The following is a 115,343-nucleotide window of genomic DNA, read 5'->3' on the forward strand; positions in this document are numbered from 1 at the left end:
GGGCGGGCTGAACCCGGACCGGCGGCGGGGCGGCCGGCTGGACGCGAACGGGCGGCGGCACCTGGACCGGCGCGGGCTGGGCGCGCGGCGCGGCCGGCGCGGGGGCCTGATGCTGCTGGCGGCGCAGCTCTTCCTCGGTCAGCGGCTTGGCCTGCGCCATCTCGATGCGACCGGGTTCGGGCGGCGACGCGGCGATCGCGGTCTGCGCCGACACCAACGACGGCAGGATCACCACGGTGGTCAGCAGGTCCTTCACGTATTTCATCTGCACGCTCCCTCCCCGGACCGTCCGGTGCGACCGATGGGTCGCGACCGCGGACGACGGGATGCCTTCGAGAAACAGTCTCGCGGAGAAATATGCCCCCGGCGAGGCACCGGGACAGCGAAATCGTCGCGAAGTCGCGGCGGCACGGCGGCACGGGCAGATCCGGGCCGGAAACGCCGGGGCCGACTCGCCGGCCTCGAAACACCGAGACCGAAACGCTGCGTGCGAAACGCAAAGAGACCGGAGGGCGGGGCCCATCCGGTCTCTCTTCGCGGCGGTCGCGGCCGGTCCGCGAGGACCGGGCCGGCGTCGATTGGTCGGGCAGAGAGGATTCGAACCTCCGACCCCTTGACCCCCAGTCAAGTGCGCTACCAGGCTGCGCTACTGCCCGTCAGGTCGGCTGCCGGGGCACGTCGTACCCCGGACAAACGCGTCCGCCGAGGCGACTTAGACCGTTTCGGAGCCCCGTGCAACCCCTTTCCCGATCGCGCCGACGGGCGCGTCGAGAGGGCGGCGGGATCGCGCCGTTTCCGGCTCAGCGCGCCTGATCGAGCAGGCGCTTGCATTCGAGCAGTTCGAACAGCGTCGATTGCAGACGGCGAATCTCGTCGCGCGACAGGGCGCGGGCCGGCTCGCGGGTCGGCGTCGCCAGCACCGCTTCGGAAGCCGGCACGCCGCCCGGGCGCAGGCGGTCGATCAGATGGCCGATGCCGCCGCGCGCGGTCTCCGCCGCGGCCGGGCGCGGGGCCGGCGGACGTTCCGAGCGCGGGCGCAGGACGACCGGCGGCGCCGGTTCACGGACCGGCTCGGGCATCGATTCGGGGCGCGGCGGTGTCGTCGGCACGACGGCCGACGGGGCGCGGGTCGCGGCGACCGGCGGCGCGGCGCCGGACGACGGGGCGAAACGGCGGGCGAGGTCGCGGGCCTCGCGGGCTTCGTCGGCGAGACGGTCGACGGCGGGGTCGGGGTCGGGGAGGTCGGGCTCGGCGACGCCGCCTTCGGCCATCGCCGCCCAGGCCTCGTCGTCGGCGGCGCGGGCCTCGCCCTCGCCGTCGGAGGCTTCGTCGGCGGATCCGTCGTCCACGCCCTCGGCCTCGTCCCAGGCGGCGGGTTCGGGGGCGCGGCCCTCGTCCCAGCGGGCGGCGCCGGGCTTGGGCGGCTGTGGCGCGCCCTCCAGCCAGACGTTCATGACGAAGCGGACGCCCTGCTCCTTGAGGATGCGCTGGACGCCGCGGATCGTGTAGCCCTCGCCATAGAGGAGATGGCGGATGCCCTTGAGCAGTTCGACGTCGTCGGGCCGGTAGTAACGCCGGCCGCCGCCGCGCTTCAGCGGCTTGATCTGGACGAAGCGCGTCTCCCAGAAACGCAGGACGTGCTGCGGCAGATCGAGATCGGCCGCGACTTCGCTGATCGTACGGAATGCGTCCGGGCTCTTGTCCAAGGTCGACGGCTCACCGATCGGTCGGGCCGAGCGAGCCCGACGAGGAGATCATTCGTCGTCGCCCAGCGTGTCGTTGATCTTCTGTTTCAAGACGTTGGACGGCTTGAAGACCATCACTCGCCGGGGCGAGATCGGAACTTCCTCACCCGTCTTGGGGTTGCGGCCGATCCGCTCGCCTTTGGAGCGGACCAGGAACGTGCCGAAGGAGGACAGTTTGACCGACTCGCCCTCCACCAGGCAATTGGAAATCTCTCCCAGAACCATTTCGACGAGATCGGCGGATTCGGTCCGCGACAGCCCCACCTTCTGATAGACGGCCTCGCACAAATCCGCCCGGGTGATGGTCTTCCCCGTCATGTTCCAACCCTTTTGATTGCGCCGCGGCTCGGGTCCGTCGACCCGTCGGCGGTACGTTCGGGAACCCGCACGTCCGACGTCTCGTCAATCCGGATGAAAAGGTAGGACCTCGGCGAGGGCCGGTCAACAGGCGCAACGTCGGCGCGACGTCGATGCCGAAGATTCGACGTCGCGGGACCGGTCGCGGCCCCCCTCGAAGGCGCAAGTCGCGGATCTCACCAGCGGATCAGCGACGCGCCCCAGGTGAAACCGCCGCCCATGGCTTCGATCATCACCAGATCGCCGGGCTTGATGCGGCCGTCCTTGACGCCGACGTCGAGCGCCAGCGGGATCGAGGCGGCCGAGGTGTTGCCGTGGACCTGGAGGGTCATGATGATCTTGCCGGCGTCGATGCCGAGGCGCTTGCCGGTGGCTTCGATGATGCGGCGGTTGGCCTGATGGGGCACGAACCAGTCGATGTCGGCGGCGGTCAGTCCGGTGGTGACCAGGAGCTCGTCCATCACCCCGGCCAGATTGGTGACCGCGTGCTTGAACACCTCCTTGCCTTCCATGCGCAGATGGCCGGCGGTCTGGGTGCGCGACGGGCCGCCGTCGACGAACAGCTTCTCGCGGTGACGGCCGTCGGCGCGCAGATGGGAGGCGATGATGCCACGATCGGCGAGGCCCGCGCCGCCCTCGGCGGCCTCGATCACCACCGCGCCGGCGCCGTCGCCGAACAGCACGCAGGTGGTGCGGTCGGTCCAGTCGAGGATGCGGCTGAAGGTCTCGGCGCCGATCACCACGGCGCGGGTGGCGAGGCCCGCCTTGATCTGGGCGTCGGCGGTGGCCAGCGCGTAGACGAAGCCGGAGCACACCGCTTGGAGGTCGTAGGCGAAGCCGCGGGTGATGCCGAGCTGCGACTGGACCTCGCCGGCTGTGGCCGGGAAGGTGTAGTCGGGGGTGGCGGTGGCGACCACCACGAGGTCGATGTCGGCGGCGTCGATGCCGGCGTTCTCCAGCGCGGCGCGGGCGGCGGCGACGGCGAGATCGGAGGTGAATTCGCCTTCGGCGGCGCGGTGGCGCTCGTGGATGCCGGAGCGCTCGACGATCCAGTCGTCGGTGGTGTCGACGATCTTGGCGAGATCGGCGTTGGTGAGGGTTTCACGCGGGAGGTAAGAGCCGACACCGCGGACGACGGTTCGAAGCACGCTCACAGTTCACCTCGTTCCTCGCCGCTCGCGGCAGTCGCGAATCCGGCGCGATGATAATGGGCCAACCCTTCGACGATCCGGGCGGTGAGATCGTTGAGGGCCATATCGCGGGCGAGTTCGATGGCGGAGGCGAACCCTTCCGCGTCGGCCCCACCATGACTCTTGATGACGACGCCGTTGAGGCCGAGGAACACACCCCCGTTGACCTTGCGCGGGTCCATCTTTTCCTTCAGCCGGTCGAAGGCCGACTTGGCGAGCAGATAGCCGAGACGGGTCAACCAGGTCCGGCTGATGCCGGCGCGCAGATACTGGCCCATCTGCTTGGCGGTGCCTTCGGCGGTCTTCAGGGCGATGTTGCCCGCGAAGCCCTCGGTCACCACCACGTCGACGATACCCCGGCCGATGTCGTCGCCCTCGACGTAGCCGACGTATTCGAGTTCCTGCAGGTCGGCATCCCGGAGGAGTCGACCGGCCATCTTGACCTCTTCGATGCCCTTGACCTCTTCGACACCGATGTTGAGGAGGCCGACACGGGGGCGATCGACCCCGAACACGCTGCGGGCCATCGCCGAGCCCATCACCGCGAAGTCGACCAATTGCTGAGCGTCGGCACCGATCGTGGCGCCGACGTCGAGGACGATCGCCTCACCGGTCAGGGTCGGCCAGATCGCGGCGATCGCCGGGCGCTCGATGCCGGCCATGGTGCGCAGGCAGAACTTGGCCATGGCCATCAGCGCGCCGGTGTTGCCGGCGGAGACGCAGACCGCGGCCTCGCCGGTCTTCACCGCGTCGATGGCCTTCCACATGCTCGACTTCCAGCGGCCGGCGCGCAGCGCCTGGCTGGGCTTGTCGTCCATGCGGACCACGACCTCGGCATGGACCACCCGGGACACTGCGGCGAGCTTGGGGCGTGCAGCGACGAGCGGCGCGACGCGGGCTTCGTCGCCGAACAACACGAAATGAAGTTCCGGACGCCGTTCGAGGGCCAGCGCGGCGCCCGCCACGACCATTTCCGGGCCGGCGTCTCCGCCCATTGCGTCCAGGGAGATGATGATGGAGGTCGGCATCGTACTCTGAGGCTCGTCGGTCGCATCCGACGGAGGCCGGACATTACCGCGTTGGGGCCCGGTGACAACCCGCGTCCGGCACGGTCGCCGACGCAGGTCCGTCATTCGGCCCGGCTCCCCTATCACTCCTTCTTCCGGCGCGCCAGAGCCGCGAAGGGGGAGAAGGTCTCGGGCGGCACCACCAGACCGGCCGCGACGGGGTCGAATTCGGCTCCCGGACGGCGCGGATAGGGATCAATACCGAGCATCAGATGTTCGACGACGATCGCCCCCAAATCGACGGTGCCGCCCTCCAGGGGCTCGGGCACGTCGATCGCATTGGCGTCGAGATCGATCGCGCCGTCGTCGTCCTTGGGCTCGAGATATTGGGCGAGCTTGTCCGGCGGCACCAGGCGCACCGACACTTCTTCGTCGACCAGGGTCTCGACCGGCTCCAGGGTGACGATGCAGGCCTGGGTCAGGCGGGCGGTGACGCGGCCGTCGACCGCCACGCCGGCGCCCGACCAGGGCGCGACGCGCAGTTCGGCTCGGCAGAACTCCACCGACAGCACTTCGCCGGCGACCGCCAGCGCGGCGAGTTGCTCGGCATCGGCGGTGATCACCACATGGGTGCCACCCGGAGAGATGTCGGAGACGGAGAGGGTACGGCGCAGCGGCACCGGGGCCGGAGCGGGAACGGGGGCATCGGTCATGTCGTGATCCTCGGCGAGGAGAGAGCGGGGTCGGGCCAGACGATCCGGCCGTCGAGGACGTCGGCGACGGGACGGTCGGCGAGAGCAGCGGAGGCGGCGAGCACGTGACGGGCCAGTGCCGCGGCGCCGACGGCGGGGTCGGAGGCCTCGGCGAGCACGTTGCGGGCGATCGCCGCGGCCAGTTCGTCGGCGTCGGCGGCTTCCAGCGCCTTGTCGTAGACCTGGGTGCGGCCGTTCCAGGCGGCGGCGAGCTTCTTCATCTTCTTGGGGATCGAGGTGTCGCCGACCCCCATTTCGCGCAGCGCCCGGTCCATCTCCTGGAAGAACAGGTCGACCAGTTCCTGGCCGCGGGCAGCGGGGTCGGGACGGTCGCGGCGAGCGCCGGCCTCGACCGGCGCCTCGGCTTCGGCGCGCAGGCGATGCAGCACCACCGCGATGTGCAGCACGATCATGTCGAAGCGCGCCGTCACCGTGTCGGGAACGCCGTAGTGCAGATAGAATTCGGGATGCCGCGCTTCAGTCACGATCGCCCGATAGAGGGCGAGGGTGGCGTCGGAGAAACGGTGGCCGAACAGTCCGAAGATCATGTCGTCTCCGTCGGATCTGGCGGGGCGGGGGTCGCCGGTCGTGGGCGTTGTCATCCGACCTAGCGCAGGTTAGGGAAGAAGCCAAGAAGCGCGACCTCGCGAGGAGGCCCGCCCTTGGACGCAGTGCGGTCGGCAATCGACCGCCGGGGAGGCATAGATGGATCGTCGGCACAGGCAGGCAACCCGCGGAGCCGTCGCACGCGGCGCCAGAGGCGTGGCGATGGCGGCGGCATTCGCGGCGGCGGCGGCGATCGGCGGCTGCTCCGAGGCCTACGACCACGGCTACGTCGCCTCCGACAACGCCGTCGGGCAGATCCAGGTCGGCGCCAGCCGCGAACAGGTGCTGCTGGTGCTCGGCTCGCCGTCGACCACGGCGACGGTCGGCGGAGAAGCCTTCTACTACATTTCGCAGCACACCGAACGGATGGTCGCTTTCCTCAATCAGTCGGTGACCGACCAGAAGGTGCTGGCGGTCTATTTCGACGACAAGGCGCGGGTCAAGGAGATCGGCAACTACGGTCTCCAGGACGGCAAGGTGTTCGACTTCATCGCCCGCAAGACCCGCACCGGCGGCGCCGACTACGGCCTGTTGTCGCAGATCCTGAAGGCCGGTCCGGCCAACCCCTTCACCAAGTGACGCGAACCGCGCCCGGCTCGATGCCGGGCGCCGTCGCGCGCCTCGCCCTCGGGCACCGCCGCCGGACGTGAGCGCCCGGCGCCGTTCGTCCGGCGCGGGCGGGCTGCCGCCCCCGCAAGGCGCGGCGCCCCCCATGGCCGCCAAGCGTCCCGTGCCCTCCCTTGCCGCATCGGATCGTCCGCGCCGCCGGTTCCCGCCGGACGGGCGTGCAGCCGCAGGCATGCCCTCCCAGGGCCGTGGCGGCCCCTCGGTACGGCCGAGGGCGAGGGTTCGCCCGTGTAGCCGCCCTACGGGTTCCTGGGCGCCCTCCCCGACGCGCGCCGGCGCCCGCCGCGCCGCCATGCTTTCGCCCTGCCCCGGGCAGCCCGAAACGCACGATCCCCGCGCGGCGGACCGCACGGGGATCGCAGGATGGCGGCGTCGGGCGCCGGATCAGCCGTGGGCGAGGATCGCCAGCAGCAGCAGGGCGACGATGTTGGTGATCTTGATCGCCGGGTTGACCGCCGGACCGGCGGTGTCCTTGTAGGGGTCGCCGACGGTGTCGCCGGTGACCGAGGCCTTGTGGGCCTCCGAGCCCTTCATGTGGCGTACCCCGTCCTTGTCGACGAAGCCGTCCTCGAAGGACTTCTTGGCGTTGTCCCAGGCGCCGCCGCCCGAGGTCATCGAGATGGCGACGAACAGGCCGTTGACGATCACGCCGAGCAGCGAGGCGCCCAGCGCCGCGAAGCCCGAGGCCTTGGAGCCGGAGATCGCCAGCACGCCGAAATAGGCGACGAGCGGCGCCAGCACCGGCAGCAGCGACGGGATGATCATCTCGCGGATCGCCGCCTTGGTCAGCATGTCGACGGCGCGGCCGTAGTCGGGCCGCTCGGTGCCGTTCATGATGCCCGGCTTCTCGCGGAACTGACGACGCACTTCCTCGACCACCGCACCGGCGGCGCGGCCGACGGCGGTCATGGCGATGCCGCCGAATAGGTAGGGGATCAGTCCGCCGAAGATCAGGCCGGCGACCACGTAGGGGTTGGAGAGGTCGAAGGAGACCACGCCCATGCCCTTGAAGTAGGGGAACTGATCGCCGTGGGCGGCGAAGTAGGTCAGGTCGTTGGAATAGGCCGAGAACAGCACCAGGGCGCCGAGGCCGGCCGAGCCGATGGCATAGCCCTTGGTCACCGCCTTGGTGGTGTTGCCGACCGCATCGAGCGCGTCGGTGGTGTGGCGCACCTCCTTGGGCAGGCCGGCCATCTCGGCGATGCCGCCGGCGTTGTCGGTGACCGGTCCGAAGGCGTCGAGGGCGACGATCATGCCGGCGAGGCCGAGCATGGTGGTGACCGCGATCGCCGTGCCGTAGAGGCCGGCGAGCTGATAGGTCGAGATGATGCCGCCGACGATCACCATGGCCGGGGCGGCGGTCGATTCCAGCGAAACCGCGAGGCCCTGGATGACGTTGGTGCCGTGACCGGTGACCGAGGCCTGGGCGATCGACACCACCGGGCGCTTGCCGGTGGCGGTGTAATATTCGGTGATCCACACCAGGAGGCCGGTCACCGCGAGGCCGACCAGACCCGAGATGAACAGGTTGGTGCCGACGATCGACTGACCGGCGACGGTGCCGATCGAGCCCCAGCCGACGGTCAGCTGGGTGGCGCCGGCGAGGCCGGCGACCGACAGCACGCCGGTGACGATCAGGCCCTTGTAGAGCGCGCCCATGATCGAGTTGTCGGCGCCGAGCTTGACGAAGAAGGTGCCGATGATCGAGGTGATCAGGCAGGCGCCGCAGATCGCCAGCGGATAGAGCATCGAGGCGGAGAGCGTCGGCGCGCCGGCGAAGAAGATCGCGGCGAGCACCATGGTGGCGACCACGGTCACCGCATAGGTCTCGAACAGGTCGGCGGCCATGCCGGCGCAGTCGCCGACGTTGTCGCCGACGTTGTCGGCGATGGTCGCCGGGTTGCGCGGATCGTCCTCGGGAATGCCGGCCTCGACCTTGCCGACCAGATCGGCGCCGACGTCGGCGCCCTTGGTGAAGATGCCGCCGCCGAGACGGGCGAAGATCGAGATCAGCGAGGCGCCGAAGCCGAGGGCCACCAGGGCGTCGACGACGATGCGGTCGTTGGGGGCGTGGCCGAGCACGCCGGTCAGCACCGCGTAGTAGACGGCGACGCCGAGCAGCGCGAGGCCGGCGACCAGCATGCCGGTGACCGCGCCGGCCTTGAAGGCGATGTCGAGACCGCCGGCCAGCGACTGGGTGGCGGCCTGGGCGGTGCGGACGTTGGCCCGCACCGAGACGTTCATGCCGATGAAGCCGGCGAGCGCCGACAGCACCGAGCCGATGAGGAAGCCGATCGCCACCTCCTTGCCGAGGAGCAGGCCGAGGACGACCAGGATCACCACACCGACGCCGCCGATGGTGATGTACTGGCGCTTCAGATAGGCCTGCGCCCCTTCGGCGACCGCACCGGCGATCTCCTGCATACGCGCCGAGCCGGCATCCGCCGCCATGACGGATCGGATCGCCCAGATGCCGTAGCCGATCGACACGAGGCCGCAGAGAATGACGAGGAGTATGGACATGTTCTCTCCCGAGTGAGTCCGCCGAGAACGGCACCCCCGGACGGGCCGGACGTGCCTCGACGACGAGCATATGGAGTGTTCCGGGTGCCCGCCCGCGAGGGCCCCGGTTGATGGGACGGCCAGCGTAGCGGGGAGGAACCTCGCGTCAAGCAGGCCTTCGTCGGATAGACGCAGCGAATCGGCTATACTTTCTTGCCGCCGGATCGGTTTTGCTCAAGTCGCTGCCGCGCCGACGTTTTCAAATTTCAGAAGTGACGAAAGCCGCCGGTCGGCGGCGCCGCCGTGCCGTCGGCCCGCAGGAGCCGCACGTCGCCGGCGCCGGGCAGGACGCGACCGATTGCCGCAACCGGAACGCCGGCCGCGGCCGCCGCGGCCTCGAAGGCGCTCGCCTCGGCGGGATCGACCGCGGCGAGAATCTCGTAGTCGTCGCCCCCCCCGACCACCGCGGCGAGACGGGTCCCCTCGACGGCGAGCACCGCGGCGGCGGCCTGCGACAGCGGCAGGGCCGTGGCGTCGATCTCCGCGCCGACGCCGCTGCCGCGGCACATCCGTTCGAGGTCGATGCCGAGCCCGTCGGAGAGGTCCATGGCGGCGCGCGCATGGGCGAGCAGCGCCGGCGCCAGCGCCAGCCGCGGCTCGGGCAGCAGGTAGCGGCGGGCGAGATGGGCCCGCGCCGCGGCGTCGAGGCCCCAGGTCTCGGCGGATTCGGGGTGGAGACGCAGCTCGAGGCCGAGGGCGGCGTCGCCGAGGGTGCCGGAGACATAGAGACGATCGCCGGCCCGCGCCGCGGCGCGGCGGACCATGCGGCCGGTCGGCACCGCGCCGAGGGCGGTGATGGTGACCACCAGGCCGTTGGGCGAGCGAATGGTGTCGCCGCCGAACAGCGACACCGGCCAGATCGCCTGATCCTCGCCGAGGCCGCGGGCGAAGGCGGCGAGATCGTCCTCGCGCCAATCGGCCGGCAGCGCCAGCGACATCAGGTAACCGAGCGGCCGCGCGCCCTTGGCGGCGAGATCGGAGAGATTGACGCGCAGCGCCTTGCGGGCGACCAGGTCCCAGGGATCGTCGCGGAAGAAATGCACGCCGGCGGCGACGGTGTCGGTCTTCAACACGAGGTCGTGACCGGGCGGCGGCGTCAGACAGGCGCAGTCGTCGCCGAGCTGCAGGGCCGCCGGATCGGTGGCGAGCGGGCGCAGCCAGCGGGCGATCAGATCGTCTTCGGACGGACGCGTCGATCCCGTCATCGGCGGGGGCACTCCTCGGGTTCGGACGGCACGGCGACGCCGCGGGCGGCGCCGGTTCCCCCCGATACGCGATCCCCGGGCGGCGGGCAACGTCCGGCCGGGCCGTGGCCGCCGCACCCGTCCGAACCCAACGTCGAACGGCGGCGGACGGTTGCGCCGGCTCACCTGCGACCCCAAATGAAGGGAGGCGCCGCGCGGGCGCGTCCTGCGGCCTGCCGGCGATGCCACGGCAGAGGAGAGGCGAACCATGCTCGCGCGCGACATCATGACCCGATCGGTGGTCTCGGTCGGACCGAAGGTGACGCTGGCGGAGGTGGCCCGGGCGCTGCTCGACGCCCGGGTCAGCGCCGTCCCGGTGATCGACGGCGCCGGTCGACCGATCGGCGTGGTCAGCGAATGGGACCTGATCGGACAGCACGCCCCGGAACGGCTGGCGCGGCGCGACCGCTGGTTGGCCAGCCTCGCCCAGGGCCAGAGCCTGTCGACGGAATTCCTGGAGACCACCCGTCCCAATGCCCGCACCGCCGAAGAGGTGATGAACAAGCCGGTGATCTCGATCTCGGAAGAGGCCGATCTCGCCGAGATTGCCCGGGTGCTCACCGAACACAAGGTCAAGCGGCTGTTCGTGGTGCGTGACGGGCGTCTGGTCGGCGTGGTCAGCCGCGCCGATCTCGCCCGCGCCCTGTCGGAAGCCGAGGACGAGCACCACCCGGCCCGCGCCCCGGTCGAAGAGATCGTCGAGCCGCCGGTCGCGCCGCCGCCCCCGCCGCCCCCGGTGCTCGCCGACGGCGTCGATCTCTCGGCCGACGCCTTCCGCCATCTCGTCGAGTTGCACGAGGAGAGCGACATGGCGGTGCGCGCCGAGCAGCAGCGCGCCCGCGAGCGCGCCACCCGCGATCTGGTGCGGCGGCTCGCCGACGAACACCTGAGCGAATCGGAATGGAATCTGATGGTCGAGCGCGCCAAGGCGGCGGCCGAGCGCGGCGAGAAGGATTTCCTGCTGCTGCGCTTCCCGGCCAAGCTGTGCAGCGACGGCGGCCGGATGATCAACGTCCCCGACCCCGACTGGCCGACCAGCCTGCGCGGCAAGGCGGCCGACGTCTACGAACGCTGGCTCGCCCAGATGAAGCCGCGCGGCTTCGGACTGTCGGCGCGCATCCTGGAGTTCCCCGGCGGCTTCCCCGGCGACGTCGGCATGACCCTGACGTGGGGAGGGTGATCGGGGGGCGGTCGATCGGGGACGGTCGATCGGGCGACGCCCGACCGATCGCTCGTGATCGCGCCGCCGTTCAGGCGGCGTCGGCGAGGAGGCGATCGACCTCGCCGGACAGGTGGCGGGTGGCCTCCGACAGGGCGGCGGTGACCCCGAGCACGTCCTCGGCCGAGGCATGGGTGCGGGCGACCGCGGTGGTGACATGGCCGACGGTGTCGGCGAGACGACCGGTGCCTTGGGCGGCATGGGCGATGTTCGACGAGATCTCGGAGGTCGCGGCCGACTGCTGCTCGACGGCGGAGGCGATCGCCGAGGTGAAGCGGCTGATCTCGCCCATGGTCGCGGCGATCTCGCCGATCGCGCCGACCGCTTCGCGGGTCGAGGCCTGAATGCCGTCGATCTGGCCGGCGATGTCCTCGGTCGCCTTGGCGGTCTGGGCGGCGAGGCTCTTGACCTCGGTGGCGACCACCGCGAAGCCCCGACCGGCGTCCCCGGCGCGGGCCGCTTCGATGGTGGCGTTGAGCGCCAGCAGGTTGGTCTGCTCGGCGATGGCGCGGATCAGTCCGACCACGTCGCCGATCTTCTGCGCGGCTTCGGCGAGTGCCGCGACGCGGGTGTTGGTGCGGGCGGCGGCTTCGGTCGCCGCGGCGACCACGCCGTAGGCCTGGGTCACCTGGCGGCCGATCTCGCCGACAGAGGCGCCGAGTTCCTCCGCGGCCGAGGCGACCTGCTGGACGTTGCCGCTGGCGGTCTCCGACACCGTGGCGGCGCTCGAGGCCTGTTCGGTGGCGCCGACGGCGATGGTGTTCATCGTCTCGGCGGTGTGCTGCAGACGATCGAGCGTGTCGGAGACGGCGCCGACCACCGTGCCGATGGTGCGGCGGAAGGCGTCGAAGGCAGCCTCGCGACGGGCGCCGTGGGCGCGGCGGGTGGCGTCCTCGGCGGCCTGGGTCGCCTCCATCTGCCGCCGGGCCAGCGCACCGTCGCGGAACACCACGACGGCGCGGGCCATCTCGCCGATCTCGCCCTTGCGGTCGGCGCCGGCGATCTCGGCGACGTCGTCGCCGTCGGCGAGCCGCAGCATGTCGCCGCGCAGGGCGGCGAGCGGCCGGGTGATGCCGCGGGTGATGGTCACCGCCACCGCGCCGATGCCGAGGAGGATCAGCAGGCCGGCACCGAGCGCGCGCAGGGCGCCGCCGCGCACCCGGTCGGCGAGGTCGTCCATGTAGACGCCGGTGGTGACCGTCAGTTTCCACGGCTGATAGCGCTTGAAGAAGCCGAGTTTCGGCGTCGCGGTGGTCTCGCCGGGCTTCATGAACACGTAGTCGACCCAGGCCTCACCCTTGGCTTCGACCATCGCCTTGGCGTCGCGCAGGTAGAATTTGCCGGCGGCGTCGGGATTGGCGAGGTAGTTCTTGCCCGAGCGATCGGGCATGGCGCCGTTCAGCACCGTGGTGAAGTCGTCGTCCATGATCGCGAAATAGTTGCCGCCGGCATAGCGCAGGCCGGCGATCACCTTCAGCGCCCGCGCGCGGCCTTCCGCCTCGCTCAGGGTCCCGGCATCGACCAGTTTGCGCTGGGTGTCGAGGACGCCGATCGCGGTTTCGACCAGCGACGCGATCTCGTGGCGGCGATCCTCGCGGGCATCGGTCAGGTGCATCCAGGTGACCACGGCGACCAGGACGGCGATGCCGACCGCGAAGAGACCCACCAGGGCGTAGAGACGCCCGCCGATACGATCGAACATTGCCCGCTCCCGAATGACCGAGACGCCGGAGGCCGCCTCGTCGACGGGGGACCTTCGCCCTCGCGATCTTAAGGGAGTCTTTCCGCACGCGCTAAAGACGCGTTCTTCACCCGATGAAGACTTGGAGATCGACGACGAACACGAGATCTATACGTCGAAGGCATGGATTCATCATCGACGCGCATCAATCCGTGGCCGGACGTCCGAAACGTTCCGGCCCGGGCTGCACCCCTCAGGGCTCGAATTCGCCGGTGCGCAGCTCGTGGGCGATGCGGTCGAGCACGCCGTTGACGATCTTGGGCTCGTCCTCGACGAAGAAGGCCTTGGCGACGTCGACGTATTCGTTGATCACCACCCGCGCCGGAATGTCCTTGCGCTTGTAGAGCTCCCAGGCGCCGGCCCGCAGGATCTCGCGCAGCGTGACGTCGACGCGCTTCAGCGGCCAGCCTTCGACGAGGGCGGCGTTGACGCGCGGATCGATCACCCGCTGATGGGCGACGACGCCGGCCAGGATCTCGCGGAAGAACACCGGATCGGCCTCGCGATATTCCTCGCCGTCGATCTCGCGACCGAAGCGGAAGGTCTCGAACTCGTCGACGACGTCGGCGAGCTCGGCGCCGCCGATCTCCATCTGATAGAGCGCCTGGACGGCGGCGAGGCGGGCGACGCCGCGCTTGTTGGCGGGCTTGGTCTCGCGCGGGACGACGGGCTCTGCCATCTTCACAATCCGAATTGGCGGCGCAGAGCCACCATCGAGAGGGCGGCGGCGGCGGCGGCACCACCCTTGTCGAGGCGGGTGCGATCGGCGCGTTCCCAGGCCTGCTCGTCGTTCTCCACGGTCAGGATTCCGTTGCCGAGGGCCAGGCGGAAGGCGACCGTCAGGTCGGTCAGCGCCCGCGACGACTCGCCGGCGACGATGTCGTAGTGGCCGGTGGCGCCGCGCACCACGCAGCCGAGCACGACGTAGCCGTCGTAGTGCTGGCCGCGCTTCTCTTCGGCCCGGAGCGCGTAGGTGATGGCGGCGGGCACTTCGAGCGCGCCGGGCACCACGACGATGTCCCAGGTGACGGCGGCGGTGGCGAGCACCGCCAGCGCACCTTCGCGCAGGGCGGCGACGATCTCGGCGTTGAAACCGGTCTCGACGATCAGAATCTTGGCTCCGGCAACTTCGGACGGGTCGAAGTCGGCGAGATGGCGTTGGGTCGACATGGCGGCTTGGGGTCCTCTTTCGAGCCGCGATCAATGCGGGAGGCGGCGCCGCTTGTCCAGTGCGCGCCGCGCGAAGCGGCCCTTCTCGGGGCCTCGCGCGGCAGAAATGCGCCCCTCGCGGTCAGTTCGGGGCGCCGTCGGCGTCGCGCAGGCGGGCGACGTAGCGGGCCATCAGGTCGACCTCGACGTCGATCCGATCGCCGACCCGGCGCTCGCCCCAGGTGGTGACGGTCAGGGTATGCGGGATGAACTGCACCGTGAAGGTGTCGCCGGTGACGTCGTTGACGGTCAGCGAGGTGCCGTCGAGGGCGACCGAACCCTTGGGCGCGATGAAGCGGGCGAGCTCGTGGGGGACGCGGAAGCGGAACACCGCCATGTCGCCCTCCATGGTCAGCTCTTCGACCACCGCCAGCCCGTCGACGTGGCCGGTCACCAGGTGGCCGCCCATCTCGTCGCCGAGGCAGAGCGAGCGCTCGAGGTTGATCTTCGAGCCGACGACCCATTCGCCCATGGTGGTGCAGCGCAGGGTCTCGGGGCTGACCTCGATCTCGTGCCAGCCGCGTCCGTCGGCGACCCGGCCGCGGTCGACCACCGTCAGGCAGACGCCGGCATGGGCGATCGAGGCGCCCATGGCGATGCCGTCGGGATCGTAGGGCGAAGCGATGCGCAGACGGACGCCGACTTCGCGGGTCTCCACGGCGAGCACTTCGCCGACGGCGGTGACGATACCAGTGAACATCGGATCAGCTCCTCTCGGATCGGGACGGCGTCGGGACGGCGCGCCGGTGGAACAGGGTGAGGCGGTCGGGACCCCAGATCTCGCGACCCGCGACGTCGAAAGACCCGCCGTCGGCGGCGAGCGCGGCCGCGAGGATCGCCGGCAGGGCGAGGCCGTCGGGGCCGACCACCGTGTCGCTCTCGAACAGCGCGACGGCGTCGATCAGGTCGCGACGCGCCAGGGCCGCGGCGATCTCGGCGCCGCCTTCGACCAGGACCGAGGTGATGCCGCCCGCGGCCAGCGCCGTCAAGGCCGCGGCGAGATCGAGGCGGCCGTCGGCGCCCCGCGCCACCGGCAGGATCTCGACGCCCAGCGCCGCCAGCGCGGCGCAGCGGTCGGGGTCGGCGCCTGCGGCGACGAGGTCGATCACCCGGATCTCGCGAGCGGTCTGCGCCAGACGCGAGCGCGGGGCGAGACGAGCGGCGGCGTCGAACACCACCCGGACCGGCGAGGCCGCGGCGAGGCCCGGCAGGCGCACGGTGAGCGCCGGATCGTCGATTTCCGCGGTGCCGATGCCGACCGCCACGGCGTCCGTTTCGGCGCGCATCAGCTGGGCGCGGGCGCGGGCCGCCGGTCCGGTGATCGCCAGATTGGCCACGTCACGGCGGCCGATGCGGCGGTCGGCCGAGACCGCCAGTTTGAGCAGGACATGGGGTCGGCCGAGGCGGACCCGCGCCAAATGGCCGCACAGGCCGTCGGCGGCCGAGGCCTCGGCGACGCCGGTGGTGACCGCGATGCCGGCGGCGGCCAATCGGGCGAAGCCGCGCCCGGCGACGCGCGGATCGGGGTCGCTCACCGCGGCGACGACGCGGACGATGCCGGCGGCGATGATCGCCTCGACGCAGGGCGGGGTGACGCCATGGTGCGAGCAGGGTTCGAGGGTGACGTAGAGCGTGGCGCCGCGGGCCGCATCGCCGGCTTGCCTCAGCGCCTGCGGCTCGGCATGAGGGCGGCCGCCGAGCGCGGTGACGCCGCGCCCGACCACCCGGCGTCCGTCGGGGCCGTCGGCGACGACGATCGCCCCGACCGAGGGATTGGGCGCGGTCAGGCCGAGATGGCGGCGGGCGAGGCGGACGGCGGCGGCCATCCAACGGGCGTCCTCGTCGCGCGACGGCGGCGGGAGGGAGAGAGATCGCGCGGGCGGTTCGGCGGTCAAGACGGATCCTTCGGCGAGCGGGCGCTTCCCCGGGGGCCGGCGGTTGGCTCAGCGCGACGCGGGGTCGGGCAGCGCCAGTTCACCGAGCAGGGCCTCGAAGTCCTTGGCTTCGCGGAAATTGCGGTAGACCGAGGCGAAGCGCACGTAGGCGACGTCGTCGAGGCCCTTCAGCCCCTCCATGATCGACTCGCCGATCAGCTCGGAGGTGACCTCCGGTTCGCCGAGGCTCTCGAGCTGGCGGACGATTCCGGAGACCATGCGTTCGATGCGTTCGGGATCGACCGGGCGCTTGCGGCAGGCGATCTGCACCGAGCGCGCCAGCTTGTCGCGATCGAAAGGCACGCGCCGGCCGGAACGTTTGATCACCGTGAGCTCGCGCAACTGCACCCGCTCGAAGGTGGTGAAGCGGCCGCCACAGGCCGAGCAGATGCGGCGGCGGCGGATCGCCGCGCCGTCCTCGGTGGGACGGCTGTCCTTCACCTGAGTGTCGTCACCGCCACAGTAGGGGCACCGCATGTCTACAACTCCCTCGGTCGATTCGACGTCGACGCCCGACCGCTCCCGTCAGGTGTTCTACACGAGGAGGCCGGGCGGTGGCGAGAGCACGCGCCGAACGGCTGAACCGTCGTCCGCGTCATTGCACCGCCACCGGTTCGATGTCAGTCAAGAGGGAGCCCGTCCGGCACTGCCGCGCGCGGGCCTGCGCCGCGTCACACCCGGAGACCGCCGATGAAGCTCCCCTCGCTCGCTCTCGCCCTCGTCCTGTCGTCGACCGCCCTGTCGGGCGCGTGTCTGGCCGCCGACGGCGGCCCGCTCGAGGTGACGCTGCTCGCCATCAACGACTTCCACGGCAACCTGAAGCCGCCGGCCGGCGGCATCAAGATCCGCAACCCGGCCGACCCGACCAAGACCATCACCGTGGCGGCGGGCGGGTCGGAGGCGATGGCGACGCTGATCAAGACCGAGAAGGCGGCGAAGCCCAATGCGATCTTCGTCGCCGCCGGCGATCTGGTCGGCGCCTCGCCGCTGCTGTCGGCGCTGTTTGCCGACGAGCCGACGGTCGAGTCGCTGTCGCTGATGGGTCTCGAGATCTCGGCGGTCGGCAACCACGAGTTCGACAAGGGATCGGCCGAGTTGCTGCGCAAGCAGAACGGCGGCTGCCAGAGCGACAAGGCCTGTCTGGCGCTGCATCCCTTCCTCGGCGCCAAGTACCACTATCTCGCCGCCTCGACGATCGACACCGCGACCGGCAAGACGCTGCTGCCACCCTACGAAATCAAGACCTTCGAGGGCATTCCCGTCGGCTTCATCGGCCTGACCCTGAAGCGCACCCCGGACATGGTGCTGCCGTCGGGCGTCGCCGGCCTCGCCTTCCGCGACGAGGCCGAGACGGTCAACGCGCTGGTGCCGGAGCTGCAGGCCAAGGGCGTCGAGGCGATCGTCGTGCTGATCCACGAGGGCGGGGCGGCGACCGGCAATTACGACGACTGCATCGGGATTTCCGGGGCGATCGTCGACATCGTCGGCAAGCTCGATCCGGCGGTCAAGGTGGTGATCTCGGGCCACACCCACCGCGCCTACATCTGCGACATGGGCGGGCGGCTGGTCACCTCGGGCGACAAGTTCGGCACGCTGGTGACCGAGATCGATCTGAAGATCGACCGCGGCAGCAAGCGCATCGTCGAGGCGCGGGCGAACAATCTGATCGTGCGCACCGATACGCTCGCCAAGGATCCGGACCAGACCGCGCTGATCGCCACCTACGAGAAGGTCGCAGGCCCCTTGATCGAGCGGCCGGTCGGGGCGATCGCCGCGACCATCACCAAGACCCAGGCGCCGTCGGGCGAATCGTCGCTCGGCAACCTGATCGCCGACGCCCAGCTCGCCGCCACCCGCGGCCCCGCCCAGGGCGCGGCGGTGATCGCCGTCACCAATCCCGGCGGCGTCCGCACCGACCTCGTCAAGAAGCACGACGGCGCGCCGGTCACCTACGGCGACGTCTTCGCGGTGCAGCCCTTCGCCAACAATCTGGTGACGATCACCCTGACCGGCGCCGATCTCCACGAGGCGCTCGAGCAGCAGTGGAGCGATCCGAACAATCCGCGGCTGCTGCAGCCGTCGGCCGGCTTCTCCTACACCTGGGACGCCGCCAAGCCGATCGGCGAACGGGTCGACCCGGCCTCGATCACCCTCGACGGCCGGCCGATCGATCCGGCGGCGCGCTACCGGGTGACGCTCAACAACTTCCTCGCCGACGGCGGCGACGGCTTCAAGGTGTTCCGCAAGGGCACCGATGCGGTCACCGGGGTGTTCGACGTCGATGCGCTGGAGGCGTTCCTGAAGACCGCCGGGGTGGTCGAGGCGCCGGCGCTCGGGCGCATCCGCCGTCTGAACTGACGCCGGCGACCGTCCCGGCTTCCGGCCGTGCGTTCATCGCGGAAGGCGCGGGCGAAATCCCGCGGTTCCCCTCGGGAATTTCGTCGTGGCTGCGACAAATCAGCGCGAGCCCGCCACAATTGACCTGTCTCATCGTGACGGGCGTCGGCGAAGCAGGGCGGTCGACGAAGCCGCGTCCCTCGATCGGGCTCAGACCCGAAGGGGACGGTGTCCCGGCTCGCAAGGGGAGAGCGCATCATGGGACGTTTCTTTCTACCCGCCGACACCCGCGGCATGTGGGACCGCTCGGGCCGGTCGCTGACGGTGTTCGTCGGCGAAGACGTGTTCATCGGCTTCGAGGGCATCGGCGGCGAGGCGCGCGCCGCGTCCTTCTCGGCCTCGCAACACGGGTCCGGCGAATATGCCCGCGAGGTCTATGACGACGGGCCGACCCGACTGCTGATCAAGATCGACACGCCGCAGCCGCTGCGCCTGACCTTCACCGCGACGGGCAAGGACGGGCGCGACGCGGCGCCGCCGATCGAGATCCTGGTCAAGATGCGGCCGTCGTTCGCCGACATCGCCCCGGTCGGGCAGATGGATTCCAACGCCTGCTGGGCGGCCTGTCTGCAATGGTGGCTGAAGGCGGCGCCGAACCGCACGCAGATCGATCAGCCCAACCTCTTGGTGCGCAGCCACGGCATGGTCGGCGCCGACGGCACGATCGATCCCGCCAAGATGACCTCCTTCGTGTCGGTGAACAATTTCGGCATGACCGGACGGTCGGTGGCGGCGCGTTCGATCCGCGACTTCTTCGGCATGTGGCCGCTGTTGATCGGCTTCAAGGCGCCGGGCGGCTTCGGCCACATGAACGTCCTCCACGGCGAGAACGTCGCCCAGAAGACGGTCCGGGCGATGGAGCCGTGGGCGCCCGATCCGGACCTGCTCGGCGACCAGCTCAACGTCATCGACGACGGCCGCGGCCCGCCGGTCTATGCCTACAAGACGGACGGCGCGCCCTACCGCTTCCTCGGCGCCCAGGTGACGCGGCCGGCGACCTATTACACCGACAGCCCGATGAACAGCGGCCAGTTCTGGGTCGGTGTGCCCAGCGAATATCTCGCCCGGATGTGACGGGGACTCCCGACGCACCGAGGGCCGGGATCGCTCCCGGCCCTCGCATCGCAGACGTCGATCGATCTGCCGATCAGCCGTAGATCGGGAAGCGGCGGCACAGTGCCGTCGCCTGCTCCTTGACGCGGGCTTCGACCTGGCCGTCGCCGGCCTCGCCGTTCTTCATGATGCCGTTGACCACTTCGCCGATCATCTTGCCGATCTCGCGGAACTCGGCGGTGCCGAAGCCGCGGGTGGTGCCGGCCGGCGAGCCGACGCGGACGCCCGAGGTGACCATCGGCTTCTCGGGGTCGAACGGAATGCCGTTCTTGTTGCAGGTGATGTGGGCGCGCTTCAGCGCCTTCTCGGTGACGTTGCCGGTGGCCTTCTTGGGGCGCAGGTCGACCAGGATCAGGTGGGTGTCGGTGCCGCCGGAGACGAGGTCGAGCCCCTCCTCGAGCAGCGCCTCGGCCATCGCCCGGGCATTGGCCACGACATTGGCCGCATAGGTCTTGAACTCCGGACGCAGCGCCTCGCCGAAGGCCACCGCCTTGGCGGCGATGACGTGCATCAGGGGACCGCCCTGGAGGCCGGGGAACACCGCCGAATTGATCTTCTTGCCGATGTCGGCGTCGCGCGACAGGACCATGCCGCCGCGGGGGCCGCGCAGCGTCTTGTGGGTGGTGGTGGTCACCACATGGGCGTGGTCGAGCGGATTGGGATGGGCGCCGCCGGCGACCAGACCGGCGAAATGCGCCATGTCGACCATGAACATCGCCCCGACCTCGTCGGCGATCGCCCGGAAGGCGGCGAAGTCGATGACCCGCGGATAGCCCGAGCCGCCGGCGACGATCAGCTTCGGCTTGTGGGCGCGGGCGAGATCGCGGACCTCGTCCATGTCGATCAGGTGGGTGTCGGGCCGCACCTTGTACGGAACCGGCGTGAACCACTTGCCCGACTGGTTGACCGGTGAGCCGTGGGTGAGGTGACCGCCGCAGGCGAGATCGAGGCCCATGAAGGTGTCGCCGGGCTTCAGGAAGGAGAAGAACACCGCCTGATTGGCCTGGGCGCCGGAATGGGGCTGGACGTTGGCATAGGTCGCCCCGAACAGCTGCTTGGCCCGGTCGATGGCCAGCGTCTCGGCGACGTCGACCCATTCACAACCGCCGTAGTAGCGCTTGCCCGGGTAGCCCTCGGCATATTTGTTGGTCATCACCGAGCCCTGGGCCTCGAGCACCGCCTTGGAGACGATGTTCTCGGAGGCGATCAGCTCGATCTCGCCCTGCTGGCGGGCGAGTTCGTCCTCGATCGACCGGAACAGGGCGGGATCGCTCTCGGCCAGACCCTGGCTGAAGAACCCCGGGAACAAGGGGGTGGCGGGGGAAACTTCGGTCATGGGGCACCTCTTCGTCTCGAGTGGGTCGCAGGGTTCGCCACGGCCGGACGGCCGAGCCGACGGTGGCCCTCCGCCGGCCGGAGCGGGAAGGACCACGGGTCGCGCAAACGGGAGCGCCGCCGAGGTCTCGCCTCGGCGGGGGCCGGATAGCACGAATCGCGGGAGATTGCGCGCCCCGCGGCGCGACCCACACGGAAATGCGCACGACCGCCGCAGAAGCGACGGTCGTCGATCATCGTGCAATGGAAGCGAGCCGAGCGGTTGGTTTCGAAAGGGTCAGTCCTGAGCGACCAGCATGCCGACGCCGTCGCGATTGTAGATGTCGTCGCGGAAGTTGACGATGCCCTCGCGGGTCACCCACGCGGTCATGTAGTTGGTGTAGACCGGCACCGTGACCTTGAGCTTGGCGTCGAGGCGGGCGCCGTTGTTCAGCGCATCGTCGACCGCCTGGGGCGTCCAACCGGGGGTGTCGCGCAACAGCCAGGTCACCAGACCGCGGATGTTCTGGATGCGCATGCAGCCCGACGAATAGAATCGGTTGCTGTCGCCGAACAGATCCTTGAACGGCGTATCGTGCATGTAGACGTCATAAGAGTTGGGAAAGGTCACCTTGACCGTCGACATGGCGTTGTCGCCGCCCGGATCCTGCCGGAACTGGTACTGCATCGCCTGGGCCCCGTTCCAGTCGATCGACTCGGCGGGGATCTCCTGGTTGTGGCCGTCGAAGATGCGGATGTGGTTCTTGGCCAGATAGTCCGGCTCGGTCTGCATCTTGGGGATCAGATCCTTGCGGATGATCGAGACCGGCACGTGCCAATAGGGGTGGAAGTTGATCTCCTGGACCTTGGAGGTCAGCACCGGGGTCTGGCGATCGTTCTTGCCGACCACCGCATTGTGGCGCTCGACGACGCGGCCGCCCTCGACCATCTCGAGCTCGGCGGCCGGGATGTTGAGGAAGATGTAGCGGTCGCCGAGGAAGCCCGACATGGCGCGGATGCGCACCAGATTGGTCTCGAGCTGGCGTAGGCGCACGTCGGCCGGGACGTTCATGACGTCCATCACCGTCTGATCGACGACGCCGTCGGCCCGCAGGCCGTGGCGGATCTGGAAGCGGCGCACCGCGGCGTCGACGTAGGAATCGAACGTGTCGGAATTGCCCATGCGGACGGCGTCGGCGGGCATGTCGCCGGCCATCGCCAGACGGTCGCGCAGAATGCGGACGACCTCGCTGCGGGAGCCGACCTTGAGACTGGTCGGCGCCTCGACCCGCGGCCAGCCACCGCGGGCGACGAGATCCTGCATCCGCGGCAAGGTCTGCTCGATCGCCGCGACGGTGTCGGGCGAGAGCAGCGGCGCGTCGGCCTTCATGTCGGCGACCCGGGTGGACGCCCCCGAATCGAACTTCTGCTGCCACTCGCGCACGCCGGGGCCGCGCTGGAAGGCGTCGATCGGGTTGGCTTCCTGGGCCAGGGCATGCGAACTCACGACGAGTCCGGCGATTCCGGCGAGAAGGCCGCGCCGGGTCGGGCGGCGATTGGCAGGCAGGTGGTGCACCGTCGATATCTCCCAGGCGATCAGGGTCGGACGCGCCGTTCGGGCGTGCCGCCGACGCGGTCCGTTCGGTGATCGAACGGCGGTCGCGCGAGCCGGACGGCCGTCACCCCACGAACGAACGGCGGGGGCGGCGTGGCTTCCTCACCCTCTCGATACGCTTCCCAATATGGCCGATTCATGTCGCCTTGGCTCCTCACCCCCGCGTGATCGACAGCGCGCGACGATGGGGCGGCGACCGTTCCCGAACGGCAACGGGCGACGTCGGGGAAGGCCCGCGCAAGGGCTCTCGCTCACGAACGCGCCCGCTCCTCGGCGGTCATCCCCGGCCGGAGCCGGTCTGCCGGCGGAGGGGAAGGGGATCCCGGGGTGCGCCGCTGAGCCTTCGGCGTTTCCCGTGTGGCCTCTGGGCCGCCTTCCCTCGCCCTTCGGGCTCGCCGGGGGCGACGACCGAGACCCCGGAGCGACCGGAAGGACGCCCGCGTCGCGGAAATCGGTGTCCGATTCTCCTGCCCCAACGCACGAAGCCGGGACGGGGCCCGGCTTCGATTCGGTCTGCGGAAGGGAAGGAGCGCTTCGGCTCAGAGGCGCCAGAGGATCTGGTCGGTCCAGAAGCGCACGAAGCCGGGACGGGCCCGGCTTCGATTCGGTCTGCGGAAGGGAAGGAGCGCTTCGGCTCAGAGGCGGTAGAGGATCTGGTCGGTCCAGAAGCGCTCCAGGCGCTGCAGCGACTTGTTGATCGCCGTGAACTCGCCGACGCCGATGCCGCCGACCTGTTCGATCGAGCGCAGCTGACGATCGTAGAGGCGATCGACCACCACCGCGATCTCGCGACCCTTGTCGGTCAGCGACACGCGGACCGAGCGGCGATCGATGCGCGAGCGCTCGTGCTTGACGTAGCCGCCCTCGACCAGCTTCTTGAGATTGTAGGAGACGTTGGAGCCGAGATAGTAGCCGCGGGTGCGCAACTCGCCGGCGGTCAGTTCGGCACCGCCGATGTTGAACAGCAACAGCGCCTGGACCGAGTTGACGTCGTCGCGGCCGACGCGGTCGAATTCGTCCTTGATCACGTCGAGGAGCCGGCGATGCAGTCGCTCGACGAGCGTGAGGGCCTCGAGGTAGAGCGGGCGGATGGCCTCCTGCTCCTCGGTGCGGTGGCTGAAGTCTGCCACCTTCTTGACGCTGGTCATTGTTGTTCGCCTCACACTACTTGGATTTCCGCGGGCTTTCGGCCCCTTTTCGTGTGTAGACCATACGAACTCGACTCTAAAATCGCCTTAAATTGCATCATGAAATTTCTGTAAACTCTCCGTACCGAGAAACTTGCTGAACATAATCCGAAGATGAAAGCGAGAATGCGATTCATCTCTCGCAAACCATTCGCCTTGCATCTTCGGAAAGCATGACCGCGGAAATCCCGGTCAGCGGTCGAGGTCGGGTTCCTCGAGCGCCGCGGCGGTCCCGAGCAGGCCGGCCGGGCGGAACATCAGCACCGCCGCCAGCGCCGCGAGGACCGCGACGTCGCGCCACTCTTCGCCGAACACCGCGGACCACAGGGTTTCGCCGAGCCCGAGCAGCAGGCCGCCGAGCGCGCCGCCGGGCAGAGAGCCGATGCCGCCGACCACCGCCGCGACCACCGCCTTGAGGCCGAGCAGGGTGCCCATGGCGAAGGAGGTGCCGCCGAAGGCGAGCGTCAGCACCGCCCCGGCCAAGGCGGCCAGCGCCGCGGAGAGCGCGAAGGTGACCACCAGCACCCGCGCCGGATCGATGCCGAGCAGGCGGGCCATGGCGCGATCGTCGGCGACCGCCCGCCACGCCCGGCCGAAGCGGGTGCGCGGCCACACGCCCAGCACCGCCACCACCGCGACGGTCGCGAGCGCGGCGATCAGCAGGCGCATCGGCGTCACCATCACCGGGAAGGGTCCGTCGGCGACCATCAGCGGGCGGTTGAGAATCGGCGGCAGGAAGCGGTCGCGCGCGCCTTGCGAGCGGGCGATGAATTCCTGCAGGACGATCGACAGGCCGACGGTGGCGACCAGCAGCGGCCGGGTGGTGCGGAACGCCAGCGGCTCGAACACCACGCGGCCGAGCACCGCGCCCCAGGCGGCGGTCACGGCGACCGCCACGACCAGCCCACCGGCGACCATCGCCCCGCCCTCGCCGAATCCCGCCGCCTCGACCGCCAGGGCGCCGATCAGCGCGCCATAGGCGCCGAGGGTGGCGATGTCGCCGAAGGCGAAATTGACGCGGCCGACGAGGCCCCAGATCAGCGAGCAGGCGAGCCCGAGCAACGCATAGAGCGCGCAAGGGGCGAGCGCATCGACGCCGCGCTGGAGCCACAGGGCGGCGTCGGCCGGCAAGGTCGTCAGGCCGTGGGGATCGGCGGCGGGATCGACGACGATCCGGGTCGCCGAGTCGGCGAGCGCCGCGGGGTCGCCGAGCCAGAAGCGTTTGAGGAAATAGAGGCGGCTCGGTCCGAGGTCGCCGTCGGCGGTGCGCACGCCGAGCAGGGCGCGGCGATCGCCACTGCCGGTCTCGTCGCCGAAGGCGCAGACGAGATCGGTGACCCGCCCGGGGCTGCCCGGCACTTCGACGCGGTAGCGGACGCGCAGGTTGTCGCGGCGCTCCGGCGTCTCGGCGACCGCCAGCACGGTGACGCGGGCGTCGGGGCCTTCCAGCGCCGGCACCAGCGAAATACAGGTCTCGCGGTTGAGGGGATCGATCACCGCGCAGGCGGCGAGGATCGAAAGACCGAAGGCGAGGACGGCGAGGCACGCGAGGCTGGCGGGGAGCCGCCCCCACCCCGTCGGTGCGGGGCGGGTCGACGCCCGGGCGAGCGAGGGCGCCCGCCGCGTCACCCCTCGGCCTTCAGCCGTTCGGCGACCAGCGGCGCGAAATAGGTCAGCACGCCATCGGCGCCGGCCCGCTTGAAGGCGACCAGGCTCTCGATCATCGCCCGCTCGCCATCGATCCAGCCGTTCAGCGCCGCGGCGCGGATCATCGCGTATTCGCCGGACACCTGATAGGCGAAGGTCGGCACCCCGAAGGTCGACTTGAGGCGCTGGAGGATGTCGAGATAGGGCATCCCCGGCTTGACCATGATCATGTCGGCGCCTTCGTCAAGGTCGAGCGCGGCCTCGCGGATCGCTTCTTCCGAGTTGGCGGGATCCATCTGATAGGTACGTTTGTCGCCGCGCAGGGTCTTGTTGGTGCCGACCGCGTCGCGGAACGGCCCGTAGAAGGCCGAGGCGTATTTGGCCGAATAGGCCATGATCTGGACGGCGTGGAAGCCGGCGCCGTCGAGGCCGCGGCGGATCGCGCCGATGCGGCCATCCATCATGTCGGACGGCGCGATGACGTCGGCACCGGCCTCGGCATGGATCAGCGCCTGGGCGACGAGGTACGCGACAGTGGCGTCGTTGACGATCTCGTCGCCGTTCATCAGGCCGTCGTGGCCGTGGCTGGTGTAGGGGTCGAGGGCGACGTCGGTGATCAGGCCGATCTCCGGCACCTCCGCCTTGATGGCGCGCACCGCCCGGCAGATCAGATTGTCGGGGTTCAGCGCTTCCGTTGCCCCCTCGTCGCGCAGGTCGGGGTCGGTGTAGGGAAACAGCGCCAGGGCCGGAATGCCGAGGGTGGCGGCGCGTTCGGCGGCGCGCACCGCGAGATCGACCGACAGGCGCTCGACGCCGGGCATCGAGGCGACCGGCTGGGCGAGCTTCTCGCCGTCGACGACGAACAACGGCCAGATCAGGTCGTCGATGCCGAGGCGGGTCTCGCGCACCATGCGGCGCGACCAGTCGGTGCGACGATTGCGGCGCATGCGCCGACCCGACAGGATGGCCGCCATGTCGGCGGCGGCACGTCCGGCATTCAGATGCTTCTCGCTCATCTCGATCGATCCTTCGGGCGCTGTCCCGATGCGCGGCCCCGTGCGGCCCGCGGGCCCTGACTAGCACGCGTCGGCGTCCCGGTCACGCCGGACCGGGCGGCGGGCGTGCCGCGCCGATCTGCTCTGCCGGTGCCGGCGAGCGACGCTCTCGCCGCGGGCGACGGCGACGGCTATGCTCGGGCCGCCGGTCCGGCCGTCGCGCGCACGGGGGCCCGGCCGCCGGACGTCCCCGACCTCGGCGATCTTCCCTTTCCACGGCATCCCAACAGGCAACGGAGCGGCGATGAGCGGCGAGTTCTCCACCGACGAGATCAAGTTCGAACGACGCGGCCGCGCCGGCGTGGTGATCCTCGATCGACCGAAGGCGCTGAATGCGTTGAACCGGGCGATGGTGCGGGCGATGAAGGCGCAGCTCGACGCCTGGGTCGTCGATCCGAACATCGGCCAGGTGCTGCTGACCTCGACCAGCGAGAAGGCCTTCTGTGCCGGCGGCGACATCCGCCGCATCCACGACATGGGTCGGGCCGGCGAGCCGGACCTGACCGGGTTCTTCTTCGACGAATATCAACTCGACCTCGCCATCCACCGCTGCCCCAAGCCCTTCGTGTCGCTGATCGACGGCATCTGCATGGGCGGCGGCATCGGCTTGTCGATGCACGCGCCGTTCCGGGTCGGCTCGGAGAAGGCGCTGTTCGCCATGCCCGAGGTGACCATCGGCTTCTTCCCCGACGTCGGCGGCGCCCATGTGCTGGCGCATCTGCCGGGCGAGACCGGCATCTATCTGGCGATGACCGGCGGCCGGGTGAAATGCGCCGATGCCGCCGCGCTCGGCCTCCTCACCCATGTCGTGGCCAGCGCCCAGATGGGCGACCTCGCCGCGGCGCTGACCACCACCCACGACGTGGCGGCGACGATCACCGCCTTCACCGGGCCGATCCCCGGCGAGACGCCGATCGCCGACCGCCGGGCGACCATCGACCGGCTGTTTTCCGGCGACGACGCGCCGACCATCCTCGCGCGGCTCGACGCCGAGAGCGGGCCGGACGCCGACTGGGCGCACGCCACCGCCGCGGAGATCCGCACCAAGTCGCCGACCTCGGTGGCGCTGGCGCTGCACCAGGTGCGGGTCGCCCGCGATCTCGACGTCGAGGCCTGTCTGGTACTCGACGGCCGCATCGTCAGCCACATCCTCCAGGGCCACGACTTCTACGAAGGCGTGCGCTCGGTGCTGGTCGATCGCGACAATCGCCCGAACTGGCAGCCGGCCACCTTCGAAGAGATCGCGCCGGGGGCGATCGAAGCCCACTTGACGACCATCCCCGCGGGCGGCGACATCGTGTTCCCGCCTTCGCGGTGACCAACCGGAGACCGCACGCGCCATGCCGCGGATCGACAGCCTCGCCGCCCCTCATCAGCCGCCGCCCGCCGAGCGCCGTCCACGCTGGCGGGTGATGCACGACGTCTATCTGCGGCTCCTGGCGGTGGTCCATCTGGTGTGGAGCCTGTGGGAATGGGCGGCGGTGATCGGCCTCGTGCCGCCGGTGTTCGGGGTCGAACAACGGGCGATCCTGCCGCGGCTCGGCGCCACCTATTTCTTCGCGGCGCTCGATCCGATGGCGGCGGTCGGCCTGTGGTTCGGCTCGGTGTGGGGCACCGCGACCTGGCTGGTGGTGACCTTCGCGCGGATGATCATCCACACCGGCTTCGCCGGCCTGTTCGGCTGGACCGGGCCGTGGACGATCGTCCAGGCGGTGTCGGTGGTGGTCTATCTGGCGCTGTTCTTCCTCGCCGAACGGGCCGATCGCGAGGCCCGCAAGACCCGTCGCCGCCGCGCCCCCGGCTGAAACCCGCCCCGCCTTCCCCGCGCCGTCCCGAGAGGCCCCTGCCCCGATGCCGAAGCCGCCCACCGATCTCCGCCTGCCGACGCTCGACGACGTACGCGACGCGGCGCGCCTCATCGCCGGCGCGGTGATCCGCACGCCGTTCCTGCCGGCGCCGCGGCTGTCGCAACTGACCGGTGCCCGGGTGTGGGTGAAGTACGAGAACCTCCAGGTCACCGCCGCCTTCAAGGAACGCGGGGCGCTGGTCAAGCTGCTCGGCCTCGACGCGGCGGCGCGGGCGCGCGGGGTGATCGCCATGTCGGCGGGCAACCACGCCCAGGCGGTGGCCTATCACGCCACCCGGCTCGGCATCCGCTCGACCATCGTCATGCCGGAGACCACGCCGCACGTGAAGGTCGCAGCGACCCGCGGCTTCGGGGCCGAAGTGGTGCTGTCGGGCGAGACGGTGGCGGAGGCCGAGATCGAGGCCGAGCGCCTGCGGCTGCGCGACGGCGCGACCTTCGTGCATCCGTACGACGATTTCGACGTGATCCGCGGCCAGGGCACCATGGCGCTGGAGATGCTCGAGGACGAACCCGACCTCGAGGTGATGGTGGTGCCGGTCGGCGGCGGCGGTCTGATCGGCGGCATCGCCACCGCGGCCAAGGCGCTGGCGCCGCGCATCGAGATCGTCGGGGTCGAGACCCGGCTCTATCCGGCGATGTGGGCGGAGCTGCGCGACCTGCCGGTGGTCGCCGGCGGCACGACGCTGGCCGAGGGCATCGCGGTGCGCCGGGTCGGGCTGATCAATCTGGAAATCGCCCGCCGCCTGCTCGACGACCTGATCCTGGTCGAGGAGAGCGACATCGAACGGGCGGTCTATTTCTATCTGACGCTGCAGAAGACCATGGCCGAGGGCGCCGCCGGGGCGGGGTTGGCGGCGCTGATGACCGCGCCGGAGCGCTTCCGCGGGCGCAAGGTCGGGCTGGTGCTGTGCGGCGGCAACATCGATCCGCGCATCCTGTCGTCGATCATGGTGCGGGAACTGGCGCGCGAGGAAAAGATCGTGGCGATCCGCCTGATCATTCCCGACCGCCCGGGGGTGCTCGGCGAGATCACCACGGTGCTCGGCCGGATGGGCGGCAACATCCTGGAGGTCGAACACCGCCGCACGGTGCTCAAGGTGCCGGCCAAGGGCGCGAGCCTCGACGTGGTGTTCGAGACCCGCGACGGCGCGCACGCCCAGGAGATCATCGCCGCGCTGGAGGCGCTCGACTACACGGTGGAACGGTTGGGGCAGACGGATCGGCAGAGCTGAGACCGCCTCACAGCGGCAGGTCGGTGGCGTCGTCGGCGGCCGCGGCGGCGCGGTCGCGGCGGAGTCGAATCATGGTGGCGGCGTTGACCACGGCGATGATCGTCTCCAGCGCGACGCCGCCGATCGAACCGCTCAGCCAGTTGTTGGCGAGCCAGGCCAGGGTGCAGCCGAACAGCGCCAGGCGCAGGGCGATGCCGCGCATCAGGAACAGCGCCACGGTGGCGACCGAGCCGGCGGCGACCGGGATCCAGCCGACGCCGTGAGCGCCGACCCAGAAGCCGACGCCGATGTTGACCAGCACCAGCACCAGGGCCATCCACGGCGAGCGGGTCCGTATCGCCAGGAAGGAACGCACGCCGGAGATCGCCGCGGTCGAGCCGGCCGGCAGATTGCCGAGCAGCACGAAATGCACCGCATAGGCGAAGCTCTGCGCCGAGTTGAAGGCCTTGAGGCGGCCGTCGCGTTTCTGCAGGAAGGCCGAAATGCCGAGTGCAAAGGCGAGATAGCCGACACACTGGGCGGTCGAGAAGGGATCCGTCATCGTCGTCCCGTTCGGGAAGGAGCCTCACGGCCACCCTCGGGCAGGGTCGCTTCGCTCGGAGCCGCTCGCGCAAACTAACCGTCCGGAGACGACGAGGGAACCGTCGCTCGTGCATGGCACGCGCCCGCCCTTGCCGGTTCCGGTCCGACACCCCATTTTGTGGACTCACGTTAGCCGAGGATGCCGCGATGAGCCAGCCGACCCAGCAGATCGTCATCAGATGGGTGTTCGATCCCGTCCTGGAACCGGACCTGTTCGAGGGTCTGTTGTCGCGACGCTGCTTCGCCTTCCTGTTCGATCTGATCGCCGTGTCGCTCCTGTGGCTGGTCGCGGCCTTCGTGGTGTTCTTCCTGGGGCTCGCGACCTTCGGGCTGGCGTGGCTGGTCTATCCGGCGCTGTGGCCGGTGATCGGCCTGCTCTACACCGTCTCCGGCCTGTCCGGCCCGAGTTCGGCGACCGCCGGCATGCGGGCGATGGGCCTGTCGATGCGCACCCTCGACGGAGCCCGACCGGACGCGCTCCGGGCGCTGTTCCACGTGGTGATCTTCTATGCCCTGAGCTTCGGCCTGACGCCGCTGGTCCATCTGATCGGCCTGTTCAACGTGCGCCGCCAGTTGCTCCAGGACATGATCGTCGGCGTGGTGGTGCTCGACGGCCGGGTGTTGGCGATGACCGGGCGGTGAGCCCGCCGCGGCGCGGCGCCACCGTCGCGAAATCCGCCACGACGCGCGGTTTCTCGGCAATCGACGTCTTTGCGACGAGGGCGGTCCCGGACTATCCTGGGGATCGGGAGGCGCGCCGTCGGGGTGCGCCGCCCGTGGGAGACCTCGCCGGCGGTGTCGATTGCCGCCCCGGCCACACGTGGGACCGGTCATGACGAAGCACCCCCTCGACGCGCCGCTGTTCTACCTGACCGCTCCGGCGGCATGCCCCTATTTGCCGACCCGCCAGGAACGCAAGGTGTTCACCCATCTGGTCGGTCTCGGGGCGCCGGCGCTCAACGACATCCTGACCCAGGGTGGCTTCCGCCGGTCGCAGAACATCGCCTATCGCCCGGCCTGCGACGGCTGCCGGGCCTGCGTGTCGGTGCGCATCGTCGTCGACGAGTTCGACTGGACGCGCGGCTTCCGCAAGGTGATGAGGCGCAACGACGATCTCGTCGGGGCGATCAAGGGGGCCGCCCCGACCTCCGAGCAATACGGCCTGTTCCGGCGCTATCTCGACGCCCGTCACGCCGACGGCGGCATGGCCGACATGTCGGTGCTCGACTTCTCGATGATGATCGAGGACACCCACGTCGACACGATGGTGATCGAATATCGGCGGCGCGGCCCCGACACCGGGATCACCGGGCGCGGACGCGGGCCGGCGCTCGGGGTGGCGCTGACCGACCTGCTCGCCGACGGTCTGTCGATGGTCTATTCGTTCTACGACCCGGACGAGGATGCCCGCGGCCTCGGCACCTTCATGATCCTCGACCACGTCCGCCGCGCCAAGGAGCGCGGCCTGCCCTACGTCTATCTCGGCTATTGGGTCGAGGGCGCGCGCAAGATGGACTACAAGCGCCGCTTCCTGCCGCAGCAGCATCTCGGGCCGATCGGCTGGGGCGCGCCGGAGAGCGAGTGACTCCGCCGCAGGGACCTGGAACGCTGTGAACCCGTGCCGCTCAGCGGCCGGGCAGCAGGCGCGCGAGGAAGCCCGGCACGAAGCGCGGCAGGGCGGAGGCGAGCGCCGGGCCGGGCAAGCCGCCGGCGGGCCGCTGCGACAGGACGTCGGCACGGCGGGCGGCGGGCAGCGCCGCGGCCTTGATCTCGGCCAGGGTCTCGCCGGATCCGCGCGCCACGAACTTGCGACCGTCGCGCAGCAGCACGACGAACAGCCGATCCGACCCGTCGGGGCGGGCCGACGTTGCGCCGAACGGCGCGAAACCGTCGCGCTCGGCCCATTTCGCCAGATATTCGCCGACCCGGCCCTCGCCGGCGGCGGCGGCCCCGACCACGTCGGTGGCCAGGAAGATGTCCTCCACCACGCCGTCGATCGAGGTCAGGCGCAGACGCGCCCGGCCCGCCTCGGAATAGCGGACGCGAACCACCTCGGGCTCGAAATCTCCCGAGAGAATCTCGAATGACGCCATCGATCCCATCCCCCCGGACAAACCCGCCGTACGCCAGCGACGCACCGCCCCCCGCGGTATCGTCGCATCCGGCGGATCCGGACATCACCGGACGTCAAGCTATCGGTCCGCAATCCCACGCGCAACCGAGACGGGCGTCGTAGATGACGAGATCGTGTCGTTCATCCACCGATATGGTGAAGCGGGCGAGACCCGATCGTGCCGTTGCGGCACGCGGGCACCCGCGTCCGTCGCTCACCGGCCGGGCGCTGCCATCACGCGTTGTCGAAGCGGTTGGTCTTGGGGAAGCCGGCGGGCGGCAGGCGGCCGGCGTCGCCGCGGTTGCCGAGCCAGTCCTTCAGTTCCGCGAGGCTGCGGGTGAAGGAGCGGCCGGCGCTGCCGGTCCAGGTCAGGCCGGTCGCCCCGACGAAGCACTTGACCGCGGCGATGCCGCCGTCGCGATAGCGCTGCAGGCGCACGCCGGACCCGCGGGTCATCACCGGCACCTGGTCGAGCGGGAACACCAGCAGCTTGCGGTTGTCGCCGATCACCGCGACGTGGGTGGCGCCGTCGGGCACCTCGACGCAGATGCGCGCCTCGTCGGCCGCCCCGAGGTTCAGCACCTGTTTGCCCTTGCGGGTCTGGGCGACCATGTCGCTCTCGGCGACGACGAAGCCGCGGCCGTCCTTGCCGGCGACCAGCAGGCGGCGGGTGGGCGCATGGACGAAGACGTCGAGGACGTCCTGGTCCTGGTCCATGTCGCACTGCAGACGGATCGGCTCGCCCTGGCCGCGGCCGCCCGGCAATTTCGAGGCCTCCAGCGTGTAGAAGCGGCCGCCGGTGGAAAACACCAGCAGCTTGTCGGTGGTTTCGGCCTTGAAGGCGATCCGCAGCTTGTCGCCCTGTTTGAACTCGAGCCGCGAGAAGTCGTCGATGTGGCCCTTCAGCGTGCGCACCCAGCCCTTGTCGGAGACCACCACGGTGATCGGTTCGCGCTCGATCATCGCCTCCATGATGTCGGCGGTGTCGTGCTCGGGGGCATCGGCGAAGGAGGTGCGGCGTTTGCCCAGCGGCGTCTCGGGACCGTATTTGGCGGCGACCCGGCGGATCGAGGCGGCGACGATCTTCCACTGACGCTCCTCGGAGGCGAGCAGCGCGCGGATCTGCTCGGCTTCGGCGGTCAGCGCGTCGTGCTCCTTGCGGATCTCGAATTCCTCGAGCTTGCGCAGGTTCTTCAGCCGCATGTCGAGGATCGCCTGGGCCTGCACGTCGGTGATGGCGAAACGCGCCATCATGAACGGCTTGGGCTCGTCCTCGGTCCGGATGATGTGGATCACTTCGTCGATGTTGAGATAGGCGACGAGCAGGCCGCCGAGGATTTCCAGGCGCTTGACGATCGCCGCCAGACGATGCTCCGAGCGGCGCACCAGCACGGTCTTCTGGTGGTCGAGCCACTGGACGAGAACGTCCTTGAGACCGAGGACGTTGGGGATCACGCCCTGCGACAGCACGTTCATGTTGAGCGAGATGCGGCATTCGAGCTCGGTGAGCTTGAACAGGCTCTCCATCATCAGCTCGGGCGAGGCGTTGCGGCTCTTGGGCACCAGCACGACGCGGACGTCCTGGGTGCTCTCGTCGCGCACGTCCTCGAGCAGCGGCACCTTGCGGTCGTTGATCAGGTCGGCGAGCTTCTCGATCAGCCGGCTCTTGGCGACCTGATAGGGGATCTCGGTGACCACCACCACCCAGGTGCCGCGGCCGAGGTCCTCGACCGCCCAACGGGCACGCAGGCGGAAACCGCCGCGGCCGGTGCGGTAGCTCTCCAGGATCGACGAGCGGCTCTCGACGATGACGCCGCCGGTCGGAAAGTCCGGACCGGGCACCAGTTCGACCAGCTGTTCGATCGGGGTGTCGGGCGCTTCGATCAGCTTCAGCGCGGCGCGACAGACCTCGTGGGCGTTGTGCGGCGGGATCGAGGTCGCCATGCCCACGGCGATGCCGTTGGAGCCGTTGGCGAGCAGATTGGGGAAGGCGCCGGGCAGGACCGTCGGCTCCTCCTCGGAGCCGTCATAGGTCGCGCGGAAGTCGACGGAATCCTCGTCGAGGCCTTCCAGGATCAGCGCGGCGACGTCGGTCAGGCGGGCTTCCGTGTAGCGCATGGCCGCCGGATTGTCGCCGTCGATGTTGCCGAAGTTGCCCTGGCCGTCGACCAGCGGATAGCGCTGGGAGAAGTCCTGGGCGAGGCGCGCCATGGCGTCGTAGACCGCCACGTCGCCGTGGGGGTGATATTTGCCGATCACGTCGCCGACGACGCGGGCGCATTTCTTGAAGGCCGCGCCGGGATCGAGGCGCAGCTCGCGCATCGCATAGAGCAGGCGGCGGTGCACCGGCTTGAGGCCGTCGCGCACGTCGGGCAGCGCCCGGTGCATGATGGTCGACAGGGCATAGGCGAGATAACGCTCCTCGAGCGCATCGCGCAGATTGACCGGCAGCACTTCGCCGCCCGGTCCGTCGTCCCTGTCGCCCCCGCCGGGCGGAATCACGCGTTTTCCCATGCGCCCGAGTTAGCGCGGGGGGGTGGTCGGGGGCAAGGCGAAAGGCGCGGACCGGCGGAGCTGGGGACAACCCGAGGGTCCGTCTTCACGCAAGGTTAAGCCGGCAGCGAGAAAGTGTTTCCGAGACCGCCTCTCGCCCGGATCCGTACCCGCATGTCGAAAGCGCCTTCCGCCGATCGCCCCGAGCCGCATGCCGGCGCCGTACCGACCGCGCACGGCCTTGCGACCGCAACGGTGGCGCTGCTGGAGCGACTGAGGACACCGATCTGGATCTTCGATCTCGACCGTGCGCAGGTGGCCTGGGCCAACAGCGCGGCACTGCGGGTATGGGAAGCGGCGGACATCGCGGAACTGGCGGCGCGCGATCTGTCGGCGGAAATGTCGCTGTCGGTGAAGATGCGGCTCGAACAGTTGCGCGACCTGTTCGAGCGCGGCCCTGCGGCCTTTTCGGAAGTGTGGACGCTCTATCCCGGCGGTCGGCCCAAGACCCAACGGGTGACCTTCAGTGGCCAGCGGCTCGGCGACGGGCGCATGGCGATCCTGTGCGAAGCGCTCGGCGAGATCAACGACACGCCGGAACGGGTGCGCAGCGCCGAGGCGCTGATCCATACGCCGGTGATGATCACCCTCTACGGCCCCGAGCAGCGGCCCCTCTACCGCAATACCGCGGCGGCGGCGTCGATCCCCCATCTCGGGGAACCGCTCGCCGAGCGTTTCGTCGACGCCGCCGATCGGCAGCGGCTCGAGGAGATGGTCGCCGGCCTCGGACATGCGGTGGTGACGGCGCGGATGCGGACCCGCGCGGGCGTGCGCTGGCACGAGATCTCGGCGCGGACGTGCCGCGACGCGGTCAGCGGGCGGCCGGCGCTCCTGGTCAGCGAGACCGACGTGACGGCGCTGAAGACCGCGGAAGAACAGGTGCGCTTCCTCGCCGAGCACGATCTGCTCACCGGCCTGCCCAACCGCACCTTCCTACAGCGCGAGGTGGCGCGGCGGATCGAAGCGGCGCGGGAGGCCGGTTCGAGTCTGGCGTTGCTGTTCATCGACCTCGACCGGTTCAAGACGATCAACGATTCGCTCGGCCATCAGGCCGGCGACGCCCTGCTGGTGGCGGTCGCCGACCGGCTGACCCGGGCCGCCGCCGGCGGCGATCTGGTGGCGCGGCTCGGTGGCGACGAGTTCCTGGTCTGCATCGATCTCGGCCGCGACGGCGACGCACGCGAACGCACCGTGGCCCAGGCGATCCTCGAGGCCTTCGAGGCGCCGATCCGGGTCGGGTCGCGCGAACTGGTGGTCTCCGGATCGATCGGCATCAGCCGCTTCCCCGCCGACGGAAGAGATCTCGACACCCTGATGCGCCATGCCGATCTGGCGATGTATGCCGCCAAGGACCAGGGCTGCAGCCGCTGGGTGACCTTCGATCGGGCGATGACCGACGTCGCCGACAGCCAATTGGCGATGGAATCCTCGCTGCGGCGGGCGCTGGAGCGCGGCGAGTTCGAGCTCTACTACCAGCCGCGTCTGTCGATCGCCGACGACCGCATCATCGGGGCGGAGGCGCTGCTGCGCTGGCACCACCCGACCCGCGGCCTGTTGCTGCCGGGGTGTTTCATCCCCTTCGCCGAGAAGACCGGGCTGATCACCCGGATCGGCGAGAGCGTGATGCGCGAGGCGGCGCTGCAGCAGCGCGCCTGGGCCGACGCCGGCCACGACGTCACCGTGTCGGTCAACATGTCGGGGCGGCAGTTCCGCGACCCGCGGCTGCCGACTGCGGTCGCCGAGATCCTCGCCGAGACCGGCAGCGACCCGTGCCGGATGCAGATCGAGATCACCGAATCGGTGCTGGTCGGCGACGACGCGACCTCGGTCGGGGCGCTGCGGAAGCTCAGCGAACTCGGATTCTCGATCGCCATCGACGACTTCGGCACCGGCTATTCCAATCTCGCGACGCTGCAGTTCCATCCGATCGACGTGCTGAAGATCGACCGCTCCTTCGTCGCCACTCTGGAGACGCGGCCGGAACTGGCGGAACTGATCATCGGCATGTGCCGGCTGCTCGACATGCGGATCGTCGCCGAGGGCGTCGAGACCGAGGAACAGCTCGGCTGGCTGCGCGCCCGCAACTGCCACGAATACCAGGGCTATCTGTTCAGCCCGGCGATCCCCGTCGACAGCTTCGACGCGTTGCTGACGCGGCAGAAGGACTTCGCCGCCGATCCCGGCGACGGCGTCGCACGCTCGCCCTTGTGGGATCTGGTGCCGATGGTCAATCGCACCTCGGACCTCGAATGGGGCGGCCCCGCCGGCGCGCCGTCGAAGGTGCGACGCCTCCGGGCGCTCGGTGCGGCGACCGGCTTTCGCAGCTGAGCGGCCCGCTCCCGTCGCCCGCCCTAAGCCCTCGCCTTCGCCCCGACCCGCGCCAGGGCCGCGAGAAATCCTTCGCGGGTGGCCGGCGGATCGATGCCGCGCGCCTCCCAGACGTGGCGGGCGAGGAAGTGACCGGTGAGGCGAAAGCCGGCGAGGAGATCGGCCAGCGGCGGCGACTCGTCGCGCGCCGCCTCGATCGGCGCGGCGACCAGGAAGGCCGGCAGCGCCAGCAGACGGTCGGCCCAGGGCAATCCGGCGGCGCGGCCGGCGGCACGGCCGGTCGCCGGGCTGACCCAGGCGAGATCGTCGGAGGTTCCGGTCAGGGCGCAGGTGGTGAGATCCAGGCCGAAGCCGAGGGCCTCGATAACCGCCAGTTCGAAACGCACCAGGCGCGCCGCCGCCGGGCCCGGATCGTCGAGGCGGGCGAGGATCGCCAGCGCCGCATAGAGCAGATCGGGATGGGGATCGCGCTCGGGCAGCAGGCGGAAATGGGCGGCCAGCGTCTGCACCGCGTTGAGGCCGAGCGGGTCGGCCATCAGCGCGGCGCCGCGGGCGTCCAGCGTCTCGACCGCGAAGGTGCCGACGTGTTCGTCGAGGCGGGCGCGCCACACCGCGCGCACCGAATTGCCGACCTGGAGGCCGGCGGCGCGGCGCTGCGAGCGGCCGCCCTTGACCACCCCGAGGTGGCGGCCGTGGGCGACGGTCATCAGCTCGACCAGCGCGTCGGCCTCGCCGAGGCGGCGGGCACCGAGAACCAGGCCGACGTCGGTCCATTCCATGGCACGGCCTTCCCGGTCGGCGCGGCTCAGCCCTTGGGGAACTCGAGCCCCATCTCGCGATAGCGCGCCGGGTCGTCGGACCAGTTCTCGCGCACCTTGACGAACACGAACAGATGGACCGGACGCTCGACGATCTCGGCGAGCTCCTTGCGGGCGTTCATCGACACCCACTTGATGGTCTCGCCGCCGGCGCCGAGGACGATGCGCTTCTGGCTCTCGCGAGCGACGTAGATGGTCTGCTCGATGCGCACCGAGCCGTCCTTCTGCTCCTTCCACTGCTCCGTCTCGACGGTCGATTCGTAGGGCAGTTCGTCGTGGAGGCGCAGGAACACCTTTTCGCGGGTGATCTCGGCGGCGAGCTGGCGCATCGGCAGATCGGAAATCTGGTCGGCCGGGTAGAGCCAGGGGCCGGCCGGCATGGCGGCGGCGAACCAGGCGAGCACGTCGGCGACGCCGTCGCCGTTCTCGGCCGAGATCATGAAGGTCTCGGTGAAGTTCGCGCGGGCGTTGGCGGCCTGGGCCAGCGCCAGCAGCGCATCGCGGCGCATCAGGTCGATCTTGTTGAGGATCAGCACCTTGCGGCGATGGACCTCGCCCAGCTGGTCGAACAGCGCGGAGGAGGTGTCGTCGAAGCCCTTCTTGGCGTCGAGCAGCACCGCCACCAGATCGGCGTCGGAGGCGCCGCCCCAGGCGCCGGCGACCATGGCGCGGTCGAGCCGGCGGCGCGGACGGAAGATGCCGGGGGTGTCGACGAAGATCACCTGGGCCTCGTCGACCATGGCGATGCCGCGCACCAGGGCGCGGGTGGTCTGGACCTTGTGGGTGACGATCGACACCTTGGAGCCGACCAGGGCGTTGAGCAGGGTCGACTTGCCGGCATTGGGGGCGCCGATCAGCGCGACGAAGCCGGCGCGGGTGCCCGGGGTCGCCGACATCAGGCCGGCGGCGGAACGCGCGGCGGCGATCGCGGCGGCCTCGGTCGCGGCGGCCTCGGTCGCGGCGGCCTCGGTCGCGGCTTCGGCGGCTTCGGCTTCGGTCGCGGTGGTCGGCGCGTCGGTCGCGGGCGTCACGGGCGGGACGACGTCACGGGCGGGATCTTCGGTCTCAGGCATCGGTGTCGTCCTTCCACAGGCCTTCGCGGGCCAGGACCCGGGTGGCGGCGTCGCGCTCGGCCTCGCGCTTGGAACGTCCCGTCCCGATCGCCCCTTCGACGCCGACGATGTCCACGGCGATTTCGAAGACGGGATCGTGATCGGGGCCGCTGCGTCCCACCTGCCGATAGGTCGGCGCGGCGAGACCGCGGCTCTGCAGCCATTCCTGAAGCGTGGTCTTGGCGTCGCGCAGCGGTCCGCGCGCCTCCATCATCAGGGGATACCAGTTGCGCTCGACGAAGTCGCGAGCGACGTCGAAGCCGGCGTCGAGATAGACCGCGGCGATCACCGCCTCGGCGACGTCGCCGAGGATCGCCGTCTTGTTGCGGCCGCCGGTCTGCAATTCGCCGGGGCCGAGCCGCACGGCGTCGCCGAAGGCGAGGCTGCGCGCCACGTCGGCACAGGTCTCGCGCTTGACCATGGCGTTGAGGCGGCGGGCGAGTTCGCCTTCCTCCGCATCGGGAAAGGCATGGTGGAGCATGCCGGCGACCGACAGCGCGAGGACGCGGTCGCCGAGGAACTCCAGGCGCTGATAGCTCGCCGCGGGTGTCGCGGCGGCGCTGGTGTGGGTCAGGGCCATGAGCAGGAGGGCGCGGTCGGCGAAGCGATGGCCGATGCGGGCTTCGACGGTGTCGAGGTCGGCGAAGGTGCTCATAGGCGGCCGAACAACCGGCTCCAGCGCACGTCCCAGGGCCAGTTCCAGATCTGCCAGGCGGCGCTGTCCTCGCCGATCGAGAAGAAGATCATCTGGGCCTTGCCCTCGAAGTTCTCGAAGGGCACGAAGCCGACGCCGTCGGCGAAGCGGCTGTCCAGCGAATTGTCGCGATTGTCGCCCATCATGAAGTAGTGACCGGCGGGCACCAGGAATTCCGGCGTGTTGTTGGCCGGGCCTTCGTCGTCACGCTTCAGAATGGTGTGGACCACACCACCGGGCAGGGTTTCCCGTAGCGCCTTGACCTTCTGGCGGGCGCCGTAGAAGTCGGTGTCGATGAAATAGTCCATCGGCTCGACCTTGACCGCCTCGCCGTTGATGAAGAGCAGGCCGCGCTTCATCTGGACGCGGTCGCCGGGCAGGCCGATCAACCGCTTGATGTAGTCGGTCTCGTTGTCCTTCGGCAGCTTGAACACCACCACGTCGCCGCGCTTGGGCTCGGAAGCGAAGATGCGGCCCGAGAAGGGCACCAGCCCGAAGGGGAAGGAGTAGCGGCTGTAGCCGTAGCTGAACTTCGACACGAAGAGGTAATCGCCGATCAGCAGCGTCGACTTCATCGAGCCGGAGGGAATGGAGAAGGGCTGAAAGACAAAGGTCCGCACCAGCAGCGCCAACACCAGGGCTTGGACGACCACCTTGAGGGTCTCGCCCCAGCCCGCTTCGCGGGACTTCGGTTCGCTGGTCACGCTCATCAGGTCCTTCGATCCTCACTTCATTCGTCGGCGGTGATAGCGCGCCGGGGGATCGGCCGCAATGCCCGCGGTTTCGGCCAATCGAGCGGCCAAGCGGAAATCACCACGAAGGCCTGGGCGAGAGGCAGGTCGTCGGTGATGGTCAGATCGATCCTGGGCTCGAAACCGGGCGGAGTGAGGGCGGCGAGACGTTCGGCGGCGCCGCCGGTCAAGATCATGGTCGGCTGGCCCGACGGCAGGTTGACCACCCCCATCTCGCGCCACGCCACCCCCATCGAGATGCCGGTGCCGAGCGCCTTGCAACAGGCCTCCTTGGCGGCGAAGCGCTTGGCATAAGAAGCGGCGCGATTGGCGCGGCGATCGGACTTGGCCCGTTCGATCTCGGTGAAGACCCGGTGGGTGAAACGTTCGCCGAAGCGTTCGAGCGTCTTCTCGACGCGGCGCACGTCGATCAGATCCGAGCCGATGCCGACGATCATGGCGTCCCCTCCCCTGGCCCGTCAGGGCTCGCGTGCTTCGTCCATGCGCAGACGCATTTCGGCGATGGCCGCGGCCAGACCGACGAAGATCGCTTCGCCGATCAGGAAATGACCGATGTTGAGCTCGCGGATCTCGGCCATGCGGGCGATCGGCCCGACCGATTCGTAGGCCAGCCCATGGCCGGCGTGGATCTCCAGGCCGGCGTCGGCGCCGCGGCGGGCGGCTTCGCGGATGCGCTGCAGCTCGATCGCGGTGAGCCGCTCCTCGCCGGCGGCGAGCAGGTCGCAATAACGGCCGGTGTGGAGTTCGACCACCGGTGCGCCGAGCTTCACCGCCGCGTCGATCTGGGCGACGTCGGGCTCGATGAACAGCGACACGCGGATGCCGGCGCCGCCGAGACGGGCGACCACGGGGGCGAGACGGGTGCGGCCGCCGACCGCATCGAGACCGCCCTCGGTGGTGCGCTCGCTGCGGCGCTCGGGCACCAGGCAGCAGGCATGCGGCTTGTGGCGCAGGGCAATGTCGAGCATCTCCTCGGTCGCCGCCATTTCGAGATTGAGCGGAAGGTCGATCTCCGACATCAGGCGGCGGATGTCCTCGTCGCGGATGTGGCGACGGTCTTCGCGCAGATGGGCGGTGATGCCGTCGGCGCCGGCCTCGGCCGCGAGATGGGCGGCGCGCAGCGGGTCGGGACGATCGCCGCCGCGGGCGTTGCGGATGGTGGCGACATGATCGATGTTGACGCCCAGGCGGAGCTTCCGCCGCCGGTCGAGTTCGGCCATCTCTCGTTTCCTCGCATCGGGGGGCAGGGGCGCGCGGGTCTGCGACCGAGGCGCCGGCTGAGCCCCGAGACATAGAATGACGACGGCGCGCGAACAAGCGGCGCGACGGCTTGGGCGGTGTCCCGGCGGCGCAGAGGTCGCGGACCGATCGTCGCGCCGCGTGGTTTGGGCTCAGAGGCTGCGGCTGCCCGGCTTGACCGGGGGGATCGCGGCGAGTTCGGGCGGCAGGGCGTCGGCGGGATAGGCCGGCACCTTGTAGCCGGCGAGCGCGATCAGCGGCACGCCGACGTCGGCCTCGCCGTCGGAGCGATCGATCAGGCAGGCGACCGCCAGGACCTTCGCCCCCAGCGCCTCGATGGCGGTGATCGTCTCGCGCGACGACAGGCCGGTGGTGACGATGTCCTCGACGATCACCACCCTGGCGCCGGGGGCGAGTTCGAAGCGGCGCAGGCGCATCTCGCCGCCCTCGCGTTCGGTCCAGATCGCCGGCAGGCCAAGTTGGCGCGCCGTCTCGTAGGCCGGGACGATGCCGCCCATCGCCGGGCCGACGATCACGTCGATCGTCCCGAGATCGGCGGCGCGGATCTTGTCGGCGAGCGCCCGGCAGACCCGTTCGGTCTTGTCGGGGAACTGGAACACCCGGGCCTTCTGGATGAACACCGGCGACCGCAGCCCCGACGACAGGATGAAGTGCCCGGTGAGCAGCGCGCCGCAGGACTTGAAGACGTCGAGGACTTCGTCGGTGTTCATGGCAGAAAAGCTCCTGGGTGGGCGAGGCGGCACCGCCACCGGCGCGTGCGGCGCGACATTGGGCCAATGTGGCGATCGGATCAACCGGCGACGCGGCGGCGCGCGAGGGCATCGAACCGGGCATCTGGCGCGAATCGTGAATTCGACTCTCGTCGTGCGCGAGGCCGAACCACAACGTTCCCTCCCCCCTCAAGGGGGGAGAGGACGCCAACCCACGGTCCTGTCGGGGATTACCGAGCCGTCGCCTCGAACATTCCGAGAAGCGCCCTACGACCACCGACCCTCGTGTCGGGCCGGCCGTTGCGCGCCCGTCACCGCGCTTCGCGGGCGAAGATCATCAGGCCGAGGGCGCCGACCCCGCCTTCGAGCGCGTCCCAGCCGCGGGCCTCGTAGAACTCGGCGAGTTCGGGTCGGGCGCAGAGGTACAGGCGGGCGGCACCGAGAGCGAAGGCGCGAGCCGTCGCCGCCGCGAGCAGGCGTGTGCCGAGGCCGCGGTCGCGGCGATCCTCCTCGACCCACAGGGCGGCGAGCCAGGGCGTGAGTTCGGCGCGATCGGCGAGGTCCTGCGGGATCACCGAGACGGTACCGGCGAAACCCGCAGCGTCGTAGGCGACAATGCAGAAGGGTATGCCGGGCGCGGTGACCGCATCGGCGACCCGCGCCTCGACGGCGGCGAGCGAGGTGCCGCCGGCCCGCCACCAGTTGCGCCAGATGCGATCGGCGACGGTCGCAGCGAAGTCGGGACGCTCCGTTAGATCGGCCAGCGCCGCGGCGGCGGGCGCCTCACCCATTGACGCGGACGGCCGAGGCGATGATCGGCTTGGTGCGCAATTGCTGGATGATCCGGGTCAGGTGCTTCAGGTCCCAGACCTCGAGATCGATGATGATCTCGTGGAAGTCGGCGGCCTTGGGGATCATCTTGATGTTGTCGATGTTGCCGTCGTTCTCGGCGATGACCTGCGCGATCTGGGCGAGCGAGCCCGGCTCGTTGAGCGAATTCAGCGAGATGCGGGCCGGGAAGCGGGCCGGATCGGCCGGGTCGATGTCCCAGCGCACGTCGAGCCAGCGCGACGGCTCCTCGTCGAAGCGCTTCAGGGCCGGCGACTGGATCGGGTAGATGGTGATGCCCTCGCCCGGCGACAGGATGCCGACGATGCGATCGCCCGGCACGGCGCCGCCCTCGGGGGCGAAATGCACCGGGAGGTCGCCCGACAGGCCGCGGATCGGGATCGAGGTGCGGTCGTCGGCGCCGCCGTCGGGGACGCGGAACTTCATCGCCCGGGCGCCGCCGGCGAGATCGAACCAGCCTTCGGTCACCGCCGACTTCTGCGAGGGCTGGCCGCGGTTCTCCTGATAGTCGGGATAGACCGCCTTCAACACCGATTCCGAGGCGACCTCACCGCGCCCGACCGCGGTCAGTGCCTCGTTGACCGAGGAATGGCCGAGGCGGTGGACGGCGGCGGCGAGCAGGGTATCGGAGAAGGCGCGGCCGGCGCGCAGGAAGGCGCGCTCCAGGATCTGCCGGCCGAGGCCGCCGAACTGCTTGCGCACCGCTTCGCGGGTGGCGCGGCGGATGGCGGCGCGGGCCTTGCCGGAGACGGCGATCTGCTCCCAGGCGGCGGGCGGCACCTGGGCCTTGGAACGGATGATCTCGACCTCGTCGCCGTTGGCGAGTTCGGTCGCCACCGGCTTGATGCGGCCGTTGATCTTGGCGCCGACGCAGGTGTTGCCGACGTCGGTGTGGACGGCATAGGCGAAGTCGATCGGCGTGGCGCCGCGCGGCAGGGCGATGATCTTGCCCTTCGGCGTGAAGCAGAACACCTGATCCTGAAACAACTCGAGCTTGGTGTTCTCGAGGAATTCTTCGGGGTTCAGGTTGGGGTCGTTGAGGCGCTGGATGGTTTCGCGCAGCCAGGCATAGGCGCCCGAGGCCTCGGACAATTTGACGATGTTGCGGCCGCCGGCGATGCGGTCGCCGTCCTTGTAGAGGGCATGGGCAGCGATGCCGAATTCGGCGAAGCGGTGCATCTCCTCGGTGCGGATCTGCAACTCGACGCGCTGGCGCCCGGGCCCGACCACGGTGGTGTGGATCGAGCGGTAGTCGTTCTGCTTCGGCGTCGAGACGTAGTCCTTGAAGCGCCCGGGGACCATCGACCAGGTGGTGTGGACGATGCCGAGAGCGCGGTAGCAGTTCTCGACGGTCTCGACGACGATGCGGAAGCCGTAGATGTCGGAGAGCTGCTCGAAGCTCAGGCTCTTGCGCTGGACCTTGACGAAGATCGAATAGGGCTTCTTCTCGCGTCCCTTGACGCGGGCGGAGATGCCGTTCGAGGACAGTTTCTCGGTGAGCGCGATCTCGATCGCCGGGATCAGATTCTTGTTGGCCTCGCGCAGGGCGTCGAGGCGGCCGACGATCGACTGATAGGCGTCGGGCTGGAGGTAGCGGAAGGAGAGATCCTCGAGCTCCTCGCGCATGCTCTGCATGCCCATGCGGCCGGCCAGCGGCGCATAGATCTCCATCGTCTCTTCGGCGATGCGCAGGCGCTTGTCGTCGCGCATGAACTGCAGGGTGCGCATGTTGTGCAGGCGGTCGGCGAGCTTGACCAGCAGCACGCGCACGTCGGCGGCGACCGCCAACAGCAGGCGACGGAAGTTTTCGGCCTGTTCGGTCTTCTTGGAGACGAAGTCGAGCTTCTTGAGCTTGGTCAGGGCGTCGACCAGCGTGCCGATCTCGGGACCGAACTGGCGGTCGATCTCGGCGCGGGTGGCGTCGGTGTCCTCGATGGTGTCGTGGAGCAGGGCCACTGCGATGGTGGCGTCGTCGAGGCGCAGATCGGTGAGGATCGCGGCGACTTCGAGCGGATGGGAGAAGTAGGGATCACCGGACGCCCGCTTCTGCGGCGCGTGTTTCATCATCCCGTAGACGTAGGCCTTGTCGAGGAGCGCTTCGTCGACGTTGGGATTGTAGCGCCGCACCCGCTCGACGAGTTCGTATTGCCGCATCATGGGGACGATCTCGACCTCGACCTCCGCGCGACCCCGATCGGGACCGCAGTTCCTCGCTCGTCGACGATTCGAAGACCCCGTCCAGCGACGGCGACGCCCGCGAAGCGCGGGCGTGGCACGAAGCGACGGACGGAGCGGCACGCAGGCGTGAAGCCGGCGATGCCTCAGTCCTCTTCTTCCTTGTCGGGCGGCACCAGGCCCTCGAGGCCGCGCAGAAGCTCTTCTTCCGACATGCGGTCGAACTGCATCTCGGCGTCGTCCTCGGAGGACGACGACGTGACCTGGGCCACCGCCTCGGATTCCGGTTCGTCGACTTCGACGAACTTCTGCAGCGAGTGGATGAACTCTTCGTGCAGATCGGCCGGGCTGACGGTCTCGTCGGCGATCTCGCGCAACGCGACCACGGGATTCTTGTCGTTGTCGCGATCGATGGTGATCGACGATCCGGCCGAGATCATACGAGCCCGATGGCTCGCCAGGAGCACCAGCTCGAACCGATTTTCCACCTTGTCGATGCAATCTTCGACGGTGACGCGCGCCATTCCACTTCTCCTCGCGGGGGAATTCGAAAGCGGAGACATAGGCCGAAGCCGGCGGAAAAGCAACGCCGCCGCGCATCTTCGCCGAAACGCGCCGCCACGGCGCATGTCGGCGCAGGGGCAAAGCGAAGCGCGAGCCGAGCCGCCAAGTCGTTGCGTCGCTTGTACGCCGGAGTTTCCCTTCGGTCAGGTATACCAGTCCGAGCCTAGCGATCTCGTGATCGATGGCGCGACTCTCGGCCGCTGGAAACCCGGCCGGAAATGTACTATCTTGCTGCGGCGACGAAGCTACGGTGCCGTTCTGTCGAGTCGGGCGCAGAATCACGTACGTTAGTCTTCGGTGCAATTTCGCGCCTCGTAAGCGTCATTTCATAAAACAAGGCTACGAGGCCCATCAGCCCCTGTACACGGAAGACCACGTAACTATGTTTGACCCACGCGAGAAAATCGCGCTGTTCATCGACGGCGCGAATCTGTATGCGACTTCGAAAGCCCTCGGTTTCGATATCGACTACAAGCGTCTCCTGCAGGAATTCAAATCGACGAGCTATCTTCTTCGCGCATTCTACTATACCGCGCTGATCGAAGATCAGGAATACTCCTCGATCCGCCCGCTGATCGACTGGCTCGATTACAACGGCTACAAGGTCGTGACCAAGGCCACCAAGGAGTTCTTCGACTCCACCGGCCGCCGCAAGATCAAGGCGAACATGGACATCGAACTGGCGGTCGACGCCATGGAGATGGCCGAGCACATCGACCACATGGTGTTGTTCTCCGGCGACGGCGATTTCCGCCGCCTCGTCGAGGCGGTGCAGCGCAAGGGCAAGAAGGTGTCGGTGATCTCGACCCTGCAGACCCAGCCGCCGATGATCGCCGACGATCTGCGCCGTCAGGCCGACCACTTCGTCGATCTCGCCACCCTGCAGTCGCGGATCGGCCGCGACCCGGCCGAGCGGCTCGCCCGCATGGCCGAACGCGACGCCCAGCGCCGTCAGCACGCGCCGGACGACGAGGATTTCGAAGAGAGCTGAGGGCCGCCCGATCGTCACTCCGGTGGCGACGGGACGACCGGTGCCTTCGGTCGGCGATCCTTTCGAGGGCGCCGCGCGATTTTCGAACCATCGACGTCGCGGCGCGTGATCCGCCGCCGCGACGTCGATTCCTCATGCCGCTCGGCGGCCTTCGCGGTCGCGCGATCCGTGGCGGACTCCCGTGCGTGCCCGGACGGACGCCGCAAGCCCCCCGCCCCTGCCCTCCGGTGACCGATGCCCCATCCCGCTTCCGCCGTGCCGCTCGATCCCGGCCACGACTGTCCGTTGTGTCCGCGCCTCGTCGCATTCCGCGAGGACTGGCGCCGGCGCGAACCCGAATGGTTCAACGGCCCGGTGCCGAGCTTCCCGAGTGCGGCGCCTCGGCTGTTGGTGGTCGGTCTCGCCCCCGGGGTGCGCGGCGCCAACCGCACCGGCCGGCCGTTCACCGGCGACTATGCCGGCGAGCTGCTCTACGAGACGCTGATCGACTACGGCTTCGCGCAAGGCACCTTCCGGGCCGATCCGCAGGACGGGCTGACGCTGACCGGGGCGCTGATCACCAATGCGGTGCGCTGCGTGCCGCCGGAGAACAAGCCGACGCCGGCGGAGATCCAGACCTGCCGGCCGTTCCTGATCGCCACCCTCGCCGCCCATCCGGGGCTCACCGACGTGCTGGCGCTCGGCCGCATCGCCCATGAGACGTTCCTCAGAACCGTTGGCGAAAAGCTCGCGGCCCGGCCCTTCGCCCATGGCGCGATCCACGGGCTCGCGAACGGCCTGCGCCTCCACGACAGCTATCATTGCTCCCGTTACAACACCAACACCGGCCGCCTGACGCGGGCGATGTTCCGCTCGGTGTTCGACGGCATCGCCGCGGCGATGGGACACCCGCCGCGCGCCTGATCCCCCGCCGGGACGCGTCAGAACATCCGGCGCAGGCCGGGGACGCGGGTCAACACGCCGGCGCTCAAAGCCCACGACACCAGCCAGGCGATCAGGGTGATCGCCGGCATCTTGACGTGGATCGACACCGGCCAGGCGACGGCGATCAGGGCCAGCGGATAGAGAATGAGCGGGTGCAGGTAGTAGATGCCGTAGGCGGTGCGGGCGAGCGACTGCGACACCGGGCCGTGGCTGCGGCGGAGCGAGAAGACCGCGATGCCGGCCAGCAGCGAGGTGAAGCAGAAGACGTTGAAGAAGACGGCGGTCGCGAGGTTCACCAGCCCCGCCGGCGCGAGCGTCGGCAGGATCATCCGGGTGGCGTCGTAGACGAGGCCCGCGACAATCATCGCCGGCAGCCAGTGCACCAGCTTCGGATGCCAGCCGCCGTCGGTGAACCAGCCGGAGCGATCGGCCCAGATGCCCAGCGCGAAATAGCCGACATAGAGCGGCACCCGTGCCGGCTGATAGACCAGAACCCAATTGTGCGACCAGCGGTCGACCGACGAGCCGGTGGCGAGCGAGGCGAGGATCATCGCCAGCACGAAGGCGGCGAGGACCCAGGCGGGCGGCGCGGCGGGACGGCGGCGCCAGATCGCCGTACCCGCGGTCAGGCGCCAGACGAGGGCGGTCGCCAGGAACAGGGCGAGGAGCACGCCGAGGAACCAATAGACCGACTGCTGGTAGGCGACGCCCCAGAAGTCGCCGGTCCAGAAGGCAAAGAGCGAAAGCGGTGCGCCGCGGCTGTAATAGATCATCCAGGCGGTCGGGGGGGCGAGGACCAGCACGCCGAAGACCCAAGGGCCGCCGATGCGGATCGCCTTGTCCTTCAGAAAAGTCGCCGCGCCTTTCCGCTCGAGCGAGGGCAAAGCGAAATAGCCGGCGAGGAAGAACATGATCAGCATGATCGGCACGTCGACCAACAGGACGAAGCGCGTGTAGATCAGGCTGCGTTGGGGATCGAGGACGTACCACCACTCCGGCGCATAGACCATGTAGGTGAGCGCGGCGTGGAGGGCCACCACCAGGAAGACGACGAAGGCACGCAGTTCGTCGAGCGCGCGGAACCGATCGGTCGGCATGGCACCACCAGGACCCGCCGGCCGGGGCAGTGCGAAGCGCCTGTCCCTCGGTCGCGCGGGGCACCGGGTACCAGAGCACACCGTGACGCGGGGTCAATGCTACCAAGGGCCGCGGGTCGCCACCGCACTCGGCCATCGCCGACGGCGTCGCAGCGGTGACATGTCTCGGTCGTATCCGTGCGGCCGACGATCGTGCGGAAACCCCGCCGGATCGGCAGGCGATGCGAGGCCGCGGCGACGCCCCGACGGCACTGGCACCGGACGGCGTGGCCGATCGCCGCGGCGATCACTCCGGACGTTTCGGTTCGATCAGGTCCCAGCGATTGCCGTAGAGATCCGCGAAGACCGCGACCGTGCCATAGGTCTCCCGGCGGGGCTCTTCGAGGAAGCAAACCCCGCGGGCGGCGAAGGCGGCATGGTCGCGCACGAAGTCGTCGGTCTCCAGGAAGAAGCCGACGCGGCCGCCGGTCTGGTCGCCGATCCGCGCCCGTTGCGCTTCACCGTCGGCGCGGGCCAACAGCAGGGCGGCCCCGGAACCGGGCGGGGCGACCACCACCCAGCGTTTGCCGCCGCCGAGATCATCGTCGGCGCGCAGTGTGAAGCCGAGGCGCTCGACATAGAAGGCGATCGCCGCATCATAGTCGGCGACGACCAGCGCGACGCAGGCGATCCGCGGCGGCATACGCGTCACTCGCGATACTTCATGATCCGCGACTTCTCGCGGTTCCACTCGCGCTCTTTCTCGGTCTCGCGCTTGTCGGCGGCGTTCTTGCCCTTGGCCAGCGCCAGCGTGATCTTGGCGCGGCCCTTCTCGTTGAAGTGGATGTCGAGCGGGACGAGGGTCAGGCCTTCGCGCTCGACCGCACCCATCAGCTTGTTGATCTCCTTGCGGTGCATCAACAGCCGACGGGGGCGACGAGTCTCGTGGTTGAACCGGTTGGCCTGGAGGTATTCCGGGACATAGGCGTTGTAGAGATAGAGATCGTTGCCGTAGGGCGCGGCATAGCTGTCGGTGATGTTGGAGCGGCCACCGCGCAGCGACTTGATCTCGGTGCCGGTCAACTGAATGCCGGCCTCCCAAGTGTCGATGATGTGATACGAGAATCGCGCCTTGCGGTTCTCGGCGGCGAGCCGATGGCCGTCGCCCTTGGGAGCGGTCATCGGTCGTTCCTCCGCGTCAAATGATGCCGGCGTGCGCCGCGGCGGCGTCGATCTCGGCGGCGGTGGCGGCGGTGATCGGCACCATCGGCAGACGCAGCTCGTTGCGCATCTTACCGAGTTTGGCGGCGAGATACTTCGGCCCGGCGGGGTTGGGCTCGAGGAACAGCGCGCGATGCAACGGCATCAGGCGGTCCTGCCAGGCGAGCGCCGCGGCATAGTCACCGGCCAGCGTCGCCGCCTGGAAGGCCGCGACGGCGCGCGGCGCGACATTGGCGGTGACCGAGATGCAGCCGACCCCACCGTGGGCGTTGAAGCCGAGCGCGGTGCCGTCTTCGCCCGAGAGCTGGACGAAGTCGGGGCCGCAGGCGGCGCGCTGCAGCGACGGACGCAGCAGGTTGCCAGTGGCATCCTTGACGCCCCTGATGTTGCGGCCTTCCTTGAACAGGCGGGCCATCGTCTCCACCGTCATGTCGATCACCGACCGCGGCGGGATGTTGTAGATGAAGATCGGAATGCCGACCGCGGCATCGATCGCCAGGAAATGGCGGAACAGCCCCTCCTGGTTCGGCTTGTTGTAATAGGGCGTGACCACCAACAGGGCGTCGGCCCCGGCCTTTTCGGCATGGGTCGCCAGATCGATGGCTTCGGCGGTGTTGTTGGAGCCGGCGCCGGCGATCACCGGGATCTTGCCCTTGGCGACCTCGAGGGTCAGTTCGACCACCCGCTTGTGCTCGGCATGGCTCAGCGTCGGGCTCTCGCCGGTGGTGCCGCAGGGCACCACGCCGTTGGTGCCTTCGGCGATCTGCCAGGCGACGAAGTCCTGCAGGGCTTTCTCGTCCACGGCCCCGTTCGCGAACGGCGTGACGAGTGCTGTGATCGACCCCTTGAACATCGTATGATCCCTTCGGATGGTGCTTCGACGACGGACGGCGCAGGAACGCCTCCGGGGCGCTGGGCAAGGCCCGGCGCGACGAAGAGCGGGCCGGGACAATAGTCCCCGCACCCGACGACGGCAAGTCGGCGAAACGGCGGAAACCCCGGGTCGTAAAGTCTTTGTTCATCATCCCGGACCTAGGCTCGGATCGATGTTCCGGAGACCCGTCCGGACCCGGCTCGCGTCCCGATGCGGAGGCGAGGCGAACCATGCCCGCGGACGGCGGGCGACGGGCGGACCCGTTCGCACCGATCGCGGAGGACCCGCGGCGAGGAGACTTCGATGCTCGCGACCACCCGACGGCTCGTTCTGGGCCTTCTGCCGGCGATGGCGCTGGCCGCGACCGGGATCCCCGGCACGGCCGCCGCCGCCGATCTGGCGACGGCGCTGACGGCGGCGGCGCGCGGCGACGTCGCCGCGGTCAACGGCATGCGCGACGGTCTCGACCGGCTCGATCAGAAGATCGTCGACTGGTACCTGATCCGCATGGGCTCGGGCCTGCCGTCGGCGGCGATCACCCAATTCGCCATCGCCAATCCGAGTTGGCCCGATCCGGAGTTCTTCCGCCGCCGCGCCGAACAGGCGCTGGAGAAGGAGAACCCGTCGGCCGACGACGTGATCTACGCCTTCCAGGGCTCGCGCCCCTATTCCAACCGCGGCCGCATCATGCTGGCCCGCGCCCTGGTCCAGAAGGGCCGGGCCGGCGAGGCCGCGCCCTGGGCGCGCTACGCCTATCGCGACGACAAGCTCACCGACGAGGAGAGTGCGGTCCTCGAGAACGAATTCGGGTCGCTGCTGGAGAAGGGCGACTACAAGGCGCGCTTCGACATGGCGCTGCTCAAGGGCCACGCGGCGGAAGCGGTGCGCGCGGCGCGCAAGCTCGGCAGCGGCTGGGAAGCGCTGGCCCAGGCCGGTCTGGCGGTGGAGAAGAAGCAGAGCAACGCCGGATCGCTGATCGATCAGGTGCCGTCGAGCCTGCGCGACGATCCGACCGCGCTGTTCGTGCGCGCCCAATATGCGCGGCGCACCGAACACTGGAAGGAGGCGGCCGAGTTCCTGATCCGTGCGCCCAAGGATCCCAAGGCGATGGGCTCGCCCGACCAGTGGTGGGAAGAAAAGCGCATCGTCAGCCGCAAGCTGATCGACCTCGGCGACGCCCGCACCGCCTACAAGGTGGTGGTCGGCCACACCGGTTCGACGCCCGCCAACCAGGCGGAAGCCGACTTCCATGCCGGCTGGTACGCGCTGCGCTTCCTCAACGACCCGTCGACGGCGATGCGTCACTTCGCGGCGGTGGCCGAGGACAGTGCCAAGCCGGTGACCCGGGCGCGGGCCTATTACTGGATGGGCCGGGCCGCCGAGGCCGGCGCCTCCGGCTCGTCGCGCGAGTACTACACGCGGGCGGCCGACTTCGGCTTCACCTTCTACGGCCAGATGGCACGGGGCAAACTCGGGTTGTCGGATCTCGGGATCAGCCGCACCGTGTCGCCCAACGGCGCCGACAAGGCGGCGATCGAGCGCGACGACCGTTTCGAGGCGCTGCGGCGCATCGGCAAGCTCGGCCGGCGCGATCTCGCCTCGACGTTCTACAAGCACATGGCCGAGAGCCTGCCGACCGCCGGTCAGGTCGCGGCGCTGATCGAGATGGCCGAGAAGCAGGGCTGGACCAATCTGGCGGTGACCGCCGGCAAGGCCGGGGCCCAGCGCGGCCTCGACATGCAGGCGATGGCCTTCCCGATCGGCCTGCCGACCGACATCGACACCTCGGGTCTCGAACGGGCGCTGGCCTTCGCGATCACCCGCCAGGAGAGCGAGTTCAACCAGTCCGTGGTGTCCTCGGCGGGGGCGACCGGCATCTTCCAGGTGATGCCGGTGGCCGGCCGCGAGGCGGCCAAGAAGCTCGGCATTCCGTTCAATCCCGACGCCTGGCGCAACAACGCCGCCTACAACGTCCGTCTCGGCTCGGCCTATGTCGCCAATCTGGTCGGCAACTACGACGGCAACTACGTGATGGCGATCGCCGGCTACAACGCCGGGCCGGGCCGCATCCACGACTGGGTCCAGGCCTATGGCGATCCGCGCACCGGTCAGGTCGACATCGTCGACTGGATGGAGCGGATTCCGTTCTCCGAGACCCGCAACTACGTCCACCGGGTGCTCGAGAACCTCCAGGTCTATCGTTTCCGGCTGGAAGGGCGGAAGCTCGAACTGGCCCAGGATCTCGCCCGTGGCATCGGCGCCCGCGCCGCCACGACGGGCTCGATCCCGACCTCGCCGGTCGCCAAGAGTTCGATCGGCATCGGCTCCTGGCTGCTCGGCGACTGACCCGGGCCGAGCGTGGCAGCGGCGGTTGCGATCTCGACGGGTGGGCGTCCGGCGTGCCACGCCCTCGGGGCGTTCGCCGGACGATTCCGAACGTCGGAGCACCGGGCGCGCTCCCCTTCCCTTCTCCCCGGGGGGATGGGGTCGAGGTCCGCCTTCTCTGAATTTCACTGACTTGGACGTCCCATGACGACTACGCACCACAGCGAGTCATGCGGTTTCTAGGCATTCTTCAGAGGCTCAGGCCGGATGCGCAGAACACAATCAAAAGTAGAATTTTTGCACGAGTAAATATCATTTAGTGCATTTCGTTGCGAATTGTTTCATTTCGATTCGATCATCCCCGTGAAGCGGGCCCGATGCGGGGCGGCGCGGTCGAGGGGCACACCCGAGGCGATGAGACGACGCCGACATGTCCGGGCGAGGCCTGTTTCGGCAACCGACGACCTTGCGTCGACGAGACGGCCGGCTGCGGTCATCGCCGGTCGCGTTGCCCGGCGCCATGACCGGCCACGGCGCGTCCGACACGCGGCGAAATCGATGCCGGAGTGCTTCTCGAAAGTGGCGATGGCCTCTTTCGGTCGTCGGGGCGAGCCTGCGCGGCGGCTCACGATTTCCTTCGTGATCCTCCGCACAGGTGGCGCCGCAGTCCGGTGAGGTCTCGCCGACGATCGGTGACACGAGAAGGGCTCGCGACTCCGGGTCGGCGGCGAGGGGCTCGGCGGTCGGCAACAACTTCCGGGCACCCGGCAAGTTGCGTCGAGCGAAAGGGGCCGGATTGATGCCCGCGGCGCGCCAGACCTGCCGAACAGCAGCCAAAACCGCGATATTTTTCATATGTTTCCCTGGTATTTCCGTTGCACCGCCTCGGGGAGGGTCGGGCCGTCGCTCGACCGCACCACCGCTCGCGGATCACCGATGTCGCTGTCGCTCTCCTCAGTCTCCAGCTACACGCTCGCGCAGATCGCGGTGCTGACGCAGACCGGCATCCAGTCGCTCTCGACGACGGAGCTCTCCGCCTTCACGACCACCCAGATGGCGGCGGTGACGACGACGCAGATCGCCGCTTTGACGCCCTCGCAGATCGTCTTCTCGGCGTCGCAGCTGTCCGCGTTGTCGTCGCTGCAGGTCGAGGCCTTCGGCACCGACGAGATCGCCGTGCTGACCGCGACCCAGCTCTCCGGCCTGTCGGCCGCCGACATCGCGGCGCTGACCACCGACCAGTTCGCCGCGCTGTCGGCGACCCAGCTGTCGGCCTTGTCGGCGGCGCAGATCGGCAACTTGACCACCACCGAGATCGGCCAGCTGACCAGCGAGGACATCGCGGCGCTGAAGCCGACACAGCTCACGCAACTGAAGACCACCCAGATCGCCGCCTTCGCGACGACCCAGATCGCGGCCCTCGACGAGACCCGGATCGCCGCGCTCTCCACCACCGTCCTGCGCAGCCTGTCGACGACCCAGGTGGCGGCGTTGAGCCCGACCCAGGTCGCCGCCCTGACGACCACGCAGATCGCCGGGCTCGCGCCCTCCGAGATCTCCGCCCTGTCGGCGACCCAGATCGGTGCGCTGACCCAAACACAGCTCGCGGCCTTCACGGCGTCGGACGCCGTGGCGCTGACCACCGCGCAGATCGCCGGACTGACCACGACCCAAATCGGCAGCCTGTCGACCAGCGCGATCGCCGCCTTCGCCGCGACGCAGATCGCCGCCCTCTCGACCGACGACGTCGCGGCCCTGACCACGACGGAAGTCGGCGCCCTGACCCGGCTCGGCCTCTCGACCCTGTCGACCGCGCAACTCGCGGTTCTGACCGCCACCCAGGTCTCGTCGCTGTCGGCGATGGCGATGGGCGGGCTCACCGCGACGCAAGCCGCGGGCCTCTCCCTCGACCAGGTCGCCGCGCTCGCCGTCACCCAGATCGCCTCGCTGACCACCACCGCGATCACCGCCCTCGCGCCGGCGGCGATCGACGCCCTCACCACCGCCCAGATCGCCGGCCTGGGGGCCGATGACGTGCAGGCCCTGACCGCCGATGAGCTCGCGGTGCTCGATGCGACCGACCTCTCGGCGCTGAGCGCCACCCAGCTGTCGCAGCTGTCGTCGGATCATTTCGACCGGATGACGGCCGAGCAACTCGCCGCGCTGACCGCCAAGGCGCTGTCCGGCCTCACCACCACCCAGGTCCGGCAACTGTCGACGACGGTCCTGACCCAGCTGTCGACGACCCAGATCCAGGGCCTCACCGCCGCCGCCGTCGGGGCGCTCGAGGTCGGCCAGATCACCGCGCTGGCGACCACGGCGATCGCCGCGCTCACCAATACCCAGTTGCACGGACTGACCACGACCGAGATCGGTGCCCTCACCACCGCCCAGGTCGTCGCCCTGACGACGACGCAGATCACCGGTCTGACCTCGACCGCCGCCGGCGCCCTGCGGGCGACGCAGATCGCGGCGATGGAGACGACCGATCTCGCCCTCTTGTCGACGACGGCGATCGGGTCGCTGACCAGCACCGCGGTCGGCGGCCTGACGGCGACCGCGATCGTCGGGCTGTCGACCGCGCAGATCGCCGCACTCGGCGCCGACGACCTGTCGCGGCTGTCGACCACCGACATCGCCGCGCTGACCACCACCCAGCTCGGTTCGTTGTCCGCCGCCCAGGTGCGGGGCCTCGGCGCGGCGCAACTGGCGAGCCTCGACGAAAGCCGGTGGCAGTCGCTGTCGGCGTCGGCGATCGGCGGATTGACCTCGGTGCAGATCGACGCGTTGTCCGCGACCCGTATCGCCGCGCTCGGCGATGGTCAGGTCGCCGCGCTCGCGGCGACGCAGATCGGCGGCCTCGACGCGGCCCAGGTCGCCGCCCTGTCGACCACGCGCATCGCCGCCCTCACCGCGACGCAGCTGGCCGGCTTGACCACCACCGTCGCGGCGGCTCTGTCGGCGGATCAGATCGCCGCTCTGGGCTCGTTCCAGATCACCGCCCTGACCACTACGGCGATGGCCGGGCTGAGCGCGACCCAGGTCGCCGGGTTCGCCGCGACGCAGGTCTCGGCGCTGACCGCGACGGCCCTCGGCGCGATGTCGGTCACGACGCTCGGCGGCCTTTCCGCCGAGATGATCGCCCGGCTGTCGACGACCCAGGTGCGCGGGCTCGGCACGACGCAGATGGCGGCGCTGTCCGCCGATCAGTTCGCGGCGCTGACCACCAGCGATCTCGCCGCGCTGACCACGACGCAGTTGCTCGGCCTGACCACCACCCAGATCGGAGCCTTGACCGACACCCGTCTGGCGGCCCTCACCTCGACCGAACTCGGCACGATGTCGACGACCGAGATCGCCGCCTTCACGCCGACACAGGTCGCCTCGCTGTCGCTCACCCAGATCCGGGGTCTGTCGGCCGGGGCGGTCGCGGCGCTGTCGACCGGGCAGATCGCGGCGATCGCCGCGACGCAAGTCGCGACGCTGACCACCACCCAGGTCCGCTCTCTCTCGCAGACCGAAGTCGCGGCGCTGAGCGCCGACCAGATCGCGGCGCTCGCCACCACCCAGATCGCCGCCCTGTCGGTGGCCGGGCTGTCCGGCCTCTCGGCGACGCAGGCCGCGACCCTGTCGACCGATCAGGTCGGAGCCCTCACCGCGAACGCGATGGGGCAGCTGACCACCACCGTCGTCCATGCGCTGTCGGCCGATCAACTGGCGGCGCTGTCGACGACCCAGTTGCGCAGTCTGTCGACCACCGGCGTCGCGGCGCTTTCGGCGACCCAGGTCGCCGGTTTGAGCGGCGAGCAGATCTCGGGCTTCTCGGCGACCGGCATCGCCGCCCTGTCGACGACCGCGCTGCTGGCCTTGGCCGATACGCAGATCGCGGCGCTCGGCACGACCGAAATCGCCGGGCTCACCTCGACCCAGATCGCGGCGCTCGGCGACGGCCGGATCGCCGCCCTGACCGGGACCCAGGCGGCGGCGCTGACCACCTCGGCGCTCGACGGCCTGTCGGCGGCGGCAGCGGCCGCGCTGACCACCGCCGAGGTCGCGGCCCTGTCCGCCGGCCAGCTCGCTTCCCTGGTCGATACCCAGCTCCGGAGCCTGTCGGTCGCGCAAGTCGACGCGCTGTCGACGACGGCGCTCGGCGGGCTGACCGCCTCCCAGGTCGCGGTCCTCTCCGCGACCCAGATCGCCGGCCTGACCACCACGCAGGTCGGGGCCCTGTCGGCGACGGTGGTCGGTGCCCTCGCAGCGACCCAGGTCGAAGCCCTGACGCCGTCGGGTCTGGCGGTGCTGAGCGCCACCCAGGTCGGTACGATCGGCCGCACGGTGATCGGCGCGCTCGCGACGACCACTCTGCGGGCGCTCACCTCGACCCAGTTCGCGGGTCTCGGTGCCAGCCAGATCGCCGCCTTGACCAACGGCCAGATCGCCGCCCTCGACGACACGCAGCTCGCCGCCCTCGATCGCAGCCAGATCCGCGGGCTCACCGCCGATCAGCTCGCGAACCTGTCGGCGACCCGTCTCGCCGCCCTGACGACGACGCAGATCGCCACGCTGACCACCGGTGCGATCGACGGCCTCTCGGAGTCCCAGATCGCGACGCTGACGACCACCCAGGTGGCGGCGCTGTCCACCGTCCAGTTCGCGTCGCTCGCCGCCACCCAGCTGACCGCCCTGACCGCCGACGAGATGGCGGCGATCACCACCACGACCCTGCGCGGCCTCTCCTCGACGCAGCTCGGGGAGTTGACCACCACCCAGATCGGCGCGCTGACCACCACACAGATCGCCGCGCTGTCGACCACCGAGATCGTCGGGCTCGGCGGCGACCAGATCGCGATGTTGGACGCGACCCGCCTCGCCGCGCTGTCGACGACCCAGGTCGCGACCTTGTCCTCGACCCAGGTTTCGGGCTTCTCGACGTCACAACTCGCCGCGCTCTCGACCACCCAGGTCGCGGCGCTGACCAGTCCGGACATCGCGGCCCTGGTCACCACCCAGATCACCGCCCTCGCTGCGTCGCAGCTCGGCGCCCTCAACGCCGACCAGGTGGCCGGCCTGACCGCGGCGGACGTGACCGCGCTCGGCGCCACCGGTCTGGCGCAGCTCGCCACGACGACGCTCGGCTCCCTGTCGATCGCGGCGATCGGCGGGCTGACCACCACCGAGATCGCCGCCCTCACCACGACGCAGCTGTCGTATTTCGCGTCGACCCAGGTCAAGGCACTGGAGCAGTCGCAACTCGCGGCGCTCGGCGAAACCCAGATCGGCGCGCTGTCGCGGATCGCGGTGCGCGGACTGACCACCACCCAGGCCTCCTGGCTGGCCTCGACCCAGATCGCCGCGCTGTCGACCAGCGCCATCGCGGAACTGACCACGACGATGATCGGCGGCCTCGAGTCGACTCAAGTCGCCGCCCTGACCACCACGCAGCTCGGATCGCTGACCACCACCGACATCACCTATCTGACCAGCGAGCAGGTCGCCGGCCTGACCGCGACCCAGCTCGACGGGCTCGCCGCGACCCAGATCGCCGCCATCTACACGCCCGCCATGGCCGGCCTCAGCGACACCCAGGTGGCCTCGCTCGACTCCGATCATCTCCACGCCCTGACCTCGACCCAGATTTCGGGCCTGACCTCGACGGCGATCGACGCGCTGTCGACGACCGCCATCGCCGCCCTCTCCGCCACCCAGATCGGGGCGATTTCGACCACCGCGATGGCGGCGATCGACTCGACGCTGTTCGCGGCGCTGACCACCACGCAGTTGGCCGGCCTCGGGCAGAGTCAGATGGCGGTGCTCGGTGCCGATCAGATGGCGATGCTGACCGGGACGCGGCTGTCGGCGCTGACGCGGACGGAGATCGGCGGTCTCACCTCGACCCAGGTGGCCGGCCTCGGCACCGACCAACTCGCGGCGCTGACCACCACCCAGATCCGCGGCCTGACGGCGAGCGATCTCTCGGCGCTGTCGGCCGCCCAGATCGCGGTCCTGTCGGCGACCCAGATCGCCGCCCTGTCGAGCACCGGCATCGCCGGCCTGACCGCGACCGAGGTGAGCGGGCTCGGCGCGACGACGCTCGCCGCGATGGGCACCACCCAGATCGCCGGTCTTTCGACCTCGGCGCTGGCCGGGCTCTCCTCCGAGCAGATCGCCGCGCTGACCACCACGCAGCTGCGGGCGCTGACCACGTCGCAGATCGGCGCACTGGCGACCACCCAGATCCAGGCCCTGACCACCGGCCAGATCGCCGGTCTGACCACCACCGGCATCGCCGGCCTCACCTCGACCGAGGTTTCGGCGCTGGCCACCACCCAGATCGCGGCGCTGGATACGGTGCAGATCGGCGCGCTCACCCGACCGGCCGCGACCGGCCTCACCGCCACCGCGGTCGCTTCGCTGTCGACCACCCTGCTCGCCGGCCTCACCACTTCCGAAGTCAGCGCGATGACCACGACGGCGATCGCCGCGCTGACGACGACGCAGATCGCCGCCTTGACGACGAACCAGCTCAGGGCGGTGGCGACCGGCGGGATCGCCGCACTCGGCACCACCCAACTCGCGGCGCTCGGCACCCGGCAGGTGGCGTCGTTGACGACGCTCCAGTTGCAGAGTCTCTCCTCCGACCAGATCGGCGCCTTGTCCGGCACGCAGCTGCGAGCCCTCGCCACCGGACAGATCGCCAGCCTCGCCACCTCGACGATCGACGGTCTGTCGAGCGAGCAGATCGCCGCTCTGTCGACGACCCAGATCGCCGCGCTGACCGCGAGCCAGATCGTGTCCTTCGCCGATACCCAGATCGCCGCCCTGACGGTCGGCCAGATCGCCGCCCTCACCACCACCGAACTCGCCGGACTGGCGACCAGCCAGGTCGGGGACTTGACCGCCACCCAGTTCGCGGCGCTGACGGCGACCCAGATCGGCTCCTTCTCGGCGACGACCATCGCCGGACTGACCACCACCCAGATCGCCTCGCTCGACGCCACCGACCTCGCGGTCCTGACCACCACCGAAATGTCGGGCCTCGCCGACACCCAGGCCGCGGCGCTGTCGGCGACGCAACTGGCGGCGTTCTCCACCACTCAGATCGCCGCGTTCTCGACCCGCGGTCTCGCCGGGCTGACCACCACCCAGATCGGCGGATTGACGACGACGGCGGTCGCGACCCTGACCGCGACCCAGGTCGGCTCGCTCGCCGACACGCAGATCCAGGCGCTCGGCGACACCCAGATCGCGGCGATCTCGCGGACCGCGATCGCCGGCCTCACCGCCACCCAGCTCGGTGATCTCTCGACCGAGCGCTTCGCCGCCCTGTCGACGACCCAACTCGGCGCGCTGTCGACCGGCGCGGTCGGCGGCTTGACCGCGACCGAGATCGCCGCTCTCGACGGCACCCGCCTCGCCGCGATCACCTCGACGGCGATCGGCGCGCTCGGTTCGACCCAACTGACGGCGCTCGCCGCCACTCAGATCGCCGCCCTGACCACGACGCAGTTGCAGGGCCTGTCGTCGAGCGACGTCGCGGCTCTCACCCCGACCCAGGTCGCGGCGCTGACCGCCGACCAGATGTCCACGCTGACCACCACCCAGATCTCCGGCCTCGGCGCCGCCGACCTGCGGGCGCTGGGGGCGACGGGGCTCGAGCGGCTGACCACGACCCAGATCCAGGCGGTGACCACGACGGCGCTGGCGGCGATCGATGCGGCGACGCTCACCGCGCTCTCCACCACGCGGGTCGCCTCGTTCTCGGCGACCCAGGTCGGGGCGCTCGACGAGACGCGGATGGCGGCCTTCTCGGCGACCCAGATCGCGGCGCTCACCACCACCGAGATCCGCGGTCTGGGCGCGACACAGGCGCAGGCCCTGACCGCGGCCGATCTCGCGGCCCTGTCGACCACCCAGGTCGCCGCCCTGGGCGCGTCGGCGATCGCCGGCCTCACCACCGACCAGATCGCGGTCCTGTCGGCGTCGCAGCTCGCGGCTCTGACCACCACGGCGATCGGCGGGCTGGCGGATACCCAGATCGCCGCCTTGTCGAGCACCCGTCTCGGCGAATTGGCGCAGACCCAGTTCGCCGCCCTGTCGACCTCGGCGATCGCCGGTCTCACCGAAACCCAGATCGCCTCGCTCGGCACGACGCTGATCGGCGCGCTGACCGCGACCCAGGTCGGAGCGTTGAGCGAGACCCGCGTCGCGGCGCTGACCGCCGGCCAGATCGCCGCGCTGACCACCACCCAGGTCAAGGGCATCGCGGCGACCCAGATCGCCGCCTTCGACACGACGCAGTTCGCGGCCTTGGCCTCGACGCAGATCGCGGCGCTGTCGGCGGCGTCGGTCGGCGGCCTGACCGCGACGGAACTCTCGGCGCTGACCGCGACCCAACTCGGCGCCCTGACCGCGACCGAACTCGGTGGCCTCGGCGCGGTGCAGATCGCGGCACTCGGCGACGCGCAGATCGCGGCGCTCTCCGCGACGCAGATCGCCGGCCTGACGACGACCGGGCTGCAGGCTCTGACCGCGACCCGGCTGGCGGCGCTCACCACCACGCAGATCTCGGCGCTGGCGTCGACCCAGATCGGCGCGCTGGCCGACACTCAGGTGGCGGCGCTGGCGGTGACCCAGATCGGCGCCTTCGCCACGACCCAGATCGCCGCCCTGTCGACGACCGGCATCGCGGCGCTGACCGACGGTGAGATCGGCGCGCTGACCACCACGCAGGCGGCGGCTCTGACCGCCGCTCAGATCGCCGCGCTGTCGTCGACCCAGCTCGCCGCCCTGTCGACCGCGCAGACCACGGCGCTGACCACGACGGCGATCAAGGGTCTCGCCGATACCCAGGTCGCCGCCCTCGGCGCGACCCAACTCGCGGTGCTGACGACGTCGCAGATCGCGGCGCTGTCGGCGACGGCGGTGCGCGGGCTGACCGCCACCGAGATGGGACTGCTGTCCACGCCGCAGCTCGGGGCGCTGACGGCGAGCGAGGTCGGCGCCTTCACCACGACGCAGGTCCGCGGCCTATCGGCGACTTTGATCGCCTCGCTGACCACCACCCAGGTCAAGGGTCTGACCTCGACCGAAGTCGGCGCCCTGACCGCGACCCAGTTGGCGGCCCTGTCGACGTCGCAGATCGCGGCGTTGTCGACGTCGGCGGTCGCCGGCCTGACCGCGACCGCGGTCACCGGGCTGGCGTCGACGCAACTGTCGGCGCTGACCACCACTCAGGTCGCGGCGCTGTCGACCGATGCGGTCGATGGCCTCACCGCCACCGAGATCGGCCTGCTCGGCACCCGTCAGGTGGCGGCGCTGACCGCGACCCAGGCCGCCCGGCTCGACGCCGGCGACGTCACGGCGCTGTCGACCGCCCAACTCGCCGCCCTCACCACCACCGCGGTCGGCGGACTGACCTCGACCCTGATCGCCTCGCTCTCGACCAGCGAGATCGCCGGCCTCGCGGCCACCCAGATCGCCGCCCTGTCGACCACCGCGGTGACCGGCTTCACCGCGACGCAGCTCGAGAGCCTCTCCACGACCGCCGTCGCCGCCCTGACTTCGACCGAGATCGGGGCGCTGACCACCACCCAGGTCGCCGGCCTGTCGCAGACCCTGATCGCCGCCCTGACCACGACCCAGATCAAGGGGCTGACCGAAAGCGAGGCTTCGGCGCTGACCGCCACCCAGATCGCCGCCTTCGGCACCCGTCAGGTCGCGGCGCTGACCACGACCGCGGTCGGCGGTCTGACGGGAACGCAGATCGCCGCGATGAGCCCGACCCAGATCCAGGCCTTCGCCACCACTCAGATCGCGGCCTTGGCCACTGCCACGGTGCAGGCCCTGACGTCGACCGCCGTCGACGCGCTGACCACGTCGCAGCTCGCGGCGCTGAAATCGACGCAGATCGCGGCGCTGACCACCGAGCAGATCACCAACCTCGCCGCCACGCGGCTCGCCGACCTGACCACCACCCAGTTCGCCGCCCTGGCGGCGACCGAGGTCGCGGTCCTGTCGGCGACCCAGCTCGCCGCTCTGTCCACGACACAGATCTCCGCGCTGTCGACCTCCGGTCTCTCCGGCCTCCGCGCGGCCCAGGTCGCGGCGCTGACGACGACACAGCTCACCGCATTGTCGACCGCGCAGGTCGATGCGCTGTCGACCACGACCATCGCGGGGCTCGCCACCACCGAGATCGAGCGGTTGACCTCGACCCAGTTCGCCGGCCTCACCGCCACCCAGGCGTCGGCCCTGACCACCACGCAGATCGCCGCGCTCGGCGCGACCCGGCTCGGGCAGTTGTCGACCCGGGAGATCTCCGGTCTGACCTCGACCCAGATCGCCGGCTTGACGACCAGCCAGATCGACGCGTTGGCGGCGACCCAGATCGCCGCGATGTCGGCGACCGGGATCGCCGGTCTCGGCGCCGACCAGATCGCCGGCCTGACCACCACCCAGCTCGCGGCGCTCACCACCACCGAGATCGGCGGCCTGACCGCGACCGCGGTGTCGGGCCTGACCACCACCGAATTCAAGGCGCTGACCAGCACCCAGTTCACGGCGCTGTCGGAGACCGGTATCCGGGGCCTCTCGACGGCCCAGATCGCGGCGCTGGAGACCACCCAGTTGGCGCTGCTGTCGGCGACCGAGTTGCGCGGCCTGACCGGCACCCAGATCGCGGCGATCACCGACACGCAGTTCTCGTCGCTGACCTCGACGATGATCTCGGCGCTGTCCTCGGACGGGTTGGCCGGGCTGACCACCCACCAGATCGACGAAATGACCCTGACCCAGATCGCCGGCCTGAGCTCGTCGCAGATCGGGGCCCTGACGCCGACCGCGGTCGCCGAACTGTCGGCCACCGACATCTCGGCGTTGTCCGCCACCCAGCTCGCCGGGCTGGTGCGGATGCAACTGCGCGCGCTGGCCGCGACCCAGGTCGCCGCCCTCTCCACCACCCAGATCGGCGCGCTGACCGCCACCCAGATCGGCAATCTCGGCCACACCGAGTTCGACGCGATGACCGCGACCCAGTTCGCCAGCCTGACCTCGACGCAGATCGCCGGGATGAGCGCCGGTCAGTTCGACGCGCTGAGCGCGACCAAGGCCCAGGCGTTCACCGCGGTGCAGTTCTCGGGCCTCACCACCACGACCATGGCGTCGCTCGGGACCACGTTCCTGTCGGAGCTGACGGCGACCGAACTGATGGCCTTCAGCGGCACCCAAATTGACGCTCTGACGGCGACTCAGATAGCTGTTCTGTCGACGACACAGTTGGCGGCGCTCGATTCGGCCAACTCTTGAAGTCGATCTGCCGATGATCGACGTCTTATGGGTCGGCGAGATCCGACGCCGAGATCGAAAACCCCGTTTCGGACGCGTCGTTCGCCCGGGTAAGCCGAACGAATACGATTCGGAAACATTCTGAAGACGACTGGAAACGAATCACATGCTTTCCGATGAGGGTGCAAAGTCCATGTCGGGCGGTGTCGTCGAAGCTCTTCCCGCCCTGCCGATCGGGCGCAGCCTCGGGGTCGTCGACCTGATCCGGGCGGCCGAGAAGCTGAGGAGCGCCGGCGAGTCGGCGGCGGCCGAGCAGCTCTATGCGGGCTGGGTGGCGACCAACCGCGATGATCCGCTGCTCTACGCGGTGCTGTTCAACTTCTCGGTGATACTCTCGGATTCCGGGCAGATCGACGCGGCGCGGCAATGCCTCGAACAGGCGATCGCCCTCAATCCCGACTTTCTGCCGCTCCACATCAACCTCGGGCGAACGCTCGAACGGCTCGGCGCGGTCGGACAGGCGATCGGCCAATGGACGGTCGTCACCGGAAAGCTCGCGCAGATCGACGGTGCGGGGGTCGGTTACAAGACGACCGCCCTGAACCAGATCGCCCGGGCGCTGGAAGCCGCGGGCCAGGACGAGACCGCGGAAGACATGCTCCGCCGCAGCCTGGAGATCGACTGCCACCAGCGCGAGGTGGCGCAGCACTTCACGGCGCTCCGGCAGCGGACCTGTACCTGGCCGGTGATCGCGCCGCAGGAGCGGATCCCGCGCGCCATGCTGATGGCCGGGATCTCACCCTTGTCCGCCGCCGCCTTCACCGACGACCCCTTGCTGCATCTGGCGATGGCCTGGCACTACAACGCCGAGGACGTCGGCACGCCCGAAGTCGCTCATGAGGCCTGGCCGGTGGCGGAGCGCGGCGAGGAGCGGCTTCGGATCGGCTACCTGTCGTCGGATCTGCGCGAGCACGCGGTCGGCTACCTGATGGCCGAGGTGCCGGAGCTGCACGACCGCACGAAGGTCGAGATCTTCGCCTATTACTGCGGGCCGGTGCCGGCGGCCCACGACGGGCTCAATCGGCGCTATCTCGCCTCGGTCGACCATTGGCTCGACATCTCGCAGATGGACGACGCCACCGCCGCCGCCCGCATCGTCGCCGACGGCATCCAGATCCTGGTCGACGTCAACGGCTATACGCGCGAAGGTCGCACCAAGCTGCTGGCGTTGCGGCCGGCACCGATCATCGTCAATTGGCTCGGCTATCCGGGAACCACCGGCAGTCCCTATCACCACTATATCGTCGCCGACGATTGGATCGTTCCGGAAGATCACGAGGTCTATTATTCGGAGAAGGTGCTGCGGCTGCCGTGCTACCAGCCCAACGACCGCAAGCGGGTGGTCGACGGCAATCCGCCGACCCGGACTTCGGTTGGGCTGCCGGAGGACGCCTTCGTCTATTGCTGTTTCAACGGCACCCACAAGATCACCCGCTTCACCTTCGAGCGTTGGATGAAGATCCTCGCCGCGGTGCCGGGGTCGGTGTTGTGGCTGTTGACCGGGACCGATGCCACCAACGAACGACTGCGGCGCCATGCGGCGGGCTTCGGCATCGCCCCGGAGCGGATCGTCTTCGCCGCCAAGATGGCGAACGCCTTCCACCTCGCCCGCTATCGGCTGGCCGACCTGTTCCTCGACACCACGCCCTACGGCGCCCACACCACTGCCTCGGACGCGCTGTGGATGGGTGTCCCGGTGCTGACGGTCAGCGGTCGATCCTTCGCCTCGCGGGTCTGCGGCAGCCTGATCCGCTCGGCCGGCCTGCCGGAGTTGGTGGCGACCTCGATCGACGACTATGTCGCCACGGCGATCGCCTACGGCCGCGACCGCGCGGCCCTCGCCGCCCTCGCCGAGCGTCTGGTCGCCGGACGGGACACCTGCGTGCTGTTCGACACGCCGCTCCTGGTCCGCAGCCTCGAAGATCTCTACGCGACGATGTGGGCCGACCGACGCGCCGGGCGGCTGCCGGTGCCGGACCTCGACGGCCTCGCCGTGCATCTCGAGGTCGGTGCAGGGGTCGATCACGAGGCGATCGAGATCCAGGCGATCCCCGATTATCGCGGCTGGTGGCGCGAGCGGCTCGCGCGCCGCCATCGCTTCCGGCCGATCCCGCCCGGCACCCGCCTGTTCGCCTCGCGCTGACGGACTTGTCGGGCCAGCGGCGGGACGGGATGGTCGCCGGCCACAATCGAGCACCCGCCCGGCCGGCGGCCGTCGAGTCCGTCTGCCGGTGGCGTACGAGCCGAGGATCTGCTCCCCAGGGGCGGCGCGGAAGGCGTCACCACTTTGGAGCATGCCGTGTGCCAATCAAAATTGGTGGCCCTTCGATTGGCTGACGTCGCTCGAACGCAGCCCATGCAGGCACGCGATCACCGGCAGCCGCCATCGCAGGGCCCCGCGAGACCCCCGCTCGAAAATGGCATTTCCGACCGAAATTCCCGGCGCGTATAGGTCTGTTCGAGATCCTCGGTCGAAAGTGGGCTCACGATCGTCCGCCCCCTCCGGCCCCGTGAGCCGGCTCTGCCGCCGCGAAGACCCTCGTCGATCCAGCCCTGCAGCAATGCCCTCTCCAACATCGTGGTGATGCCGCCGACCCCGCTCGTCGACGCCGGCGTGTGTCTCGAAGGCGGTGATCGCTCCCGCGGGATCGACGGGAGCAAAGGACGCGCACCCAGCCCCTCCCCGCGACCCTCGGAGGTCTTGTCTTCCCCTTCGTCATCGGCGAGGCTCGGCGGCGATCGGCGACCGGCCGTCGCCCGGCCAGGGGGAGAAGCGATGCAATCGACCGAGCCGTCGGCGCCCGCGGGCGTCGCCTTCGGGCCGGTGCGGGGCGATGCGCTCGGCACGACCCACCGCCCGTTCCGGTACTTTTCCCGCGACGGGTTGGCGCTCGCCGGACGCGACTATCCGCCGGCGCGGCCGACCGATCGGCCGCCGGTGGTGTGCCTGCCCGGCCTGACCCGCAACGGCGCCGATTTCGAGCCGGCGGCGCGGCGCCTGACCGCGGGGGCCGAGGGCTCGCCGGCGCGGCAGGTGGTCACCGTCGACTTCCGCGGCCGCGGCGCCTCGCAATGGGACGCCGATCCCGCCCGCTACACCATTCTTCAGGAACTCGACGATACGCTGCTCGGACTCGATCTGCTCGGGATCGACCGATTCACCGCCTTCGGCACCTCGCGCGGCGGTCTCGTCACGATGATCGCGGGGCTGGTTGCGCCGGGGCGGGTGACCACGGCGGTGCTCAACGACATCGGCCCGGTGATCGAGCTCGACGGGCTGCTGCTGATCAAACAATACCTCGGCCGGCCGCTGCCCGAGCACATCGGCTGGTCCGACCTCGTCGACGCCCGGGTCCACGTCAATCGGCCCGACTATCCCAACCTCGACCGGGCCGGGTTCGAACGGCTGGCCCACCGCCTGTGCCGTGACGTCGACGGGCGACCGGTGCTCGACTACGACCCGCGACTCGCCGACGGATTCGCGGCGATCACCGCCGAAAATCCGCCGGCCGATCTGTGGGAACCCTTCGCGAGCCTCGCCGGTATCCCGACCCTGGTGGTGCGCGGCACTCTGTCCCGCCTGCTCTCGGCGGAAACCGTGGCGGCGATGGCCGCGCGCCATCCGCGCCTCGAGGTGTTGGAGGTGCCCGACGAAGGCCACCCGCCGCTGTTCGACGACGACGTGCCGGGCGACCGCTCGGTCGCGGCCCTGGTCGCCTTTCTCGATCGGGTCGGCGCCTGACGAAGCGGACGACGGCCGTCGCGCAGGTCCGTCAGCCGCCCGAATTTCCGGTGCCGGGGGACGAGTCGGCGGCGAAGCGACGGGCCTGGCCGACCCAGTCTTCGCGCTCGATGCGCCCGACGAAGGCGAGGAACGATCCGGCCCAGCGGATGTTCTCCGGCGTCCAGGCGGCGATCTGGTGGAAGTGCCAGACGCCGAGGGCATGGAGGCGCGCCTCGTTCTGCGGACCGATGCCCTTGATCCGCTTGAGATCGTCGGCGCTGCCGGCGAGCGGCGCGACGAGGCCGGACGGCCGCGTCCCGACCGCGTCGGCTTCCGCCGCACGGGCGAGATCGGCCGCGGCGACCGGCGGCGGCGGGATTTCGGCGGCCGGCGGCGGCACGTGGACGACCGGTAGGGCGACATCGGCGACGTCGGCGAAAGGCGACACCGGTTCGATCGCCGCGGCGGCAGCCGACGGCGCGGGTTCGGCGATCGGTACGGGCGGAGCGGCGACGGCGGCCTCGGGCGGGGCGACCGGCGCGGCGGCGCCGCGCTCGGCGGTCGACCGAGCCAGAGCCTCGCCGAGGCGCGCCCGCTCCGACTCGTCGAGCAGCGTCGGCGCCGCGGGCAGGCTCGGCGCCGCCGGTTTCGGCGTGCCGTCGGCGAGCCACGGCCGCAGCGAGCCGACCCGGCCGAAGGCCAGGATCGGACCGGCCCAACGCTCGGCGAGGAGATGGCCGAGGCCGACGCCGAGGAGCGCGGCGACCAACAGCAGCACGAAGGTTTCGAGCACCAGCGCGGTCATGTCCGATCCCCTCGGTTGCGGGCGGCGGCGAGTTGCAGGCGCCAGCCGGCGATCGCACCGATCGCCACGGCGGCCACCAGGAAGGGCCAGAGTTGGGTGACGAGATAGATCATGGCGCGGTGCCTCCCTCGACCCGGAACTCGATTCGCCGATTCTGCTGCTTGCCGGCCTCGTCGTCGTTGGAGGCGACGGGTCGGGTCTCACCGTAGCCGATCGCCGAGAGCCGCTCGGCGGCCAGCCCCGCGGCGACCAGGCGTTCGACCACGGCGGCGGCGCGGGCTTCCGACAGCGCCCGATTGGCGTCGGGGTCGCCGTCGGAATCGGTGTGGCCCTCGACGACGATGCGGGCATCGAGGCAGCGCAGGGCGGCGGCGACCAGGGCGTCGAGGATGCGCAGACCGTCGGGCGCGAGGGTCGCGCTGCCGACCTCGAAGCGGATCTTGTCGCCGGCCTGAACCGCGGCGAGCCCTGCCTCACAGACCGGCGGCGCGACTTGCGGCGGCGGCGGCAGGACGCGGAAGGCGGGTTCGGCGAGGGTGTAGCCGGCGGCGACCCGGGTCTTCAGAGCCGCGGCGATGTCGGCGCCGAGCGGCGCGGTCGGGACTCCGCCGCGCACCGTGAGCGTCCGGTCGACGAGATCGAGGCCCGGATCGGCGACACGGGCGAGGCCGGCCCAGGCGGCGACCGCGGCGTCGGCGAAGCCGGGCGGGGCACCGGCGGCGATCTCGGTGCGATCGGCGACGCCGCGGGGCGAGCGGGGCGCGAGCGCCGCGGCGAGGGTGGCGCGCGCCGCGGCGTCGGGCAGGAAGCCGTCGAGATCGGCACGGCCGTCGACCAGGGTGAGAGTCAGGCGGTAGGGCGCCGGCACCGGCACTTCGAGATCGTCGCGGGCGAGCGCGACACCGCCGGGAATGCCGGCGGCGAGCCGGTTCTCGATGCGGCGCCAAGTCGCACGATCCTTGGGCCGGCCGGCGAGCGCGAGGCCGGCGGGCCCCAACGTGGCGCGGCCCTCGTTCAGACCGCCGAGAATCTCGAGGGCGAAACCGGCGGCGTCGGCATGGCCGGCGGGCGCGCCGGGCGCGACGTCGATGGTCGAGGCGACACCGGCCGGGAAGCCGGCCTTCGCGGCGGCATCGAAGGCGGCGACGACGGCGGCCGGCAGGAAGCCGGTGGCGGTGAGCCGGCCGTCGGCAACCGCGAGCCGGAGCTCATAGGGCACCGGCACCGGTACTTCCAGGCGATCGGCGGCGATCTTGCCGAAGTCTCCGGCCTTCAGGCTGGTCTCGATGCGGCGCCAGCTCGGCCAATCGGCGAGGCGGCCGGTCAGCGTCAGCCCGGCCGGGCCGATCTCCGCCGAGCCTTCGACCAGCTCGCCGAGAGCCGCGAGGGCGCGGGTCGCCGAATCCGCGAAATCGCGCGGGGCGCCGCGCGCGAGGGTGGCGCGATCGTCGAAGGGGCGGTCGGGCGCGGCCTTGCGGGCAGCGGCGGCGAGCGCGGTGCGCATCGCTTCGGACGGCACGGCGCCGGTGGCGGTCAGCGTCGACGATGCGAGGGTCGCGGTCCACACCCAGGGGTCGGCGAGCGGCAGCACGGTGGCGCGATCGGCGACGATGCGCACCCCGAACACCCGGTCGACGGCTTCCGCCGCCAATTGCGGATCGGCGGGTTCGGGCGCGACGCCGGTCACCGTGACGTCGCGTCCGTCGACGGCGAGCCGGGCCCAATCACGGCCCTCGGCCTTCAATCGGGCGGCGGCACTCGTGCGCACGTCGGCTGCGATCGGCCCGAAGGCGGTGATCGCGGCCAACCCGGTCAGGACCAGGGCGGTGCCTCCGGCCGCCGCCAATCCCTTCAGCAATCCCGACATCGCCGCCCCCTCTTCCGGGGTCCCGGCCCGATCGGACGCCTCGCGCGGGAGCGGGCCGGACCCGATCCGAGCCGCAGCTTGTCAAAGGACGGACGCTACGGCAAGCGGCGCGAGGAGCGATCGAGGGTCGCGGGGCGCGCGGTGACGCGGTCACGCCGTCACGGTGGCGGAACCGGCGTCCGAGCCTCGGTCGAAGCGGATCGCGCAAACAAAAAGAACCCGGCGGTCGCCCGCCGGGTTCGAGTCTCGAGACGATCTCGGAAGGAGATCAGAAGTCGCGACGGACGCGGATTTCGCCGAGCCAGCCGTCGTAGGACGACTTGAGGGTCGAAGCGGCAGCCACACCCTTGATCGCATTGACGGTGTTGTTCGAGAAGGTCAGCTTGCCGTATTCGACGTCGGCACCGATCTGGAAGCCCTTGACCGGCTTCCAGCGCAGGTCCACGCCGGCGCCGACGAACTCTTCGTCACGCCACTGATAGCCGTCGACCTTCACGTAGCCGGCGTCCACATTGAGTTCCCACTGCGGGCTGAACTCGTGATGGAGTCCACCGTTGACCGCCCAGGTGTTCGTCAGCTTGTTCTTGCCGTTGACGATCACGAAGTCCTGACCGATGCCCGAACCGAAAGCGTTGAAGAACACTTCCTGGATCTTGCCGGTGGCGTTCTGCAGCTGGGTGGCGAAGGCAACCGCGCCGCTGGAGTAGGTGCCGACCAAGTAGGCCTTGTCGCCCGCCGCGAGCATCGGCAGGTTGACTTCCACGCCACCGCTGATCGCCCAGGCGGCGGTGTCGTCGACGGTCGAGTAGACGTCATGATAGGCAACGGACAGCTGAGCCTTGCCCCAGGCCTGAGCGACCGCGAGGTTGGCGACGACGTCCGGAGCCCGCACGCCCGCATACGGAGCCGCATAGGCAGCGCCGGTGAAGGGGTTGGTCTTGGTGGAGTCGTACTTCACCCAGGCAACGGACGACCCGGAGTTACCCACGAAGCGGTGCGAGGCGCCCGAGAAGTTCAGGTCGGTCGACGACGGATCTTCGAGAGCCAGGGTGGCGCTGACGCCGTTGCCGAACGAGAAGGTGTAGGCCAACTGGTTCAGGAAGGTGTAGGAATAGGCGTTGGTCGAGTAGTCCGTGCCGTAGCTGTAGCCAGCCGGCGCGAAGTCGAAGTTCGAGCGAGCGTAACCGGCGGTGACACCGGCGAACTGCACGAAGGCACCGGCGGCCATCAGGGTGCCGGAGGTGTCACCCGTGTTGGTCTGGTGACGCAGCGCGATGTAGGAGCGCAGCAGGCCCATCTCGGTCGCGGTGCGAGCGTCGAACTGGATTTCCGCGCGGGTGCGGGAATAGAGGTCGTTGCCCGAACGCGTGCGGTTGCCGAACGCGCTGTTGGTGGTGTCGTAACGGCCGAGCTTGCCGGTGCCGCCACGGGCTTCGGCGTAGACGAAGCCGCTGATCTTCAGGCAGGTGTCGCTGCCGGGGATGTAGAAGAAGCCCGCGCCGAACGCGTCGCAGACCTTGACGTAGTTGGCGGCGGCCGGGGCCTTCTTGGCCAGATCGGCGGCTTGGGCGGTGGACGCGACGCCGACGGCGGCGACGGCCACGAGAGCCAGCTTGAAGTTCATGTGTTCCCCCTGTCTTCAAAAACCAAACCGGCAGAGGCCCTGACCCGACCCCGAGGCGACGCTCATCCGACCGTTCGGATGCCGTCTCCGGTATGGCTCCACCATAACGCCGCCGCCGATCTTTTGAAGTCGTTTCATCGACTTCCGCCGCGATGCCGACCCGTTCCGGACACCATGTTGCCGGAAGAACACAGAATGGCCACAGGGCCCGCTCTTCGGTGACTGCAACTCCTGCCAAGAATGACAAGATCATGACATTTCAGTCGAATTCGCCTCCGGGCGTCCTCCGAGACCACCCGCGCAAGCCGAATCTCACCGCCGGGACAACCTATTACCGTCCGGCGACGATCGTGGCGTGAAGCCGGATTCGAATCGCCGGCGGCGGGAGCCCACCGGCGTTCGGCGGGGCGATTCGATGCGCCGATCGACCGACGCCGAATGGGTGCGCGAAATGCGGAAAGGGCCCGGCGGTTTCCCGCCGAGCCCTCCGAGATCAGACCGTGAGGTCGGATCAGAAGTCGCGCTGAACGCGCAGGATGCCGAGGACGGCGTCCTTGTCCTTCGCACCCGACCACGAGTAGTCGATCTTGCGATATTCGACTTCGCCGATGACGGTCAGGCCGGTGACCGGCGTCCAGGCGAGATTGCCCTGGACGTCGAGCTGGCTGAAGTCGTCGACCTTGCTGCCACCGAAGCCGGCGGTGGAGAGGCCGGAGTTGAAGGAAGCGTAGCCGAGTTCGATGGTCGAAGACAGCTTCTTGGTCCAGTTGTGGGTCAGAGCGCCGGTGATGCTCCAAGCGTCCGACTGCTTCAGGCTGGCGTTCACGACCGAGAAGTCGTAAGCGCCGCCGTCGTTGCCGGCGAACACGTAAGCGACGGCACCCTTGGCGTAGGCCGCCTGCAGAGCGAGCTTGTCGCCGGCGCCGAGGGCCGGAAGGTTGATCTGCACGCCGCCGAGGAAGGCGTAGCCGTACTTGTCGCCGGAGACCGAACCGTAGTCTTCATGCAGCGCGGCCGAAACCTGCGCCTTGCCCCAAGCCTGATCGACCGCCAGGTTGGCGATGAAGTCAGGCGCACGAGCGCCACCGTAGGCCACCGAAGCGGCGGTGGTCGGGCTGACGATGTTGAAGGGCGTGACGTTGGTGTAGTACGAGAAGCCCGTGCCGGTCACGCGGCGGCCGCCGGTGGTCGGATCTTCGATCGACAGCGTGGCGGAGATGCCGTTGCCGAACGAGAAGGTGTAGGCCAACAGGTTGGTCGACGTGTCGGAATGGGCGGTCTCGTAGTTACCGATCGAGTAGCCGGTCCAGAAGTCGAAGAACGACTGGGCATGACCGGCGGTCAGGCCACCGAACTGGATGAAGCCCTTGTCGAGCGTCGCAACGGTGTTCTTGCCCGAGGCCAGATCAGCCTGAAGAGCGATGAACGAACGCAGCAGACCGAACTCGGTCGAGGTGCGCGCGTCGATGTCGATTTCGCCGCGGGCGAAGGTGCCGATACCGTTGTTCTGACGGTAGTTGCCGGTGGCGCCACCGGCCTGGCCGTTGGACTTGCCGCTCCAGGAACCGCCGTTCCAGGCTTCGCTCTTGCCGCCGACGTAGTATTCGGCGCGCACCAGACCGGAGATCTTGAGGCAGGTGTCCGAGCCCGGGATGTAGAAGAAGCCGGCGCCGAACGTGTCGCAGACCTTGACGTAGTTCGCGGCAGCCGGGGCCTTCTTGGCGAGGTCGGCGGCCTGAGCGGTGGTGGCGGCGCCGATGGCGGCAGCAGCCAGAATGGCGAGCTTGAAGTTCATTAGAAAACCCCCTGAAGGTTCGTTTTCGACGATGGGTCCTGAACCGACCCGAGATCTCTCCGACATACTGCTCCGACAACCGTCGAAGGGATCACGCGATGTCGTCGATCGATGGTCACCTTACTCCAAGCGCCTCGAATGGGAAGACGGCGAAAGCCCCGTCGCCGGCTCACCGGGCGGTTTGACTCGCCTTTGTTGCACCAGTGACACACTCACCTCGAGCGGGCGGCCCGGATTCGCCAAAACGTCAAGGAAACGTTAGGGTTTGTGACGGTTTTCAGGGCTTCGCGCGCCGCTCTGCGACGATCGTCGGGGCACCTGGGCGCAATGCGGGAGAGGCGGGGCGACACGATGATCACGGTATTCGGTTCCATCAACGTCGACCTGGTCAGCCGGGTCGCCCGCCTGCCGAGAGTGGGAGAAACCCTACCCGGATCGGACGTCGTCGCAGTTGCCGGCGGCAAGGGCGCCAACCAGGCGCTGGCGGCGCGGCGGGCCGGGGCGGCGGGTCGGATGATCGGCGCGGTCGGCGACGACTCTTTCGCGGCCGTCGCCCTGTCCGGGCTCGACGCGGCGGGCGTCGACCTCTCCGGAGTCGCCCGGCGGGCGCGATTCGCCACCGGCTTGGCGATCATCTCGGTCACCGACTCGGGCGAGAACGCCATCGTGCTGTCGCCGGGGGCGAATCGCACGGTCGATCGCGACCTCGCGGCGGCGGCACGATTCGCCCCCGGCGATCTCCTGCTCTTGCAGATGGAGGTGAGCGAAGCGGAGTCGCTGGCGGTCGCCGCGCGCGCACGCCTCGCGGGCGCCCGCGTGATGCTCTCTCTGGCGCCGTTCAGGCCGCTGCCGGCAGAGGCCTTCACCGACGTCGACGTGGTGGTGGTCAATGCCGGCGAGGCGGCCGATCTCGCCGGCCATCTCGGCGTGGTGGCCCCCGGCGCGACGGTCGGCCCGAGCACGATCGCGGCGGCGATCGCCGATCGCCTCGGCCTGACCGTCGTGGTGACGCTCGGCGGCGAGGGCGTGGTGGCGGCCACACCGGACGGAACGGTGCACCGGGTGCCGGCGCTCGCCGTGACGCCGATCGACACCACCGGGGCGGGCGACACCTTCACCGGAGTGCTGGCGGCAGGTCTTTCGGCCGGCCTGGATCTCGCCGCGGCGATGGCGCGGGCGGCGGCGGCGGGCTCGCTCGCCTGCCTCGAACTCGGCGCCCAGGCGGCGATGCCGAGTGCGGCGGCGATCGACCGGGCGCTCGCCGACGGCGTCGCAGTGCCATGAGCGCGGATCTGGAGACGATCGTCGCGGAGATCGCCGCGGAGATGGCGGCGGTGCCGGTCGCCCGGCGCGGCGTGCCGGCGAGCTATATCCCGGAACTGGCCAAGGTCGATCCCGGGCGCTTCGGCCTCGCGGTGGTGCTGGCCGACGGGCAGGTCCATGTCGCCGGCGACGCCGACGAGGCCTTCTCGATCCAGTCCATCTCCAAGGTGTTCATGCTGACCCTGGCGCTCGGCAAGATCGGTGACGGGTTGTGGGCGCGGGTCGGGCGCGAACCGTCGGGCAACGCCTTCAACTCGATCGTCCAGCTCGAGGCCGAGAAGGGCATCCCGCGCAATCCCTTCATCAATGCCGGGGCGCTGGTGGTCGCCGACGTGCTGCTCGCCGGACACGCGCCGCGCGAGGCGATCGGCGAGATCCTGCAGTTCGTGCGCTACCTCGCCGACGACGATTCGATCGTCGTCGACCGGGCGGTGGCACGCTCGGAGACCGAGACCGGCTTCCGCAATGCCGCGCTCGCCAACTACATGCGGGCCTTCGGCACGATCACCCATGCGCCGGAGCTGACGCTCGGGGTCTATTTCCATGTCTGCGCGCTGGCGATGTCGTGCCGGCAACTGGCGCTCGCCGGGCGGTTCCTCGCCCTCGACGGTCGTCATCCGGGCGGCCGGGGCCGGGTCGTCTCGGCAGAGCGGGCGCGACGGATCGCCGCCCTGATGCTGACCTGCGGCCATTACGACGGCTCGGGCGACTTCGCCTTCCGGGTCGGCATTCCCGGCAAGAGCGGGGTCGGCGGCGGCATCCTGGCGGTGGTGCCGGGGGTGGCGTCGGTCGCGGTGTGGTCGCCGGGGCTCAACGCGGTCGGCAATTCGACGCTGGGGGCGGCGGCGCTGGAACAACTCGCCCGGCGCACCGGCTGGTCGGTGTTCGCGCCGCCGGTTCAGTCGCCGATCGACGGGGCGGCGAGGTGAGGAATCGACCCGGTGACCTCGTCGGCGGTCGGCATCGGCAGGGCCGTGCGCAGGATCAGAGCGAGCCCGACGGCGAGTCCGACCAGAAGAATGCGCATGTCGAAGATTCGATGCATGGTCCGGTCCCTGCTCGTCCTCGGGAATGCGGCCCGCCTCCGACGCGATCGACGGCGGCCATGGGCGACGGCGACGGCGGGCGGCGGCGGCCCGTCGTCCTTCGAGGTTTCGCCCTCGGGCGGTTACCGAACGGTTAATGTCGGCCGGTCCCGCCCCGCTTCCTCCCGCAACGCAGCATGAAGCGGGGAACATGGTGAACGCCGGCGGGTCGCCCCACCCTCGCCGCGATTTGCGCGGTGCAGGACGGTCGACGCCCCGCCGGGTCTGGGTTAAGACCTGCCCATGCTCGTCCTCACCGATCTCACCTTTCGTATCGCCGGCCGCACCCTGCTCGAGGGGGCGTCGGTCGTCGTGCCGACCGGCGCCAAGGCCGGCTTCGTCGGCCGCAACGGCACCGGCAAGACCACGCTGTTCAAACTCGTGACCGGCGAATGGTCGGCCGAGAGCGGCACGATCCAGTTCCCGCGCGCCGCCAAGATCGGCCAGGTGGCGCAGGAGGCGCCGGGCAGCGCGATCACCCTGATCGATTTCGTGCTCGCCGCCGACAAGGAACGGGCGAGCCTGCTCGCCGAGGCCGAGACCGCGACCGATCCGGCGCGGATCGGCGAAATCCACGTGCGGCTCGGCGACATCGGCGCCCATTCGGCCGAGGCCCGGGCGGCGACCATCCTGTCGGGCCTCGGTTTCGATCATGCCGCCCAGGCGCGGCCCTGTTCGGACTTCTCCGGTGGCTGGCGGATGCGGGTGGCGCTGGCGGCGGTGCTGTTCTCCGAGCCCGACCTCTTGCTCCTCGACGAGCCGACCAACTATCTCGACCTCGAGGGCACGCTGTGGCTCGAGGACTACATCCGCCGCTACCCGCACACGGTGATCGTGATCTCCCACGATCGCGACCTGCTCAACACCGCGGTCGACATGATCGTCCACCTCGACCGGATGAAGCTCGTCGCCTATCGCGGCGGCTACGATTCGTTCGAGCGGCAGCGGCGCGAGAAGATGATTCTCACGCAGAAGATGCGCGAGAAGCAGGAGGCCCATCGCGCCCACATGCAGGCCTTCGTCGACCGCTTCAAGGCCAAGGCGACCAAGGCGCGGCAGGCCCAGAGCCGGATGAAGGCGCTGGCCAAGCTGCCGCCGATCGAGGCGCTGACCGACGAGGCGGCGCTGCCGATCGACTTTCCTCAGCCGGTCGCCCGGCTGTCGCCGCCGATCCTGGCGCTCGACGACGTTGCGGTCGGCTACGATCCGGCCAAGCCGATCCTGCGCAAGGTCACGCTGCGGATCGACGAGGACGACCGCATCGCGCTGCTCGGCTCCAACGGCAACGGCAAGTCGACCTTCGCCAAGCTGATCGCCGGCCGTCTCGCGCCGTTCTCGGGGCGGATGGCCTCGGCGACCAAGCTGTCGATCGCCTATTTCGCCCAGCACCAGCTCGACGAGTTGCGCCCGGCCGAGACGCCGTTCCAGCACGTCCAGCCGCTGATGGCCGACGCGCCGGAATCGAAGGTGCGCTCGCGGGTCGCCCAGATGGGCCTGCCGACCAGCCGCATGGACACGCCGGCGGAGAAGCTCTCCGGGGGCGAGAAGGCGCGCCTGCTGCTCGGGCTGGCGACCTTCGCCGGCCCCAATCTGATGATCCTCGACGAGCCGACCAACCATCTCGACATCGACAGCCGCGAGGCGCTGGTGCGCGCGCTCAACGCCTACGAGGGCGCGGTGATCCTGATCAGCCATGATCGCCATCTGGTCGAGGCCACCGCCGATCGGCTGGTGGTGGTCGCCGACGGCACCGTCCGGGAGTTCGAGGGCGATCTCGACGACTACCGCCGCCTGGTGATCGACGGGCCGGCCCCGAGCGGCACGGCCAAGCGCGACGAGGACGACGGCGGGCGGGTCTCGGCGCTCGACCGGCGTCGCGCCGCCGCGGCGATGCGCGAACAGCTCGCGCCGCTGCGCAAGAAGATCAAGGACGCCGAAGCGCGGATCGAGAAGCTGCAGGCCGAGATCGCCCGGCTCGACGGCGACCTCGCCGATCCGGCGCTCTACACCCGTGAGGCGGCGCGCGCCTCGCGGCTGATGAAGGCGCGCTCCGACGCGGAGAAGGCGCTGGCCGCTCAGGAAGAGATCTGGCTCGAGCTGTCGGCGACCCACGAGGCGGCGGAACGGGCGGCGCTCGACGACTGAGGCCGAAGTTCGCCGCCGATCGCCCGGTCAGGCGCGGGCGGTGACCGGGTGGGCCGCGACCACCTCGTCGATCAGCGTCTCGTAGGCGTCGGCGGCGACCGCCACCGAGAAGTCGTGGGCACGGGCGATGCGCGGCAAGGGGTCGCCGGGGGCGGCCAGCGTCGCCTCGAGCGCCGCGGCCATCGCCGCGACGTCGTCGATCGGCACCAGCGTGCCGTGACGGGGATCGGCGAGAATCTCGCGCGGGCCGTCGCAGGCGGTGGCGACCACCGGCAGCCCGGCGGCCAGCGCCTCGACCACGACGTTGCCGAAGGCCTCGAAGCGCGACGACAGCGCCAGACATTTGGCGGCGGCATACCAGGTCCAGGGCCGGGTGACGTAGCCGGGCAGCTCGAACCGGTCGGCGACGCCGAGTTCGGCGGCGAGCGCCAGGAGGCGGTCGTGCTCTTCGCCCTGACCGAGGATCACCAACCGGGCCTGCGGCCGATCGAGGCGGGCGAAGGCGCGCAGCAGGCGGTCGAAACCCTTGATCGGGATCAGCCGGCCGACCGCCAGGATGGTGTCGGGGCGGGCGGCGAGATCGGCCATGGTCGGGATCGGGCGCGGGGCCTCGGCATGGATCGGGTTGTAGATGCGCACGCAGCGCTTCGGGTCACCGCCCCAACGCTCGACGACGTCGCGCCGCAACCCGTCGGAGACGCAGACGGCGCGGGCCGCGAGACGGGTGAGCAGCGCGGTCAGGCGGAACTTGGCGCGGCTGAGGCGGCCGGTCTCGTTCTCGTAATAGCCGTGATAGGACAGCACCACCGCGGTATGGCGTCCGGCGAGCGCGGCGGCGGCGAGCGCCTTGAGGTCGCAGGCGCCGACCGCCGGGAAGATCACGTCGAAGCGTTCGCGCCGCACGAGCCGGGTCAGTTCGCTCAGCGATCGGCGATGGGAGCGCGCCAGCACCACCCGCGGCACCGCCCGGTCGAGATATTCGGCATTGTCGTCGGACTGGAAGTCGACGGCGAAGGTCACGTCGTGACCACGCCGAGCGAGGGCGCTGGCGATCACCGCCCACACCCGTTCGGCGCCACCTCCCGACAGCGACGGCGTGTAGAAGAGCAATCGCCGCTTGCCCATCGATACGACTCCCCGGGCCACGCCGCGGGACGACGGTGTCTCCCCGCCACCCTCCGTCTCCGGCGCCGCCGACGCGACACGAAACTCGATTCCCTCGACGCCGTCCACGCGAACTCGTCCACACCGAACATTAACAGCAGCCGGCGATAGCACGAAATCGCTTCGGAGACGGAGCGATGTGAAAAAGGGGTAAACATTCCCCGGCAACTCGTCGAGAAACTTCGTTACGCCTCGGCCCGCACACCGCGCAGAAAAGTCGCGACCAGACGGTCGGCCAGCGCCTCGGCGTTCGCGGTGGTGACGAAGCCGAGCTTACCCTTGCCGGCGAGCACGGCGATGCCGTGGACCGACGCCCACAGGACATCGATCGAGGCGGCGAGCTGCCCGGAATCGGCGCCCGGTGGGAAGGCCGGCGCGGCGGCGGCGCGCACTGCGGCGAGCAGGCCGGCGATGCGATCGAGGTGCCAGGCCGGGGTCGGCCGGTCGTGGCCGGGCTCGTGTTCGAAGACCATCGCCCAGGTGCGCGGCTGTTCGGCCGAGAAGCGGATATAGCGCCGGGCGATCTCGGTCAGCGCCGCGGCGGGTTCCTCGGGCAGGCCGGGGGCGAACAGGGCGGCGTGCAGATCGTCGACGACCAGGGCGGCGACGTGCAGGACGATGTCGTCGAGATCGACGAAGAGATTATAGACGGTGCCGACCGAGCAACCGAGGCCGGCGGCGATGCGACGGATGGTGAGGCCGGGGAGGCCCTCGGTGGTGACCAGATCGCGCGCCAGTTCGACGGCGCGGGCGCGCAACGCGTCCCGGCTCTGTTCCATGCGACGTGGCATCGCGCCCTCTCGCTCCCGTCCCCGATCGACGCCCATTGTGGTGAGCGACGTTCAGGAAGGCAAGGGGGCGGAAGGGGGGCCGTCATGAGGAGCAGGCGCCGTGGGCTTCCCTTGTCCCTTGTCCCTCGCGCGAGGCCGCGGTCGTCCCTTCTCCCCTCGCGGGACCTTTGCACAATCTGTCCCAGGGTCTTCGATCCGCTCGAACGGATACCCGAGAGGGTGCACACCCGCCGCCGTCATCCCCGGCGGCGCGGCACGCGCCGGGAAGGGGATCCATAATATTTTCAGTAGCTTACTGAAGTTCTAGGCTCCCTTCCCTCGCTGCGCTCGCCGGGAGCGACGGTTGAGCTCGATCTCCAGGGAAGAGAATCGGGAAATTGCGCAAAGGTCCCCTCGCGGGAGAAGGTGCCCCGCAGGGGCGGATGAGGGGGCGCGCGCGAAGCGCGCAACCGTGCCCCCTCGAACGATGTGCCGGACGGACGGGCCCCCCCCTCATCCGGCCTTCGGCCACCTTCTCCCGCGAAGGGAGAAGGAAATGGGGGTTCCTCGCAGGTCATCTCGCCCGTTCGCGGCCCGGACGCCCGCGGCGGCACGCCCGGACTCCCGCGGCGGCGCCGGGCCATGCCGCACGTCCCGCCGCTCACGCCTTCTTCACCCAGCGGCCGGTCTCGTCCTCGGCCCAATAAGTGGCGGCGAGGCCCGAGGCCTTGACGTCCTTCCAGCGGCGGCGGGCGTCGACCAGGGCTTCCGGGTCGTTGCCGTCGAACAGGAACACCACGCGGTCGTAGTCCGCGAGGTCGGGCGGCTCGGCGCGGTCGACCAGGAAACGCACGCGCGCCGCGCCGCGCTCGGCGGGATCGGCGGTCAGGAGAATCGGCAGGTCGGCGGCGTCGGCCTCGCGGCCGGTGCCGTGGGGCAGGAAGCTCTCGTCGGCATAGGCCCACAGATGGGCGTCGAGGGCGTCGCGGCGCTCGGGCGAACCGGTCTGGACCACGGTCTTCCACCCGCGCTCGACGCATTTCTCCAGGAGGCTCGGCAGGGCCTGTTCGAGGGTGCGGCGCTGGAGATGGTAGAACAGCACTTCGGTCATGGCGGTGGCATCCCGAGAGGGCGCCGGCCGTCCCTCCCCCGCGCGAGGGAGGTGGCCGGCGAAGCCGGGTCGGCGAGGATCGGCGCCGCGAGCGAGAGCACCGGCGGTCGAGTCCGAGACCGCGGCAGCGCCCCCTCCCCTCGCGAGGAGGAAGGGGACGAGCGACCCTCACTTCTCGTAGTGGTCGGCGACCAGACGGTCGAGCAGGCGCACGCCCCAGCCCGAGGCCCAGGCCTTGTTCAGCTCGGTCGCCGGGCTGCCCATGGCGGTGCCGGCGATGTCGAGATGGGCCCAGGGCACGTCGCCGACGAAGCGCTTGAGGAACTGCGCGGCGGTGATCGATCCGGCGTCGCGGCCGCCGGTGTTCTTCATGTCGGCCCACTGGCTGTCGATCAGCTTGTCGTAGTCGGCCGACAGCGGCATCCGCCAGACGGTCTCGCCGGTGGCCTTGCCGGCCGCGGCGAGACGGTCGGAGAGCTCGTCGGAATTGGAGAACAATCCGGCGTTGAGCTTGCCGAGCGCCACCAGCACGGCCCCGGTGAGGGTGGCGAGATCGACGATCAGCGCCGGCTGGACCTTCTCCTTGACGTGCCACAGCAGGTCGGCGAGCACCAGACGGCCTTCGGCGTCGGTGTTGATGACCTCGATGGTCTGGCCGGACAGCGAGGTGACGACGTCGCCGGGACGCTGGGCGTCGGCGTCGGGCATGTTCTCGACCAGACCGATGGCGCCGACCACGTTGACCTTGGCCTTGCGCGCGGCGAGCGCGTGCAACAGGCCGGTGACCACCGCGGCGCCGCCCATGTCGCCCTTCATGTCCTCCATGCCGGAGGCCGGCTTGATCGAGATGCCGCCGGAATCGAACACCACGCCCTTGCCGACGAAGGCGATCGGCGCGTCGTCCTTGTCGCCGCCGTTCCAGCGCATGATCACCACCCGCGGCGGGCGGGCCGAGCCTTGGGCGACGCCGAGCAGGGCGCCCCAGCCGGCCTTCTTCAGATCCTTCTCACCGAGCACCTCGACCTCGACGCCGAGCTTCGAGAGCTTCTCGGCGCGGGCGGCGAATTCGACGGTGCCGAGGTGATTGGCCGGCTCGCTGATCAGCTCGCGGGTCAGGGCGACGCCGTCGGCGATCGCCGAACGGGCGTTCCAGGCCTTGCGGGCGGCGGCATGGCCGTCGACGGCGAGCGTCAGGGCGAGCGCGGTCTCGGCGTCGTCGTCCTTCTTCTTGGTCTTGTAGCGATCGAAGCTCCAGGCGCGCAGGCGCACGCCGAGGCCGAAGTCGGCGGCCACTTCGGCGTCGATGCCGACGCCGTCGCCGCGTTCGAGCAGGACGGTGGCGGTGGCGACCTTGAGCTCGACCAGCTTGGCGGCGAGAGCGCCGCCGAGGCGCGGCCAGTCCTTCTCCTCGAATTCGGCCGGCTTGCCGAGGCCGAGCAGCAGCACCCGGTCGAGATCGAGCCCATGGGGGGCGACCACGTCGAGAATGCCGAAGCGCTTGGCCTTGAAGGCGGCCTTGGCGACCGCCCGGGCGAGGAAACCGTTCGTCGCGCCGTCGAGGGCCGCGGCGGTCGGCGGCAGCACCAGATCCTCGCCGATGAGGATCACGAGGGTGCCGGTCGCCGGAACGGCGGGCTTGGCGAAAGCGATCGAGGGATGCGTCATCGGCTGGGTCTCCGGAGAATCGGCGGGGGCGACCGGCGGGGGCGGCCGGTCGGGCCGGCGCGTGAGCGCGTCGTGCCCCCAACATGAGGTGTCGCGAGCCGGTCGGCAAGCCGCACGACCCGAGGGAAGTCGTTGCCGAGGCGCATCAACCTTTCATCAACCATGTTTCCAAACGGTCGCTTAGCCATTTCGGCGCTTGGATGACACCTGGGGACATGGGAGAGATCGGACCTCGACGCCGTCACGTGGGGACGGCGTGAGCGACCGTGCGGCGATCGCGCGGTTGCCCGAGGGATCCGATCGACCGCCGCGCCGGCTCGGCGCCGCGCCCCGGGGGGAGGATGACGGAAGACGCATGCGGCTCATCGAGCGATACATCTTCCGGCGAGCAGCGGGCGGGTTCGTCCTGACGCTGGGCGCTCTGGTCGGCGTCGTCTGGGTCACCCAGGCGCTGCGGCAGATGAACATCGTCACCGCCAAGGGCGCCGCACTGCTGATCTTCCTCAAGATCACCCTGCTCGCTCTGCCCTTCCTGATGATCGTCGTCGCCCCCTTCGCGCTGCTGATCGCCCTGGTCCAGACCCTGTCGGCGCTCAATGCCGAGAGCGAACTGGTGGTGCTCAACGCCTCGGGCGCCTCGCGCTTCGTGGTCTTGCGGCCCCTGATGGTGCTGGCGGTGCTGGTCGCGACGGCCATGGCGCTGTTGTCGACCACTGTGTCGCCGGCGGCGCTGAGGACGCTGCGCGAGGAACTGACCCGGGTCAACGTCGACCTGGTCGCCAACATCGTCCAGCCCGGCCGCTTCGTGGCGCTGGAGGGCGGACTGACCTTCCACATCCGCGACCGCGCCGGCGACGGCTCGCTCGGCGGCCTGTTCATCGACGACCGGCGCGATCCCGAGATCGCCTTCACCTACATCGCCGAGAAGGCGGCGATCGTCGAGATGTTCGGCAAGACGCTCCTGGTGATGCAGGACGGGGTAATCCAGCGGCGCGCCAACAAGGACGGCAGTTTGTCTCTGATCGACTTCCAGTCCTACGCCTTCGACCTGTCCAATCTGACCTCGCAGTCGACCGCCCCGACCTTCCGGCCGAGCGAGCGGCCGACCGAGGAACTGTGGGCGCGCCTCGCGGCCGCCGGCGACGACGACCGCAATCCCCGCGAGACCGGGCGCTTCCGCGCCGAATTGCACGACCGGCTGTCGCAGCCGCTGTTGCCGTTGGCCTTCGCGCTGGTCGCCTTCCTGGCGCTCGGCGACCCGCGCACCACCCGACAGGGGCGCGGCATGGCGGTGGTCGGCACGATCGTCGCCGCGGCGGTGTTGCGGGGCGGGCATTTCGCGGCGTCGAGTGCGGCGGCGACGTCCTTCGCCGGGGTTCCGGCGCTCTATGCGGTGTCGCTGGTGGCGGTGATCGGCGGCCTGTTCGTGGTCGTGACCGACCGCACGGTGTCGGTGCCGCGGCCGCTCGAATGGCTGGGCGAGCGGGTCGCCGAACTGTGGACGGCGGTGACGCGGCGATTCGGCGGCGGGGGGGTGGCATGATCGGACCGACCCTCGGGCGCTACTTCGGCCGGCGCGTGCTGACCTCGATCCTGGCGATCTTCGCGATCGCCTTCACCATCGTGTTCCTGTTCGACTTCCTCGACATGGTGCGCGCCAACGTCGACCGCCCCGGCTTCTCGTGGTCGCGGGCGCTGGCCGCGTCGCTGTTCCGGATCCCGACCTTCTCCGAACAGGTACTGCCCTTCGCCACCCTGTTCGGGGCGATGGCGGCGCTGCTCGCCCTGTCGCGACGGCTGGAGCTGGTGGTGGCGCGGGCGGCCGGAATCTCGGTGTGGCAGTTCATGGCGCCGCCGGTGCTGGTCGCGGTGATCATCGGCGTGGTCTCGTCGACCCTCTACAACCCGATCGCCGCCGCCCTCAAGGAGCGCTCCGACACGCTGCTGCTGGAACTCTCGGGCGGCGAGAAGAAGACGGTGTTCGACGGCGACCGCGAAGTGTGGATCCGCCAGGACGGCAAGGACGGCGAATCGATCGTCCACGCCATGCGCGCCGCCGACCGCGGTCTGCATCTGGCCGACGTGACGGTGTTCTCGTTCCTCAAGACCGGCCGCTTCCACGAACGGATCGAGGCGACCCGGGCCGACTACGACGACGGCCAGTGGATCCTCACCGACGCCCGCGTCCAGGCCGTCGGGGTCGACCCGCAGCACTTCGACACCCTGCGCATCCCGACCCGATTGAAGCGCGAACAGGTCGGCGACAGCCTCGCCGAGCCGGAGACGGTGTCCTTCTGGGCGCTGCCGTCGTTCATCGAGACGGCGCGCAACGCCGGCCTGCCGGCCTTCCAATTCGAACTGCAATATCAACTGCTTCTCGCCCGCCCGCTGCTCCTGGTGGCGATGGTGGCGATCGCCGCGACGGTTTCCTTGCGAGTGTTCCGGTTCGGCAACATAGGGCGGATGATTCTCGGTGGCGTCGCTGCCGGCTTCGTGCTTTATGTCGTCGGAGAGGTCGCACGCGGGCTCGGTGGCGCGGGAATGGTCCCGCCCTTTCTGGCAGCCTGGTCCCCCGCCGTGGTCGCATCGTCGATGGGCTTCACGATTCTGCTGTATCTGGAGGACGGTTAGTCATGGTTCGCGCCGTCCGCGATCGGCACACACGGAAGCAGCCCCCGACGTCCGACGGACCGCGGGGATCGGCGCGCGTGGCCTCGACCGCCCTCCCCTCGCGTCCTCCCGAGACCTTCGCGGCCGCCCTGCGGCGCGGTCTGGTCGTAGGCTCGGTGTCGCTCCTCACCCTGCTTCTCGCCGCGCCCGTTCTGGGAACGTCGGCCCGCGCCGCGCCGGCGGTCGAACGCCCGGCGCCGGTCGTCCCGCCGATGCCGGGCACCCGTGACGAGCACATGGTGGTGGAGGCCGATCAGGCGGTCTACGACGACCACGCGGATACGGTCACGGCGCTCGGCAACGTCCACATCTATTACAAGAGCACGACCCTGATCGCCCACAAGGTGACCTATCTCCGGGCCACCCGGAAGGTCATCGCCGAAGGCGACGTGCGGCTGATCGACAAGGACGGCAACGTCCTGACGGCGCCGCGGCTCGACGCCTCGGACGGCTTCGCCGAAGGCTTCGTCGAGTCGCTGCGCATCGATTCCGTGGATCGCTCGCGCTTCGCCGCCGAGAGCGCCAAGCGCAGCGACGGCAACGTCACGGTGTTCGAGAAGGGCGTCTATTCGGCCTGCCAGACCTGCGTCAACGAGCCCGAGAAGCCGCCGTTCTGGCAGATCAAGGCGGCGCGGATCATCCACAAGCAGGACGAGAAGACCGTCTACTACGAAGACGCCAAGCTCGAGATGCTCGGCGTGCCGATCGCCTATGTGCCCTATTTCCAGCACCCCGATCCGACCGAGAAGCGCAAGACCGGCTTCCTGATGCCGCGCGTGATCTTCTCCAACAAGACCGGAGCGGGCGTCCAACAGCCGTTCTACTGGGCGCCGGTCGCCGATTGGGACGCCACCCTGCAGCCGACCCTGATGTCGCGCCAGGGGCTGCTCGCCGACGCCGAGGTGCGCCATCGCTTCGAGAGCGGTCTGGTCACGGTGCGCGGCTTCGGCATCGACCAGATGGACCGCAAGGCCTATGTCGACACCAGCGGCGACCGCAAGGTGCGCGGCGGCGTCAGCACCACCGGCCGGTTCACGATCAACGAAAAGTGGTCCTGGGGTTGGGAGGCGACGGCGATCTCCGACCGCCACTTCCTGTCGGACTACAAGCTCACCCAGAGCGGCGTCGACCATTCGCTGATGTCGACCTATCTGACCGGCCAGGGTCTCAGGAACTCCTTCGACGCGCGGCTCTACAAGTTCACCGTGCTCAACGACGACTTCGGCTACGACGCGAACGGCAACAAGCTGCTGTGGGGTGCCGGCACCGAGCTGCAGGACAAGCAGCCGGTGGTCCATCCGGTGATCGACTACGACTTCGTGTCGGAGAATCCGGTCGCCGGCGGCGAGGTCTCGGGACGGTTCAACTTCACCAGCCTGTCGCGCAGCCGCAGCGACATCGACACGATCGGCCGGGTCTATGGTCTCGCCGGCACCTTCAGCCGGGTCAGCGGCATCGCGGCGTGGCGGCGCCAGTTCATCGACGGCTTCGGTCAGGTGATCACGCCGTTCGCCTCGCTGCGCGGCGACCTGCTCTACGAGAAGGTCACCGATCCGTCGCTCGGCTATCTCGGCAAGGACGGCACCTTCGGCCGGGTGATGCCGACGATCGGCGTCGACTATCGCTATCCGTTCATCGCCACCACGGCGCAGGGCTCGCACATCTTCGAACCGATCGCCCAGTTCGTGGTGCGGCCGAGCGAGACCTGGGCCGGGCGGCTGGCCAACGACGACGCCCAGAGCCTGGTGTTCGACGACACGACGCTGTTCCGGGCCGACAAGTTCTCCGGCTGGGATCGCACCGAGGGCGGCTCGCGCCTCAATGTCGGCGCCAACTACACCTTCCAGAGCCCCGACGGCAGCACCATGTCGATGCTCATGGGGCGGTCCTATCTGGTCTCCGGGGTCAATTCCTTCGGCTTCCCGAGCTATTCGGCGTTGCTGCGCGACGCCGCGATGGGTCGCGCCGTGCCGCTCACCGCCTTCGGGTCGGGCCTCGAGACCAGCGCCTCCGACTGGGTCGGACGCGTCACCCTCGACAGCAACGCCGGCTTCCGCATCGGCGCCCAGGGCCGCTTCGACTCGGCAACGTTCGACCTCGCGCGGGCCGACATCCAGGCGGTCGGCACCAGCGGTCCGCTCTCGGCGAGCGTCGGCTGGTCCTATCTCAAGACGCCGAAGGCGGTCTACGACCTGCTCGCGGTGTCGCCGCTGGCCGGTGCGGCGGCGGTGCGCGCGGCGATCAAGGACGAGCGCTCCGAGCTGCAGTCTGCGTTGAACCTGCGGGTGGCGCCGGCGTGGCGGCTGTTCGGGGCGATCCGCTACGACCTCAAGGATCGGTACGTCTCCGGCGACAACGTCGGCATCGGCTACGACAACGATTCCTTCTCGATCTCGCTGGCCTACAACGAATCGACCTATCAGACGGTGACCTCGTCGACGATCAGCACGGTCCACGATCAGACCTATTATCTGCGCTTCGGCTTCCGCACCCTCGGCGACGGCCAGATGCGCAACAGCCTGCGCTGACGCGCCGGCGTCCGGTCGCGGCCGGAGGCGGGAAACGCGCGCGCGGCTGAGCGGAGATCACGATTTCGCCGCATCACGGGGCCAATCGGACCGGGTGCGGTCTCTGCCATGAGAAACGTCCGGACGTCGGCCGCTCGGCGACGCCGGACCCGGGAAGGAACGTCGACATGCAGCCAAGCAATCGCCGCAGGAGTTCGATCGGGGCGATCGTGCTCGGTGCCGTCCTCGCCCTCGGCGCGGGCCACGGACCGGCGGCGGCCGCCTCCTCGATCAGGGCCGTGGTCAACGGCGAGGCGATCACCTCCAACGAGGTCGGCGTGCGCTCGCGCATCCTGCAATTGACCTCGCACGCCACCGGCGCCTCGGCCGACCGGGCGGCGCTGGAGGATCTGATCGACGACCGCCTGAAGCTGCAGGAGGCCAAGCGCACCGGAACCGACGTGTCGGAGGCCCAGGTCGAGGCGGCCTTCGCCTCGATCGCCGCCCGGCTCAAGATCACCCCGGCGATGCTCGCCCAGGGGCTGGCGCAGCGCGGCATCGACGCCAAGGCGCTGAAGGCCCGGATCAAGGTGCAGATCATCTGGCAGCAGCTGGTGGTCGGGCGGTTCAGCCGCTCGGTGTCGATCTCCGACAGCCAGATCGTCGATGCCCTGGCCAAGAAGGAAGGCGGCAACCGCGAGGCGGCGACCAAGTCGACCGGCAGCGGCACCACCACCGAATACACCCTTCAGCAGGTCGTGCTGGTGGTGGCGGCCAAGGGCGGATCGCCCGAGGCGCGGATGCGCGAGGCCGAGGCCCTGCGCGCCAAGGCGACCACCTGCGAGTCGCTGATCGAACTGGTCAAGCCGCTCAACGAGGCGATGGTCAAGCAGGCCGGCCGGCGCACCGACGACGAGCTGCCGGCGAACTTCCAGGGCCTGCTCGCCGACGTGCCGGTCGGCCACCTGTCGAAGCCGGTGCGGACGGCGATCGGCATCGAGATGCTGGCGGTATGCGGCAAGCGCGACCTCGCCGGCAACTTCCAGGTCCGCTCCAAGGTCGAAGACGAGCTGCGCAATCAGGAAGGCGAGCTGTTCGCCCGCCGCTATATCAACGATCTGCGCCGCATCGCGGTGATCGACTACAAGAAGTGACGGAGCCGCGGCGCGCCGACCGGTCCGGCCTCCGCCGGCCGCTCGGCGCCGTCGCCGCCCACCCGCCCCTCAGGAGACGGCCATGCCCGCAACGTCCCCCGGCGACACCGTCGTGCCGTCGGCGCTCACCATGGGCGAGCCGGCCGGGATCGGGCCGGACGTCACGCTCGTCGCCTGGGCGCGGCGCGCCGACCACCGGCTCGCGCCGTTCTACGCGATCGGTGACGCCGAGCTCTATGCCCGCCGCGCGGCGGCGCTGGGGCTCACCGTGCCGATCGCCCGGATCGCGCCGGAGGCCGCCGCCGCGGTGTTCGATCGGGCCTTGCCGGTGGTCGACATCGGCCGGGTGATCGGCGAGCCGGGGCGGACCGCGACCGAGGACGCGCCGATCGTGATCGCCGCGATCGAGCGAGCGGTCGCCGACGTCGCCGCGGGTCGTGCGGGCGCGGTGGTCACCGCGCCGATCCACAAACATGCGCTCTATGCCGCCGGTTTCAGCCATCCCGGTCACACCGAATTCCTCGGAGCGCTGGCCGCGACGATCGCGCCGCCGCCCGACGGGATCGCCTGGCGGCCGATCATGATGCTGGCCGGGCCGGAGCTGCGCACCGTGCCGGTCACCGTGCACGTGTCGTTGGCCGCCGCGGCGGCGAGCCTCGATGCCGCGACGATCGTCGCCACCGCCCGCATCGTCGCCGCCGATCTGACCCGGCGATTCGGGATCGAGCGGCCGCGGCTGGTGGTGGCGGGGCTCAATCCGCACGCCGGCGAGGACGGGGCGATGGGCCGCGAAGACCTCGAGGTGATCCGCCCGGCGGTCGACCAGCTGATCGCCGAGGGCCTCGACATCCGCGGGCCGCTGCCCGCCGACACGCTGTTCCATGCCCGGGCGCGCGCGAGCTACGACGCGGCGCTGTGCATGTATCACGATCAGGCGCTGATCCCGGTCAAGACGCTGGCCTTCGACGAGACCGTCAACGTCACTCTCGGATTGCCCTTCGTGCGGACCTCGCCCGACCACGGCACGGCGCTGGACATCGCCGGGCGCGGCATCGCGCGGGCCGAGAGCCTGATCGCTGCGCTGGCGATGGCGGCGGCGATGAGCGGGGCGGCGCGGCGATGACGGCGATCGACGACCTGCCGCCGTTGCGCGACGTGATCGCCCGCCACGGCCTGTCGGCGCTGAAGTCGCTCGGCCAGAACTTCCTGCTCGACCTCAACCTGACCTCGCGGATCGCCCGGGCCTCCGGCGCCTTCGACGACGAGCTGGTGATCGAGGTCGGGCCGGGACCCGGCGGGCTGACGCGGGCGCTGCTCGCCGCCGGGGCGCGCAAGGTGGTGGCGATCGAACGCGATCCGCGGTGTCTCGCGGCGCTCGCCGAGATCGCCGAGCGCCATCCCGGACGGCTCGAGGTGATCGAGGGCGATGCCCTGGAGGTCGACATCGGCGGATTGGTGGCGGCCGACGCGGCGGCGCGCGGGACGCCGGGGGCGCGCGCCCGGATCTGCGCCAACCTGCCCTACAACGTCGCCACGCCGCTGCTGGTCGGTTGGCTGCGCGCCGATCCGTGGCCGCCGTGGTGGTCGAGCGCCACCTTGATGTTCCAGCGCGAGGTCGCCGAACGGATCGTCGCGACCGAAGCCGACGACGCCTATGGCCGGCTCGGGGTGCTCGCCGGCTGGCGCGCCGACTCGAAGATCCTGTTCGATCTCTCGCCCCAGGCCTTCACGCCGCCGCCCAAGGTCACGTCGTCGGTGGTGCGCGTGGTACCGCGGGCGGCACCCTTGGCGGTCGATCCCGACCGGCTCGAACGGGTGGTCGCCGCGGCCTTCGGCCAGCGCCGCAAGATGCTCAGGCAATCGCTGAAGCCGCTCGGCCCCGGCATCCTCGAGGCGCTGGCGGCGGCCCGCATCGAACCGACGCGGCGGGCCGAAGAGATCGACGTGGCGGGCTTCGTGCGCCTGACCAACGCGCTCGGGTGAAGGCTCAGCCTTCGGCGAGCAGGCCGGCGACGAAACCGTCGAGGCCGGTGCCGCGGCGGCGCTTCAGGCGCTCGGCGCGGAGGATCGCCCGGACGTCGCCATAGGCGCGCTCGAGGTCGTCGTTGACCACCACGTAGTCGAAGCGCTGCCACTCGGCGATCTCGATGCGGGCATTGGCGAGGCGGCGGGCGATCACCTCCTCGGCGTCCTCGGCGCGGCGATGCAGGCGGCTGGCCAGTTCGCGCATCGACGGCGGCAGGATGAAGATGGTGACCACGTCGTCGGGGAGCTTGTCCAGCACCTGGACGGTGCCCTGCCAGTCGATGTCGAACAGCATGTCGCGGCCCTCGGCGAAGGCCGCTTCGACCGGCTCGCGCGGGGTGCCGTAGAAATTGCCGTGGACCTCGGCCCATTCCAGCAGCTCGTCGTGGTCGCGCATCGCCTCGAAGCGGGCGCGCGTCACGAAGCGGTAGTGGACGCCGTCGATCTCGCTCGACCGCCGCTCGCGAGTGGTCACCGACACCGACAGGGTGATCGAGGGCTTCTCGTCGGCGATCAACTGGCGCGACAGCGTCGACTTGCCGGCCCCGGAGGGCGACGCGAGAATCAGACCGAGGCCGCGGCGGCGGGTCGGGGCGAGCGGGGCGGCGGCGGCGGGCATGGAGGGTCTCTCGATCTGGAGCGCGGGCGGCGGGCGCGGAGGCGGCTCCGCTCGGGTCGCGCTCACTCGATGTTCTGGATCTGCTCACGCAGCTGGTCGACCGTCGCCTTCATCTCGAGGCCGATGGTGGTCAGCTCACGGTCGTTGGACTTCGAGCACAGAGTGTTGGTCTCGCGGTTGAATTCCTGGGCGAGGAAGTCGAGGCGGCGACCGACGGCGGTGCCCTGGGCGAGCAGGCGACGGGCTTCGGCGACATGGGTGGTCAGCCGGTCGAGCTCCTCGCGGATGTCGGCGCGGGTGGCGAGCAGCACCGCCTCCTGATGCAGGCGCTGCGGATCGAGGGTCGAGGAGGCCTCGACGAGGGCGGCGACCTGATCGGCGAGGCGGGCGCGGATCGCCTGGGGGGTGCGCGCAGGGCAGGCTTCGGCGGCCAGCGTCAGCCGCTCGACGGTGTCGATCTGGGCCGACAGGATGCGGCCGATCGCTTCGCCCTCGCGGGCCCGGGCGGCGACCAGATCGGCGAGCGCCCGGTCGAGATCGGCGAGGATCGCCGCGTCGATGGCCTCGCGGGTCGCCGCGTCCTCCTGGACGTCGACGGTCTCGAGCACGCCCTTGATCCCCAGGATACCGTCGAGGGTCGGCGCGGTGGCGTCGATACGGTCGGCGACCAGGTTCATGGCGGCGAGCACCGCGGCGAGCACCTCCTCGTTGACCCGCAGGGTCGAAGTGGCGGCTTCGCGGGTGAGCGTCAGCGAGACCTGGAGATTGCCGCGCACCAGACGCCCGGTGGCCCGCTCGCGGGTCGGCGCCTCCAGGCGGTCGTAGCCGGGCGGCAGGCGCAGGCGGACGTCGAGGCCCTTGCCGTTGACCGAGCGCAGCTCCCAGGTCCAACGCTGGCCATGGGCTCCGCCGTCGTACCGCGCGAAACCGGTCATGCTGCACAGGGTCATCGAGAAGGTCTCTCCGGTGGCGGTGACGAAGCGTGAGGCGTCAGTTGATCTTCGGCGCGATGGGCGGCACCACCGGGGCGGCGGTCGCCGGGCGGCCGGCGGCGGGCCGGGTCCCGCCGGTCGCGGGCGGCGGCGTCACGGCGGCGGGCGGGGCCGGAGCGTCGGTCGCCCGCCGGCCCTGCTCGATCGTCCGCCAGCGCTGGACGTTGCGGTTGTGCTCCTCCAGCGTGGTGGCGAAGACGTGGCCGCCGGTGCCGTCGGCGACGAAGAACAGCTCGTCGGTGCGCGACGGATTGGCCACCGCCTCCATCGCGGCGCGGCCGGGATTACAGATCGGGCCCGGCGGCAGACCGGGGATCTTGTAGGTGTTGTAGGGGTTCGGCGAGGCGAGATCGGCGCGCATCAGGGTACGCCCCTCGAGCCAGGCCTTGCCGCCGTAGAGCCCGTAGAGGACGGTCGGATCGGTCTCGAGGCGCATGCCGCGCTTCAGCCGGTTGATGAACACCGCGGCGACCCGCGGCCGTTCGTCGGCCTTGCCGGTCTCCTTCTCGACGATCGAGGCGAGGATCACCAGATCGCGCGGATTGCCGAGCGGCAGGCCGTCGATGCGACGGGCCCAGACCTCGGTCAGGCGCTTGTCCTGGGCCTTGCGCATCTGGTCGAGGATCTGTTCGCGGGTGGTGGTGCCGCGGGCGTAGCTGTAGGTGTCCGGCAGCAGGGCGCCTTCTTCGGGGATCGCGGCGATCTTGCCGGTCAGCACCTTGTCCTCCTCCAGGCGGCGGACGATCTGCTCGCTCGACCAGCCTTCGGGGAAGGTGATGCGGTGGGGCACGGTGCGGCCCTCGACGATGATCTCCATCGCCTCGCGCATCGACGCGGCGGGCGGGAATTCGTATTCGCCGGCCTTCAGCCGATCGGCCTCTTTGAGCAGGCGGGTGCCGAGCGAGAAGGTCAGGGAGTCGGAGACGACGCCGTTCTTTTCCAGGAGATCGGCGATGCCGCCGGGCGAGGCGTTGGGCGGGATCACCACCACCACCGGCGCCGACAGGGGGCCGACCGCATCGAAGCGTTGCTTGCCGATCACCACCAGACCGCCGATGCCGAGGGCGAGCACGGTCAGAAGCGTGAAGATGCCGTTGAGGAAGACGATGGTCGGGTTCTTGGCGGTCTTGGAGCGCCCCGGCGGCGGGGGCACTTCCGACGGCTCGATCGCCGCGCGCGGGCTCTTGGGCGAGCTGCGCTTGACCTCGGCCGGAGCGGCGGGCGGCGGCGAAACCGGCTCGGCGACCTCGGGCGGGTGGGGCTCGGGAGCGGTGGCGGCGGCCGGCGCGCTCGGCACCGGTTGCGCCGCGGCGGCCGGCGGTGCGCCGCCGTCGTGCGGGCGTCCCTCGGAATCGATCGTCTCGGACGTCATGACACCTCACGGCTCGAAAGGATCGAAGCGGACGAAGTGCGCCGCAATCGAGCAGAAGAACGTGGCGAAACCACGGTCCGGTGCCGCCCGGCGCTTTTCGCCGCGCGGCCGATTCTCCTCCGGCACACGTGCCGCATTAACGGGCTTCGGGGACGCCTCCGCAAGCGCCCCAGCGTCATCTCCGGTCCGGGACTGGGGAAAACCGCGGTTTGCGCGCCGCGGGAGAGCCCCGGGAACGAACGAGGCCGCGACGGGCGACCCGCCGCGGCCTCGCCGCAGACGTTTGGGACCCGCGCGACGGCGGCTCAGTCGGGACGGCGGAAGATCACCGTGGCGTTGGTGCCGCCGAAGCCGAAGGAGTTCGACAGGGCGACCTCGACGTCCTTCTTCTTGGCGACGTGCGGGATCAGGTCGATCGGCGTCACGAACTCGGGATTGTCGAGGTTGATGGTCGGCGGGCAGATGCCGTCGCGGATCGTCAGGATCGAGAAGATCGCCTCGATGGCGCCGGCGGCACCGAGCAGGTGACCGGTCATCGACTTGGTCGAGGACATCGCGGCCGAGGCGGCGGCGGGCCCGAGCAGGCGTTCGACCGCCCCCAGTTCGATCCCGTCGGCCATGGTCGAGGTGCCGTGGGCGTTGATGTAGTCGACGTCGCCCGGTGTCAGGCCGGCGCGCTTGAGAGCGGCCGACATGCAGCGGAAGGCGCCGTCGCCGTCCTCGGACGGGGCGGTGATGTGGAAGGCGTCGCCCGACAGGCCGTAGCCGATCACTTCGGCGTAGATCTTGGCGCCGCGGGCCTTGGCGTGTTCGCGTTCCTCGAGCACCAGGACGCCGGAGCCCTCACCCATCAGGAAGCCGTCGCGGTCCTTGTCGTAGGGACGCGAGGCGCGGGTCGGATCGTCGTTGAAGACGGTGGCGAGGGCCCGGCAGGCCGCGAAACCGGCGATCGACAGGCGGTTGACCGGGCTCTCGGCACCGCCCGCGACCATCACGTCGGCGTCGCCGAGCGCGATGAAGCGGGCCGCGTCGCCGATCGCATGGGCGCCGGTCGAACAGGCGGTGACCACCGAATGGTTCGGACCCTTGAGGCCGTGGGCGATCGAGACGTAGCCGCCGGCGAGATTGATCAGACGGCCGGGGATGAAGAACGGCGAGATGCGGCGGGGGCCGCGCTCCTTGAGGACGATCGCCGCCTCGTAGATGCCGCCGATGCCGCCGATGCCGGAGCCGATCAGCACGCCCGAAGCGCACTGGTCCTCGTAGCTCTTGGGATGCCAGCCGGCGTCGTCGAGGGCCTGGGCCGCGGCGGCCATGGCGAAGACGATGAATTCGTCGACCTTGCGCTGTTCCTTGGGGTCCATGTAGCGATCGGGGTCGAAGGTGCCCCCGGTGCCGTCACCCCGTGGGATGCGGGCGGCGATCTTGCAGGCCAGGTCTTCGACCTCGAAGTCCGAAATTCGGACGGCGCCGCTCTTGCCGGCCAGAACATTCGACCATGTCGTTTCCACGCCGTTGCCGAGCGGCGTGACCATTCCGAGACCCGTGACTACGACCCGACGCATCGCGACACCTTCCCAACCCGTGTTCCATTGATACCGGACACGATCGGGCCGCGGCTGCGGCGGCGGTCGTCCGGACGTCCCTTCCGAGGTCGGGCACCGCGACGGTGACAGAGGCACGACTCCGCGAGCCGAAGCTCGGCGGACCGGGCCTTCCCTGTCCAGCCGTTCGACCGCGATCCGATCTCGGGAGAATGGAGCCGCCGAACAGGACGCGCTCCGTCACGGGAACTACCGCCCGCGCGAACGATGCGGGAGGCGGGGAGGCCGCCAGATCCGGCTGCCGCGGAGCACCACGGTTCGGTCGCGTATCCCACGATCGGGTCCCGTACGTCGTACGGCCGCCCGATGATTGCACGCCGGCCGCGGAGGTCGGCGTCGCCTGTCGAGCCGATGGCCGCGGGGAAGATCGGACGAGACGCCCGATCTTGCCCCGAGGGTCATCAGGCCACGTTCTTCTCGAGGAACTTGACCGCGTCGCCGACGGTCAGGATCGTCTCGGCGGCATCGTCGGGAATCTCGACGCCGAATTCTTCTTCGAACGCCATGACCAGCTCGACCACGTCCAGCGAGTCGGAGCCGAGGTCGTCGATGAAGCTCGCATTCTCGGTCACCTTCTCGGCGTCGACGCCCAGGTGCTCGACTACGATCTTCTTCACGCGTTCAGCGATGTCGCTCATGTGTTTCTCTTCCTAGAACAGGATAAACCGACCCCGAAACCACCGACCGCCCGGCCGATGCCCCGATACGAACTCCGACCGAGGCCGCGACACGCGAGGTGCGCGGCGTCCCGACGCCCGAAGGCTCTTCGGAGAGAGCGCTCTCGGCCGAGCGGCCGGATCGCCCCTTGCCCCTCCCCGCCGCCCCTCGGGGACGTCGGATCGGGAAGGACCACGTTAGTCGACGACCGTCGCCCCCCGGCTTGGTCCGTGGACCGCGACACTCGCGCAGACCCACGATCGATCGTCTCGTCTTCGTCGGACGCCGCGGAGGACGAAGCTTCGTCGTTCCTCGGTGTCGCTTCGGAGTTTTCGCCTTCTTCAGGCGAGACCGCGTCGTGCTAGCATACTTTACCAGCCTTGACCAGAGATCCGGGCCTGCGGCCGAATGCTCGCGCAACGGCCGGGACGACCCGGAATTCCTCAATCAGATCATCGCCATGCCGCCGTTGACATGGAGCGTCTGACCGGTCGTGTAGGCGGCTTCGTCGCTCGACAGGAATACCACGGAGGCGGCGATTTCGGCCGCCCGACCGAGGCGCCCGGCGGGCACCGCGCCGAGGATTCCTTCCTTCTGCTTGTCGGTCAGGACGTCGGTCATCGGCGTTTCGATGAAGCCCGGCGCGACGCAGTTGACGGTGATGTTGCGGCTCGCCACTTCCTGGGCGAGCGACTTCGACATGCCGATCATCCCGGCCTTGGCCGCGGCATAGTTGCCCTGGCCGGGGTTGCCGGTGACGCCGACCACCGAGGTGATGCCGACGATGCGGCCGAAGCGCCGCTTCATCATGCCGCGCAGGCAGGCGCGGGCGAGACGGAAGCCGGAGGTGAGATTCACCTCGATGACCTTGTCCCACTCTTCGTCCTTCATGCGCATGAACAGATTGTCGCGGGTGATCCCGGCATTGTTCACGAGAATGTCGATGCGGCCGAACGCCGCTTCGACGGCCGGGACCAGGGCGTCGACCGAGGCGCGGTCCGAGAGATCGCAGACGAAGGCCTCGGCGCGGTCGCCGAGTCGGGCCTTCAGCTCCTCGAGCACCGCGGCGCGCGTGCCCGACAGGGCGACGGTGGCGCCGGCGGCGTGCAGGCTCTCGGCGATCGCGGCGCCGATGCCGCCGGTCGCGCCGGTGACGAGCGCGACCTTGCCGGTCAGATCGAACATGGGTCTTCTCCCCTGGCCTCGCGCCGGGCGGCGCGACGGTGGATCACACGAGGGCGACGACGGCGCAGTCGATGTCGGCCGGCGTACCGATCGGAACGCCCTCGACGCCGGTGACGATGCGCTTGACGAGGCCGCTCAGGACCTTGCCCGAGCCGATCTCGTAGAGGCGGGTGACGCCGTGGTGGGCGAGATACTGCACCGATTCGCGCCAACGGACGGTGCCGGTGACCTGCTCGACGAGGCGGATGCGGATCTGATCGGGATCGGAGATCGAATGGGCCAGCACGTTCGACACCAGCGGCACCACCGGGCGGCGCATGTCGACCGCGGCGAGGGCCTCGGCCATGGCGTCGGCGGCGGGCTGCATCAGCGCGCAATGGAAGGGCGCGGACACGTTGAGCAGCATGGCGCGCTTGGCGCCGCGGGTCTTGGCGATCTCCACGGCGCGTTCGACCGCGGCCTTGGTGCCGGACACCACGACCTGACCGTCGGCATTGTCGTTGGCGACCTGACAGACCGCGCCCTGGGCGGCTTCCGTGGCGACTTCGCGGGCGGCGGCGAGATCGAGGCCGAGCAGTGCGGCCATGGCGCCTTCGCCGACCGGCACGGCGGCCTGCATGGCGCGGCCGCGGATGCGCAGCAGACGAGCGGTGTCGGCGAGCGTCAACGCGCCGGCGGCGGCGAGCGCCGAATATTCACCGAGCGAATGGCCGGCGACGAAGGCGGCTTCGCGCTTCAGCCACACGCCCTTTTCCTCGAGCACCCGGCAGGCGGCGAGCGACACCGCCATCAAGGCCGGCTGGGCGTTCTCGGTGAGGGTCAACCGATCCTCGGGCCCCTCCCACATCAACGTCGAGAGCTTCTCCCCGAGGGCGTCGTCGACTTCGTCGAAGACGTGACGCGCGGTCGGATAGGCGTCGGCGAGGGCCTTGCCCATACCGACGGCCTGGCTGCCCTGTCCCGGAAAGGTGAAAGCGATGGTCATGGTCTTCGCCTCGAATCGTTCGGTCTCTTCGGCGCGAGGGGCACGCGGCTCCCCCTGAGGCGCGAGAGACCGCGGGCCGGCGAAAGAGTCAAGAGAAACAGACGTCGATGGGGAAAGCGCGGATGGCGAAGGGGCAGGCCCCCCCTCGAGCACTCGGCGACCCCCTGCTCGGCCGGGGCGGCAAGACGAAGGACGCGATCGCAACGCTGGCAGTCACATCGAAACACACGCGTAGACACATCAGTTCAAATACTCTTACGCAGCGTCATTAAATGAAATTCCATTCGATTGAAGAATTTCATTAACCACTTGTTATTTTCCGGATGTCCACGCTTCCCTTGAGGAACAATAGTGAGGACTCGTCGATGAACATCCATTCCGTGAGAGTGCGGATCGTCGCCCTCTCGGCTCTCTGCGTTCTCGGATCGACCGGCGCCCTGGTCGGCTACGGCATCGTCGCGGCCGAGAAGACCGGCAACTTCGTCGACAGCACGGTCGGCACCCTGCTCGACGGCGCGAGCCGCGAGTCCCTCGGGCGCTTGGCGGCCGCCCAGGCGGGCGTCGTCCAGAAGGAGGTCGACTCGGCCTTCGATGCGGCGCGCAACATGGCGCGGGCGCTGGAGACCGTGGCCGAGGCGGCGGAGCGCGGCGGATCGGCGATCGACATCCGACGGGCCCAGCTCAACGGCCTGCTGCTGCGGGTGCTCGAGGACAATCCGCGCTTCAACGGCACCTACAGCGCCTGGATGCCCGACGCCCTCGACGGCCACGACAAGGCGCATGCCGGCGACAAGGCGATCGGATCGGACGCCACCGGTCGTGCCCTGCCCTATTGGACCCGCGATTCCGCCGGCAAGATCGCATTGCAGCCGCTGGTCGAATACGACAGTCGCGACCTCCACGCGAACGGCGTGATGAAGGGCGGCTGGTTCATCGGTCCGCAGGAGACCGGCAAGGAGAACATCCTCGCCCCCCTGCCCTACATCGTCCAGGGCAAGGCGGTCCATCTCGCCACCATGTCGGTGCCGATCAAGGTCGGCGGCAAATTCCTCGGCGTCGCCGGCGCCGACTTCGACCTCGCCTTCGTCCAGACCCTGGCGGAACAGGTCAACGGCTCGATCTACGGCGGCAAGGGGTCGCTGGCGATCGTCTCCAACGCCGGTCTGGTGGTGGCGTCGAGCGCCAATCCCAAGGCAATCGGCGGATCCTTCGACGCCCTCGACAAGGACGCCCGGGCCGACATGGACATTCTGCGCGCCGGCCGCAGCGAGATCACCATCGACAAGGCGACCGACAGCCTCAAAGTCTTCGCGCCGGTCCAACTGGGCCGGACCGGGGGCGCATGGTCGGTGCTGATCCAGGTGCCGCGCACGGTGGTCATGGCCGAAGCGGCGCGGCTGTCGGGCGCGCTCGACGCGCGGGCCTCGGCCGATCTGTTCTGGCAATTGCTGGTCGCCGCCGGCGTGGCGGTGGTCGCACTGGGCGGCATGGCCTTCGTCGGCCACGGCATCGCCTCGCCGATCGGCTCGCTGGCCGATGCGCTGCGGCGGATCGCCTCGGGCGAGACATTGGCGAAGATCGCCGGCGCCGACCGGCGCGACGAGATCGGCGACATCGCCCGGGCCGTCGACCACATCCGGGTCGGCGCCGAAGAGGAGGCGCGGCGCAAGACGGCCCTCGCCGAAGCGGAGCGGGCGCGCCAGGAGCGCGAGCGTCGCGAGACGATGATGAAGCTAGCCGACGAGTTCGAGCAGACCATGGGCGGCATCGTCGATCGGGTGGTCGCCGCTTCGGGCCGCCTCGATTCGGCCGCGCAGACCATGTCGTCGGCGACCGGCAACGTCGCCGACCAGTCGGGACAGGCGTCGAGCGGCGCCAACGAAGCCGCCGCCAACGTCGAGACGGTGGCCTCCGCCGCGGAAGAACTGGCGTCGTCGATCGGCGAGATCAAGCGCCAGGTCGACGAATCGGCCCATGTCGCCGGCATCGCCTCCCGCGACGCCGGGGCGACCGCCGAGAAGGTGCGCGAGTTGTCGAACTCGGCCAACAAGATCGGTCAGGTGGTGGATCTGATCAACAACATCGCCGGGCAGACCAATCTGCTCGCCCTCAATGCGACGATCGAAGCGGCGCGGGCCGGCGAGGCCGGCAAGGGCTTCGCGGTGGTCGCCGCCGAGGTCAAGCAGCTCGCCGACCAGACGTCGAAGGCGACCTCGGAGATCGCCTCGCAGATCGGCGAGATCCAGGCCTCGACCCAGGCCTCGGCGACGGCGATCGTCGGCATCACCGCGATCATCGACCAGATGAACCGGATCGCCGCGGCGATCGCCTCCTCGGTCGACCAGCAGGGCGCGGCGACCCGCGAGATCGCCCACAACGTCACCCAAGCGGCGCGCGGCACCCAGCAGGTCACCGCCAACATCGTCGGGATCCGCGGCGCGGTGGACGAGACCGCGAAGGCCTCCGGCGTGGTGGTCGCCTCGGCGGCCGACCTCGCCCAGCAGTCCGACGCGCTGCGCGGCGCGATGACCCGCTTCCTGGCCACCGTCCGCGCCTGAGGCGCGACGACGACCCGAACGAACCGACGGCCGACCGGGGCGACCCGGCCGGCCGTTTCGCATGGGTGGGGGCGGGCGGGACGCCGCGAGCGCCGGAGCCGGCGTTTCGACCGCCGCCGCGCGTTTCCCCTTGCATCGCGCCGGAAAATCTGTAGAACCCGGCCATTCCGTCGGGCGCTCGGCCGGGGGCTGAACGGACGGTCGTGGTCTTTTTCCGAACATCGGAAGATCGCCGCGGCAGGATCGAAGATCGATCCGTCGTCCCGTGTCTCCGCTCACCGACAGTCATGTTTGTTTCGGGCCCTTCCTCGTGAGGGATCCCCGGGAGGCTTGGCGCCGGCGCCCCTCGGTCGACGCGACCGTTCCTCACGGTCCGTCGGAGAAACGAGGAAAGGTTTTTCAATGCCGCTCTACGAGCACGTGTTCCTGGCTCGCCAGGACGTGTCGGCGCAGGCCGTCGACACGCTGATCGCGCAATACAAGACCATCGTCGAAGGTCTCGGTGGCAAGATCACCAAGATCGAAAACTGGGGCCTCAAGTCCCTCGCCTATCGGGTCAAGAAGAACCGCAAGGCTCACTACGCCCTCCTCAACATCGACGCGCCCTACGCGGCGGTCGCCGAAGTGGAACGCCAGGAGCGCCTGTCGGAAGACGTGCTGCGCTTCCTGACCATCCGCGTCGAGGAGCACGAAGACGGCCAGTCGGTGATGCTGCAGAAGCGCGACCGCGACGATCGTCGCGACGACCGCCGCGGCGGCGAGCGCGACCGGGGTGATCGCGGTGGCGACCGCGGCGATCGTGGTCCCCGTCGGGATCGCGGCCCCCGTCGTGACGAGATGACCGAACTGGTGGACGAGGAGAACGCGTGATGGTCGACGTCAATTCCAGCCCGGCCCGGCGTCCCTTCTTCCGTCGCCGCAAGACCTGCCCGTTCTCCGGCGCCAACGCCCCGAAGATCGACTACAAGGACGTCAAGCTCCTGCAGCGCTTCGTCTCCGAGCGCGGCAAGATCGTGCCGTCGCGGATCACCGCGGTGTCGGCCAAGAAGCAGCGCGAGCTCGCCAAGGCGATCAAGCGCGCCCGCTTCATCGGCCTGCTGCCCTTCGTGATCAAGTGATCGCGTGACCTGCCGATCGCGCCGGCCTCCGGCGCGATCGACCTCACGGCGCGGCGCCCCCCCCCGGGGCTGCCCGCCGACTTCGGGCGACGCGGCCGGCCCTGATGCAACCGGCGCTGGAACGATCGGGTTGGGGCGGCAACACCTCTAACCGTCCTCGACAGAGACGGGACAGCTGGACGACATGACGAGCAGGATCTCGCTTCCTTCCCTCGCGATCGCGATCGGTGCCGGGCTCGCCTCGGCGCTGTTGTTCGCGTCGCTGGTCGGCGGCAGCATGTTCGCGCTCCCCCTCTTCGTCCTGTCCGCGCTGCCGCTCGGCATCGTCGCCTTCGGCTGGGGTACCCGCCTCGGCGTGCTCGCGGCGGTGACCGCCACGCTCCTCGTGGCCTTCGCCCTCGGCCTACCGGCGGCGATCGCCCTGGTGTTGGCGGTGGCTCTGCCGATGCCGCTCGCCTGCCATCTGCTCGGCCTCGCCCGGCCGGCCGATCCGGCGGCGCCGGTCGCCACGCCGGTCGAATGGTATCCGACCGGCCGCGTGCTGATGGTGCTGGCGTTTGTGATCATCGGCGGCACGGTGGTCGGCGGGCTGGCGATCGGCTTCGATCCGATCGAGACCTCGCGCGAGGTCGCGGCGGCGGCGCGCGGCATGGTCGCCGGATCGGCGACCTCCTCGGCCGAGGACGTGAGCCAGATCGAACCGCTGGTCCATGCCACGGTGCGGCTGATGCCGGTGTTCTTCCCGGCGAGCTGGCTGATGGTGACGGTGCTCGACCTGTGGCTCGCCGCCAAGGTGGTGGCGCGTTCGGGTCGGCTGGCGCGGCCGGCGGAGGATCTGGCGCAGGTCGCGGTTCCGGCCTGGGCCGGGGTCGCCTTCGCGGCGAGCCTGGCGCTGGCCTTCCTCGACGGCCCGATCGGCCTCGTCGCCTCGGTGATCGCCGGGGCGCTGTTCGCCGTCCACTTCCTGGTCGGCATGGGGGTGCTGCACGTCGTCACGCGCGGCGCCGACATGCGCATCCTGCTGCTCGCCACGGCCTACGGGCTGGTCCTGCTGTTCTCGATTCCCGCCGCGGCGATCGCCCTGGTCGGCCTGCTCGACGCCCATTTCGCCTTCCGCAAGCGGCGCCCGCCGCCGCCGGCGGCGCCCTGACCTTCGACTTCCGCCCTCGGGCGGCGACGGACTTCGGACTGCTCTCTTCAATTCAAGCCAAAAGGAATCGATCCCATGGAAGTCATCCTGCTCGAACGCATCGGCCGGCTCGGCCAGATGGGCGACGTCGTCAAGGTCAAGGACGGGTTCGCCCGCAACTTCCTGCTCGCCCGCGGCAAGGCGCTGCGCGCCACCAAGGCCAACCGCGAGGTCTTCGAGAAGACCCGCGTCCAGCTCGAGACCCGCAACCTCGAGCTCAAGGGCGAAGCGGCGACGGTCGCCGAGACCCTCGACGGTCAGGTGTTCGTGGCGGTCCGGCAGGCCGGCGAGATGGGCAGCCTCTACGGCTCGGTGTCGACCCGCGACATCGCCGAGATGCTGACCGCCGGCGGCTTCTCGGCCGAACGCAACCAGGTGGCGCTGAACGCGCCGATCAAGACGATCGGCCTGCACAAGGTGACCATCCAGCTGCATCCGGAAGTCGCGGCGACGGTGACGATCAACGTCGCCCGGTCCGCCGACGAGGCCGAGCGTCAGGGCCGCGGCGAAGCCGTGCTCGACCGCGACACCGAAGAGATGTTCGTGCGCGAAGTCGCCCCGATCACCGACGACGCCGGCTACCGCGACGAAGAGTGAGCGACGGCGGGCCCCGAGGGGGCACGCGACGCGGAGACGGGAGAGCCGGGCGGCGACGCTCGGCTCTTTTGCGTGAGAGGGGGCATTGGACGTTTTCGACCGCAATCGACGTCAGGTTCGCTTCGACTGGTCGTCGAGATGGTCGATGACCCAACCGAACCAGTCGCGCAATTCCGGGAAGGGTGCGGCGAAGGCGAGAATTGTGGTGGCGTGCTCGACGACGAAGCGCATGGCGTGGGTCGTCACCTGAAGGCCCGGATCGACCTCGTTCAATACCAATCCGCCCGCGACGGTCGCAAACACCGAGTTCGCCCGAACGAGATGGCGAGTCACCACGACCAGGGCGTTGCGGACGACGACATAGCCGGCGTGCCCGGTCGCCGCCATGGTCCAACCGGCTTCGTGGTAGCCGGCGCCGATCGCCGCGATGAAGCGACGCGCCTCTTCGTCGACCCAACCGTGTTGTTCGCCGAAGCGCCGCAGGATTTCGGCGGTCGGTCCGTCGATGGCGGCGATCGTGTCGGACGCGAGCTTGAACCGCTCGGCATCGTCCATCAGCTTGCGCGCCAACGGAAATCCGAGGATGAGGGCACCGTGGACGCGGGCGGCCCGTTTGAGCAGCGCGAGATGCGCGGGTTCCAGAGGCTCGCTCAGGGTTCGGTCGACGTTTTGGGACTCGAAGGCTTCGACGAAGGCGTGGAGACCGGCGCCGACGCCCCAGACTTCGGCGACGTCGAGATCGTCGATCGGCCGATCGACGAGGCCGGCATATTCGGCGACGACGACGGCGAGATCCGGGTGGCGGTTGGCCGATCGCTCGCAGAGTTCGCCGAGGCGCGGGAGCAGGCCGCGGATCTGTCGATGAAGTGCGGCTCGGGCGTCCGGATCGTCGATCCCCTGCGGGTCGCGCAAGTGGGCGGCCGTGAGGCCCCGCTCGGTGCTCAGATCGAAGGTCGGGCCCTCGGTCTGTACGGGCTCAGAGGGCATTTCAGGCTCGACGAGCGGGATAGCGGCGTGCCGCTCCCTTTGCGCATCGATCGCGGCGAAGCGGCGTTTGATCTCGGCGTTGGCGACGTACGGGCCGCGCTCCCACATATCTTCGGGCAAGGTTAGGCGGGCGAAGTCCTTCTCTTCGTCCGCGGGACGGCCGGCGAGGCGGTCCTCGTACCACGACGTCCAGACGCCCCAATCTTCGTCCACAGCGATGAGGCGCTTCGTCAGTTCGGACCATTCATTGGCCAACGCTGAGACAAAAGCCGGAGCTGCTATCGGCCAAAGTGGACGATCAGCTACGAACTCCGGCAAATTCCCCGAATCGAATTCTGCAACATCGGCGGCGGTAGCCGAGAAGGCGTGTGCTGCGCCGAGTGCGAAGGCTAGGGTTTCCGAGGCGGATTCACGCGCGCGTGCAGCGAATGCGGCCACTGCGTCCGCGGACGCAGCGGCGGCAATGGCAGCTGGTTCACCTGAAGATTCTGCGGCGTGGGATGCAGCGGATCCGGCCAAGCCAACGGATTTCGCGGTCGCGTCGTAGGCGCCGGCCGTCGCCAAGAACGACGCGTACACGATCGAGGGTCGGAATTTTCCCGTGGCAAGCAGCGGATAGCAAACCTCTGCCCTAGCCAAAGCCACTCCGCGTAGTAACGGTAGTAATATGCTTCCGAATGACCTTCCTCTCCGATCTATCGGTCTCAGCCCGGCAAGCAGCGGCAACGCTCTCAACGCGGCACGCACCGCTATTACCGCCGCCACTTCTCGTGGCTGCCCCTCCAGCCAACGCCGCAAGTCGTCGTCGGTCTCGATCTTCGTAAAGTTCGGAATCGACCCGATCTCCATGATGCCGCTCTCTCGGAAGGCTGGCCGAGGCGACGTGAGAAATCAACTGGAAGGCGAATGCGCCGAAGGCCGCTCGAGCATTTTCCGCAACCCGTGCGAGTCTCGCAACGGTCAAGCCCGCAGCGCCCTCCTTGTGAAAAACCTGTGGACGACGCGGTAAAAACCGGGTGCTCCTTCCTGTTCCGACGAGCGGTCGATATGAGTCGCCCAACCGATGGAACGCCCGCCCATGAAAGCTCCGATCCGCCGCGTCGAGGACACCCTCCCCGCGCTCGCCCGCACGGCCCCGCACAACGCCGAGGCCGAACGCCAGTTGCTGGGCGCGATCCTGGTCAACAGCGAGACCTATTACCGCGTCTCCGACTTCCTCGAGGCCGGGCATTTCTTCCTCGAGCCGCATCGCCAGATCTACGACCTGATCGGCCAGTTGATGCGCCAGGGCAAGGCGATCTCGCCGATCACCCTGAAGACCTTCTTCCCGGCCGAGGCCGAGATCGCCGACATGAGCGTCGCGCAGTACCTGCTGCGCATGGCCGCCGACGCCACGACGATCATCAACGCCGAAGACTACGGCCGGGTGGTGCAGGAACTGGCGGTGCGCCGCAACCTGATCCGCATCGGCGAGGACATGGTCAACATCGCCTTCGACGCGCCGGTCGACATGCCGCCGCGCGCCCAGATCGAAGACGCCGAGCGGCGGCTGTTCGAACTGGCCGAGAAGGGCCGCTACGACGGCGGCTTCGTGACCTTCGCCGACGCCCTCAAGGGCTCGATCGAGATGGCCGAGTCGGCCTATCAGCGCGGCGGCCGCCTGTCGGGCATCTCGACCGGCATCAATTCGCTCGACTTCCGGCTCGGCGGCCTGCAGCGCTCCGATCTGGTGATCCTCGCGGGGCGCCCGGCGATGGGCAAGACGTCGCTCGCCACCAACATCGCCTTCAACATCGCCGCCGCCTACCGCGCCGAGGAACAGGCCGACGGCCAATTGAAGACCGTCGACGGCGGCATCGTCGGCTTCTTCTCGCTGGAAATGAGCTCCGAACAGCTCGCCACCCGCATCATCTCCGAACAGACCGAGATACCCTCGAACAAGATCCGCCGCGGCGAGCTCAACGAAGAGGATTTCGAGAAGCTGGTCGGCTGCGCCCAGGAGATGCAGCGGATTCCGCTCTACGTCGACCAGACCGGCGGCATCTCGATCTCGCAACTGGCGGCGCGGGCGCGACGGCTGAAGCGGCAGAAGGGGCTCGACGTGTTGATCGTCGATTACCTGCAACTGCTCACCGGCTCGTCGAAGAAGAGCGACAACCGCGTCCAGGAGGTGACCGAGATCACCACCGGGCTGAAGGCGCTGGCCAAGGAGCTGAACGTGCCGATCATGGCGCTGTCGCAGTTGTCGCGTCAGGTCGAAAACCGCGAGGACAAGCGACCGCAGCTCTCGGACTTGCGCGAATCCGGCTCGATCGAGCAGGACGCCGACGTGGTGATGTTCGTTTATCGCGAGGAATATTACCTCAAGAACCAGGAGCCGCAGGAGAAGGTCGGCGACGCCTGGGTCAAGTGGCAGGAGAAGATGGACCGCATGCGCGGCATCGCCGAAGTGATCGTCGGCAAGCAGCGCCACGGACCGACCGGCACCGCCGAGCTGCACTTCGCCGGCGAATACACCCGCTTCTCCGACCTGATCCGCGAAGACCACCTGCCCGAGCGCCGCGACTGAGGGGGGCGGGGCCGCAACTCGGTCCCAGCGCTCGCCGGGCTGGGCGCTCGACGTTGCACTTCGGGTGTCTTTGCGACCTTGCCGCCGCCGCTGAAGTGATGCACGCTGAGGGCGAGTGCGGGGACGGCGCACCGGCGGGGGTGGCGATGGCGGCGGACACCGAAGATCTCGAGGGCCTGCTCGGCTCGGTCAATCGCTCGGCCGAGCGCTTGCAGACGCTGTGGTTCAGCTTCATCGGCCTCACGCTCTACGTCATCATCACGGCGCTGACGACGACGCACATGAACCTGCTCCTGAACGAGGCGCAGGTCCTGCCGATTCTAAGCATGACGGTGCCGTTGCTGCCGTTCTATGTCATCGCGCCGCTGTTCTACGTCGTCATCCATTTCTACGTGCTCTTGATGCTGACGCTGCTGGCGGGCTCGGCCAAGGTGTTCGAAGACGCATTGCGACGGGCAATTCCGATCGAGAGCGAACGCGAGACTTTTCGGGCGAGGATCGAGAACGCATTGTTTCTGCAGTTGTTGGTGGGAGCCGCGCCGGAACGCAACGGCGTCAAAGGTCGGCTTTTGGCAGCGATGGCGCTGATCACCATCGCTGTTGCGCCGGTATTGACCTTGATCGCCCTCCAGACGCAGTTCCTGCCCTATCACCATTTCGCCATCACTTGGCTGCACCGCGCACTGGTCGGGCTCGACCTCGTCTTAGTGCTGGTGATGTGGCGCGCCTACAGAGTGCGCTGGGGCGCGCTGCCGCCGCCCGGACCGATCACCCTATGGCGCAGACGTGGCGTGGGATGGTGGCGACGACACCTGGTCGGGCTGGTCGCCAGAAGCCTCGGGCCCTTGTTGGTCATCTGGCTCACGCTCGGGGAAGGACGCTGGGCCGGAGAGCCCTATCTCGATCCGACCGACGGACTCGATGGGGAGATTCTGGCGAACTTGGGGCTCGAAAGTTTGGTGCCGAACTGGAGTCGCGACGGCATCGCCCCTCGATATCAATTTTCGTACAATTTCACACGATTCGGCCTGCGCCCGTTGGTATGGACCGGACTCATATCCGATCGCCTAGACGTCTCGGGTGAAACGATCGTTGGTGCAGATCTCATCGACAAAGCGGACAGGGAACGAAAGTCGTTCGCCGAGGCCGAGCGCTATGTCCGCACGCGCGACTTTCGCGGAAGGGATTTCACCATGGCCGATTTCAGTGCGGCTGATATCCGGGGCGCCGATTTCAGCGGCGGGCGCACCATTCTGAGGCGGGCGAATCTGATGAAGGCGTCGCTGCAGGGCGCGAACCTCTCGATGGCACAGATCCGAGGTTCAACCCTCCTGGCAGCGGAGATGCAGGGCGCCAATCTCTTCTCGGCCGAAATGCAGGAAGCGGTACTCGCGACGGCGCAGCTGCAAGGTGCCGAACTTTCTTCGGCAAATTTGCGAGGTGCAGATCTCTCCTTGGCAAACATGCAGGGCGCGAACCTCTCAGCGGTGCAGATGCAGGGCGCGAACCTCTCGGCGGTGCAGATGCAGGGCGCCGACCTCTCTTCGGCTGAGATGCAAGGTGCGAAACTCAGTTGGGCACAGATGCAGGGCACCAACCTCCGAGAAGCAAACCTCCAGGCAACGGACCTTAAATATGCATCGATATGTGGTTCCATCCTAGAAGGATCACAATTATCCAACGCTGACTTAAGCTATGCTCGAATCTTCCGAAATCACAGCGGACTTTCTTCATCTCCTGCTCGCATTATAGCGATAAATACAGATCGCTTCTTCACAAGACGTATCGAACCAAATAGCGATCCAGCAGGTTTTCCATCGGAAATTTTTGAGGCCATGCCCAACGGATTTCACTTGAGTAACGAGGAACTGACGGACAAGCAGATCGAGGCTTGGCGTAAAGCTGCAACCGAACATGTCCGCGCGTACTCTTTGAGGGCAGAGATAGGCGCACGCTTCGACTGGCTCATGGGTGACCGGGCGACCGAGGACGAGGCCAATGCCGCCTTCTGGAAAGAGGCTGAACGGACATCAGCACAAACGTTTCCGACCGCAGCCTTCTATGTCGCGCACCTTATGGAGGCATTGGAGAAGATCGCCTGCGACGCGAATGGAGACTTCCATGAGGATCGGCGATACGTAGCGAATGGAATCCTGACTAGTCACGTCGACACGCTCATCGCAGCCGGGTTCGATACGATTCTCGAACGTCTGCGTGCGCTGCGCCGGGACCCGAAAACCTGCCCCGGGCTGGCGAGCATCAACGAAGACGATTGGTCATACGCGATCCGATCAGTTTTGCAATTTCGAGAATTCAAGGCAGCGCATCCGGGAGTGGACGACTTCCTATCCTCTGCCCCATTCGCAGATTGACGCCCTCTCCCTCACGCCCCGGCGGGGATGTCGTCGTCGGGGGTGCCGCGGCCGGTGCGGGCGAGGCGGGCGCGCTCCATGGCGGCCAGCCGCACGGCGATCGCCAGTTCGATCAGATGCAGCACCGCGACGAAGGCGACGACGCCGAGCCAACCGGCATCGGCCCAGAACACCCCACCGAGCGAACCGGCGACCGACGAGCCGACATAGTAGAGCAACAGATAGAGCGCCGCGGCGTGGCTCTTGTCGCCGTCGGCGAGGATGCCGATCCAGGAACTGGCCACCGCGTGGCAGACGAAGAAGCCGATCGCCACCAGGGCGGTGCCGGCGATCACCGCGATCAGCGACGCCGGAATCAAGGTCAGTGCGACCCCGACCAGCGCCACCAGGACGCCGACGATCGACACCGGGCCGCGGCCGATGCGGTCGGCGAAGTTGCCGGCCAACGGCGAGGCGATCATCCCGAAGGTGTAGACCAGGAAGATCAGACCGACCGCGCCCTGGCCGAGGCCGTAGGGCGGCGCGGTCAGGAGGAAGCCGACGTAGTTGTAGACGGTCACGAAGGTGCCCATCACCAGGAAGCCGGTGAGGAAGAGCAGGCGCAGGCCGGGCGAGCCGAGATGGCGGCGCCAGATCGCCACGTGATAGGCGAAACCGGTGTCGCGCTTGCGCTGGAAATTGCGCGAGGCGGGCAGCAGCGCCACGAAGCCGACCGCCGCGGCGAGGCCGAGGCAGCCGATCGCCGCCAAGGCCATGCGCCAATCGGCGTGTTCGGTGACGAAGCCGGTGACGATGCGGCCGGCCATGCCGCCGAAGGCGGTGCCGCCGACATAGAGGCCCATCGCGGTGCCGAGGCCGGCCGGCTCGATCTCCTCGGCGAGATAGGCGATGGCCACCGCCGGGACGCCGCCGAGCGCGATGCCCTGGAGCGCCCGGAGCGCCACCAGGAGGTGCCAGTCGTGGACCGTCGCGGTGATGAGGCACAGCACCGAGACCGAGCACAGCGAGGCGAACATCAGGCTCTTGCGGCCGAAACGTTCGGCGACGACGCTGGCCGCGACGATCGCCAAGGCGAGGCAGACGGTGGTCGAGGACAGCGCCAGCGAGCTCTCGGCCGCCGAGACCCCGAATTCGCGGGCGAGCACCGGCAAGAGCGGCTGGACACAATAGAGTAGCGAGAAGGTGGCGTAGCCCGACAGGAACAGGGCGCCGGCGATGCGGCGATAGGCCCAGGTGCCGCGACGCGTCCACACCGGCTCGCGCCGCGTCGCCGCCCCGGGCGGGGGGGCGACGGCGGGCGCCGGCACGGGCGGAGGCGGGGAATTCGAAGCCATGCGGGGGCGGCCGTCGCTGGAGGGCAAGCATCGCAGACCGCGCAGGCGCCGCACGGTTCGGGCGCGCGACCTTAATCGAAGCGGGCGCCGAAGACAGCGACGATCGACATGGCAGCTGCGCGAGGGGGGCGGAAGGGCCCCGCCCGCGCGGGCGGTTGCGGGCAGCCGCGGTGCGGGAATAGCGGCGGCACGAGAGCCGCGGCCGGATCTTCGAAACCCTCGCCTTCCGGTCAGTCGCGTGTTCCCCTGCCGTCGTCCCCGGCGAGCCCGCAGGGCGAGGAAAGGGGACCCAGGTGACACCCGGGAAACGCCGATGGCTCACAGCCCGCCCTGGGATCCCCTTCCCCTCCGCCGGCTGATGCCGGCTCCGGCCGGGGATGACGGCCGAGGGACCGAATGTCGGCCCGGGGCGGGACGATGGCAGAGGGTCAGGGAAGACGGCCGAGGAGCCGGACGACGGTCGAGGGACGAACAGGCGCTCGGCCGATCGCAAGGGCGCTCCACCCGCGCCGGCGGTTGCGGGCGACCGGCATCGCCCCATATGATCGTGCACGATCGAACCTCGATCGCCCCTGAGGAAACCACCGATGTCCGTTCCCGCGCCGCTCGACGATCAACTGTGTTTCGCGGTCTATGGCGCCCTGCAGGCGCTGACCCGGCGCTATCGGCCGCTGCTCGCCGAACTCGGGCTGACCTATCCGCAATATCTGGTGCTGCTGGTGCTGTGGCGCGGCGACGGGCTGTCGGTGAAGGCGCTCGGCGAGCGGCTCGACCTCGATTCCGGCACGCTGACGCCCTTGCTGAAGCGGCTCGAGGCCGCCGGTCTGGTGGCGCGGCGGCGGGCAGCCGAGGACGAGCGGGTGGTGCGGGTCGATCTCACCGATCGCGGCCGGGCTTTGGCCGAGCCGGCGGCGGCGATCGGCGGCCGGGTGTTCGGCGCCTGCGGCTTCGATCTGCCGGCGCTGATCGACTTGCGCGACGAGCTCAAGGCGCTGAAGGCCGGGCTCGACCGCACCACCGCCTGAGCCGTCAAGGACGGCCGACCGGGTGCCGCGCGACGGCCGCGTTCGCCGAATGGGCGGCAGAGGAACCCGCAGCGAAGGGCGAGAGACGACGGGAAACGGCCCTCGACGGAATCGCGAAGATTTAGATTGCGCGCAATTCTTTTGTGTGCGATCTTTCCCTCATCGACGCTCGAACCCGGGAGTTCCTCATGCAGATCCTCTACACCGCCACCGCGACCTCCACCGGCGGCCGCGACGGCCGCACCCGCTCCGACGACGGCCTGCTCGACATCGCCCTGGCGATGCCGCCGGCGCTCGGCGGCAACGGCGCCGGCACCAATCCGGAACAGCTGTTCGCGGCCGGTTTCTCGGCCTGTTTCCTGTCGGCGCTGAAGCTGGTCGCCGGTCAGGGCGGCGTCGCCCTGCCCAAGGAGACGGCGATCACCGGTCGCGTGTCGATCGGCAAGTCGGACGACGGCTTCGGTCTGGCGGTGTCGCTGACCGCGACGGCGCCGGGCATCGACACGGCGGTGCTCCAGGACCTGATCGCCAAGGCCCATCAGGTGTGCCCCTATTCCAAGGCGACGCGCGGCAACATCGAAGTCGCCCTGGCGGTCGCCTGATCGCTCCCCTCGTCCCCGTGCCGCTCCGGCGGCGCGGGGGTCCCTCCGGCGCCATCCGGTGGTCGTGCTCAGCGTCAACCCTTTAAGGTTGCATTTTGTTTTGATGCGACCGATGATCGCAGCCGTTCCCTGGGGATGGAGGCGACACGATGATCCTGACGATCGACGACAAGGGCGAGGACGTTCGGCAGCTCACGGCCGAATTGGTGAAACTCGGCTTCCTGGCGAGCGAGACGCCGATCTTCGGGGCCGAGGTGGCCAAGGCGGTGGCGCGCTTCCAGGCGAGCCATGTCGACCAGACCGGCGACCCGTTGGTCGCCGACGGCGAGGCCGGGCCGCTGACCCTGTGGGCGCTGGCGGATGCCACCAGCGGCGCGCCGACCGCGGCGCAGGTCGCCCGGCCGGCGCTGACCCTGCCGGCGACCGGCGGCTCGCAGAGCGGGCGGGCGGCGCTCGCCCGGGCGCTCGGCGAATATGCCCGCGGTGCCGGCGAGATCGGCGGCAACAAACTCGGGATCGACGTCGAGGCCTATCAGGACCACGACCGCTCGCTCGTCGGCGAACCGTGGTGCGCCTCCTTCGTCAGCTGGTGCTTCGATCCGAGCTACGGCGGGGCCGCGCCCTTCACCCAATCGCCCTCGGCGCGGTCGCTGTGGAACGATTTCCGACGGCGCGGCTGGACCTATGCTCCGAGCGATGCCCGTCCGCCCGAGCCGGGCGACGTGATCTTCTGGTGGCGCCAGTCGCCGAACGGCAATCTCGGCCACGTCGGGCTGGTGCATTCCTACGCGGGCGGCTTCCTGCGCACCATCGAAGGCAACAAGGGCGCCTATCCGGCCCAGGTCTCGACCTTCACCTATGTGCTCGGACGGATCGATCAGCTGCTCGGCTTCGGCCAGGCGCAGCCCTGAGGGCGGGCCTTGCCGGATCCGCATCGCTGCGGCGCGGCGCCCTCGGCTTGACAGCGCCGGGGCGCGCGTCGCTTGCTCGGGTCGTCATGACCGAGTCCCTCGCCCCTCTGCCCTCGCCCGTCCCGGCGCCGACGCGCCTGATCATCGATCTTTCCGCCCTCGTCGCCAACCGGCGGACGATCGCCGCACGAGTCGCGCCCGGCGTCGAGGTGGCGGCGGTGGTCAAGGCCGATGCCTATGGGGTCGGCCTGGAACCGGTGGTCACGGCGCTCGCCGCCGACGGAGCGCGGACCTTCTTCGTCGCCCATGTCGGCGAAGGCATCGCCGCCCGCGCCATCCTCGAGCGCCG

At 69.6% G+C, this 115,343-nt stretch carries 90 protein-coding genes, 1 tRNA gene and 1 pseudogene (1 of these 92 running past the window's edge); 36 read left to right on the forward strand and 56 right to left on the reverse strand.

What is annotated here, in order from left to right; translation table 11 throughout:
- From EYW49_RS05460 to EYW49_RS05500, 8 genes and pseudogenes are all read right to left on the reverse strand, one after another.
- On the reverse strand, positions 1-265 hold a 265-nt coding region (locus EYW49_RS05460), incomplete at its 3' end, for a hypothetical protein (protein ID WP_206365395.1).
- 314 nt (positions 266-579) lie between these two features.
- Positions 580-656: transfer RNA gene (locus EYW49_RS05465), tRNA-Pro, on the reverse strand.
- 797 nt (positions 657-1,453) lie between these two features.
- Positions 1,454-1,706: pseudogene (locus EYW49_RS05475) on the reverse strand (MerR family transcriptional regulator); the annotation flags it as partial.
- 48 nt (positions 1,707-1,754) lie between these two features.
- The gene (locus tag EYW49_RS05480) at positions 1,755-2,063 is read right to left on the reverse strand and encodes an integration host factor subunit alpha (protein ID WP_131307019.1); all 309 of its coding nucleotides are present in this window, start codon (positions 2,061-2,063) and stop codon (positions 1,755-1,757) included.
- Positions 2,064-2,278: 215 nt separating this feature from the next.
- Entirely contained in the window at positions 2,279-3,250 is a 972-nt protein-coding gene (locus EYW49_RS05485; RefSeq protein WP_206365399.1) for a beta-ketoacyl-ACP synthase III, read from the reverse strand.
- 2 nt (positions 3,251-3,252) lie between these two features.
- Positions 3,253-4,320: a phosphate acyltransferase PlsX gene (gene plsX, locus EYW49_RS05490; protein WP_131307023.1), complete on the reverse strand. Its 1,068-nt coding sequence runs from the start codon at positions 4,318-4,320 to the stop codon at positions 3,253-3,255.
- Positions 4,321-4,442: 122 nt separating this feature from the next.
- On the reverse strand, positions 4,443-5,012 hold the full coding sequence (locus EYW49_RS05495) for a YceD family protein (RefSeq protein WP_131307025.1): 570 nt from the start codon (positions 5,010-5,012) through the stop codon (positions 4,443-4,445).
- Positions 5,009-5,599, reverse strand: coding sequence for a ubiquinol-cytochrome C chaperone family protein (locus tag EYW49_RS05500; RefSeq protein WP_131307027.1), 591 nt, complete (start codon positions 5,597-5,599; stop codon positions 5,009-5,011). The genes EYW49_RS05495 and EYW49_RS05500 overlap by 4 nt, the downstream gene beginning before the upstream one ends.
- 220 nt (positions 5,600-5,819) lie before the next feature.
- On the opposite strand from EYW49_RS05500, the gene EYW49_RS05505 reads away from it, so the two are divergent.
- Positions 5,820-6,236, forward strand: coding sequence for an outer membrane protein assembly factor BamE (locus tag EYW49_RS05505; RefSeq protein WP_228259509.1), 417 nt, complete (start codon positions 5,820-5,822; stop codon positions 6,234-6,236).
- A 432-nt stretch (positions 6,237-6,668) separates the two neighbouring features.
- Here the strand turns inward: EYW49_RS05505 and EYW49_RS05510 are convergent, their stop codons facing one another.
- Positions 6,669-8,807, reverse strand: a complete 2,139-nt coding sequence (locus EYW49_RS05510) for a sodium-translocating pyrophosphatase (RefSeq protein WP_131307031.1) — start codon at positions 8,805-8,807, stop codon at positions 6,669-6,671.
- Between the two features lie 245 nt (positions 8,808-9,052).
- On the reverse strand, positions 9,053-10,051 hold the full coding sequence (gene thiL, locus EYW49_RS05515; RefSeq protein ID WP_131307033.1) for a thiamine-phosphate kinase: 999 nt from the start codon (positions 10,049-10,051) through the stop codon (positions 9,053-9,055).
- A gap of 247 nt (positions 10,052-10,298) precedes the next feature.
- Here thiL and EYW49_RS05520 point away from each other — a divergent pair, with 247 nt between their 5' ends.
- Positions 10,299-11,270: a CBS domain-containing protein gene (locus EYW49_RS05520; protein WP_131307036.1), complete on the forward strand. Its 972-nt coding sequence runs from the start codon at positions 10,299-10,301 to the stop codon at positions 11,268-11,270.
- A gap of 70 nt (positions 11,271-11,340) precedes the next feature.
- Here the strand turns inward: EYW49_RS05520 and EYW49_RS05525 are convergent, their stop codons facing one another.
- From EYW49_RS05525 to nrdR, 6 genes are all read right to left on the reverse strand, one after another.
- A complete protein-coding gene (locus EYW49_RS05525; RefSeq protein WP_131307038.1) occupies positions 11,341-13,011 on the reverse strand; it encodes a methyl-accepting chemotaxis protein in 1,671 nt (556 codons plus the stop codon).
- A gap of 232 nt (positions 13,012-13,243) precedes the next feature.
- Entirely contained in the window at positions 13,244-13,729 is a 486-nt protein-coding gene (gene nusB, locus EYW49_RS05530) for a transcription antitermination factor NusB (RefSeq protein WP_131307040.1), read from the reverse strand.
- A 2-nt stretch (positions 13,730-13,731) separates the two neighbouring features.
- Positions 13,732-14,220, reverse strand: coding sequence for a 6,7-dimethyl-8-ribityllumazine synthase (ribH, locus tag EYW49_RS05535; RefSeq protein WP_131307042.1), 489 nt, complete (start codon positions 14,218-14,220; stop codon positions 13,732-13,734).
- Positions 14,221-14,341: 121 nt separating this feature from the next.
- The gene (locus tag EYW49_RS05540) at positions 14,342-14,959 is read right to left on the reverse strand and encodes a riboflavin synthase (RefSeq protein ID WP_131307044.1); all 618 of its coding nucleotides are present in this window, start codon (positions 14,957-14,959) and stop codon (positions 14,342-14,344) included.
- A gap of 4 nt (positions 14,960-14,963) precedes the next feature.
- Positions 14,964-16,154 carry a bifunctional diaminohydroxyphosphoribosylaminopyrimidine deaminase/5-amino-6-(5-phosphoribosylamino)uracil reductase RibD gene (ribD, locus tag EYW49_RS05545; RefSeq protein ID WP_265937387.1) on the reverse strand — a complete coding sequence of 397 codons (1,191 nt, stop codon included), beginning with the start codon at positions 16,152-16,154 and terminating at the stop codon, positions 14,964-14,966.
- Between the two features lie 48 nt (positions 16,155-16,202).
- Positions 16,203-16,670 carry a transcriptional regulator NrdR gene (gene nrdR, locus EYW49_RS05550; RefSeq protein WP_131307048.1) on the reverse strand — a complete coding sequence of 156 codons (468 nt, stop codon included), beginning with the start codon at positions 16,668-16,670 and terminating at the stop codon, positions 16,203-16,205.
- A gap of 213 nt (positions 16,671-16,883) precedes the next feature.
- On the opposite strand from nrdR, the gene EYW49_RS05555 reads away from it, so the two are divergent.
- Positions 16,884-18,551, forward strand: coding sequence for a bifunctional metallophosphatase/5'-nucleotidase (locus tag EYW49_RS05555; RefSeq protein ID WP_131307050.1), 1,668 nt, complete (start codon positions 16,884-16,886; stop codon positions 18,549-18,551).
- Positions 18,552-18,788: 237 nt separating this feature from the next.
- Positions 18,789-19,664, forward strand: coding sequence for a hypothetical protein (locus EYW49_RS05560; protein WP_131307052.1), 876 nt, complete (start codon positions 18,789-18,791; stop codon positions 19,662-19,664).
- A gap of 73 nt (positions 19,665-19,737) precedes the next feature.
- Here the strand turns inward: EYW49_RS05560 and glyA are convergent, their stop codons facing one another.
- The 5 genes from glyA to hemB form a co-directional block, all read right to left on the reverse strand.
- Positions 19,738-21,039 (reverse strand): serine hydroxymethyltransferase, encoded by a 1,302-nt coding sequence (glyA, locus tag EYW49_RS05565; RefSeq protein WP_131307054.1) that lies wholly within the window; start codon positions 21,037-21,039, stop codon positions 19,738-19,740.
- A gap of 276 nt (positions 21,040-21,315) precedes the next feature.
- A complete protein-coding gene (locus EYW49_RS05570) occupies positions 21,316-22,593 on the reverse strand; it encodes a L,D-transpeptidase family protein (protein WP_131307056.1) in 1,278 nt (425 codons plus the stop codon).
- Between the two features lie 674 nt (positions 22,594-23,267).
- Positions 23,268-23,780, reverse strand: coding sequence for a transcriptional regulator LdtR (gene ldtR / locus EYW49_RS05580; protein WP_131307060.1), 513 nt, complete (start codon positions 23,778-23,780; stop codon positions 23,268-23,270).
- 231 nt (positions 23,781-24,011) lie between these two features.
- Positions 24,012-25,448 (reverse strand): branched-chain amino acid ABC transporter permease, encoded by a 1,437-nt coding sequence (locus tag EYW49_RS05585; RefSeq protein WP_165498137.1) that lies wholly within the window; start codon positions 25,446-25,448, stop codon positions 24,012-24,014.
- Positions 25,445-26,440 (reverse strand): porphobilinogen synthase, encoded by a 996-nt coding sequence (gene hemB / locus EYW49_RS05590; RefSeq protein ID WP_131307256.1) that lies wholly within the window; start codon positions 26,438-26,440, stop codon positions 25,445-25,447. Before hemB ends, EYW49_RS05585 begins: the two co-directional genes overlap by 4 nt.
- 325 nt (positions 26,441-26,765) lie before the next feature.
- Between hemB and EYW49_RS05595 the strand changes: the two genes are divergently transcribed.
- From EYW49_RS05595 to EYW49_RS05605, 3 genes are read left to right on the forward strand one after another with little or no spacing between them, the layout of a single operon-like run.
- Positions 26,766-27,839 (forward strand): enoyl-CoA hydratase/isomerase family protein, encoded by a 1,074-nt coding sequence (locus EYW49_RS05595; RefSeq protein WP_131307064.1) that lies wholly within the window; start codon positions 26,766-26,768, stop codon positions 27,837-27,839.
- Positions 27,840-27,861: 22 nt separating this feature from the next.
- Positions 27,862-28,326 carry a DUF6163 family protein gene (locus EYW49_RS05600; protein ID WP_131307066.1) on the forward strand — a complete coding sequence of 155 codons (465 nt, stop codon included), beginning with the start codon at positions 27,862-27,864 and terminating at the stop codon, positions 28,324-28,326.
- 46 nt (positions 28,327-28,372) lie between these two features.
- Positions 28,373-29,620 (forward strand): threonine ammonia-lyase, encoded by a 1,248-nt coding sequence (locus EYW49_RS05605; protein WP_131307068.1) that lies wholly within the window; start codon positions 28,373-28,375, stop codon positions 29,618-29,620.
- Positions 29,621-29,627: 7 nt separating this feature from the next.
- Here EYW49_RS05605 and EYW49_RS05610 read toward each other — a convergent pair whose 3' ends face one another.
- Entirely contained in the window at positions 29,628-30,161 is a 534-nt protein-coding gene (locus tag EYW49_RS05610) for a YgjV family protein (RefSeq protein ID WP_131307070.1), read from the reverse strand.
- A 188-nt stretch (positions 30,162-30,349) separates the two neighbouring features.
- Here EYW49_RS05610 and EYW49_RS05615 point away from each other — a divergent pair, with 188 nt between their 5' ends.
- Complete coding sequence (locus EYW49_RS05615) at positions 30,350-30,844, forward strand: RDD family protein (protein ID WP_131307072.1); 495 nt, start codon at positions 30,350-30,352, stop codon at positions 30,842-30,844.
- Between the two features lie 190 nt (positions 30,845-31,034).
- Positions 31,035-31,787, forward strand: coding sequence for an arginyltransferase (locus tag EYW49_RS05620; RefSeq protein ID WP_131307074.1), 753 nt, complete (start codon positions 31,035-31,037; stop codon positions 31,785-31,787).
- Positions 31,788-31,827: 40 nt separating this feature from the next.
- On the opposite strand, the gene EYW49_RS05625 is transcribed toward EYW49_RS05620, so the two are convergent.
- Positions 31,828-32,295, reverse strand: a complete 468-nt coding sequence (locus tag EYW49_RS05625; protein ID WP_131307076.1) for a hypothetical protein — start codon at positions 32,293-32,295, stop codon at positions 31,828-31,830.
- A 254-nt stretch (positions 32,296-32,549) separates the two neighbouring features.
- Positions 32,550-34,829, reverse strand: coding sequence for a DNA topoisomerase IV subunit A (gene parC / locus EYW49_RS05630; RefSeq protein ID WP_131307078.1), 2,280 nt, complete (start codon positions 34,827-34,829; stop codon positions 32,550-32,552).
- A 153-nt stretch (positions 34,830-34,982) separates the two neighbouring features.
- Between parC and EYW49_RS05635 the strand changes: the two genes are divergently transcribed.
- Positions 34,983-37,196, forward strand: a complete 2,214-nt coding sequence (locus tag EYW49_RS05635; RefSeq protein ID WP_131307080.1) for a putative bifunctional diguanylate cyclase/phosphodiesterase — start codon at positions 34,983-34,985, stop codon at positions 37,194-37,196.
- A gap of 23 nt (positions 37,197-37,219) precedes the next feature.
- On the opposite strand, the gene recO is transcribed toward EYW49_RS05635, so the two are convergent.
- From recO to rpoZ, 10 genes are all read right to left on the reverse strand, one after another.
- Positions 37,220-37,975, reverse strand: coding sequence for a DNA repair protein RecO (gene recO / locus EYW49_RS05640; protein ID WP_131307082.1), 756 nt, complete (start codon positions 37,973-37,975; stop codon positions 37,220-37,222).
- 26 nt (positions 37,976-38,001) lie between these two features.
- Complete coding sequence (gene era / locus EYW49_RS05645) at positions 38,002-38,910, reverse strand: GTPase Era (protein WP_131307258.1); 909 nt, start codon at positions 38,908-38,910, stop codon at positions 38,002-38,004.
- A gap of 169 nt (positions 38,911-39,079) precedes the next feature.
- Positions 39,080-39,781 carry a ribonuclease III gene (gene rnc / locus EYW49_RS05650; RefSeq protein WP_131307084.1) on the reverse strand — a complete coding sequence of 234 codons (702 nt, stop codon included), beginning with the start codon at positions 39,779-39,781 and terminating at the stop codon, positions 39,080-39,082.
- Entirely contained in the window at positions 39,778-40,530 is a 753-nt protein-coding gene (gene lepB, locus EYW49_RS05655; protein WP_131307086.1) for a signal peptidase I, read from the reverse strand. Before lepB ends, rnc begins: the two co-directional genes overlap by 4 nt.
- 20 nt (positions 40,531-40,550) lie before the next feature.
- Positions 40,551-41,009 (reverse strand): holo-ACP synthase, encoded by a 459-nt coding sequence (gene acpS / locus EYW49_RS05660; RefSeq protein WP_131307088.1) that lies wholly within the window; start codon positions 41,007-41,009, stop codon positions 40,551-40,553.
- A 21-nt stretch (positions 41,010-41,030) separates the two neighbouring features.
- A complete protein-coding gene (locus tag EYW49_RS05665; RefSeq protein WP_131307090.1) occupies positions 41,031-41,792 on the reverse strand; it encodes a pyridoxine 5'-phosphate synthase in 762 nt (253 codons plus the stop codon).
- 171 nt (positions 41,793-41,963) lie between these two features.
- The gene (gene pyrE / locus EYW49_RS05670) at positions 41,964-42,542 is read right to left on the reverse strand and encodes an orotate phosphoribosyltransferase (RefSeq protein WP_131307092.1); all 579 of its coding nucleotides are present in this window, start codon (positions 42,540-42,542) and stop codon (positions 41,964-41,966) included.
- 311 nt (positions 42,543-42,853) lie between these two features.
- On the reverse strand, positions 42,854-43,333 hold the full coding sequence (locus tag EYW49_RS05675) for a GNAT family N-acetyltransferase (RefSeq protein ID WP_131307094.1): 480 nt from the start codon (positions 43,331-43,333) through the stop codon (positions 42,854-42,856).
- Positions 43,326-45,548: a RelA/SpoT family protein gene (locus EYW49_RS05680; protein WP_131307097.1), complete on the reverse strand. Its 2,223-nt coding sequence runs from the start codon at positions 45,546-45,548 to the stop codon at positions 43,326-43,328. Before EYW49_RS05680 ends, EYW49_RS05675 begins: the two co-directional genes overlap by 8 nt.
- Before the next feature lie 164 nt (positions 45,549-45,712).
- Complete coding sequence (gene rpoZ / locus EYW49_RS05685; protein ID WP_131307099.1) at positions 45,713-46,090, reverse strand: DNA-directed RNA polymerase subunit omega; 378 nt, start codon at positions 46,088-46,090, stop codon at positions 45,713-45,715.
- Between the two features lie 422 nt (positions 46,091-46,512).
- On the opposite strand from rpoZ, the gene EYW49_RS05690 reads away from it, so the two are divergent.
- Both EYW49_RS05690 and EYW49_RS05695 read left to right on the forward strand, forming a co-directional pair.
- A complete protein-coding gene (locus EYW49_RS05690) occupies positions 46,513-47,121 on the forward strand; it encodes a LabA-like NYN domain-containing protein (protein ID WP_131307101.1) in 609 nt (202 codons plus the stop codon).
- A 234-nt stretch (positions 47,122-47,355) separates the two neighbouring features.
- Entirely contained in the window at positions 47,356-48,024 is a 669-nt protein-coding gene (locus EYW49_RS05695; protein ID WP_131307103.1) for a uracil-DNA glycosylase, read from the forward strand.
- A gap of 17 nt (positions 48,025-48,041) precedes the next feature.
- On the opposite strand, the gene EYW49_RS05700 is transcribed toward EYW49_RS05695, so the two are convergent.
- The 4 genes from EYW49_RS05700 to dapA all read right to left on the reverse strand — a co-directional run bounded on the left by EYW49_RS05700 (position 48,042) and on the right by dapA (position 51,195).
- Positions 48,042-49,142 (reverse strand): acyltransferase family protein, encoded by a 1,101-nt coding sequence (locus tag EYW49_RS05700; protein ID WP_131307105.1) that lies wholly within the window; start codon positions 49,140-49,142, stop codon positions 48,042-48,044.
- Positions 49,143-49,428: 286 nt separating this feature from the next.
- Positions 49,429-49,824 carry a VOC family protein gene (locus EYW49_RS05705; protein ID WP_131307260.1) on the reverse strand — a complete coding sequence of 132 codons (396 nt, stop codon included), beginning with the start codon at positions 49,822-49,824 and terminating at the stop codon, positions 49,429-49,431.
- Between the two features lie 5 nt (positions 49,825-49,829).
- Complete coding sequence (gene smpB / locus EYW49_RS05710; protein WP_131307106.1) at positions 49,830-50,303, reverse strand: SsrA-binding protein SmpB; 474 nt, start codon at positions 50,301-50,303, stop codon at positions 49,830-49,832.
- Between the two features lie 16 nt (positions 50,304-50,319).
- Positions 50,320-51,195 carry a 4-hydroxy-tetrahydrodipicolinate synthase gene (gene dapA, locus EYW49_RS05715; RefSeq protein ID WP_131307108.1) on the reverse strand — a complete coding sequence of 292 codons (876 nt, stop codon included), beginning with the start codon at positions 51,193-51,195 and terminating at the stop codon, positions 50,320-50,322.
- Between the two features lie 324 nt (positions 51,196-51,519).
- Here dapA and EYW49_RS05720 point away from each other — a divergent pair, with 324 nt between their 5' ends.
- From EYW49_RS05720 to EYW49_RS05735, 4 genes are all read left to right on the forward strand, one after another.
- Positions 51,520-53,562, forward strand: coding sequence for a lytic transglycosylase domain-containing protein (locus EYW49_RS05720; protein ID WP_165498138.1), 2,043 nt, complete (start codon positions 51,520-51,522; stop codon positions 53,560-53,562).
- Positions 53,563-54,477: 915 nt separating this feature from the next.
- Positions 54,478-64,845 (forward strand): hypothetical protein, encoded by a 10,368-nt coding sequence (locus EYW49_RS05725; RefSeq protein ID WP_131307112.1) that lies wholly within the window; start codon positions 54,478-54,480, stop codon positions 64,843-64,845.
- 172 nt (positions 64,846-65,017) lie between these two features.
- On the forward strand, positions 65,018-67,027 hold the full coding sequence (locus EYW49_RS05730) for an O-linked N-acetylglucosamine transferase, SPINDLY family protein (protein ID WP_131307114.1): 2,010 nt from the start codon (positions 65,018-65,020) through the stop codon (positions 67,025-67,027).
- Between the two features lie 633 nt (positions 67,028-67,660).
- Positions 67,661-68,626, forward strand: coding sequence for an alpha/beta fold hydrolase (locus EYW49_RS05735; protein ID WP_165498139.1), 966 nt, complete (start codon positions 67,661-67,663; stop codon positions 68,624-68,626).
- A 31-nt stretch (positions 68,627-68,657) separates the two neighbouring features.
- Here the strand turns inward: EYW49_RS05735 and EYW49_RS23245 are convergent, their stop codons facing one another.
- The 4 genes from EYW49_RS23245 to EYW49_RS05755 form a co-directional block, all read right to left on the reverse strand.
- On the reverse strand, positions 68,658-69,413 hold the full coding sequence (locus tag EYW49_RS23245) for a hypothetical protein (protein ID WP_206365397.1): 756 nt from the start codon (positions 69,411-69,413) through the stop codon (positions 68,658-68,660).
- Between the two features lie 109 nt (positions 69,414-69,522).
- On the reverse strand, positions 69,523-71,280 hold the full coding sequence (locus tag EYW49_RS05745) for an OmpA family protein (protein ID WP_131307118.1): 1,758 nt from the start codon (positions 71,278-71,280) through the stop codon (positions 69,523-69,525).
- A 268-nt stretch (positions 71,281-71,548) separates the two neighbouring features.
- Positions 71,549-72,904 (reverse strand): porin, encoded by a 1,356-nt coding sequence (locus EYW49_RS05750; RefSeq protein ID WP_131307119.1) that lies wholly within the window; start codon positions 72,902-72,904, stop codon positions 71,549-71,551.
- 511 nt (positions 72,905-73,415) lie between these two features.
- Entirely contained in the window at positions 73,416-74,699 is a 1,284-nt protein-coding gene (locus EYW49_RS05755; RefSeq protein ID WP_165498140.1) for a porin, read from the reverse strand.
- Positions 74,700-75,050: 351 nt separating this feature from the next.
- Between EYW49_RS05755 and EYW49_RS05760 the strand changes: the two genes are divergently transcribed.
- Positions 75,051-75,983 (forward strand): ribokinase, encoded by a 933-nt coding sequence (locus EYW49_RS05760; protein WP_131307123.1) that lies wholly within the window; start codon positions 75,051-75,053, stop codon positions 75,981-75,983.
- Complete coding sequence (locus EYW49_RS05765) at positions 75,980-76,951, forward strand: glutaminase (RefSeq protein ID WP_131307125.1); 972 nt, start codon at positions 75,980-75,982, stop codon at positions 76,949-76,951. The genes EYW49_RS05760 and EYW49_RS05765 overlap by 4 nt, the downstream gene beginning before the upstream one ends.
- Here EYW49_RS05765 and EYW49_RS23585 read toward each other — a convergent pair.
- A complete protein-coding gene (locus EYW49_RS23585; protein ID WP_265937388.1) occupies positions 76,921-77,049 on the reverse strand; it encodes a hypothetical protein in 129 nt (42 codons plus the stop codon). The two genes, EYW49_RS05765 and EYW49_RS23585, sit on opposite strands and share 31 nt — an antisense overlap.
- Before the next feature lie 301 nt (positions 77,050-77,350).
- Here EYW49_RS23585 and EYW49_RS05770 point away from each other — a divergent pair, with 301 nt between their 5' ends.
- The gene (locus EYW49_RS05770; RefSeq protein WP_131307127.1) at positions 77,351-79,252 is read left to right on the forward strand and encodes an ABC-F family ATP-binding cassette domain-containing protein; all 1,902 of its coding nucleotides are present in this window, start codon (positions 77,351-77,353) and stop codon (positions 79,250-79,252) included.
- Positions 79,253-79,279: 27 nt separating this feature from the next.
- On the opposite strand, the gene EYW49_RS05775 is transcribed toward EYW49_RS05770, so the two are convergent.
- The 4 genes from EYW49_RS05775 to EYW49_RS05790 all read right to left on the reverse strand — a co-directional run bounded on the left by EYW49_RS05775 (position 79,280) and on the right by EYW49_RS05790 (position 83,962).
- A complete protein-coding gene (locus EYW49_RS05775; RefSeq protein WP_131307129.1) occupies positions 79,280-80,377 on the reverse strand; it encodes a glycosyltransferase in 1,098 nt (365 codons plus the stop codon).
- 224 nt (positions 80,378-80,601) lie between these two features.
- Entirely contained in the window at positions 80,602-81,195 is a 594-nt protein-coding gene (locus EYW49_RS05780; RefSeq protein WP_165498142.1) for a TetR/AcrR family transcriptional regulator, read from the reverse strand.
- Positions 81,196-81,847: 652 nt separating this feature from the next.
- On the reverse strand, positions 81,848-82,297 hold the full coding sequence (locus EYW49_RS05785; protein ID WP_131307133.1) for a DNA polymerase III subunit chi: 450 nt from the start codon (positions 82,295-82,297) through the stop codon (positions 81,848-81,850).
- 168 nt (positions 82,298-82,465) lie between these two features.
- The gene (locus tag EYW49_RS05790; protein ID WP_131307135.1) at positions 82,466-83,962 is read right to left on the reverse strand and encodes a leucyl aminopeptidase; all 1,497 of its coding nucleotides are present in this window, start codon (positions 83,960-83,962) and stop codon (positions 82,466-82,468) included.
- 355 nt (positions 83,963-84,317) lie between these two features.
- Here EYW49_RS05790 and lptF point away from each other — a divergent pair, with 355 nt between their 5' ends.
- From lptF to rsmA, 6 genes are all read left to right on the forward strand, one after another.
- A complete protein-coding gene (lptF, locus tag EYW49_RS05795) occupies positions 84,318-85,505 on the forward strand; it encodes an LPS export ABC transporter permease LptF (protein WP_131307137.1) in 1,188 nt (395 codons plus the stop codon).
- Positions 85,502-86,593: an LPS export ABC transporter permease LptG gene (gene lptG, locus EYW49_RS05800; protein ID WP_131307139.1), complete on the forward strand. Its 1,092-nt coding sequence runs from the start codon at positions 85,502-85,504 to the stop codon at positions 86,591-86,593. Before lptF ends, lptG begins: the two co-directional genes overlap by 4 nt.
- 77 nt (positions 86,594-86,670) lie before the next feature.
- Positions 86,671-89,160 (forward strand): LPS-assembly protein LptD, encoded by a 2,490-nt coding sequence (locus EYW49_RS05805; protein WP_165498143.1) that lies wholly within the window; start codon positions 86,671-86,673, stop codon positions 89,158-89,160.
- A 167-nt stretch (positions 89,161-89,327) separates the two neighbouring features.
- The gene (locus EYW49_RS05810) at positions 89,328-90,293 is read left to right on the forward strand and encodes a SurA N-terminal domain-containing protein (RefSeq protein ID WP_131307143.1); all 966 of its coding nucleotides are present in this window, start codon (positions 89,328-89,330) and stop codon (positions 90,291-90,293) included.
- Positions 90,294-90,375: 82 nt separating this feature from the next.
- Positions 90,376-91,416, forward strand: coding sequence for a 4-hydroxythreonine-4-phosphate dehydrogenase PdxA (gene pdxA, locus EYW49_RS05815; RefSeq protein ID WP_131307145.1), 1,041 nt, complete (start codon positions 90,376-90,378; stop codon positions 91,414-91,416).
- Positions 91,413-92,276 (forward strand): 16S rRNA (adenine(1518)-N(6)/adenine(1519)-N(6))-dimethyltransferase RsmA, encoded by an 864-nt coding sequence (gene rsmA / locus EYW49_RS05820; protein ID WP_131307147.1) that lies wholly within the window; start codon positions 91,413-91,415, stop codon positions 92,274-92,276. Before pdxA ends, rsmA begins: the two co-directional genes overlap by 4 nt.
- Positions 92,277-92,280: 4 nt before the next feature.
- On the opposite strand, the gene gmk is transcribed toward rsmA, so the two are convergent.
- The 7 genes from gmk to fabD all read right to left on the reverse strand — a co-directional run bounded on the left by gmk (position 92,281) and on the right by fabD (position 99,732).
- Positions 92,281-92,937, reverse strand: coding sequence for a guanylate kinase (gene gmk, locus EYW49_RS05825; protein WP_131307149.1), 657 nt, complete (start codon positions 92,935-92,937; stop codon positions 92,281-92,283).
- Positions 92,938-92,999: 62 nt separating this feature from the next.
- Positions 93,000-93,887, reverse strand: coding sequence for a YicC/YloC family endoribonuclease (locus tag EYW49_RS05830; protein ID WP_131307151.1), 888 nt, complete (start codon positions 93,885-93,887; stop codon positions 93,000-93,002).
- A 40-nt stretch (positions 93,888-93,927) separates the two neighbouring features.
- Positions 93,928-95,301: an endolytic transglycosylase MltG gene (gene mltG, locus EYW49_RS05835; RefSeq protein WP_131307153.1), complete on the reverse strand. Its 1,374-nt coding sequence runs from the start codon at positions 95,299-95,301 to the stop codon at positions 93,928-93,930.
- A 305-nt stretch (positions 95,302-95,606) separates the two neighbouring features.
- The gene (gene fabF / locus EYW49_RS05840; RefSeq protein WP_131307155.1) at positions 95,607-96,866 is read right to left on the reverse strand and encodes a beta-ketoacyl-ACP synthase II; all 1,260 of its coding nucleotides are present in this window, start codon (positions 96,864-96,866) and stop codon (positions 95,607-95,609) included.
- 440 nt (positions 96,867-97,306) lie between these two features.
- Positions 97,307-97,543 (reverse strand): acyl carrier protein, encoded by a 237-nt coding sequence (locus EYW49_RS05845; RefSeq protein WP_131307157.1) that lies wholly within the window; start codon positions 97,541-97,543, stop codon positions 97,307-97,309.
- Positions 97,544-98,009: 466 nt separating this feature from the next.
- Positions 98,010-98,747 (reverse strand): 3-oxoacyl-[acyl-carrier-protein] reductase, encoded by a 738-nt coding sequence (gene fabG / locus EYW49_RS05850; protein WP_131307159.1) that lies wholly within the window; start codon positions 98,745-98,747, stop codon positions 98,010-98,012.
- A 43-nt stretch (positions 98,748-98,790) separates the two neighbouring features.
- Positions 98,791-99,732, reverse strand: a complete 942-nt coding sequence (fabD, locus tag EYW49_RS05855) for an ACP S-malonyltransferase (RefSeq protein WP_131307161.1) — start codon at positions 99,730-99,732, stop codon at positions 98,791-98,793.
- Positions 99,733-100,097: 365 nt separating this feature from the next.
- Between fabD and EYW49_RS05860 the strand changes: the two genes are divergently transcribed.
- From EYW49_RS05860 to rplI, 5 genes are all read left to right on the forward strand, one after another.
- Positions 100,098-102,290: a methyl-accepting chemotaxis protein gene (locus EYW49_RS05860; protein WP_131307163.1), complete on the forward strand. Its 2,193-nt coding sequence runs from the start codon at positions 100,098-100,100 to the stop codon at positions 102,288-102,290.
- 402 nt (positions 102,291-102,692) lie between these two features.
- Complete coding sequence (gene rpsF / locus EYW49_RS05865; RefSeq protein WP_131307165.1) at positions 102,693-103,160, forward strand: 30S ribosomal protein S6; 468 nt, start codon at positions 102,693-102,695, stop codon at positions 103,158-103,160.
- The gene (gene rpsR / locus EYW49_RS05870) at positions 103,160-103,408 is read left to right on the forward strand and encodes a 30S ribosomal protein S18 (RefSeq protein WP_131307167.1); all 249 of its coding nucleotides are present in this window, start codon (positions 103,160-103,162) and stop codon (positions 103,406-103,408) included. Before rpsF ends, rpsR begins: the two co-directional genes overlap by 1 nt.
- A 184-nt stretch (positions 103,409-103,592) precedes the next feature.
- Positions 103,593-104,558: a hypothetical protein gene (locus EYW49_RS05875; protein ID WP_131307169.1), complete on the forward strand. Its 966-nt coding sequence runs from the start codon at positions 103,593-103,595 to the stop codon at positions 104,556-104,558.
- A gap of 75 nt (positions 104,559-104,633) precedes the next feature.
- Positions 104,634-105,194: a 50S ribosomal protein L9 gene (gene rplI / locus EYW49_RS05880; RefSeq protein ID WP_131307171.1), complete on the forward strand. Its 561-nt coding sequence runs from the start codon at positions 104,634-104,636 to the stop codon at positions 105,192-105,194.
- Between the two features lie 111 nt (positions 105,195-105,305).
- Here the strand turns inward: rplI and EYW49_RS05885 are convergent, their stop codons facing one another.
- On the reverse strand, positions 105,306-106,760 hold the full coding sequence (locus EYW49_RS05885) for a hypothetical protein (protein ID WP_131307173.1): 1,455 nt from the start codon (positions 106,758-106,760) through the stop codon (positions 105,306-105,308).
- A 499-nt stretch (positions 106,761-107,259) separates the two neighbouring features.
- Here EYW49_RS05885 and EYW49_RS05890 point away from each other — a divergent pair, with 499 nt between their 5' ends.
- Together EYW49_RS05890 and EYW49_RS05895 are read left to right on the forward strand one after the other, a co-directional pair.
- Positions 107,260-108,750, forward strand: a complete 1,491-nt coding sequence (locus EYW49_RS05890; protein ID WP_131307175.1) for a replicative DNA helicase — start codon at positions 107,260-107,262, stop codon at positions 108,748-108,750.
- Positions 108,751-108,896: 146 nt separating this feature from the next.
- A complete protein-coding gene (locus EYW49_RS05895) occupies positions 108,897-111,122 on the forward strand; it encodes a pentapeptide repeat-containing protein (protein ID WP_165498144.1) in 2,226 nt (741 codons plus the stop codon).
- Between the two features lie 11 nt (positions 111,123-111,133).
- Here EYW49_RS05895 and EYW49_RS05900 read toward each other — a convergent pair whose 3' ends face one another.
- Complete coding sequence (locus EYW49_RS05900) at positions 111,134-112,456, reverse strand: MFS transporter (RefSeq protein ID WP_165498145.1); 1,323 nt, start codon at positions 112,454-112,456, stop codon at positions 111,134-111,136.
- Between the two features lie 587 nt (positions 112,457-113,043).
- Here EYW49_RS05900 and EYW49_RS05910 point away from each other — a divergent pair.
- The 4 genes from EYW49_RS05910 to alr form a co-directional block, all read left to right on the forward strand.
- A complete protein-coding gene (locus EYW49_RS05910; protein ID WP_131307180.1) occupies positions 113,044-113,481 on the forward strand; it encodes a MarR family winged helix-turn-helix transcriptional regulator in 438 nt (145 codons plus the stop codon).
- A 188-nt stretch (positions 113,482-113,669) separates the two neighbouring features.
- Positions 113,670-114,083 carry an organic hydroperoxide resistance protein gene (locus tag EYW49_RS05915; protein ID WP_131307182.1) on the forward strand — a complete coding sequence of 138 codons (414 nt, stop codon included), beginning with the start codon at positions 113,670-113,672 and terminating at the stop codon, positions 114,081-114,083.
- Between the two features lie 149 nt (positions 114,084-114,232).
- Positions 114,233-114,994, forward strand: coding sequence for a CHAP domain-containing protein (locus EYW49_RS05920; protein ID WP_131307184.1), 762 nt, complete (start codon positions 114,233-114,235; stop codon positions 114,992-114,994).
- A gap of 86 nt (positions 114,995-115,080) precedes the next feature.
- Positions 115,081-115,343 carry the 5' portion of an alanine racemase gene (gene alr, locus EYW49_RS05925; protein ID WP_131307186.1) on the forward strand. It continues 886 nt past the right edge of the window, so only the first 263 of its 1,149 coding nucleotides appear in the window; the start codon lies at positions 115,081-115,083; its stop codon lies off the right edge, out of view.

Origin of the sequence: Siculibacillus lacustris (assembly GCF_004328075.1) — a bacterium.
Taxonomy (GTDB): Bacteria; Pseudomonadota; Alphaproteobacteria; order Rhizobiales; family Ancalomicrobiaceae; genus Siculibacillus; species Siculibacillus lacustris.

What these genes read in the sequence shown, in the direction of transcription:
- plsX (WP_131307023.1), bottom strand. Translation starts at nt 4,320, where the DNA reads ATGCCGACCTCCATCATCATCTCCCTGGACGCAATGGGCGGAGACGCC.
- rplI (WP_131307171.1), top strand. Translation starts at nt 104,634, where the DNA reads ATGGAAGTCATCCTGCTCGAACGCATCGGCCGGCTCGGCCAGATGGGC.
- EYW49_RS05895 (WP_165498144.1), top strand. Translation starts at nt 108,897, where the DNA reads ATGGCGGCGGACACCGAAGATCTCGAGGGCCTGCTCGGCTCGGTCAAT.
- EYW49_RS05785 (WP_131307133.1), bottom strand. Translation starts at nt 82,297, where the DNA reads ATGACCGAAGTGCTGTTCTACCATCTCCAGCGCCGCACCCTCGAACAG.
- EYW49_RS05875 (WP_131307169.1), top strand. Translation starts at nt 103,593, where the DNA reads ATGACGAGCAGGATCTCGCTTCCTTCCCTCGCGATCGCGATCGGTGCC.
- EYW49_RS05700 (WP_131307105.1), bottom strand. Translation starts at nt 49,142, where the DNA reads ATGCCGACCGATCGGTTCCGCGCGCTCGACGAACTGCGTGCCTTCGTC.
- EYW49_RS05525 (WP_131307038.1), bottom strand. Translation starts at nt 13,011, where the DNA reads ATGTTCGATCGTATCGGCGGGCGTCTCTACGCCCTGGTGGGTCTCTTC.
- EYW49_RS05920 (WP_131307184.1), top strand. Translation starts at nt 114,233, where the DNA reads ATGATCCTGACGATCGACGACAAGGGCGAGGACGTTCGGCAGCTCACG.
- EYW49_RS05765 (WP_131307125.1), top strand. Translation starts at nt 75,980, where the DNA reads ATGAGCGCGGATCTGGAGACGATCGTCGCGGAGATCGCCGCGGAGATG.
- EYW49_RS05720 (WP_165498138.1), top strand. Translation starts at nt 51,520, where the DNA reads ATGCTCGCGACCACCCGACGGCTCGTTCTGGGCCTTCTGCCGGCGATG.
- ldtR (WP_131307060.1), bottom strand. Translation starts at nt 23,780, where the DNA reads ATGACCAGCGTCAAGAAGGTGGCAGACTTCAGCCACCGCACCGAGGAG.
- EYW49_RS05810 (WP_131307143.1), top strand. Translation starts at nt 89,328, where the DNA reads ATGCAGCCAAGCAATCGCCGCAGGAGTTCGATCGGGGCGATCGTGCTC.
- EYW49_RS05845 (WP_131307157.1), bottom strand. Translation starts at nt 97,543, where the DNA reads ATGAGCGACATCGCTGAACGCGTGAAGAAGATCGTAGTCGAGCACCTG.
- EYW49_RS05860 (WP_131307163.1), top strand. Translation starts at nt 100,098, where the DNA reads ATGAACATCCATTCCGTGAGAGTGCGGATCGTCGCCCTCTCGGCTCTC.
- EYW49_RS05730 (WP_131307114.1), top strand. Translation starts at nt 65,018, where the DNA reads ATGTCGGGCGGTGTCGTCGAAGCTCTTCCCGCCCTGCCGATCGGGCGC.
- rpsF (WP_131307165.1), top strand. Translation starts at nt 102,693, where the DNA reads ATGCCGCTCTACGAGCACGTGTTCCTGGCTCGCCAGGACGTGTCGGCG.
- EYW49_RS05745 (WP_131307118.1), bottom strand. Translation starts at nt 71,280, where the DNA reads ATGTCGGGATTGCTGAAGGGATTGGCGGCGGCCGGAGGCACCGCCCTG.
- EYW49_RS05665 (WP_131307090.1), bottom strand. Translation starts at nt 41,792, where the DNA reads ATGGCCGAACTCGACCGGCGGCGGAAGCTCCGCCTGGGCGTCAACATC.
- nusB (WP_131307040.1), bottom strand. Translation starts at nt 13,729, where the DNA reads ATGGCAGAGCCCGTCGTCCCGCGCGAGACCAAGCCCGCCAACAAGCGC.
- EYW49_RS05620 (WP_131307074.1), top strand. Translation starts at nt 31,035, where the DNA reads ATGACGAAGCACCCCCTCGACGCGCCGCTGTTCTACCTGACCGCTCCG.
- era (WP_131307258.1), bottom strand. Translation starts at nt 38,910, where the DNA reads ATGTCGGCGACCCCGGGCACCCGCGCCGGCTTCGTCGCGCTGATCGGC.
- EYW49_RS05755 (WP_165498140.1), bottom strand. Translation starts at nt 74,699, where the DNA reads ATGAACTTCAAGCTCGCCATTCTGGCTGCTGCCGCCATCGGCGCCGCC.
- fabD (WP_131307161.1), bottom strand. Translation starts at nt 99,732, where the DNA reads ATGACCATCGCTTTCACCTTTCCGGGACAGGGCAGCCAGGCCGTCGGT.
- lptF (WP_131307137.1), top strand. Translation starts at nt 84,318, where the DNA reads ATGCGGCTCATCGAGCGATACATCTTCCGGCGAGCAGCGGGCGGGTTC.
- EYW49_RS05680 (WP_131307097.1), bottom strand. Translation starts at nt 45,548, where the DNA reads ATGATGCGGCAATACGAACTCGTCGAGCGGGTGCGGCGCTACAATCCC.
- EYW49_RS05555 (WP_131307050.1), top strand. Translation starts at nt 16,884, where the DNA reads ATGAAGCTCCCCTCGCTCGCTCTCGCCCTCGTCCTGTCGTCGACCGCC.
- EYW49_RS23585 (WP_265937388.1), bottom strand. Translation starts at nt 77,049, where the DNA reads ATGCGCATTCTTCTGGTCGGACTCGCCGTCGGGCTCGCTCTGATCCTG.
- EYW49_RS05830 (WP_131307151.1), bottom strand. Translation starts at nt 93,887, where the DNA reads ATGACCCTGTGCAGCATGACCGGTTTCGCGCGGTACGACGGCGGAGCC.
- EYW49_RS05675 (WP_131307094.1), bottom strand. Translation starts at nt 43,333, where the DNA reads ATGGGTGAGGCGCCCGCCGCCGCGGCGCTGGCCGATCTAACGGAGCGT.
- EYW49_RS05705 (WP_131307260.1), bottom strand. Translation starts at nt 49,824, where the DNA reads ATGCCGCCGCGGATCGCCTGCGTCGCGCTGGTCGTCGCCGACTATGAT.
- rpsR (WP_131307167.1), top strand. Translation starts at nt 103,160, where the DNA reads ATGGTCGACGTCAATTCCAGCCCGGCCCGGCGTCCCTTCTTCCGTCGC.
- EYW49_RS05635 (WP_131307080.1), top strand. Translation starts at nt 34,983, where the DNA reads ATGTCGAAAGCGCCTTCCGCCGATCGCCCCGAGCCGCATGCCGGCGCC.
- EYW49_RS05695 (WP_131307103.1), top strand. Translation starts at nt 47,356, where the DNA reads ATGCCCCATCCCGCTTCCGCCGTGCCGCTCGATCCCGGCCACGACTGT.
- rpoZ (WP_131307099.1), bottom strand. Translation starts at nt 46,090, where the DNA reads ATGGCGCGCGTCACCGTCGAAGATTGCATCGACAAGGTGGAAAATCGG.
- EYW49_RS05510 (WP_131307031.1), bottom strand. Translation starts at nt 8,807, where the DNA reads ATGTCCATACTCCTCGTCATTCTCTGCGGCCTCGTGTCGATCGGCTAC.
- EYW49_RS05595 (WP_131307064.1), top strand. Translation starts at nt 26,766, where the DNA reads ATGAGCGGCGAGTTCTCCACCGACGAGATCAAGTTCGAACGACGCGGC.
- EYW49_RS23245 (WP_206365397.1), bottom strand. Translation starts at nt 69,413, where the DNA reads ATGACCGCGCTGGTGCTCGAAACCTTCGTGCTGCTGTTGGTCGCCGCG.
- parC (WP_131307078.1), bottom strand. Translation starts at nt 34,829, where the DNA reads ATGGGAAAACGCGTGATTCCGCCCGGCGGGGGCGACAGGGACGACGGA.
- EYW49_RS05560 (WP_131307052.1), top strand. Translation starts at nt 18,789, where the DNA reads ATGGGACGTTTCTTTCTACCCGCCGACACCCGCGGCATGTGGGACCGC.
- fabG (WP_131307159.1), bottom strand. Translation starts at nt 98,747, where the DNA reads ATGTTCGATCTGACCGGCAAGGTCGCGCTCGTCACCGGCGCGACCGGC.
- acpS (WP_131307088.1), bottom strand. Translation starts at nt 41,009, where the DNA reads ATGATCGTCGGCATCGGCTCGGATCTGATCGACGTGCGCCGCGTCGAG.
- thiL (WP_131307033.1), bottom strand. Translation starts at nt 10,051, where the DNA reads ATGACGGGATCGACGCGTCCGTCCGAAGACGATCTGATCGCCCGCTGG.
- EYW49_RS05500 (WP_131307027.1), bottom strand. Translation starts at nt 5,599, where the DNA reads ATGATCTTCGGACTGTTCGGCCACCGTTTCTCCGACGCCACCCTCGCC.
- mltG (WP_131307153.1), bottom strand. Translation starts at nt 95,301, where the DNA reads ATGACGTCCGAGACGATCGATTCCGAGGGACGCCCGCACGACGGCGGC.
- EYW49_RS05790 (WP_131307135.1), bottom strand. Translation starts at nt 83,962, where the DNA reads ATGACGCATCCCTCGATCGCTTTCGCCAAGCCCGCCGTTCCGGCGACC.
- rnc (WP_131307084.1), bottom strand. Translation starts at nt 39,781, where the DNA reads ATGAGCACCTTCGCCGACCTCGACACCGTCGAAGCCCGCATCGGCCAT.
- EYW49_RS05770 (WP_131307127.1), top strand. Translation starts at nt 77,351, where the DNA reads ATGCTCGTCCTCACCGATCTCACCTTTCGTATCGCCGGCCGCACCCTG.
- EYW49_RS05615 (WP_131307072.1), top strand. Translation starts at nt 30,350, where the DNA reads ATGAGCCAGCCGACCCAGCAGATCGTCATCAGATGGGTGTTCGATCCC.
- EYW49_RS05605 (WP_131307068.1), top strand. Translation starts at nt 28,373, where the DNA reads ATGCCGAAGCCGCCCACCGATCTCCGCCTGCCGACGCTCGACGACGTA.
- EYW49_RS05600 (WP_131307066.1), top strand. Translation starts at nt 27,862, where the DNA reads ATGCCGCGGATCGACAGCCTCGCCGCCCCTCATCAGCCGCCGCCCGCC.
- lepB (WP_131307086.1), bottom strand. Translation starts at nt 40,530, where the DNA reads ATGAGCGTGACCAGCGAACCGAAGTCCCGCGAAGCGGGCTGGGGCGAG.
- EYW49_RS05900 (WP_165498145.1), bottom strand. Translation starts at nt 112,456, where the DNA reads ATGGCTTCGAATTCCCCGCCTCCGCCCGTGCCGGCGCCCGCCGTCGCC.
- smpB (WP_131307106.1), bottom strand. Translation starts at nt 50,303, where the DNA reads ATGACCGCTCCCAAGGGCGACGGCCATCGGCTCGCCGCCGAGAACCGC.
- recO (WP_131307082.1), bottom strand. Translation starts at nt 37,975, where the DNA reads ATGGAATGGACCGACGTCGGCCTGGTTCTCGGTGCCCGCCGCCTCGGC.
- EYW49_RS05480 (WP_131307019.1), bottom strand. Translation starts at nt 2,063, where the DNA reads ATGACGGGGAAGACCATCACCCGGGCGGATTTGTGCGAGGCCGTCTAT.
- rsmA (WP_131307147.1), top strand. Translation starts at nt 91,413, where the DNA reads ATGACGGCGATCGACGACCTGCCGCCGTTGCGCGACGTGATCGCCCGC.
- pyrE (WP_131307092.1), bottom strand. Translation starts at nt 42,542, where the DNA reads ATGAACACCGACGAAGTCCTCGACGTCTTCAAGTCCTGCGGCGCGCTG.
- dapA (WP_131307108.1), bottom strand. Translation starts at nt 51,195, where the DNA reads ATGTTCAAGGGGTCGATCACAGCACTCGTCACGCCGTTCGCGAACGGG.
- EYW49_RS05610 (WP_131307070.1), bottom strand. Translation starts at nt 30,161, where the DNA reads ATGACGGATCCCTTCTCGACCGCCCAGTGTGTCGGCTATCTCGCCTTT.
- EYW49_RS05910 (WP_131307180.1), top strand. Translation starts at nt 113,044, where the DNA reads ATGTCCGTTCCCGCGCCGCTCGACGATCAACTGTGTTTCGCGGTCTAT.
- EYW49_RS05735 (WP_165498139.1), top strand. Translation starts at nt 67,661, where the DNA reads ATGCAATCGACCGAGCCGTCGGCGCCCGCGGGCGTCGCCTTCGGGCCG.
- EYW49_RS05505 (WP_228259509.1), top strand. Translation starts at nt 5,820, where the DNA reads ATGGCGGCGGCATTCGCGGCGGCGGCGGCGATCGGCGGCTGCTCCGAG.
- EYW49_RS05915 (WP_131307182.1), top strand. Translation starts at nt 113,670, where the DNA reads ATGCAGATCCTCTACACCGCCACCGCGACCTCCACCGGCGGCCGCGAC.
- EYW49_RS05520 (WP_131307036.1), top strand. Translation starts at nt 10,299, where the DNA reads ATGCTCGCGCGCGACATCATGACCCGATCGGTGGTCTCGGTCGGACCG.
- fabF (WP_131307155.1), bottom strand. Translation starts at nt 96,866, where the DNA reads ATGCGTCGGGTCGTAGTCACGGGTCTCGGAATGGTCACGCCGCTCGGC.
- EYW49_RS05540 (WP_131307044.1), bottom strand. Translation starts at nt 14,959, where the DNA reads ATGTTCACTGGTATCGTCACCGCCGTCGGCGAAGTGCTCGCCGTGGAG.
- ribH (WP_131307042.1), bottom strand. Translation starts at nt 14,220, where the DNA reads ATGTCGACCCAACGCCATCTCGCCGACTTCGACCCGTCCGAAGTTGCC.
- pdxA (WP_131307145.1), top strand. Translation starts at nt 90,376, where the DNA reads ATGCCCGCAACGTCCCCCGGCGACACCGTCGTGCCGTCGGCGCTCACC.
- EYW49_RS05890 (WP_131307175.1), top strand. Translation starts at nt 107,260, where the DNA reads ATGAAAGCTCCGATCCGCCGCGTCGAGGACACCCTCCCCGCGCTCGCC.
- EYW49_RS05750 (WP_131307119.1), bottom strand. Translation starts at nt 72,904, where the DNA reads ATGAACTTCAAGCTGGCTCTCGTGGCCGTCGCCGCCGTCGGCGTCGCG.
- EYW49_RS05625 (WP_131307076.1), bottom strand. Translation starts at nt 32,295, where the DNA reads ATGGCGTCATTCGAGATTCTCTCGGGAGATTTCGAGCCCGAGGTGGTT.
- EYW49_RS05775 (WP_131307129.1), bottom strand. Translation starts at nt 80,377, where the DNA reads ATGGGCAAGCGGCGATTGCTCTTCTACACGCCGTCGCTGTCGGGAGGT.
- EYW49_RS05690 (WP_131307101.1), top strand. Translation starts at nt 46,513, where the DNA reads ATGTTTGACCCACGCGAGAAAATCGCGCTGTTCATCGACGGCGCGAAT.
- nrdR (WP_131307048.1), bottom strand. Translation starts at nt 16,670, where the DNA reads ATGCGGTGCCCCTACTGTGGCGGTGACGACACTCAGGTGAAGGACAGC.
- gmk (WP_131307149.1), bottom strand. Translation starts at nt 92,937, where the DNA reads ATGCCCGCCGCCGCCGCCCCGCTCGCCCCGACCCGCCGCCGCGGCCTC.
- glyA (WP_131307054.1), bottom strand. Translation starts at nt 21,039, where the DNA reads ATGACCGAAGTTTCCCCCGCCACCCCCTTGTTCCCGGGGTTCTTCAGC.
- EYW49_RS05780 (WP_165498142.1), bottom strand. Translation starts at nt 81,195, where the DNA reads ATGGAACAGAGCCGGGACGCGTTGCGCGCCCGCGCCGTCGAACTGGCG.
- hemB (WP_131307256.1), bottom strand. Translation starts at nt 26,440, where the DNA reads ATGGCGGCCATCCTGTCGGGTCGGCGCATGCGCCGCAATCGTCGCACC.
- lptG (WP_131307139.1), top strand. Translation starts at nt 85,502, where the DNA reads ATGATCGGACCGACCCTCGGGCGCTACTTCGGCCGGCGCGTGCTGACC.
- EYW49_RS05725 (WP_131307112.1), top strand. Translation starts at nt 54,478, where the DNA reads ATGTCGCTGTCGCTCTCCTCAGTCTCCAGCTACACGCTCGCGCAGATC.
- EYW49_RS05760 (WP_131307123.1), top strand. Translation starts at nt 75,051, where the DNA reads ATGATCACGGTATTCGGTTCCATCAACGTCGACCTGGTCAGCCGGGTC.
- EYW49_RS05495 (WP_131307025.1), bottom strand. Translation starts at nt 5,012, where the DNA reads ATGACCGATGCCCCCGTTCCCGCTCCGGCCCCGGTGCCGCTGCGCCGT.